This window comes from Bradyrhizobium sp. CSA207, assembly GCF_029051685.1.
Lineage (GTDB): Bacteria > Pseudomonadota > Alphaproteobacteria > Rhizobiales > Xanthobacteraceae > Bradyrhizobium.
The window spans coordinates 1-114131 of record NZ_JAACFT010000001.1; the positions used below are offsets into that span (position 1 = coordinate 1).

The window sequence follows — 114131 nt, forward strand, 5'->3', positions numbered from 1 at the left end:
CCGCTCGCACTGGATTATCCACGGTCACATAGTCATCGAGCGATGCCGGAAACAGCATGCTCTGCCCGCGATCCACCCCTTCAACAAAGCGCTTCATTGGACGTCCCCGCAAGTGCAGGGAATCCTATCGCGCGAATCACCGGAAACAGAACGTTTTCACACGGCCTGGGCCCGAAGGCGAACATTGCCACCGTGTCCGGCTCGTCGGCAGTCGAGGCTAGACCGGACATCGGGAAGACCGCGGGACAATCGGCGCGAATGACCCAAACTCGATCAGTGAACTGCTCTTAAGGGCATTTTATACGGTCTATAATGCGTTCAAGGGCACTATCGTCAGCAGAGCGAAGCTCTGCCTACGCCCCTCACTCACCGGAATTGAGCTCTCGCAGCAGGTCCCATGTCTCGCCGAGGAGCGCGCGAACTGCCCTTCGCTCGGCGACCGCATCTCTGCTGAAGCGGCCATCCTTCCGCGCATTCCGGTTTCCTCTCGGCGCGCCGCATCTCGCCGCGCCGCCATGCATCCGGCAGCGCGTCTTGCCGTGCACCGCTGGCGCGCAACACGCGCCGCCGTCACGGGTCCTCGCCCCGCAGCGCGGGCTCGCGCGCATCGCCGCGGTGTTGCGGGCGTGGCTGCTGCTCATGCGGTGGCGTCCTGTACTGAGTCGATGTGTCGGTGGTGCGCTTCGCCGGCCTTGGCTGCCTGAATCGGCCCTGCATCCATTGTTGCTTTGGCGAGGCCCGGCTCCGACACGATCACGTTTGCATGCTGCGTGACGTTGCCGACGATGGCGCTGCCGCCGTCCTGCACCGACAGGTTCTGCACCGTGATCTTGCGCTCGCCGTTGTCGCGATAGCGGCTGAGCGCCTCGATCTGGGCCGGATAAATGCGGGCCAGGCGGCCCAATGCGCGGGTGAGGCTCTCCTGCTGCGCAATGTCGTCGGTGCAGGCGAGGCGAAAGGCGGAGCGCATCGCCGCCACGTGCACGCACACCATCTGCGCGGCCAGCATGGCCTCGATGGAATCGCGCGGGCCGATGCTCTTCATCATCGAGATCATGAAGGCGAGATTGGCCTCGTCGGGCTTTTGCCCGATCACGCTGGCCTTCACCAATTGCTTGAGCAGGCCATCCAGCGCATCGCGGTCGACGGCGCCGAGTGCGTCGGCCAGCAGCCGCTCGCCGGCGCGCGGGTCGGGATGGTCGATCCTGATCCTCCGTCGGGAGAGCCTGACCCGCGGGCTCGCGGCGAGGGCGGCGTGATTGTTTGTGGCGATCGATGCCGTCGGGTTGTGGTTCGCAGATGTCGTCATGGGCTGTGTCCTTTGGTGCAGACGCGCGGACGCGATGCGTGCAGATCAAACCGCTCGCTGTGGCGCGTCGTTCGATGTTGAGATGTCGGGTGTTTCGCTGAGGTGCTGTCGAAGCGCCGGGCCGGGTGGGCAGGCGCTGACGGACTCTCGCGATGATGCCATTCTGCCGGTGTTTTGCCCGACGAGTCAAACGGCGTTGCGGCGCGCGTATCCTTCCCTGCAAATCCTTGTCCCCGTGCAAGTCCTTGTTCTGACAAGCGTCGGCTACTGTGCATGGGGTTGTTTTCGCGTCTTTTGTTTGGACGCCCGCTCTCACTTGCCGCGCGACGGAATTGGCCTGCGTGGAAACACGATTGCGGAAATCGACCAGGCCGATCATCATGATCGGCGAACACGCCGCATCAAAGCATGCACAAAAGCGGCGCCGAGGTCCGGGGAGAAACCAATGCAACATACGCTTCGCCTGCTGGCAACCGTCGCCACACTGTGCGCCTCGACGCTGGTGGCGCAGGCCGATGCAGCAAAATACCCGGTGCGCCCGGTCAAGATCATGGTCGGCTTCAGCGCGGGCGGTCCGGTCGACGTGGTCGCTCGCATCATCGGCGACCGGCTCGGCAACAAGCTCGGGCAGCCCTTCGTGGTCGAGAACCGCGCCGGCGCCAACGGCATGATCGCAGCCGAGGGCGTGGCGCGTGCGGAAGCGGACGGCTACACCATGCTGGCCTGCAACTCCTCCACGATCACGCTCAACAAGACGCTGTTCAGGGATATCCGCTACGATCCGGTCAGCGACTTCGCGCCGCTCACCACCGTGGTCTCGGCGCCGCTGGTGCTTGTGGTCAATCCGGAAAACCCCAAGACCGCTGACATCAAGACCGTGGCCGATCTCGTCGCCGCGGCGAAGGCCCGGCCGGGCGAACTCGCCTATGGTTCCGGCGGCAACGGCAACCTTGCCCATCTCGCCATGGAGCTGCTCGGCCAGAAGGCCGGCATCAAGATGATCCACGTGCCTTATCGCGGCGGCGCGGCCTCCGAGGTCGGCATCCTCGCGCAGGAGGTGTTGGCGGTGTTCGATCCGCTCTCCGCCGTGCCGCTGGTAAAGGCCGGAAAGCTGCGGGCGCTCGCGGTGTCGTCGGCCGAGCGGCTGCCGTCGCTGCCGGATGTGCCGACGGTCGCGGAAGCCGGCTATCCCGGCTTCGACCTCTCGTTCTGGGTCGGCTTCTTCATGCCGAAGGCGACGCCCAGGCCGATCCTGGAGACGCTGCACCGGGAGATCGTGGCGGCGGCGAGCGATCCGGTGGCGCAGGACCGGCTCGGCTCGCAGGGCGTGGTGAGCGTGCTCAGCCCGGCCGAGTATGCCGCGAAGATCGCGAAGGAGACGAAGGAGCTAGCCGAGGTGGTGGCGGCGGCGAACATCAAGTCCGATTGAGGCGCGACCAGGCCGCGGGCCTTTGCGGTCCTCTCTCGCTAGCGGCCGCGAACCAGCTGCGCCAGCCGGCCGAGCAGCGGACGTTGGCCTTCGTTGATCTTCTTGGCTGCCTCATCGAGGGCGAAGAATTCAGCGCGATCGACCTCGGGAAAGCTCTGTCGCTTGCCGCTGCGCGGCGGCCATTCCATCTCGAACGTGTTGCTGCGAATGCTGCGCGTATCGATGTCGAGCTCGACAGCGAAGGCGCTGACGATCTTGCCGCCGCGTTGCCTGACCTGACCCAGCCCAATCAGCGGGTCCGTCAGCTCCAGACCAAGCTCCTCGGCAAACTCACGCCGCGCAGTGGCCTCAGGGTCCTGTCCGTCGGCGTACTCGCCTTTCGGGATCGACCATGCGCCGAGATCCTTGTTGCGCCAGAACGGCCCGCCGGGATGCACGAGCAGGACCTCGATATCCGGCCGCATCCGATAGGCGAGGACTCCAGCACTCTTCGATGGCATCGCAAGCTCCCCGGCGTCCATAACGATCCGGCGCGGCTGCAGCAGCGGCTTTCCGATCTGCGCATCAACTCGAGGATCGCTCGTGCGATGCGAGGCGGATCGCGCGAGCCTTGGCGCTCTTTGCGGCCGCGCGCGCGGCCATCATATTGCGCACCTTGCCATGAGCCGAGGCATTTTTCCGGAGCAAGGATGCAAACCGCTTGCGCGCACGGTTCGCCGTCGAACGCGCCGCCAGCTCCTCGGCCTTGCGGATGATCGTGGTGACGTTAGGTGTCAGGTTGACCTGAACCCAGGCGACGTCCTTGGTCTTGGAGAGGCTGCCGACGCCTTCGCAGGGAGCTTCGCGCGGCAGGTCGATCCGGATCGCAAGCGCCTGCGAGCGCTCGATCCAGTCCTCCGCCTTGGTGCCGGTGATGATCCGGACATAGTCGCGCGTCTCGCGCGGCAGTCTGCTTTCTTTGGCAAGCCATTTCTGGATCCGGCCCGGGCCCGCGTTATAGGCGGCTGCGGCAAGGCCGAGATTGCCGAAATCATCGCGCAGCTTGCGCAAAAACTTTGCCGATGCCGGCAAGGCCTTCATCGGATCGAAGGGATCATCGAGCCCGACCTCCGCGGCCGTCCCCGGCATGAACTGCGCGACGCCCTGTGCGCCGGCGCCACTGACCTCGTTGGAGCGAAAGCGGCTCTCCTGCCATATCAGGCGGGCGAAGAACGGCACCGGAATGCCGCTGGCCTCGGCTGCCTCCTTGAGTGCGTGGCAGAACTCTTCAGTCGGTGAGGCCGGGACTGGTGCGGCGGGTTCGATCGCGCGCGGCGGCTCGGCCATCTCCTCATAGGAGGCGCGTGCGTTGGCCAGCTCGATAGCCCGCACGCTCGCGAGGAAGAGCTCGACGACCGGAACAAGTGGGGAGGCTCGATTGTTCAGAACAGGGGCGTTGTTGAAAGTTGGTGTTTGTCGCGACGCCGACGGATCGAGGTCGCACATCAGAATCAAAAACGCGGCGCAAGCCGCGACGACAAATCGCATTGCGTGGAGAACCTCGAACTGTGGGTGAACTGCCGGCGATGCGCCGACGATGACGATAAGGAGTTCTTAACCCTGCGATTGCGGCAAAGCTGCGATCTCATCGGTTCCGCCGGTGTTACTACGGTGTTCCCGAAGAGAAACTCTCCGGACGTTTGCGGATGATTTTGCGAATTGGGACGCGTGCAGATGATGCGTTGGATGTTCGCAGTGGTGGCTCTTCTGTCGCTGATCGTGCCGGCGGTCGCAGGCAATCTCGACGCGGCAGCGGTGAACGAGGCTGCGCGTCCCGCAAAGCAGCCCGCCACCGACAAGGTCAGCGCAGCGGTGGTGAAGCTTCAGATCCTGCTCGATCGCGCGCAATTCTCGCCCGGCGAGATCGACGGCAAGTTCGGCGAGAATGCACAAAAGGCGCTGAAGGCATTTGCCGGGCAGAATGGCATCGCCGCAGACAAGGAAATCGCGCCCGAGCTGTGGGACAGGCTGAATGCCGCGAGCGAAGGTCCCATCGTCGTCGACTACAAGATCACCGACGCGGACGTGAAGGGACCATTCCTGAAGGAGCTGCCGCCCAGGCTCGAGGAGATGAAATCGCTGAAGGCGCTGAGCTACACCAGCCCTCTCGAAGGGCTTGCCGAGAAATTCCACATGAGCGGAGATCTGCTCAAGGCCCTCAATCCCGGCAAAGCTTTCGACAAGGTCGGAGAGACGGTCGCCGTTGCGAATGTTCCGTCACGGCGGGAGCTGCCGCGCATTGGGCGGATCGAGATCGACAAGAGAAGCGCGACGCTGAAGGCGTTTGACGGAGCCGATCGTCTCGTCGCGTTTTATCCGGCCTCAATCGGCAGCCCCGATCGTCCCACGCCGACCGGGACGCTCCAGGTCACCTCGACCAACGACAGGCCGACCTATCACTACAATCCCGACTACAAGTTCGCGGGCGTCAAATCGAGGAAGCCGTTCGACGTCAAGCCGGGTCCGAACAATCCGGTGGGATCGTACTGGATCGGCCTGTCTGCGCAGGGCTACGGCATCCACGGGACAGCGGAGCCCGACAGGGTCAGCAAGTCGGCCTCCCACGGCTGCATCAGGCTGACGAATTGGGACGCCCGCACGTTGGGCGAAAACGTCAAGCGCGGCACGCCGGTCGTCTTCCTCGATGCGCCGACAGAATCCTCGTCGAAGCGAAAGAGCCGCCGGGTAAACACACGTTAAAGAATTGGTTCAAATCAGCCGGCAATGAAGGCGAGCAGGGTGCCGTTGGCCTTGACCGGCGGCACGCAGATCGCAGTCCCGCTACGCACGCCGGCCGGGCCGAGCGCCTTCTCGGTCGCCGCGAGATCGCCGCTGACGAGCACCAGCGCAGCGCCGCCGCGCTCGGACAGGCCTGCAAGCGGCACGCCGGGATAGCGCTTTGCGAGCTGGTCCAGCGTCAGATAGACGAAGTCGGCGCGATCGCCGCCGGAGGGCACGGTGACCGCGCCGTCGGCCTCTGCTTTGGGCTCGCGGTCGATCAGGCGTGCAAGATGCGCAGCCTCCTTCGCCGGCTCGGGCGTTGCGATCAGCGTTTGCTTGATCCGCCTGGCCGCATTGGCGTGCTTCATCAACTCGGGAATCCACACGGTGTCGCGGGTCTTGTGCTGGCAGGCAAAAATGCGCACGCCGCCCGGCGCCTCCGCGGTCGGCCACATGAAGGTGCGGAATTTTGCCGCCGACACCGTGCCGTTCGGCAGCGTGACCGGCCGTTCGAAATCGGTGGGGCCGATCGGCACCAGGCCGCGCGCGCGGATCTCCTCCGCGCCGGCGGCGGAATCGACCGCGGTGAACGCGATGCGCTCGATGCCCTCGCCGTGCTTGTCGAGGAAGGCGCGCGCGGGCGCATTGGACTCGGTCGCCGCCAGCACGCCGAGCAGCTCCATATAGTCCGGGTCGAACATGATGGTGTAGTTGCCGGTACCCATATGCGCGCTGTGGGTGCCGCGCGGCGACAGGGTGAAGCCGAGCTGCCTGTAATTCTCGGCGGCCTTGTCCAGGTCCTTCACCATGACCACGGCGTGGTCGATACCGATGACGTTCTTGAGGGCCACTGTGATTTCCCCGGCATGCTTCAAACTGAGCTGACGATCGCACCAACGACCGTAGCACGTCCTGTGTACGATGGATGGACGCTCAAGTCATTTTGAAATCGCCAGGAGAAGCGGAATTTCGTTCCGCGAAATGCGCTATCGACACGCTGCGGTCGATGGCGTCAGCGCGCCTGCTCGCCGATATAGGCGGCGAGGACGGCGCGCTCCTCGCCGGTCATCTCCGTGATATTGCCCGGCGGCATCGCATTGGACCATGCTGCCACGCGGCCGATCAGGCGGAGATTGCGGTGAATGCTCTCGGGACCGTCGAGCAGGATGCCCTTCGGCGCGGTGACGACGCCGGCCCAGACCGGCTCGGCCGCGTGGCACATGCTGCAGCGGGACGTCACGATCTCCTCGACATTGGCGAACGTGGGCTGTGCCGATAGCGCCCCCGTCTTCACATCGCGCGGACCGGCGGCGGAGAGGAAGAGGATCGCGATCGTGCCCGCCGCGGCCACGCCCCACACCCACCATGGCGACTTGCGTCCGGCATGCCGCTCGTTGAAGAAATGGCGGATCACGGGGCCGAGTGCCAGGATGATCGCGACGATGATCCAGTTGAAGCGGGTGGCGTAGAGCAGCGGATAGTGGTTGCTGATCATCAGCACGACCACCGGCAATGTCAGATAGTTGTTGTGGACCGAGCGCTCCTTGCTGGTCTTGCCGAGTTTCGGATCGGGGGCCTGTCCGGCGATCAGGGCAGCCACGATCTTCTTTTGGTTCGGGATGATCACCGCGAAGACATTGGCGACCATGATGGTGCCGATGATTGCCGCGATCTGGTTGAAGGCGCCGCGGCCGCTCAGGACGTGCGTGAAGGCGAACGTGAGTGCGACCAGGAACAGGTAGCCGCCGATGGCAAAGCCGAGTTCGCGCTGGGCCAGCCCGGTGCGGCAGGCGACCTCATAGAGCAGCCACGCCAGCGCCAGACTTGAGAAGCTGAAGAGCCCGGCCTGGGCCGGCGTCAGATCGAGAATCGACTTGTCGACCAGGAACAGGTCGGCCTCGAGATAATAGACCACCACCATCAGCGCGAAGCCGGACAGCCAGGTGGTGTAGGCCTCCCATTTGAACCAGGTCAGTTCCTCCGGCATCTGGCTTGGCGCCACCAGATATTTCATGATCCGGTAGAAGCCGCCGCCATGGACCTGCCAGGCTTCGCCCTGCACGCCATCCGGCAGGTCGGCGTTCGGCTTCAGGCTGAGATCGAGATGGATGAAGTAGAACGAACTGCCGATCCAGCCGATCGCCGCTACGACATGCAGCCAGCGCAGCAGCAGGCTGGCCCATTCCGATACGATCGATCCCCACATGATCACCCCATCAATCGCGACATCTGCCGCAGCTTTGATGACCGCAGCCGGCGGCCGTGCCCTTACAATGTGTCGCACCGATCCACGTTATTTTCCAGTACGATGCCCGCGCGCTGTTGCACATCGTGCGGGCATGAGCTGACGTGGGATTTGGCAGACAAGACCGGAAGGAAGACGCCGTGAAGATACATGTGTCGCATATGACGCTGGCTGCATGGATGCTATCGGTCTGCGCCGGCGCGCAGGCCGAGCCCGTGCTGCAGGGCAAGGATGCGTTCGGCAGTTGGCAGGCCGACAAGCCCGGTGTCGTCAGGCTGATCCGCCCGCAGGACCTGCCCAAGCCCGGCGCCTCGCCGTCGGTCGCCAATGCGACGCGCGTTGTGGCGCGCGGCAGCGCCATGCCGCAGGTGCCGCAGGGCTTCACGATCGAGCTGCTGGCTGAAGGCCTGTCCAGCCCGCGCGTGCTCCGCGTCGCGCCGAATGGCGACATTTTTGTTGCCGAGACCGGAGCAGGGCGCATTCGCGTGCTGCGGCTCGAGGAGGGCGGCGCGAAGATCGCAACCAACGAAATCTATGCCACCGGACTCAATCGTCCCTTCGGCATGGCGTTCTTTCCGAACGGCGACGCTCCGCAATGGCTTTACGTCGCCAATACCGGCAGCGTCGTCCGCTTTCCCTATCGCGTCGGCGACCTCAAGGCGTCGGTCAAGGCGGAGACGGTGGTTGCGAGCCTGCCGGCTGGATCGGGCCACTCCACCCGCGACATCGTCTTCACGCCCGACGACAAGCGCATGCTGGTGTCGGTGGGATCGGCCGGCAATGCCGGCGATGGCATGGGCAATCCGCCCGGCGGGCTCGAGGCGTGGTCGAAGGCGCAGCCACTCGGCGCATCCTGGGGCTACGAGGCCGAGCGCGCCGCCGTGCTTGCCTTCGCTCCCGACGGCAAGGACCGCAAACTCTACGCCACCGGCATCCGCAACTGTGTCGGCCTTGCGATCCAGCCGCAGACGGGGCTGCCCTGGTGCTCGACCAACGAGCGCGACGGGCTCGGCGACGATCTCGTGCCCGACTATGTGACCCGTGTGAAGGAGGGTGCGTTCTACGGCTGGCCGTGGTTCTACATCGGCGGCAACGAGGACCCGCGCCACGCCGGCGAGCGGCCGGACCTGAAGGACAAGGTGACCGTGCCGGACGTGCTGGTGCAATCGCACTCGGCTTCGCTCGGCATGGCCTTCTATCAGGGCACGCAATTTCCATCCGAGTATCGGGGCGACGCCTTCGCTGCCGAGCACGGCTCCTGGAACCGTTCGAAGCGCACCGGCTACAAGGTGATCCGCATCCGGATGAAGGATGCCAAGCCGACCGGAGAATACGAGGATTTTGTCACGGGGTTCGTCGTGAACGACAGGGAGGTGTGGGGGCGCCCGGTCGGAGTCGCTGTGGCAAAGGACGGCGCACTGCTGATCTCGGAAGACGGCAACGGCACGATCTGGCGGGTGACGCATTAGAACAAGAATCGCGCCGCGGCGAAGGTGCACCCTCGCCCCTTGTGGGAGAGGGTGGCTCGCCGCGAAGCGGCGAGACGGGTGAGGGGTCCTCTCCGCGAGTCTAACTGTCGCTTGAGTTCGCTGAAGCAACCCCTCATCCGGCGCTTCGCGCCACCTTCTCCCACAAGGGGAGAAGGGAAAAAGACTGTACTCGCCGAGCTACCCCCGTCTCACACTGGCCCCGCCATCCACCGGCAACGTCACGCCGGTGATGAAGTTCGCTTCATCCGACGCCAAGAACAGCGCGGCGTTCGCAACGTCCCAGGCGGTGCCCATCTTCTTTCGCAGCGGCACCTTGCTGTCGCGTTCGGCTTCGACCTCGGCGCGGGTCTTGTGCCATTCGCGGGCGCGGGTGTCGACAGCCATCGGCGTGTTCATCAGGCCCGGCAAGATGACGTTGGCGCGAATGCCGTATTCTGCGTTCTGATAGGCGAGCTGCTCGGTGAAGGCGATCATCGCCGATTTCGTCGCCTTGTAGGCGACGTAGGGATAGGTCGTGATCGCCGCCATCGAGGAGATGTTGATGATCGCGCCGCTGTTCTGTGCACGCATGATCGGGATCACCTCTTTCGCGGCGAAAATGCAGCTCTTCAAATTGATGGCGACGACGCGCTCGAACGCTTCCTCGGTCAGCTGAAGCAGCTCGGCGTCGCCGCCGGACAGGCTCACGCCGACATTGTTGTGCAGTACGTCGATCCGGCGCCAGCGCGCTTTCGCGTTGGCCACCATCGCCCTGATATCGGCAGAGTTGGTCACGTCGGCCTTGAAGGCTGCGGCGGTTCCTTGGCTCGCGGTGATCATCGCAACAGTTTCCTGTGCGGACTCGAGATGATGATCGACGCAAAGCACCTTGGCGCCCTCGCGCGCGAAGGTCAGCGCGGTGGCGCGGCCGTTGCCCATGCCTTCGCCGGGGCTCTGGCCGGCGCCGACCACGATGGCAATCTTGTCGGCTAGACGCATGACGTTTTCTCCCTGCTTTTTCATTACGATAGCACGCGCTAAGCGGAGCAGAAGAGCGATTGGTCGGTGAGTGGTGGCGTTCGGCGAACGCCGTCCCGCCGAACATGCATGGCTCCGTTGCCCCCGAGAAAAGCGTGTGCACACGCAAAGGCTTGCTGCTGCGCAGGAACCGTCCTCAAACGACCGCGTTTGCTGCCGGGGCATTTTTCGCGTTACGCTCTCCCCGGGGCTTCCCAATCGCCAGTGGCTTGCCGATGAATCTGCTCGATCCGCAAGGGCCTGTTGCTGCCGCCAACAGCACCATCCTGGTCGACTCCGTCTTCATCATGCTGGCGATCGTGGTGCCGACGATCATAGCGATCCTGGCGTTCGCGTTCTGGTTTCGCGCCTCCAATCCGCGCGCACGCTTTCAGCCGGATTTCGTCTATTCCGGGCGCGTGGAGATGGTGGTGTGGGCGATCCCGGCGCTCACAGTTATCCTGCTCGGCGGCGTCGCCTGGATCGGCTCGCATCAGCTCGATCCAGCAGCCCCCGTGCCGGGCACCGGCAGCCCGGTCCGCATCCAGGCCGTCTCGCTCGACTGGAAATGGCTCTTCATCTATCCGGATCAGCGTATCGCCACCGTGAATATGCTGACGGTGCCGGCCGGCGCCGAGCTGAATTTCCAGCTGACCTCGTCGAGCGTGATGAACACGTTCTTCATCCCGCAGCTCGGCAGCATGATCTACACCATGAACGGCATGGTGACGAAGCTGAACCTGCGTGCCGACAATGAGGGCAAGCTCCAGGGACTGTCGGCGCATTTCTCCGGCGACGGCTTTCCCGACATGATGTTCGACGTCAACGTGATCTCGCCGCTTGCCTTTCCGGATTGGGTGGCGACCACGGCGAAGACCGATGCCGTGCTGAACGAGGACAGCTACAAGAAGCTGATGCAACAGGGGGTCGAGAAGGGCAGGCCGACCTATCGTCTGGATGATCCCCGGCTATTCGACCTGATCGCGACCCAGCACGTTCCGCCAGGGCCGGGCCCGGAGCTGTTGTCCGAGGCCGGCCGGTCGCAGAGTGGAGGCCACGATGCTCGGTAAGCTCGATTGGTCGGCGATCCCGTTCGACCAGCCGATCCCGCTGATCGCAGGCGCCGTGGTGCTGGTCGCGATCCTCGCCGTGCTGGTCTGGGTCGTGGTGAAAGGGCATCTGCCCTATCTCTGGCACGAATGGATCACCAGCGTCGATCACAAGCGCATTGGGGTGATGTACATCCTGCTGGCCTCGGTGATGCTGCTGCGCGGCGGCAGCGACGCCATCATGATGCGGATCCAGCAGGCGATCGCCTACCAGTCGCAGGGCTATCTTCCGCCGGAGCACTACAACCAGATCTTCTCGGCCCACGGCACCATCATGATCTTCTTCGTGGCGATGCCGTTCGTGATCGGGTTGATGAACCTGATCGTGCCGCTGCAGCTCGGCGTACGCGACGTCGCTTTCCCGACGCTCAATTCGGTCGGTTTCTGGCTGACCGCGACCGGCGCGCTGCTGGTCAATCTCTCGCTGGTGATCGGCGAATTCGCACGCACAGGCTGGCTCGCCTTTCCCCCGCTGTCGGAGTTGTCCTACTCGCCAGGCGTCGGCGTCGACTATTACGCCTGGTCGCTCGAGATTTCCGGCGTCGGCACGCTGGTCGCCGGCATCAACCTCGTCACCACCGTGCTGAAGCTGCGCACCAGGGGCATGAACTATCTGCGCATGCCGATGTTCTGCTGGACCACGCTGGCCTCGAACCTGCTGATCGTCGCCGCGTTCCCGATCCTCACCGCGACGCTGGCGATGCTGCTGCTCGACCGCTACCTCGGCTTCCACTTCTTCACCAACGAAGCCGGCGGCAACGTCATGATGTTCATGAACCTGATCTGGGCCTGGGGGCACCCCGAGGTCTACATTCTGGTGCTGCCTGCCTTCGGCATCTTCTCCGAGGTGGTCTCGACGTTTTCCGGCAAGGCGCTGTTCGGCTATCGCTCGATGGTGCTCGCCACCATGGCGATCTGCGTCATCTCCTTCATGGTCTGGCTGCATCATTTTTTTACGATGGGCGCGGGTCCCGACGTCAACGCCATCTTCGGCATCGCAAGCATGATCATCGCGATACCGACCGGCGTGAAGATATACAACTGGCTGTTCACGATGTATGGCGGCCGCATCCGCTTTGAGACGCCGATGCTGTGGTCGGTCGGCTTCATGGTCACCTTCATCATCGGCGGGCTGACCGGCGTGCTGGTCGCGGTGCCGCCGGCAGACTTCATGCTCCACAACAGCATGTTCCTGGTGGCGCACTTCCACAACGTCATCATCGGCGGCGTGCTGTTCGGCGCCTTTGCCGGCTTCGAATACTGGTTTCCGAAGGCGTTCGGCTTTCGCCTCGAGGAGCGCTGGGGCAAGGCCGCGTTCTGGTTCACCTTCACAGGTTTCTACGTCACCTTCATCCCGCTCTACATCGCCGGCATGCTCGGTATGACGCGGCGCATGCAGCACTACGATGTTGCCGCGTGGCGACCCTGGATGCTGGTTGCGGCTGTTGGCATGGCGATACTGACCATCGGCGTCATCTGCCAGATCTTGCAGCTCGTCGTCAGCATCCGCAACCGCGAGGCGTTGCGCGACCGCACCGGCGATCCCTGGGATGGACGTTCGCTGGAATGGGCAACCGCGTCGCCGCCGCCAGTGTTCAATTTCGCGTTCGATCCCGATGTGCGCGGCGAGGACGCCTATTGGGATATAAAGATCCATGCCCGGCAGCAATCGCTCGAGCATGAAGAGCGCGAATATCATGACATCGAGATGCCGCGGAATTCGCCGACCGGCTTCGTCTGCGCGTTCTTCGCCAGCATCATGGGCTTTGCGCTGATCTGGCACATCTGGTGGATGGTGATCCTGGGCGGCATCGGCGCGTTCGCGACCTTTGTCGTTTTCGCCTGGCGCGACCACGATGAATACGTCATCACGGCCGCGGAGGTCGCGCGGATCGACCGCATCAATCTCGAGGAGCGGCGCAGCCTCGTCAGCATGGCGGGAGCAACCTGATGTCGATGACCGCAGCCGTCGGCTACGCCCACGCCGATCCCCATCACATCGGCCTCGTCATCGAGCATCCGGGACCTGCGCCGAAGCGGATCGTGACGGCCTACGGCTTCTGGATCTTCCTGCTCTCCGACATCGTGATGTTCTCCTGCTTCTTCGCGGCCTATGCCGTGCTGTCCGGCCAGACCGCCGGCGGCCCGAAAGGCTCGGAGATCTTCGAGCAGAGGAACGTTGCGATCGAGACGGTCTGCCTGCTGCTGTCGAGCTTCACCTGCGGCATGGCCAGCATTGCGGCCGACGTGCGCAACCGGTTCTGGTTCTATCTCGGCATGGCCGTGACATGCGTGCTGGGGCTAATATTCCTGGCGATCGAGTTCCGCGAATTCGCCGGCCTCGTCGCGCGCGGCTACGGCCCGTCGCGCAGCGCCTTCCTCACCGCGTTCTTCTCACTGGTCGGCTGCCACGGCCTGCACGTCTCCGCCGGCGTGCTGTGGCTCCTCACCATGATGGCGCAGGTGTTCGCAAAAGGCTTTCGTGCCGACATATTGCGGCGAATGGTGTGCTTTGCGCTGTTCTGGCACGCACTCGACATCATCTGGGTCGCGATCTTCTCCGTCGTCTACTTGCTTGGAGGTGGCGCATGAGCGATCAGACGTATGTGCGGACCGAACGTGACCTCGCACCGGGCGAGGAAGAGCAACACAGCGTCGGCGAACGGATCCTCGGCTACGTCGTCGGCCTCGTTTTGGCTCTGCTGCTGACGGCGACGTCGTTCTTCATCGCTGGCACCGATCTGGTCTGGCAGCCTTCCATCCCCGTGGCACTGATCGTGCTGGCGATCGCGCAGATGGGCGTGCATCTGGTGTTCTTCCTGCACATCACGACTGGACCGGATAACACCAACAACGTGCTGGCGCTGGCCTTCGGTCTCCTGATCGTGTTCCTCGTGGTTGGTGGCTCCGTCTGGATCATGTCGCACCTGAATGCGAACATGCCGCCGATGGACCAGATCATGCGAATGCAGTGAGAGAGGCCGAGGGCAGCCCGTTCCATAAAGAAGAGCCGCTTGTCGGTGACAAGCGGCCAAGTCTAGGGAGGAAACGCCCAAGCAAGGACAATCGGGCCGAAGCCGGATTGCTGCCAAGGAATCGATAGCGCATGGCGCTACCGCACCTTCCAAATGCAACCACTCCCGACAGAGTTCAATTCCGGATCAATACTGTCTCCCGATACCGCTCACGGCTGCGTGATGGATTTCCTCACGCGGAGCTCCACCCGGACGTTCACTTCGGCCGGCGGCAGTTATACGCCTTGCGGAAGCCGGCGGCCTGGGCGTCGTCCTCCGAGCAGAACCAGCGGTCCGGCTTCGTTGTTGCGGGGTAGCTCGGGCAGCCCCGCAGATGATAGATGCCGATATTGCCGGTGACCCGCGCCCGCACCGCGAGCTTGCCCTTGATGCTGCAGCTCGGCGGCATCGTCAGCTCGTCCGGAAAAAGCGCCGCGCGAATCTCCTTGTCGCGGTCGGCGCGGCAGGCGGTGCCCAGGAGAGGGCCGTCCTTCTTGCCGGTGCGGAATTCTTGCGGTGCAACAAAGCAGCCCTTCCAGATGCCGGCCGAGGCCGTCTTGGCTTCGGCAGCTGCCGACTTGACGTTGGCCTTGATCGGCTCCCGCGCAATCGCAAAGCCGAGCCGGACCAAATGCTCGTTCAGTGTGACCTTGTCGCCCTCGGCGGTGCAGATGGCGCGGTGGCGCTTGCCGAAGCTCTTCTCCGGCCCAACATCGTCGCAGCGCACCGGACGTCCGCCGATCAGCTTCGTCAGCTGGTCGCGCGCGTCGACGCCGCAGGTCCAGGCATCGGCGTGATCGTCGATGCAAACCTGGTCCAGCTCCGGCGCGTCCACCCCGTCGAGCCGGTATGTGACGTCGCCAAGCTGGATGGAATTGGCGTCCCGGACGGTCGCAGCCGCGGTCAACGCGAACCCTGGCCCTGAGCAGGCCAAAAATCCGGACAGAGCAAGAAACAAAACAAGCGCGAAAGCACGGGCGGCGGCAATGGAATTCTTCAAGGACATACGGTCTCGCTATCGATTGCTCTTTCCTCCTTTCCTAGCATCCGGATATGGCGATACCAATGGTCTGCGCCCTGCGAAGTGCGACATTCCGGGCCCGCGGCTTTACTCGCCGCTCGCTCTGATCTTATCGTCTGCGCCAGCCTGCGTGCCGTGATGGCCGAATCGCGCGGGAAGTGGCGAGGGCGGGAGGATAAGGTTGCGATGAAAGACCCCGTGGACGTCCTGATCATCGGCGCCGGCGCTTCTGGCGCCGCGGTCGCGTGGTCGCTGGCCGAGACCAAGATGCACATTCTCTGCCTGGAGCAGGGCGGCTGGATGAACCCGGCGGAATATCCCAGCACGGGGCGGGACTGGGAAGCCAAGTTCTACGGCGAGTGGTCGTCCAGCCCGAACATCCGCGGCCGGCCCGAGGACTATCCGATCAACGACGACAATTCGCCGATCAAAGTCGTCAATTACAATGCGGTCGGCGGCTCGACGGTGATGTACACCGCGCACTGGCCGCGGCTGCATCCCTCCGACTTCAAGGTCAAGACGCTCGACGGCGTCGCCGACGACTGGCCGATCGACTACGACGCGCTGACGCCGTTCTTCGAGGAGAACGACCGGATGATGGGCACGTCCGGCCTGTCGGGCGATCCGCTGTCGCCGCTGACGCATCCGCCGATGCCGCAGCAGCCGCTAGGCTTGTCCGGTGCGATCATCGGCAAGGCCATGAACAAGCTCGGCTGGCATTGGTGGCCGTCAGACACCACGGTCGCGACGATGGACTATGAGGGCCGGGCGCGCTGCATCAATCTCGGCCATTGCACGCCGGCCTGCGCGCAGGGCGCGAAATCCTCGACCGACATCACCTATTGGCCGCATGCGATCCGCGCCGGCGTCGAGCTTCGCACCCATTGCCGGGTGCGCGAGATCACGACCGACGAGAACGGTATGGCTTCGGGCGTGGTCTATTACGACAAGGATGGCGTCGAACAGTTTCAGCCGGCGCATGTCGTCATCATCGCCTGCAACGGCGTCGGAACGCCGCGGCTGCTTTTGAACTCCGCGTCCGGCCGCTTCCCGAACGGCCTTGCCAACTCGTCCGGCCTGGTCGGCAAGAACCTGATGTTCCATCCCTATGTGCAGATCTACGGTTATGTGAAGGAGCCGACCGATAGCAACCGCGCGCCGCCGACCTGCCTGTGGAGCAAGGAGTGGTACGACACGGATCTGTCGCGCGGTTTCGTGCGGGGCTATGGCGTTCAGTTCGTGCGCGGCGCCGGGCCGGTGTTCGAGGCCGTCGTCAGCGAGCAGAAGGGCATCCTGCCGTGGGGCGCCGATCATCACCGCGAGTTCCGCAAGCTCAACGGCCATCGGCTCGGATTTTCCGCGATCTGCGAGGATTTGCCGGAGGAGCACAATCGCGTCACGCTCGATCCCGTTCTCAAGGACAGCCACGGCATTCCCGCGCCGAAGATCGACTACACGATCAGCGAGAACAGCCGGAAGATGATGGAGCATGCGCTGGCCCGCGGCCGGGAGGTTCTTGAGACGGCAGGCGCCACCGACATCTGCATCAATTCGCCGATCCCGTGGGGTGGCTGGCATCTACTCGGCACGGCACGGATGGGCATCGATCCTGAAACCTCCGTGGTCAATGAATGGGGCCGCTCGCACGACGTGAAAAATCTCTTCATCGTCGACGGCAGCGTCTTCGTCACCTCGGGCGGGGTCAACCCGACCTCGACCATCCAGGCCGTCGCGCTCTACGTCGCCGACCAGATGAAGCAGCGCCTCGCCAACTTGTTCGATTGAGAATGATTATGCTCAAACCTAACCGCGCACTCGGTGCACCTCTCCCGCTTGCGGGAGATTTGGGGAGGCACCCCAACCCTCCCCCGCAAGCGCAGGGTGATCGCATATGAAAAAGAAGTCGGTGTGCGGTTTGCTTGTGGCCGATCCTTCGAGACGCCCACTTTGGCGGGCTCCTCAGGATGAGGTCTTGTTTCGCGGCGAAATCTTAGACCCTCATGGTGAGGAGCCCGCCAAAGCGGGCGTCTCGAACCATGCAGGCCGAGCACTTTCATGGCCTCCCAAGTGCCATATGCGATTGCCCTGCCGCCTGCGGGGAGAGGGAGCACACCTGCAACGCGGCACGGAGATTGGGAAGAGGACGCCATGACTGATCAGCTCACGCTCACGCCGCGGCAGCGCCAGGACCTGCGCACCATTGCCGCGATGATCGTTCCGGCGAGCGAGGAATACCGCGTGCCTGGCGCCGATGACGACATCATCCAGGCCGACATCCTCGCCACGCTCGGCCGCGACGCCAAGTTGGTGGTGGCAGCGCTGGATTATCTTGCCCGGCTCGCCGGGATACCGCTGGCGAACCTCGAGCCCGCCGCACGCGATGGCGTCGCCGAGCAGTTCCGATCAACTGGTGGGGCCGCGGCCGCAACGCTCGTCCGCGTCGTGCTGCAATGCTACTACCGCGACGACCGCGTGCTGCGCTCACTCGGGCTCGAACCGCGCGCGCCGTTCCCCAAGGGGCACGTGCTGGAAGACGGCGATTGGTCCTTGCTCGATCCGGTCAGGGCAAGGCCTGTTAGCCTGAGAAGGGCACCGTAGCAGCCCAGACTTGGCCCCAGACTCGGCAGCCCAGCTTTGCGCCCCAAGCTGGGCCACTTGCGCGAGAGCGAACAGGCCACCATCTGTGTGAGCCTCAAGGACTCTTGCCATGCTGGATTTTACCTCAGACATCGCCGACGACGGATCGTCATCGCGAACGACGGCGGCTGCCCCGGAGAATGACCGGGCGCTGCTGGATGCTTATTCCAATGCCGTGATCGACGTCACCGATCGCGTCGGCGCTGCCGTCGTGCGCGTCGAGACCGGGCCGAAGGTGCCGAACGGCCGCGAGCGCGGCGGGCTCGGCTCGGGCATCGTGATCTCGCCGGACGGCCTCGTGCTCACCAACAGCCATGTGGTCGGCGCCTCCAAGGAGATCCGGCTGCGCGATGTCGAAGGCCATGTCGGCGATGCCCGGGTGCTCGGGGTCGACCCTGATACGGACCTCGCGCTGCTGCGCGCCAACGGCGTGCGCGACTTGCCCTATGCCGCGCTCGGCAACTCCAAGAGCCTGCGGCGCGGCCAGCTCGTGATCGCGATCGGCAATCCGCTCGGTTTCGAATCGACCGTGACGGCCGGCGTGGTCTCGGCGCTCGGGCGCTCGATCCGTTCGGTGAGCGGACGCACCATCGAGGACGTGATCCAGACCGATGCCGCGCTCAATCCCGGAAATTCCGGCGGGCCGCTGGTGTCGTCGAATGCGGAGGTGGTCGGCATCAACACCGCCATCATCAGCGGCGCGCAAGGCATCTGCTTCGCGGTCGCCAGCAATACCGCGCAATTCGTGCTGTCGGAGATCATCCGCCACGGCTATGTCCGCCGCGCCTATATCGGCGTCGCCGGGCAGACCGCGCCGATCCCGCGGCGGCACGCGGTGCTGGCCGGCGTCGAGAACAAGATGGGCGCGCTGCTCGCCCAGATCGAGCCGGACGGGCCGGCCGCAAAGGCGGGGCTGCTGCCCGGCGACGTCGTGATCAGGCTCGACGGCGTCGAGATCAACGGCGTCGACGATCTGATCCGCGTGCTCGACCGCGACCGCATCGGCCGGCGGCTCGCGATGGACGTTCTGCGGCTCGGCCGCCTGCGCGCGATCGACATCGATCCGGTCGAGCGCAAGCCGGCGCGCTGAATTTTGGCCGGCTCGGTGCAAGCCAAGAACGCAGGTTCACCTCTCCCGTAGGGAGAGGTGAACGGCGGCGTGTCGGCCTCGGCCTAACCATGCTTTCCGCTGTCATGCTCCGCGAAAGCGGGGCATCCAGTATTCCAGAGGCAGCGCGATCCAGAACAGCCGCTGCGGCGTACTGGATCGCCCGGTCAAGCCGGGCGATGACAGATAAGAGCGTGGCACGCTCGTCCCGCAAACTCGTCATTGCGAGCGTAGCGAAGCAATCCAGGCCGTCTCCGCGGAGGGATTCTGGATTGCTTCGTCGCAAGGGCTCCTCGCAATGACGAGAAGAGGGCTCGCGCCCTATCCACTACTCCGCCGCGGCCGCAAAGCGGCTGTTCTCCAACTCGGCCTCAAGCCGCGCCTTCTCGGCGGCGGCCCGCTTGATGTTGGCTTCCTTGACGTGGCCGAAGCCGCGGATCGTCTCCGGTACGCGCGCAAGCCTTGTCAGCAACGGGATCTGAGCTGGCTTCAGCCCGGCGATCCGCTGATCGATCATCGCCAGATAATCCTCGACCAGCTTTCGCTCGGTCCTGCGCTCCTCGGTGCGCCCGAACGGATCGAGCGCGGTGCCGCGCAGGAACTTGAGCCTGGCGAGAACGCGGAAGGCGTGGATCATCCAGCCGCCAAATTCCTTTTTCTGGAGATGCCCGGTCGTCTTGTCACGCTGCGCAAAGATCGGCGGTGCCAAATAGAACTTCAGCGAAAAATCGCCGTCGAACTTCTCCGACACCTTCTTGGCAAAGCTGCCGTCGGTGTAGAGCCGCGCGACCTCGTACTCGTCCTTGTAGGACATCAGCTTGAAGAGGTTCTTCGCCACGGCTTCAGTCAGTTCGGTGGAGCTCGGCGAAGCGGCGCTCTCCGCCTTCCGCACACTGGCGATGGCCGCAAGGTAGCGCTCGGCGTAGGCTTTGTCCTGATAGCCTGTCAAGAACTCCGCGCGCGTGGCAATGACGTCGTCGAGCGACTTCGTGGGGGCGGAAGTCCGGCTCTTGAACTGGAGCACGCTGCGCACTCGCGACATGTCGTGGGCGGCCACGCGCCCCCAGTTGAAGGCGAGCTTGTTCATCTCGATCGCGGCGCCGTTGATCTCGATGGCGCGGAGCAGGGCCTCCAGCGACAGTGGGATCGCGCCCTTCTGGAAGGCAAAGCCGAGCATGAAGGGATTGGTCGCAATCGAGTCGCCCATCAGGGCTGCGGCAATGCCCGTGGCGTCGATGATGTCGAGGTTCTTGTCGCCGATCGCGTCGTGCAGCACGGTCTGCATCGTGCCCATCTCGAAATCGAGATCGGGGTTCTGCACGAAGCTCGCGGTCGGCTGCAGGTCGGCGTTGATGTAGGCCTTGGTCACGCCGCGCTCGGCGCGGCTGAGCGCGGAGGGACCTGCCGAGACGATCATGTCGCAGCCGAGAATCACGTCGGCGCCGCCGGTGGCGATGCGGACCGCCGAAATATCCTCCGGCCTCTGGGCGATGCGCACGTGGCTCATCACCGCACCGTTCTTCTGCGACAGGCCGGTGAAATCCAGCGCCGAGCAGCCGCGGCCGTCGACATGGGCGGCCATGCCGAGCAGCGCGCCGATGGTGATGACGCCGGTGCCGCCGATGCCGGTGACGAGGATGTTGTAGGGGGCGTCCAGCTCGCGCGCGGGCGGCAGCGGCAGGTCGGCGAACAATTGCCCGGAATCGACCGCCGACGTCTTGATCCGCTTCAGCGTGCCGCCATGCACGGTGACGAAGCTCGGGCAAAAGCCCTCGACGCAGGAAAAGTCCTTGTTGCAGTTCGACTGGTCGATCTGGCGCTTGCGGCCGAACTCGGTCTCTAGCGGCTGCACCGAGACGCAGTTGGAGGCTTGCGAGCAGTCGCCGCAGCCTTCGCAGACCAGCTCGTTGATGAAGGCGCGTTTGGCCGGATCGGGATAGAGCCCGCGCTTGCGGCGGCGCCGTTTCTCGGCCGCGCAGGTCTGGTCGTAGATGATGACCGTGAGGCCCTTGATGTCGCGCAGCTCGCGCTGCACGGCGTCGAGCTCGCGGCGGTGATGGATGGTCGCCCCTTGCGGGAAGTAATTGCCTTGCGGGTACTTGCCCGGATCGTCCGAGACGATCGCCAGCCGCTTGACGCCTTCGGCCCAGACCTGGTGCGCGATCTGCGCGACGTTGAAGCCGCCCTCGGCCGGCTGGCCGCCGGTCATTGCGACGGCATCGTTGTAGAGGATCTTGTAGGTGATGTTGATCCCGGCTGCGGACGCGGCACGAAGCGCAAGCAGTCCGGAATGGGTGTAGGTGCCGTCGCCGAGGTTCTGGAAGATGTGCTGCTCGCTGGTGAAGGGCGACTGCCCGATCCAGTTCACGCCCTCGGCGCCCATATGCGAGATCAAATCGGTGCGGCGCGTCGGCATGCTCAAGGCCATGCCGTGGCAGCCGATGCCCGCCATGGCGCGGCTACCCTCGGGTACTTTCGTCGAGCTGTTGTGCGGGCAGCCCGAGCAGAAGAACGGCGTGCGCGCCAGCTTGATCGGCGCACTGGTGGTGACGGGATGATCGAATGCCTCGAGCCGCGCCAGCCGCTGCTCCAGTACCGGACTGTGATGACCGAGCTTGCGCAAGCGCGCCACCAGCGCGGACGCAACGATGGTCGGCGTCAACTCGCCCTCGCTCGGCAGCAGCGGCGCGCCGCGCTCGTCGCGCTTGCCCGTGACGGTCGGACGCTTCGAGGCATCGATGTTGTAGAGAATGCGCATCAGCTGGTCTTCGATGAAGCCGCGCTTTTCCTCGACAACCAGCACATCCTGGAGACCTTCGGCGAAGCGCTTGGCCCCGCTCTCCTCCAGCGGCCAGGTGAGCGCGACCTTGTAGATGCGCAATCCCAGATCTTGGGCGTCCTTGTCGCTGATGCCGAGATCGGCTAGCGCCTGGCGCAGGTCGAGATAGGCCTTGCCGGTGGCGACAATGCCGAGCCGCGCGGGCTTTGAATCGAGCACGATACGGTCGAGCTGGTTGGCACGCGCAAAAGCCTGCACCGCGGCCATCTTCGGGCCGAACAGGCGCCTCTCCGCATCAAGCGGTGGATCGGGCCAGCGGATGTTGAGGCCGCCGGGCGGCATCTCGAAATCGTCGGGGAGCTTGATCTGGATGCGCTCGGGATCGCTGTAGATCGAGGCCGAACTCTCCACGGTCTCGCTGATGGCCTTGAAGCCGACCCAGCAGCCGGAGAAGCGCGACAGCGCGAAGCCGTAGAGGCCGAGGTCAAGGTAATCCTGGAGCGTGGCCGGATTGATCACGGGGATCAGCGCTGCCGCAAACACCTGCTCGCTCTGGTGCGCCAGCGTCGAGGACTGGCAGCCGTGATCGTCGCCGGCAAGCGCCAGCACGCCGCCGTTGCGCGAGGTGCCGGCGGCGTTGGCGTACTTGAGCGCATCGACCGAGCGGTCGACCCCGGGGCCCTTGCCGTACCAGATGCCGAACACGCCATCGACCTTGGCGCCGGGAAACAGGCCGACCTGCTGGCTGCCCCAGACGGCGGTCGCCGCCAAATCCTCGTTCAGGCCGGGGACGAAGGCGATGTCGTGCTGTGCGAGGTGCGACTTCGCACGCCACAGCGCGTGGTCGTACATGCCGAGTGGAGAGCCCCGATAGCCCGAGATGAAGCCGCCGGTGTTGAGCCCCTGAAGCCGATCGCGTTCGCGCTGCAACATGGGCAATCGAACCAACGCCTGCGTGCCGGACAGGAAGATCCGCTTCGATTCGAGCCGATATTTATCGTCCAGCTCGACCTGCATCAGCGTCATTGTCGAAAGTCCCTGTTTTTCTTGGGTCGGCGAGGGGGTGTGCGCTGCGGGAAGGAATTCCGGTTGCGAAGCATCTGGTCGCAGTCAAGAGCATGGGCCGGTGAAGTCAATATCACTGGCCGCATCCGTGGCGCTCCCGCTGGTCATGGCTCCTCGGGAGGAAGTCGAGCGCGAGGTGGTCGTTCACCTTGTCTCCCTTCCGAAGAGAGGAGTTCGTCATTCCGGGGCGACGCGGAGCGTCGAGACCGGAATCCATTTCACCTCACGTATTGCGGCTCGATGGATTCTCAGATGCGCAATTGCGCATCATAGCTCGAGACGTTGTCGCGCCCGGAATGACGAGGAAAGGACAAAAGCGCCGCTCATCCGCTAGGCAAATGCCCGCCGCAAAGCCGTCGCACAGGGAATAAGCAGCGATCGGTTGCAGGCGTAAGTTTCTGAGTACGCAGCAAATTTCTCCGCGCCGTGCGCCCAATTGCAATTGTACACAATGGCATGGCGCTTGCAGAACTCCCGTTAGAGAGAGTTCTCGCGGGGCCTGCGTCATGTTGAACTCAGCCAAGCCGACACTCGGCGTCATCAGCGCCGAGCCTGAGCCGATCAAGCTCGACTGGGCCAGCACCGCGCTCCTCATCATCGACATGCAGCGCGATTTCATGGAGCCGGGCGGCTTCGGCGAGACGCTCGGCAATGATGTCAGCCAGCTCGCGCGCGCGGTGAAGCCGATCGGTGCGCTGCTCGAGGCGGCGCGCGACACCGGCATGCTGGTGATCCATACCCGCGAAGGCCACTTGCCCGATCTTTCCGACGCGCCGCCGGCGAAAGTCGAGCGCGGCGCGCCGTCCTTGCGTATCGGTGATCCCGGCCCGATGGGGCGCATTCTCATTCGCGGCGAGCCTGGTCACGACATTATTCCTGAACTCTATCCGCTCGACAGCGAGGTCGTGATCGACAAGCCCGGCAAGGGCGCGTTCTACGCCACCGAGCTCACGGACGTGCTGGAGAAATACGGCATCGAGAATCTGCTGGTGTGCGGCGTCACGACGGAGGTGTGCGTCAACACCACCGTGCGCGAAGCCAATGACCGCGGCTATCGCTGCGTCGTCATCTCGGACGGCTGCGCGTCCTACTTCCCCGAATTTCACGAGATGGGCCTGAAGATGATCAAGGCCCAGGGCGGCATCTTCGGCTGGGTCACGGACTCGGCCGCAGTACTGGAGGCGTTGAAGATTTCCACACCAGCTTAGGGGCATCACCATGAGCACGTTGACGGGGACAGCCGGCAGATCTGAGATCAATAAGTTCGGGTTCAAGCCGGCATTATGGACGCCGGGCGACTGGAACGCGTTTTTCGGCTTCGGCACCAACATCCTCGTCAACATGCTCGTGCTCACGGGCCTGTTGCGCTTCGTGCTGAAGATGCCGGACAGTCTCGTGTTCGGCCGCATCCTGCCCGCGCTCGGGCTGATGATGTGCCTCTCCACCTTCTACTACGCGTACCTGGCCTATCGTCTGGCGCAGAAGACCGGACGCAACGACGTCTGCGCGCTGCCCTCGGGCATCAGCGTGCCGCACATGTTCATCGTCACCTTCGTGATCATGCTGCCGATCACGATCAAGACCGGCGATCCGCTCAAGGGCTGGTCGGCCGACCTGGTCTGGGTGTTCTTCCAGAGTTTTATTCTCATGATCGGCGGCTTCATCGCGCCGTTCATCCGAAAAATCACGCCGCGCGCGGCGCTGCTCGGCACGCTCGCCGGCGTTTCCGTCACCTTCATCTCGATGCGCCCTGCGCTCGAAATGTACATGACGCCGCAGATCGGCCTGATCTGTTTCGCCATCATCCTGGTGAGCTGGTTCGGCGGCGTGAAATACTGGCGCGGCATTCCTGCCGGCCTCGTCGCCATCGCGGTCGGCATGATCATCGCCTGGGGCTCGAACCTCTTTGGCCTCGGTCTCGGCGGGCTGAGCGTCAAGGGTGTTGGCGATGCCTTTGCCAATTTCGGTTTCTCGGTGCCGATCCCGGCCGTAGGCTACGTCTTCTCCGGCTTCGAATTCCTCGGCGTCATCCTGGTCACCGCCATTCCGTTCGGCATCTATGACCTCGTCGAGGCCATGGACAATGTCGAGAGCGCCGAAGCGGCCGGCGACGAATATCCGACCACGCGCGTGCTTACCGCTGACGGCGTCGTCAGCCTGATCGGCTGCCTCATGGGTAATCCCTTCATCAACGCCGTCTATATCGGCCATCCCGGCTGGAAGGCGATGGGCGGCCGCATCGGCTATTCGGCTGCGACCGGCATCATGGTGGTGGTGCTGGCATGGTTCGGCATCATCTCGGTGCTGCTGGCGCTGGTGCCGGTGGTCGCGATCTCGCCGATCCTGCTCTATATCGGCATGCTGATCGGCGCGCAGGCGTTCCAGACAACGCCGATCAAGCATGCGCCCGCGATCGTGCTGGCGCTGACGCCGCACCTTGCGGCCTGGGCCAAGCTTCAGATCGACACCATGCTGGGCTCGACCATGATGGCCGCGACATCAATCGGCGGGCTGGCCGCCGACAAGGCCGACGCGGTCAAGGCTGCCGCGATTGCCGCCCTGCCGCAGCAGGGCGTGTTCTATCACGGGCTCGAGGTGATGGGCGGCGGCTCCATTCTCGGCGGCCTCATCCTCGGTGCGATCGGTGTCTTCATCATCGAGCGTGACTTCGAGAAGGCATCCGCCTTCGCGCTGGTTGGTGCCGTGCTCACCTATTTCGGCTTCATGCATGGCGAGGCCGTGGGTATCGGCGGCGGCTTTGGCGTGACGCCACCTGTCGCTTTCGCCTACGCCGTGATGGCTGCCGGATTGTATGTTCTCAGCCGGCGCGCCAGCGAGCACTACATGCCGCATGCGGAGATGACGGCGGCACCGGCGGAGTAGGTTGGGCCAGCATGCATCGTGGCCGGGCGGCGTCGCGTCACCCGGCCGCATTCTTGTCCTCGTCCAACCGGCTGCCCGACTGCCATCGCTCATCAAGCAGTGGGAGGTCAAACCTCGCGTTGGGGCGAGAAGTCAGTCCGCCAACTTGTTCCTGGTCGCGCGAAGAATGTCGTCCGACAGCTTGGGATCGTTCACGGCCCGGGCCAATACGAGTGCCCCGATCAGGGAGGCGGCCATCGCCAGCGCCTTCTCTTGGCGCTGTCGTGGCTTTAGCGTCGAGGCCATTCGACCACCCAGCAGCCCAATCATGCCTCGCACTCCGGCTGTGAAACGTTCTCTCGCGCCGCCGTTTTGGCGCGGAATCTCACAACATAGGGCTGCAAAGGGGCAACCGCTTCCCGGTTTGTCGCGATGCCCCGCCGAGAGGTATTCGGAAACGTAGTCGCCGAGCGCAAGTCCGTCGGGCACTTCTCGCCCTTTGGCTGCGATGGCGTGGGCCACCGCTTCTTCGACAAGCCGTTCCTTGGAACCGAACTGACTATAGATGCTGCCATGGGTCATCCCGGCGGCGTCAGCCAGCGCGTCGACACCCATGCCAGAGATGCCGCGCTCTCGCATGAGGAGGGAGGCGGCCTCGAGAATACGCTCGCGATTTTTGGCCGCTTGTTCCTTTGAAACGCGCATCTCGCAAATCCTGGTCCCGGATCTTGACAATTATAATGACGATCATCATCTATATCAATGATTACGATCGTGATCAAAACAATTCGGGGCACCGTCAAAAGGAAAAGCTCGTGAATACGACCAACACACGAATTGCGCTCGTTACCGGCGCCTCGTCAGGCATCGGCGAAGCCACGGCGGAGCGGCTCGCGAAAGCCGGCTACAAGGTCTACGGCACCAGCAGACGAGGCGCGCAGGCCGGCAGGCGGCCGTTCGAGATGCTTGCCCTTGATGTGACCAGCGATGAATCCGTTGAAGCCGCCGTCAGCGAAGTGATGCGACACGACGGCCGCATCGATCTGCTCGTGAACAACGCCGGCTTCGGTGTTGCCCCTGCGGGAGCGGAAGAGAGCTCGATGGATCAGGCCCGATCGATTTTCGAGACGAACTTTTTCGGACTGATCCGGATGACGCGCGCCGTCGTCCCTCACATGCGACGCCAAGGGAATGGTCGTATCATCAACATCGGCTCCGTACTTGGCTTTCTGCCGATGCCTTATGGCGCACTCTATGCCGCAACCAAGCACGCAGTGGGAGGCTATTCGGAATCGCTCGACCATGAACTACGCACGAGGGGCATCCGAGTCTCGGTCATCGAGCCTGCGTACACCAAGACGCCATTCGACGCGAACTTCATGGAGCCGGATGCCAAGCTCGATGAATATCGCGAGGCTCGCGCGGGCGTCACCAAGCGGGTGAACGAGGTGATGACTACGGCCGAGTCCCCCGGCGTCGTGGCCGAGACCGTTCTGAAAGCGGCGAGCGCAGCGCACCCGAAGGCCCGCTATGCGGCCGGCAAGCTCGCGAACCGCCTGCGGTTGCTTCGCAGGTTCGCGCCTGCTGGTCTGGTGGACGCCGGGATCCGCAAGGACCTGCGGCTCGATGCGGTAGCCGCATCGCAGCCTCCCCGCACCGCCCGAGCCTTTTGACGGCATGCGGGCGGGCTAGCGCCGCCTGCTTACACCGAAGGCCCGAAAAACCGGTCATTGGCAAACATGTGAGCACTCGTTTTCGAGCGTTACGGCCGCAGCGCCATCTCGCAGGAAGAGCAGCGATCACCCGCCCTTGACGGCCCCAGCGGTGAGCCCGGCGACGATCTGTCGCTGGGCAAACACCGTCAGCAGCAGTACCGGGAACGTGACGATCAGCGCGGCGGCCGCCAGCGGCCCCCAGCTCAACTGATCGAACGAGATCATGTTGTACACGGCGACGGGAAGGGTGCGCGTCTCCCGTCCCGCCAGCACGATGCCGAAGACGAAATTGTTCCAGGAGAAGATCACCGCCAAGATGAAGGCGACCGCAATTCCCGGCCGGGCGATTGGCAGCGCAACGTGCCGGAAGACCTGCCAGCGCGTGGCGCCGTCGATCAGCGCCGCTTCTTCCAGTTCTATTGGCGTCGTCTCGAAATAGCCGATCATGATCCAGATCACGATCGGCACCGTCACCACCAGATGGATGATGATTTGCGGCACCAGCGTGCCGAGCAGCCCGAGCCACTGGAACATGAGAAACAGCGGGATCAGATACGACAATCCCGGCGTGATGCGGGCGATCAGGATCACGATCGCGGATTTGTGCGCGGCCATGCGTGCGATGCCGTAGCCGGCGGGAACGCCGACGACGAGCGCGAGCAAGGTCGCACTGCCGGTCACGACCAGGCTGTTGACGAAATAGGTCAGGAAGCGGTTGGAGGCGAGCACGTCGGCGTAGTTCTTCCAGGCGAAACGCTCCGGGATGAACACCGGCGGGTAGGCGGCATTGTCGACCTCGAATTTGAGCGACAGCGACGCCATCCACAGGAAGAACAGGATTGCCGGCGACACGATGACGAACACCGCGAGCCACAGGCCGATTCTGCCGATGATCTGACGCAGGTTGATTTGACCTTTGTTCATGCGCCGCTCGCGATTTCGGTCCACAGCATGCGCTGGCGCATGTAAAGCATCACGGCCGCGAGCGCGACGATAAGGAGGAAGAACACCACCGCGATCGCCGAGCCGTAGCCGAGGTCGTAATAGGTGAAGGCGACGCTATAGAGATAGATATTGATCGTTTCCGACGCCGAGCCTGGTCCGCCTTGCGTGATCGCGAAGATGATGTCGAAGCTTTTCACCGCGTCGATCATGCGGATCATACCGGCGATGAACAGGAACGGCATGATCAGCGGCAGCGTGATGAAGCGAAACACCTGCCAGAAACTGGCGCCGTCGATCTGGGCGCTCTCATACGGCTCGGCCGGGATCGCGGCGAGGCCGCCGAGCACGATCAGCATGACCAGCGGCGTCCACTGCCAGGTCTCGACCAGCACCAGCGACGGGATCACCGTTGCGGGATGAAACACCCAGAGCTGCGGAGGTATCCCGACAAGCGACAGCAGATAGTTCAGTACGCCGAGCTGCGGGTGGAACATCATGGTCCAGACCAGCGCGATCGCGACGGGCGTCGCCATCATCGGCATGATGAAGAGGGCGCGCAGGAAGCCGCGGCCGGCGAATTTCTGGTGAAAAACCACTGCTGCCAGCGTGCCCAGCACCAGCGGCAGCAGCACCGACAGCACGGTATAGACCATGGTGTGGCCCACCGCTTCGAGAAAGCGGGGATCGCTCGTCAGCCGCAAATAGTTGGACAGCCCGACGAAGGTGGTCGGCGAACCGACCTTCCACTCGTTCAGGCTCATCCAGATCGTGAATACCCACGGGAAGATGATGATGGCGATGACGACGATGAGCGCCGGCACCACGAACGGCCAGTAGGACGGCGGCCGCAGCTCCTTCTCCGGCGCGGCATCTGACGGTGCCGCGGCCCGATTAGCCCGTATGATTGCACTCACGCCTTTTCGCTGCGCTCCAGGATCGGCCGGTACTGCTCGTGGGCCTTCTTCAACTCGGTCGCGGGATCGGCGCCGGCAAGGGTTGCGGTGATCGCCGCGCCAACGAGATCGCGGAACTCCGCGACCGGGATCACCACGGGAAGGCCCAGCTTGCTGATCTTGGCGGAATCGATCACCGATTGCAGCCATTCCGCGGGCATCTTCACGCCCTTCTGGACCTCGGGGTCGTTCAGGATCGAGTTGCGGAACGGCACGCCGCCGCCGGCCTGCAACAGCCGGGCGCCCTGCTGCTTCGAGACCACCCATTGGCAGAGCAGATAGGCGGCTTCCTTGTTCTTGCTGGCGGCGGCAATCCCGATGCCGTCGCCATAGGTGGCCGAATATTGCCCCTTCGGTCCGGCAGGCACGACGGTGTAGCCGACCTTGCCGACAACGCGCGAGGCGGCCGGATCTTCCAGCGGCGGCGCCCAGCCGACGCCGTCGATCCACATCGCCGATCTGCCCTGCGTGAACGAGGCCATCGATTCCATCCAGTTGAAGCCGGCGACGCCGGGCGGCGCGACCTTCGTCAACAGCGTCTGGTAGAGCTTTGTCGCAGCAATGGCTTCCGGACCGTCGGTCAGGATGTTGCCCTTGGCGTCGAGGAATTCGCCGCCATAATCGAGGAAGAAGTTGGTCCACAACGTCATGTTGGCGTTGCGCAGGCCGCGCCCGACAAAGCCGTAGGTCCCTTCCTTGGGATCGGTGAGCTTCTCGGCAGCCGCGGCCATCTCGTCGAGGGTCTTCGGGACGGCGACGCCCTTCTTCTGGAACAGCTCCTTGTTGTAATAGAGGATGAAATAGTCGACGGACCACGGCAGGGACAGCATCTGGCCTTTGTCGTTCTTGCAGTATTGCAGGCCCGCGGCCGAGAAATCGCTCTCCACCAGATCCGGCGCGGTCAACGTCGGATCCTTCATGAAGGGCGTCATGTCGGCGAGCCAGCCGCCTTTCTCGAATTGCCGTTTCTGCACGTGATAACTGAGGTGCACAACGTCGAAGCTCGGCCGGCCCGAGGTGAGCTCGATCACGACCTTCTGGCGCTGCTGCTGCTCGGGGATCTGCTCGGACTCCACCTGAATGCCGGTGAGGTCGGTGAACTCCTTGATGTATTTCTGCAGGTTGTCGCCGCGCGGACCCTTGGCGAGGATCACCTCCAGCTTGGTCCCGGCGTATTTCTTCCAGTTGACTTCGGCGCGGGCGGGAAATCCGGTGAGGCTGAGCGCGCCAGCAGCAGCGGTGCCCGTCAAAAGTGTACGGCGCGAGATTCCATAGTCGACCACGTCAGTCCCTCCCTGTGACTCATTATGTTTGGGGGGATACTAGCGACCGTGTCACGCCTGCCTAGCCCTAATCTATCATCAAGGCCGCACCGCCGGCGTCTCAATCGGCAGGCCCCGCGCCCGCGACATCAGATATAGTTCGAGCGCGACCAGCTCGGGCGCGCCGTAGTCATAAGCCTGGGCGCGGACACCGGTCATGCAACTGCGCAGCCGCCGCTCCAGCGATCCCAGCGTCTGCCATTCCAGGCGATAGAGCGGGTAGCCGGTCGGCTGTCCCTGCGTGACCGGCGCGCCGGCGAGGCGCCTGTCAAAGTTGTCGTCGTGGCAATTGGTGCATGCAAGGTTGAGCTGACCTTCGCGCTGGTTGAAGAGGTCCCGGCCCAGCTCGACGAACGGCCTGAGCTGTGGATCGTCTCCCGCCGCGATCGGAACGCCGCGCGACTGGTGGGCGACGAAGGCGGACAGCGCCAAGAGGTCGCGGCTCTCGTAAGCCAGCGGCTTCGCCTGCTGGTGATCGGCGCGGCAGAGGTTGATGCGCTGGTCGAGCGTAACGGGGCGCCCCTGCGTCTTGTCGAAAGCGGGATAGCGCACGGCGACGCCCTTCATGCTACTGCGCGCGTCGCCATGGCAATCCACGCAGGCCTTATCGGCGCTGCCAGACTTCTTCGTCCACAACGCCTGACCGTCGAGCACGAACAGCATGCCCGGATTAGACGCGTCGTCGTCCTGCATGGCACGCGTCTCGGGTCCCATGAAGGAATAGCCGGAGCGGCGCATTTCCGGCGGGATCTCGCCGGCGAGCACGACGGGGGCCGCTGCGATCAGCGCCGCCACCGCTATGGCGCGCCAAAACTTCATTCGACCGTGATCGATGCCGATGCGGTGGACGCATACCCGTTGTCGCCGATCCATTCGAACTCGAACTTGCCACTCTCCTTCGCCACAGTGAAGAAGGACAGGTAAGGATTAGCCGCGATCGCCGGAAACAGGTCGGCACGGAAGACCTCGCTGCCGTTGTAGCGGCAAGTAAAACTCGTGATGATGTCGCGCGGCACGAGGTCGCCGGCGGCGGCGTGGCGAAAGCCGGTTTCCATAATGTGCGAAGTCAGCGTGCGGATCTCGATGATTTCGCCGCGTTTGGCCTTGGTGGGAACGTTGATCAGCGCGGCCATCAGTTGACCTCCTCGGTGCAGGCGGCCAGCGTCACGACGATTTCGGCGGCGATCTGCCAGAACGTGTCGTCGGAGAGGCGCGCGATCGCGACCACCTTCTGGCTATCGGCGAGCCGGATCCGGGTCGAGATTTGGGCGCGGCCGGAGGAGGGGCCGAGATAGAAGTTGCCGATATTCGGCTGCGGGTTCTTCTCGTTGAGGACGTGGATGCTCCTGACGTAATCGTCCGCCGTCATGGGGCTCGCGACGCTGACCGTCATCGGCACCGTGTTGCCGTTCTCGACCAGCGGCGGGATGTCGAGCTTGATCTTGCCCGTCCGTATCGGAGCCTCGCCGACGACGTTGCGGATCGCTGCGTTGAGCATCGTGGGCGTCGCGTTAAGCGGCCGCAGCATGACGATCGGAATCGTCCCGGCGGCCGTGACGCCGCCGGCAAGGCTCAAGAATCGTCGTCGCGTGGTTGGCATAAACAGTCCTAGTCCCGAAGCGTTGCAAGAAAGGCCACGATGTCCTCGATCTCGGCGGCCGCCAAGATCGGCTTGCCGGCAAAATTGCGCCCAACGCGCACGAGGCCGTCATGGCGATAGTAAGACGGCATGATGGTCTGCGGGTTGAAGCGCGAGGCATCCACCAGACGAAGTCGCAACTGACTCACCGACCAGCGGTTCCCGGCACCCCCGAGGCCAGGCGCAAGATCGCCCTGGAATCGCGTTTCCGGAAAGGGACCGGAATGGCAAAGGACGCAAGTCGTGCTGCGCGCCAGCACGAGCGCGCGTCCGCGCGCGGCATCGCCCGGCGAGCCGGTGAGCGACTCCGGAATGCCGTCTTCGACGATCTTGTAGGGGACGAGTTCCTGCGCCGGAGCAGTAGTGGCAGACGCGAAGCTCGCCGCGATCAATGCCGCAACCAAGCGCTTTCGATGTGATGACTGAGGTCGCCGCGGGCTCCTCTTACCTCTCCCGCTTGCGGGAGAGGTCGGCGCGTAGCGCCGGGTGAGGGCTCTTTCCTCTTGGGGGTTCTCGATTGTGGAGGCACCCTCTCCCCAGCCCTCCCCCGCAGGCGGGGGAGGGAGCGCACCGTGTTCGTGGCGACGGCTTGGTCTCATCATGCCCTAGCCAAAGGTATCCGCCGTGATGGTCCGAAACCACGTCTCTGCCTCGGCGGCTTCGCGGGCGCGCAGCTCGCGCGGCGCATCGACTGGGCTGGTCGCGCCGCCCTCGACCTCGACAAAGATGTCTCCCTTCGGCTGGTAGTTGCCGGCGAGCGAAAAGCCGTAAGCAGGCGCAACGGTGTTGTAGCAGACGCCCGTCAGCCGCGGGGTTTCCGTCGGACGGCCCGCGAGCAGGTTGACGATGGCGGCGGCGCAGGCCTTGCCCTGCGTGCTCGCGGCAGACGCCGATTTGGGAATGCCGCCGCCGAGGCAGGCATCGCCGATGACGTGGATGTTTGGGACCAGCTTCGACTCAAAGGTCACGGGATCGATCGGACACCAACCCGTCGCATTCGCCGCGCCCGCGATCTCGGCAATGCGCCCTGCACGTTGCGGTGGAATGACGTTTGCGACATCAGGGGTGTAATTGCCGAATTCAGTGATGATGGTGTTTGTGGATGGATCGACGGAGGTAACGCGGCCACCTTGCGACAGCGCCACGCGCTCGATCATACCGCCGTAAAGCTCCTTCCATGCCTTCTCAAACAGCCGCTGCTGGGGAAAACCGTCCTTGGCATCGAGCACCAGGACTTTCGAGCGGGGTTTCTTTGTCTTCAGGTAGTGCGCGATCAGGCTGGCGCGCTCGTAAGGCGCCGGCGGACAGCGCGTGGGATTGGCCGGGATTGCGATCGCGACGAGGCCGCCATCCGCCATCGCCTCGAGCTGCTTGCGCAGCAGAAGGGTCTGCGCGCCCGCCTTCCAGGCGTGCGGCATCTTTTCCGATGCGGCATCGTCGTAGCCGGGCAGGGCATCGAAATGGAAGTCGATGCCGGGTGAGAGGACGAGCCGGTCGTAGGCGAGCGAGGGGCCGTCGGATGTCGTAACGCGTCGCTGCTGCGGGTCGATCCTGGTCGCAGCCTGATCGATGATTGTGATGCCATCGGCGGCGAGCTTGTCATAACCGAATTGCTGCGCCTCAATGCCGCGCAGGCCGGCGATCACTTCGTTGCTGAACGGGCAGGCGATGAACACCTTGTTCGGCTCGACCAGGGTGATCTGAAGGGCAGCGTTGGCCCGCTTCAACGCGCGGGCGCAGGCCGTGCCGCCAAAGCCCCCGCCGATCACGACGATCCGGCCAGCGGATTGCGCGCGCGACATCGACGGCCGCACCAACGTTGCGGCCGCCGCGGTAATGCCGAACATGGTATTCCGCCGTGTCACCGGGCGCGTCGTCATCAGGATCATCCGACCAAAGGCTGCGGCGGCTCTCTTCGGCCGCCGCAGCCGTCTTTTCAGGCGAAGGTGATGTTCTGGTCGCGCAGCGGCACCGAGCGGATGCGCTTGCCCGTCGCCGCGAAATAGGCGTTGAGCACCGCGGGTGCTGCGATGCCGATGGTCGGCTCGCCAACGCCGCCCCAGAAGCCGCCGCTCGGCACCATCACCGATTCCACTTTCGGCATCTCGTTGATACGCATCGAGTTGTAGGTGTCGAAGTTGGTTTGCTCGATGCGGCCGTCCTTGACGGTGCAGCCGCCGTAGAACAGCGCGGAGAGGCCATAGACAAAGGAGCCGGCGATCTGCCGCTCCACCTGCGCCGGGTTGACGATGTAGCCGGGATCGGTGGAGGCGACGATGCGATGCACCTTGATCTTGCTGGCGTCGGTCACCGAGATTTCGGCGGCACCGGCGACATAGCTGCCATAGCCCATGACCTGCGCGATGCCGCGATGGATCCCCTGTGGCGCCGGTTTGTCCCAGCCGATCTTCTCGGCCACGGCATTGAGCACGGCCAGATGCTTGGGGTGATTGCCCATCAGCTTGCGGCGGAATTCGAGCGGGTCCTGGCCTGCGGCATGGGCTAGCTCGTCCATGAAGCATTCCATGTAGATCGCGTTGTGATTGACGTTGACGCCGCGCCAGAAGCCGGGCGGAACGTGCGGGTTGCGCATCGCATGCTCGACCAAAAGGTTCGGCACCGAATAGCCGAACGCGGCCTCGCCGGTTTGGGCGACGCCCTGGAATGCGGCCGGATCCATGCCGTTCTGCAGCGCTTCGGGGCGGAGCGAGAACAGGATCGACTGCCCGGACAGGCGGTAGTGCAGGGCGATCAGATTGTTGTTGGCATCGAACGCGCCGGTCATCTTGCACTGGGTGATCGGGTGATACCTGCCGTGCGCCATGTCCTCTTCGCGCGACCACAACAGCTTGATCGGCGTACCCGGCATTTGCTTGGCGATCGCGACCGCCTGGCGGACATAGTCGGTTTGACCGCGCCGGCCGAAGCCGCCGCCGGGCATCACCTTGTGCACGTCGCATTTCTCCGCCGGCAGGCCGGAGGCCTCCAGCACCGCCGCGAAGGCCGCCTCGCCATTCTGCGTACCGCACCAGACCTCGCATTTGTCCGCTGTGCAGAGCGCGGTGGCGTTCATCGGCTCCATCGTGGCATGGTTCTGGTAGGGATAGTTGTAGACGGCCTCGATCTTCTTTGCCGCGCCGGCAATTGCCGCCTTCACGTCGCCGTTTCGGTTGCCGACATAGGCCGGTTGCTCGTTGTCGAGGCCATCGGCCAGCCACTTTGCAATCGACTCGCTTGAGACCTTGGCGTTGTCGCCCTCGTCCCAGACGATCGGCAGCGCGTCCAGCGCGGTCTTGGCGTGCCACCAGGTATCGGCAACGACCGCGACCGCGGTATCGCCGACTTTGACGACCTTCTGCACACCTTTCATGCCGGCAATCTTGGCTTCGTCAAAGCTCTTCACCTTGCCGCCGAAGACCGGGCAGTCCTTGATCGCGGCGTTGAGCATGCCGGGCAGCTTGACGTCGATGCCGTACACGGTAGTGCCGGTGACCTTGTCCGGCGTGTCCAGCCGCTTCACGCCCTTGCCGACCAGCCTCCAGTCCTTCGGGTCCTTCAGCTTGACGTCGGCCGGTGGCGTCAGCTTTGCCGCGGCTTCGGCGACCTTGCCGTAGGTCGTGCTCTTCCCCGACGGGGAATGGGTGATGACGCTGTTGGCGGCGGTGCATTCGGATGCCGGCACTTTCCATTCATTGGCGGCGGCCTGAATCAGCATCATGCGCGCGGTGGCGCCGCCTTTGCGGACATAATCCTGCGAAGAGCGGATGCCGCGGCTGCCACCGGTCGAGAAGTCGCCCCAGACGCGCTTGCGGGCGACGCTCTGCCCGGGCGTCGGGTATTCGGTCGTGACCTTGGTCCAGTCGCATTCGAGTTCCTCGGCGACGAGTTGGGCGAGGCCGGTGAGCGAGCCCTGGCCCATCTCGGAGCGGGCGACGCGGATCACGACGGTGTCATCGGGCCTGACCACGACCCAGGCGCCGATCTCGGGCGAGCCGTCGGCCGCGCGCACCACGGCGGGGCCGCCGAAGGGGACATCGAGGCCGACTGCAAGGCCGGTGCCAAGTGCGGCGCTGCCGATGACGAAGGCGCGGCGGTTCATCTTAGGCGAAACGTGCTTGTTCATGTGACGGCTCCTTACGCGCTTGCGATCGTGTGGATCGCTTCGCGCACCTGCTGGAAGGTGCCGCAGCGGCAGATATTGGTGATGGCCTCGTCGATATCGGCGTCGGTCGGCTTCGGCTTCTCGTTCAGGAGCGCCGCCACCGCCATGATCATGCCGCTCTGGCAATAGCCGCATTGCGGGACGTCCTGGGCGATCCAGGCTTCCTGCACCCTGTGCAGCGAGTTGCCGGACGCCAGCCCCTCTATCGTGGTGACCTTCTTGCCCTCGGCCTCGCTGACCGACACACCGCAGGAGCGTATCGCCACGCCATCGAGGTGAACGGTGCAGGCGCCGCATTGTGCGATGCCGCAGCCATATTTGGTGCCGGTCAGGCCGGCGTTCTCGCGGATCGCCCAGAGCAGCGGGGTATCCGGCTCGACATCGAGCGTCACGGCTTTTCCGTTGATTGTTAGATTTGCCATCGCAAGTCCCCTGATTGGCCCAATCCACCGATTGGACTCAGGGGCGCAATGTGTCCGGCAAACTGGAGCTGTTCAAATCAACAGTCCGCGGGGTGACGGCCGAAGATTCCCCTCCCTGGGCGCCCGCGGCACGGCTTGGGGCGACGTTTCCCGGCTTCCGCGCGCAAACATTCCGGGAACAGTGAGCGACAGTTTGTCCCTTTTGCCGGGATGCAAGACGGAAACGCTCTGCTACACTGGGGCGAGTCAAAAAGGGGTTCCATGACCGTACCGCAGCCTTGCAACGTCCTGATGCTTTATCCGCTGTTCTCTGCGGAGTCCTTCTGGAGTTTTGGCGAATCCTGCAAACTGATGGGTGTAAAGCGCCCCGCCGCTCCCCTTGGCCTGATCACGGTTGCCGCGATGCTGCCCGAGAGCTGGACGGTGCGCCTGATCGACTGCAATACGGGCCCCCTCGGGGACGAGGATCTTGCCTGGGCCGACGTGGTCTTCACCGGCGGAATGATGCCGCAGCAGGCCGACACGCTGCGCCTGATCGAGCTGTGCCGCGCGGCGGGCAAGCCGGTGGTGGTTGGCGGTCCGGATGCCACGTCCAGCCCGCACATCTACGAACGGGCCGACTTCCGGGTACTCGGCGAGGCCGAAAGCGTCATCGCCGAATTCATCGCGGCCTGGGAGGGCGGTGCACGCTCCGGCGTCTTCACCGCGCCGAAATTCCAGGCCGACGTGACCAGCACGCCGGTGCCGCGTTTCGATCTGCTCAAATTCGAGGACTATCTCTATCTCGGTGTGCAATATTCGCGCGGCTGCCCGTTCACCTGCGAGTTCTGCGACATCATCGAGCTCTACGGGCGCGTCCCGCGAACCAAGACCAACGCGCAGATGCTGGTCGAGCTCGATCGGCTCTACGCGATGGGCTACCGCGGCCATCTCGACTTCGTCGACGACAATTTCATCGGCAACAAGAAGTCGCTCAGGCTGTTTCTGCCCCAGCTTGCCGAATGGCAGCGTGCCCACGGCTATCCCTTCGAATTGTCGACCGAAGCCTCGGTCAATCTGGCGGACGATCCCGAGCTATTGGACCTGATGGGAGCGGCCAATTTCTTCGCCGTCTTCGTCGGCATCGAAAGTCCGGATCCGGCGACGCTGGTCGCGATGCGGAAGAAGCAGAACACGCGGCGCAACATTGCCGAGAGCATCCATAAGATCTACGCCGCCGGCATGCTCGTCACCGCCGGCTTCATCGTCGGTTTCGATAACGAGAAGGCTTCGATGGCTGAGGCCATGATCGAATTCATCGAGGAAGCCGCGATTCCCGTGAGCATGGTCGGCCTGCTCTATGCCTTGCCGAACACGCAGCTCACGCGGCGCCTCGAGCGTGAAGGCCGGCTGCATGCGGGGCACGATCTCGCCCCGACCCTCGGCGCCGACCAGTGCACGAGCGGCATCAACTTCGATCCGATCCGCCCATTGCGCGACATCCTGATGGATTACAAGCAGGTGCTGGAGCACATCTATAGCCCGGCCGCCTATGCGAGTCGCGTCGACCGCCTGATGACGCTGCTCGACCGCTCGAGGCAACGCCACGAACTGGCCGAAGGCGACATCCGCGCCAAGGTCGGGGCCATGGAGACGGTGCATCGCGTCGTCACCGCCCTTCCCGAGGCGCGCGGCCCGCTCTGGCAGACTTTCATGAATTGCGCCAAGCGCGACACGACATCGGCGCGGATCGCCGTGCAGATGATCGCGGGCTATGCGCATCTCGGACCGTTCTCGCGCAAGGTCATCGATGCGATCGACGGGCGTCTGGCCGAGCTGGACGATCAGACGGTGGTTCCGGCGGCGGCTGCTGCCGCGGCACCGGCGCGCAACCTGGCTTGAGCTGAGGTCTTACTTCACCGCCAGCCGCAGGAAGCTCATCACGCTACCGAGCGCGGCAAAGCCCGCGCCGAGCGCCAGCGCCACCGTCGCACCGCTGTGGCCCGCAAGAGCAAAGCAGGCCGCGGCGAGGGCTGCGCCGGTGGTCTGTCCCGTCAGGCGTGCGGTCGCGACGATGCCCGAGGCGCTGCCGCTGCGATGCGGCGGCGCGCTTGACATCACCGCGTTCATGTTGGGCGCCTGGAAGAAGCCAAAACCCATGCCGCAGATCGCCATCCGCCAGATGATGTCGGCAATGGCGGGATTGGCCGGCAGCATCGCGAGCAACGCCATTCCGAGGCCGAGCAGCACGAGCCCGATGCCGCCCAAAAGCCCGACGGCGTAACGGTCGGACAGGCGGCCTGCGATCGGCGCCATGAAGCCGACCACCAGCGGCCACGGCGTCATGAAGAAGCCGGTCTCGACCTGCGAGCGCCCGAGCACGTCCTCGAAATAGAACGGCAGCGACACGAAGGCGAGGCCCTGCACGGCGAAGGAGCACACGGCCGTTGCTGCCGACAGCGCGAACATCGGCCGGCTGAACAGGTCGATCGGCAGCATCGGCGCGGGATGGTCAGCGTGGCGGCGCATCAGGGCGAAGCCGAGCACGAGCGCGGTGACCAGCTCGACGGCAACGACAGCCGGCGACAGATTATGCGCCGCACTGCCGATGCCCGTGATGAACAGGCCGAGACAGGCGGCGGCGAGGAGCGCGCCGAGAAAGTCAAAATCGTGATCCGCCCGCGGCGTCTTCGGCAGCATGACAAATCCGATGCCGATTGCGATGAGGCCGAACGGGATGTTGACCGCGAACAGCCACGGCCACGGTCCGAACGCGAGGATGGCCGACGCAATCGACGGCCCGAAGGTGAAGGCGGTCGCGACCACGAGCGCGTTGTGGCCGAAGCCGCGCCCTTGCATTCGGCCGGGATAGACGAAGCGCACCAGCGCGGTGTTGACGCTCATGATGCCGCTCGCGCCGAGGCCCTGCAGCGTGCGCGCGACCAGCAGGCTCTCCAGCGACCACGCCACCGCGCAGAGCAGCGAGGCGATCGTGAACAGGATCAGCCCGCCGAGATAAATGCGCTGGTGGCCGACGATCTCGCCGAGCGCGCCAAGCGGCAGCAGCGTCGCGACCAATGCGATCTGATAGACATTGACCACCCAGACCGACTGCTCCGGGCTGACATTCAGGTCGGCCGCGATGGCGGGCAGGGCGATATTGGCGATCGCGGTGTCGAGCGAGGCCATCGCCAGCGCGGTGAAGATCGCCGCGATCGCCCAGCGGCGGCGCATCGCGGGTAGGCCGTCGGCGACGGGATAATCGGGCTGGCGCGCAGCGGCAGGTAACGTGATTGTCATTGCCTGCGCTTTTGCTCCGGCGGCGTGTGTACAGCGACTTGCGGCATGTACTACGGCCGCGCGGCTTGCCACAGGCGCAAGCTTGCATGCTGTGTATGCGCGAGGGTCGGGTGGGAGCGGGAGGCGCGCCGCTTCGCAAACTTTTCGCCTCCGGTCAGGACGACCAAAACAAAAAAGTCGCAAAACAACCCCATGCACAGTAGAGCGCCCGTTGATCGATAAGGTGTTTTCGATCTGCGCCGCGACGTCATTCGCTGTCCGCGATCACGTTGACGCGTCGGGCAAAACACCGGCATGATGCTATCGTGGCACAGGTCGGGATTAAGCCAGGGAGCGTGCACCTCACGAATGCGCGATGTTCGCTGCTAGAGGTGAGGCAGACTTGCGCAGACAACAGCGGTATTCGCCATTTGGTCCATTGCAGACCTCGGCCACTCCGCTGAAGATATTGGTGGCCCGCACCCTCCGGCTCGTTCAGAAAATGGCAATAGCGATCAACATTCGAGCCGACGATTCCTCCGCGAGAGAAATCGAACGATTGTGGGACCAGGTTGCCGAATTCGAGGATGAGCCTTCGATGCGCTCCCTCGGCTATCGACCGCATCTTACGTTCGCGATCTATGATTCACCTGAGATTGATGAAACGACCGCGTGGGACGCAATGCGCCGCGCAGCGAACGACGAAGCGCGATTGCACATCGAGTTTAGGCGTATTCGCTGGTTCGCGGGTCCGCCGCTTGTCTTATGGGCGGAACCCACGACCGATCAGGCGCTCGCGAGGTTGCACGCTTCGATCAACGCCATCATCGACCCCGCTCATTGTCGGCCCCATTATCGGCCCGGCGCTTGGACGCCTCATTGCACGCTAGGCACGCGCATTGCTGATGCAAACAGCGATGCCGCCATGGCTTTTGCGCGTTCTTTCGACCAAAATATCACAGTGCTGTTCGACGTGGTGGATTGCGTGGTTTTCCCGCCCGTACGGGTCATTGCCGAGCGGAGATTGCCGCCCGTTTCGTAATTGATTGAGCCGCTTCTCTTCTGGTCCATAGGGACCTGCCAAGCTCTTTTTGGCGAAGACTGCTTCTGGACCCGAAACGGACATACAGCGTCTACTTCATGCTCGAGCGCAATGGTGAGGTCAAATCAAGAAACTGGTCCCGCTGGCGATACGAAATGTATCCCACGCGCCCTGCGGACGTGCGAATTTTGTAGAATTTCGCAAGATAGATGCCATCAGTTCTGTTGCCGAGAACGAATCCCGTGACTTTGAACGAGGTGAGCGGAACGGACAAACGATCTGTCCGTTACCTTAGGGGCGGCGTATCCGGGAAGGATATCGAGCTATGAGAGCTCCCAGTGTAGCACATTCGCAAGGCCGTGCTGACCGAGCACAACGAGGTCCAATTCCGGCTGGCGGCCACCAAGTCCGCTAAGGACTTCACCCCAGCTGTCGGCGCGACACTACCAAAAGGCGTTAAGGCGCAATCGCTGCCGACACCGGTCCTTTCACAAATGCCCCGAATCGCGGGACTACATGTACGTGAGAATGAAAGACCCGGTGCTGATCGTGAATGGCATGACCAACAAGATTGTCGACATGTTCTCCGAGACGCAGCCGCCCTCCTAGCCCCGTTGGACAGTGCCTCGGGAGGCGATCGTCAACATCTGTTTGGGGCACAAGGAGGTGCGATATGGCGACAACAGCTACCGAAGTCGCGCTTGATACGCCGGCGGCGGAGTTCCGGCTACCGGCTACAGACGGCAGGACTTATGCATTGGACGACGTTGCTGGCGAAAAAGGCACGGTCGTCGCCTTCATCTGTAACCATTGTCCCTATGTCAAAGCGGTGATCGACCGCCTGGTTTCGGACGCTCGCGTGCTGATGTCGGAGGGCGTCGGCTTTGCAGCGATTTGCTCGAACGATGCGGCGAGCTATCCCGAAGACTCATTTGAGAACATGAAACGTTTCGCGAAAGCTCATGATCTTCCATTTCCATATCTCCACGACGAGACCCAGGCAGTCGCTCGAGCGTATGGTGCGGTCTGTACGCCGGACTTCTTCGGTTACAATGCCGACCGCAAGCTCAAGTATCGCGGCCGCCTCGACGAAGGCCGCACAACTCCGCCTCGCGCGGGAGCGCCCCGAGAGCTTGTCGAGGCCATGCGGGCGATTGCGACCACCGGTGTGGCGCCAGCTGACCAAAAGGCGTCTATTGGCTGCTCGATCAAATGGAAGGACAAATAAAGCCGCGCCCCTGTGCTGAGCGCATCACCGATAGAAACGACATTCTTTGCGCCTCGGAGGCCCACCTCTGGCCGCACTAGTCAGCTTCTGGCCCGTTTGACACATACCGACAATCGCTGAGAGTGTCTGGACCAGAAGTGGCCGGCGTGTGGCCAACAAATCGCGATTGACCCGCTGCAGACAGCTTGTTGGGACGCTGGACGACACACGTCCGCAGACGTTTCTAATCGAGAACGACGATACAACTGGCTAGCCGAGAACGAGAATACGACCGCGCTGTCTTCTGCCAGTATCGCGACATCATCTAGCGCGCCGAGGAGTCCACCTTGGTCAGATTCGCGGCTGCGGCCTGCTCAGTCATCCCGGGGCGGAGCATCAATACGGCCACTTGGTGGGGAGAGGCCGGCATGCCGCCGAGCGTAAGCGCTGCAATCGGGGATTGCTCTTGAACATTGGCTGCTCCGATGACCGCAACCTGGTGCGGCGCAATTGGAAAACCCATCAGTTCAAAAGTTGGAAGTTCCGCAGCCGGCGCACCGGCTCCGCTCAGCATGACGGCTGAGATGGTGGTGATCGAGAATAAGTTCTTCATGATCATTCTCCTTTGGTCAAATCCAGCCCCAACAGGCTTGAGCGTTTCGCTCGACCTCCTCGACAGTGGACATCGACAGCCAGCTTGTGGCGTCCTCGTGTCGCCGAAGGTCGAGCAAGGTGGCTATTGGTGGAGATTGAAAATATGCACTTTGGTGAGCCAGGCGCCGTCGGGCTGGTGCTCGAAGATGCGAACGGTGTTACCCGACACTTTCGTCGGCTCGCCGGTCTTGTTGATGACATTGAGCGTCCAGCGGGCGACCTGATAGGCATATTGGCCATCCTGCTGAAGGCTGACGATCTCGAACGTGTGATCCTTCCTGTTGTCCGGCTTGAGTCGGTCTTCCCAGAACTGCCCGATCGCTTGTCTTCCCTTAACGGGCTGCGATCCTGGCGGCAGCACGACCGCATCCTCCGTATACAAGGCCGGAAAAGCTGTAGGTGTGTTAGTGTTGTAGGCGGTGAGCCAGCGGGCGTTGTCCGCCTCCATTGCGGCGCGCAAATCCTCCGATCTCGCGCTTCCGACCAAGGTGAGCATAACAATCACAACTGCGGGGAGTGCAAAATTCGCTTTCATGGCCGCACCTCATGAGTCTGTTGGACCTCTCGATAGATCCAACGTAACGGCGCTATGGATACAGCGGAATCACGTAAATGCGGAAACCCATCCCGCGAACAGGGGATGCGCTTTCCGCTCGCGCCGTTGCTCTGCCTCGAATCGAGGCGGGCCCGTGTTGCGGCTATTCAGGAAACTGGCAGTAGCAGATTGAGGGTCGTGCCCGCGGCGGATGGCTGGATGTCGAGGTGGCCGCCGATGAGTTTCGCGCGATGCCTCATGCTGGCGAGACCACGACCTGTGCGTTCGCTGGAGAAGCCCGTGCCATTGTCACGCACCTGGATGTAGACGTGTTCGCCTGCTGCATCCAATCCGGTCTCTACGTGTATGTTGGTTGCGTGCGCATGCTTCACGATATTGGTGAAAGCCTCCTGCAGAATGCGCAGAATGTGTAAGACATTCTGCGGCGTCAGGCAGGAGAGACCCGGCACCTCACTTACTCGCCAGTCGAGATCAATGCCTTGTTTGCTCAGACGTTCATCGAGCCGGTAGCGCAGGTTTCCCATCACCGGCAGAAGATCGTTTTCGGTCGGCTCCAGTGAATCGATCGTGAGGCGGAGATCGTCCAGGCATTCGCGCAAGGCGGCGGCGACTTCCGTTGCCGCGCACTCGCCGTGCTCGACCAAGCTCAAGGTCGAGATCAGCTGCGCGCCGATACCGTCGTGCATGTCACTCATGATGCGGCGGCGTTCTTCGACAATGGCTTGCTGCCGTTCCATCTGCTGCATGCGCTGGTAGCTCTGCTCCAACTCGGCATGCTTCTGCGCCACACGTTGTTCCAGTTCAGCATTGAGCTTTTCCGATTCGTTGAGCGCTTTCACGAAGCGATCAATCAGGATCCAACCGATCACGATGAACATCGGCAGGTAGGCAAACGGCTGATACCGTGGCAGGTCTATCGGATGGGGCAGCAGGCGCTCGTTGGCAGAGATGATCAGCTTGACCGATCCGGCGATCGCCAGGCCCAACGTCTCCAGTGTTCTCCGCTGCCCGGCGATCGTCCAAAAGAACCCGACATAGACCAGGGTCAGCACGAAAGTCATAAGCCACCAGTGCTCGGGTATCCAACCTCCGATCCCGACGAAGGACGCGTAATCGATGAACGGTGAAACAGCCAAATAGGCCCAGAGCCAGCGTTCCAAACGCGGCCAGTGCCAACCTGCGTAGCGCAGAGCAAATAGGCACATGAACACGATGTAGCCTTCCAATCCCACCCACACTAGTACGCCCCAGTAGGGGAACGGAATGGGCGGCTCGGTGATAACAAATCTGCCGGCGACGAAGAGGGCGAACGCGAGCGCGGTCAACGCGAAATAGCCGTACATCGACTCATGACGTCGACGCAGCCACAAGAGCAGGATGAAAAGACCGAAGCCAACCGAAAAGATTGAGATCATTCGTGGGCCGGTGACTGACACGAAGACACGTCGCTCGTACTCCGAGCGAACCACAGGCTCCGGTCCTACCGTGATGCGGGACAAGACTCCGGACGCGCCGGGTGTAACCTGTAGACGCAGGTGGACCGTATTCGCACCCGCATGCAGCAGTTCGGGCCGAATGGAGAAAAAACGTGGAACATTGGCAAAAAGGCCGCGCGCAGGCACAAGCAATGGAGCGTCGTGCACCAGCCGCTCCGCACTTGCAGTTCGTTCAAAGATCCCAGTCTGCCCCACGTTTATGCCGTTCACGTACACAGCCCCTACGCTCTTCAGCAGGGGCACGTGAAGAGCGTACAGTTCGTCAGGTTTGCCTGGCAGAGCAAAGCGCAGGCGATACCAGCCATAACCCGAGACACCCGGGCGCGAGGCTAACCAGTCATCAGGTAAGATCTGCGCCCGCCAAGCCGCCGAATCCGGTGGCGGCTCGGGGCGATCACTCAAGATGAAATCGGCCTGGTCGAGGCGCAGTGGGGGCGCGTCGGTTGCAGCGATCGACGGAAGCGGCATGACCACCATCGCTATAGCGACCCCGAGTATGCCCAAACGCACCAGGGTGAGCGGACGCACTGGCGCCCGCAGGTTCATTGCGCCGACAGACCTAAATGAGTCCCATCTTACCGGCCTCATAGACCGCCTCCCCGCGGGAATGCACCGCGAGCTTCTGATAAATCTTCTTTACATGAGAAATAACGGTGTGTTGCGAGACACCGAGCAATCGCGCGATCTCGCCGAAGCTAAAGCCCTTGGCAATAAGACCGAGAACCTCCGCCTCGCGTGCCGAGAGCGGGGTTTCCTCGGTCGGGCAGATTGCTGGCGCAATGCCGCGAGGCTTGAGCCGCTTGAGCAACTGCCGGGCTATCACCGGACTGATCGGAGACCCGCCGGTGCGCAGTTGTTTGATTAGATCGACAAACTCGTGAGGCAAGCTGTCTTTGAGAATGTAGCCTGTCGCTCCGGCTTCGATGCTGGCGAGCACATGGTCTTCATCGCCGAATACGGTGATGACCATGATGTCCGTGTTCGGGTGGCGACGCGCTGTCTCGCGGATCAGGTCGATGCCGCTACCATCGGGAAGCCCGAGGTCAGTCAGCAATACGTCTGGTGTTGCCTTGCTTATAGCCTGCCGCGCGGAAGCGAGGTCGCCTACTGCGGCGAACAGTTCGAGCTCGGGGTCGGAGGCCACAATCCTGCAAAAACGCGTGAGAAACGCGGGGTCGTCCTCAACCACCATCACTGTCGTCATGAGGCCCTCCCCGGGAACACTTGGAAATTCAGGGATCGACACGTGCTAGGGCCTCCTGCTCCTCGGCAGGAGCGGCTTCAATGGTCCGCACAAATACAAAACGGGATGCCACAGAGATCTGTGCGTCGGCACTGCCATCTTGGCCGATGAGAATTAGGCCCGCTCCGCCGTTGGCGACATTCAAGATGACAGGCGCATCCTTCCACGTCTTGATTGGCTCCATTCCGATGATAAGAAATTCACCGATCGGCTGATCAAAATATTGAAGCCTCAGCTGTGGCCCGACTTCTGCCGCCGCAAGGCCGAAACCCAATTGTTTGGCGCGCGCATAAATGTCCGCCAGCGCCGCAGTATCAGTCTGAAAGCCAAGTTCGGATGCCGACACCGCAAAAAGCGCTACGTTCGCTTTCGTGGCGCTAAGGGTAAAGGTCGGTCGCGCGAGAATTTCGCCAGCCGAGTTTCCGATGCCGCAACCTACCCTATCCATTGCGTTACTCAGGGCAAAGAAATTTGCAAACGTCCCGATTTTAATCGTCTTCCACACGGGGACATCGGCGGCGGATTTGATTAGGAGTTGCGGCCGATCAGCTGAGAGAGCTTTCTTGAGCCTCAGATGGTTCTGCAGAACATCTCGCACCGTGCATTGAGCTGTAGCTTCGCTCGCGAATAGGAGAGTGCACGCGGTACAGAGCGTCGCCACAATGAGAGCGCCAGCTTGGCGCCATCCTGCCGAATGACGCTGTATGGCATGGCAACTGACTTCCTCGCCAGCCGTTCGGTCCATAAAGGACCTCTCTTGCGCAAATGCAGCGCGCTAAACACAATTCAGAACTATCACTTCACTATGGTCGGCTCGGTTCACAGCGGAAGAGCCTTCGTTCTTGTGGCTATAGAAGTTGGTCCGGAAAATCCCACAAAGGTTCAGCGACGATGACGCCGGAAATATAGGTCAGCGTGGGTGCACCTCTGGCGCAAAGCTGCGGGCCGCACTTGGCCCCTGAGCCGAACCGCCAAGGCTAGCTCACACTGTCCGCTCCCGAAAGCAGAGCGGACACGGCCTGCTTTCGCGGGCTGACCGGTTGAGCAGAGCGCGCCCTAAAACTGATACCGTCTCAATCCCCCATCCACCGGTATCACCGTGCCTGTGATGTACCGCGCCACCGGTGAGGCCAGAAATACCGCGAGCGCGGCGAGGTCCTCCGGCTCGCCCCAATAGCCCACCGGAATCTCTTCCTCCGCAAACCGCTCGCGATAGTCCGGCGGGTAGTTGCGGCGGATCTGTTCGCTCATGATGCGGCCGGGCGGGATGCAGTTGATGGTGATGCCGTGCTCGCCGATCTCGCGCGACAGGCCCTTGGCCCAGGCGTGCACGGCGGCCTTGGCGGCGAACGCGGCGTTGAGGCCTTCCGGCTCGGACTTGCCGGTGATGTTGATGATGCGGCCCCATTTGCGCTCCACCATCTGCGGCAGCAGCGCATGCGCGATGCGGCGGTAGCTGGTGAAGTTCAGCGCGATCGCCTCGTCCCATTTGCTGTCGGGCGCATCGACCGGCAACGGGCGGCTGCCGCCGGCATTGTTGACGAGGATGTCGGCATGGTCGAACTCCTTCAAGGCAAAGGCTGCGATGTTCTCGGCCGCGTCCTTTGCCATCACATCCTGCTCGAACGGAATGATCGCGCCGCCGCCGACCTCCTGCACCAGCTGGGCGAGCAGGTCGCCCCGCCGTGCCACCGCCACGATGCGCACGCCTTCGGCCGCCAGGCCCTTCGTGATGGCGCGGCCGATGCCGATGCTCGCTCCGGTGACGACAGCGGTTTTCGATTTGAGCCCGAGGTCCATGGTCAACGCTCTCTTGGTTGCTTCTTGCTATTCGTTTCCTGCCCATCCCTGCCGGCAGCGAATTGCCTGAGCAGGACGAGCAGTGGTAACCAAGAGCCACGGTGAAGGAAACACGAAAAAGAAAAGGCCTCGGCGATGGTCTGGGATCCGCAGCAATATCTGAAATTTTCCGGCCACCGGCTCCGGCCCGCGGTCGATCTGTTGATGCGGATTCCGGATTTTGCGCCGCGCGAGATTGCCGATCTCGGCGCCGGCGCCGGCAACGTCACCAAGCTCATCAAGGAGCGTTGGCCGGGCGCGACCGTGACCGGCGTCGAGGGCTCGGCCGAGATGGTCGCCGCGGGCCGGAAGGCCGCGCCGGACGTGGAGTGGTCACATCAGGATCTCGGACACTGGCGCCCGGCGAAGCAATATGACGTGGTCTATTCCAATGCCGCACTGCACTGGCTGCCCAATCATGCGGCACTCTTCCCCTCGGTGATGGAGAAGGTGACGCCGGGCGGCATGCTTGCGGTGCAGATGCCGCGCAACTTCCTCGCGCCTTCGCATGTGCTGATCGGCGAGACCGCCCTCAACGGACCCTGGCGGTCCAAGGTCGAGCATCTCGTCACGCCGCCGCCGGTCGAAGGGCCGGCGTTCTATCACGATGTTCTTTTGCCCCTGTCCCAAAACATCGACATCTGGGAGACTGAATACCTCCAGGTGCTGGAAGGCGAGAACCCCGTGAAGGAGTGGACCAAGGGCACCTGGTTGACACGTTATCTCGACGTGTTGCAGGGCGAAGAGAAAGCGGCGTTTGAGGCCGCCTATGGCGAGCGGGTGGCGAAAGCCTATCCGAAGAATTCGATGGGGCAGACGCTGTTCCCGTTCCGGCGCCTCTTCATGGTTGCCCAGCGCAAGGGCTGATCGCGTTGCCGCGATGCGACATAAGCGCTCGCCAGCGCAGGCTGGAGCGGGTGCTGAGTTGCGTAGACACCGGCGGTCAAGCTAGCTTGGCTGCGGCAAATTGGGCTTAGGTCTAGTTGTTCGGGTGGTGGATTGCTGCCACTACTGAAACCGGAAAACAAAAAAGAACCCGGTTCTAGAGGTTGTTGGGAGGTTACTTCATGCGCAAGCTGCTTCTTGCTGTCGCCGCCGCGGCTATTCTTGTGGTCCCTGCCTTGTCTCCTGTCTCGGCCCAGGCCCAAAGCCCGATCGTCATCAAGTTCAGTCACGTCGTCGCCAACGATACCCCGAAGGGCAAGGGCGCGCTGAAGTTCAAGGAGCTCGCCGAGAAGTACACCGACGGCAAGGTCAAGATCGAAGTCTATCCGAACTCCACGCTCTACAAGGACAAGGAGGAGATCGAGGCGTTGCAGCTCGGCTCCGTGCACATGCTCGCGCCCTCGACCGCGAAATTCGCGCCGCTCGGCATCAAGGAATTCGAGGCGCTCGACTTGCCCTGGCTGTTCAAGGACGGCGAGACCTACGCCAATGCGATGAAGGGTACAGTCGGCAAGTGGCTGTTCCAGAAGCTCGAGGCCAAGGGCATCACGGGGCTTGGCTATTGGGACAACGGCTTCCACATGGTCTCGGCCAACCGTCCGTTGGTGAAGCCGACTGATTTCCAGGGACTGAAATTCCGCATCTCCGGATCGAAGGTCGCCGACCAGTATTTCCGCCTGGTCGGCACGATCCCGCAGATCATGGCATTCTCGGAAGTCTACCAGGCGCTCCAGACCGGCGTGGTCGACGGCTGCGAGAACACCGCGTCGAATTACTGGACGCAGAAATTCTACGAGGTGCAGAAGGACATCACCGTGTCCTATCACGCGCATCTGCAATACGCCGTCATCGTCAATTCGAAATTCTGGTCCGGCCTGGCGCCCGATATCCGCACCCAGCTCGAAAAAGCCATGAACGAGGCGACCGACTACACCAACTCGATCGCGCGCCAGGAGAATGAGGACGCGCTCGCCGAGATCAAGAAGGCGGGCAAGACCACGCTGCATTATCTCACCGACGCCGATCGCAAGGCGTGGCAAGAGGCGATGCAGCCGACGTACAAATGGGCAAAGGGCCGGGTCGGGCAGGAGGTGCTCGATCTCCTCGCCAAGGAACTCGACGTCAAGATGAACTGACGGCCCGCGCCTTATAACAACAATAACACGAACGGTCGGGGGTCACGCGCTCCCGGCCGTTTCGCTCTTGAATGACGAGCCGATGCTGGGGGGACCAAGTTGCTGCGTGTTCTGAATCGTGTGCTCAATCATCTCGAGGAATGGCTGATCGCGACGCTCATTGCGGCCGCGACATCGCTGATCTTCGTCGCCGTGCTGCATCGCTACGGGGCAGGGCTGTCGATCGATCTCGCCAAATGGGCGGAAGCCCGCAACTTGAGCTTCCTTGCCGTGCCCGCGCGCGCGGTGTTCGTCTGGCTTGCCGACCTCGACCTGTCCTGGGCGCAAGAGCTCTGCATCTACATGTTCATCTGGATGGCCAAGTTCGGCGCGGCCTATGGCGTTCGCACCGGTATCCACGTCGGCGTCGACGTGCTCGTCAACATCCTGCCCGGCGGATCGCGCCGCCGCGTCATCACTTTCGGTCTTTTGTGCGGGGCGCTTTTCACTGCCATCGTCGCTTATTTCGGTGCCGCGTTCGTCGGCCAGATGTGGCAGACCGGCCAGCAGTCGAACGATCTCGAAGCGCCGATGTGGCTGGTGTATCTCACCATCCCGCTCGGCTCCGGCTTGATGTGCTTCCGCTTCCTGCAGGTCGCCTGGTCGTTCTATCACACCGGCGAGCTGCCGCATCACGACATGGCCGGCGTCGAAGGCGTCGAGATAGACCCGGTTCATCCGGCACCGGTCACGCGCAGCCAGGTTGTCCGCGACGAGCGCAGTCCGCTCGGCTGGGTCCTGATGTTGCTGCCGATCCTGATCGTGGCCTTGTGCTTCGCCCATTCGGCGCACGTCATCACGTTGCCGCAGGGACTGCGGGTCGCCGTGGTTTTCGCGCTTCTGCTATCGCTGATGCTCACGGGCATGCCGATCTCGATCGCGCTCGGTCTGACCGTGCTCAGCTTCATGTTCACGCTGACCGACGTGCGGACCGAATCGGTGGCGCTGAAGCTGTTCACGGGCATCGAGAGCTTCGAGATCATGGCGATCCCGTTCTTCATCCTCGCCGGCAATTTCCTGACCCATGGCGGCGTGGCGCGCCGGATGATCGCCTTTGCAACCGCGTTGGTCGGCCATTGGTACGGCGGGCTCGCGCTGTCAGCCGTCGTCGCTTGCGCGCTGTTTGCCGCGATTTCCGGCTCGTCTCCGGCGACCGTGGTGGCGATTGGCTCGGTGCTCCTGCCCGCCATGGTCGCGCAGGGATTTCCAAAGCGGTTCGGCGCGGGCGTGATCACGACCTCCGGCTCGCTTGGCATTCTCATTCCACCCTCGATTCCGATGGTGCTTTTTGCCGTCTCCACCAACAGCTCCGTCGGCAAGCTGTTCATCGCCGGCATCGTGCCGGGGTTCGTGCTGGCCACTCTCCTCGGTGCGACGACGTTCTATCGCGCCTGGCGCAACGATTATCCGCGGATGCCGAAGGCGACCTTCATGGAGCGCCTCGACGCGTTCCGCAAGTCGATGTGGGGCATCCTGCTGATCGTGATCGTGATCGGCGGCATCTACAGCGGCCTGTTCACGCCGACCGAAGCCGCCGCCGTCAGCGCGGTCTATGCCTTCGTCGTTGCGGTGTTCATCTACAAGGACCTCAAGCTGCGGGACGTGCCGCGGGTGCTGCTGTCATCGGCGAATCTTTCGGCGATGCTGCTCTACATCATCACGAACGCCGTGCTGTTCTCGTTCCTGATGACCTACGAGAATGTACCGCAGGCACTGGCGCAGTGGATGATCGACCAGGGCCTCGGCTGGATCGGCTTCCTGCTCGTCGTCAACCTTCTGCTGCTGCTGGCGGGCAATGTGATGGAGCCGTCCTCGATCATCCTGATCATGGCGCCGATCCTGTTTCCGGTCGCGATCAAGCTCGGCATCGATCCGATCCATTTCGGCATCTTGATGACGGTCAACATGGAGGTCGGGCTGTGCCATCCGCCTGTCGGGCTCAACCTCTATGTCGCCTCCGGTATCGCCAAGATGGGCATCACCGAGCTCACGGTCGCGGTGTGGCCATGGCTCCTGACGATGCTGGCGTTCCTCGTGCTCGTGACCTACTGGCCGGGTCTTTCACTGTGGCTGCCCAACCTGCTGGGAATGTAGCTACATATGCAGTGCACCCTCGCCCCTTGTGGGAGAGGGTGGCTTCGCGATAGCGAAGCCGGGTGAGGGGTTCTCTCCGCGGAAAACTCTTTTAGTTGGAGTTCGCGGATATAGACCCCTCATCCGGCGCTTCGCGCCACCTTCTCCCACAAGGGGAGAAGGGAAGAAGAGGCCTCCTGCTTCCTTGCCGTCATTGTTGGCAATCACCTGCGAGATGCGGTTAGATGCCTCCTACAGGCCGGGAGGAAACGAAGATGACCGAAGCCAGCAGCGAGCCCAGGGACGCGTCGCCGTCCGTCATCGCACAGCAGGACGCCATGCTGAACGCGCTGCCGTTTTCCGACACGCGGGATTTCGACGATGCCGCGCGCGGCTTCCTCGGCACGATCGAGAACGCGCAGGTCACCAATCCGCAGGGACGGGCGGTCTGGAGCCTCGAGCCCTATGGCTTCCTGTCCACCGAAGAGGCGCCGCCCACGGTCAATCCGAGCCTGTGGCGCCAGTCGCGCCTCAACATGCATCACGGCCTGTTCGAGGTCGTTCCCGGCGTCTACCAGGTGCGCGGGCTCGACATCGCCAACATGACGCTGATCGAGGGCGAGCGCGGCGTCATCGTCGTCGACACACTGACATCGATCGAAGGCGCCCGTGCGGCGCTCGATCTCTATTACAAGCACCGTGGCATGCGGCCGGTCGCGGCCGTGATCTTCACCCACACCCATACCGATCACTGGGGCGGTGCGCGCGGGGTGCTGGAGGAGGATGCGCTCGCCACCGGCCGGGTGCCGCTCATCGCGCCGAATCTGTTCATGGAGCACGCCGTCTCGGAGAACATCATCGCCGGGCCGGCGATGTTGCGCCGGGCGCAGTACCAGTTCGGCCCGTTCCTCGCCAAGGGCGTGCGCGGGCAGGTCGATTGCGGCCTCGGCAAGTCGATGGCGGCAGGCTCGGTCGCGCTGCTGCGCCCGACCGACCTGATCATGGCGACCGGCGACACGCGCGTGATCGACGGCGTCGAATTCGAATTCCAGATGGCGCCGAACAGCGAAGCGCCGGCGGAGATGCATTTCTTCATTCCGCGCTACAAGCTGCTGAACCTCGCCGAGAACTGCACGCACAATTTCCACAATCTGCTGCCGTTCCGCGGCGCCGATGTGCGCGACGCACTGGCCTGGTCGAAATATCTCGGCGAGGCGCTGCAGCTATGGGACGGCAAGGCGGAGGCGATGTGCGGCCAGCATCACTGGCCGGTGTGGGGGCGCGAGCGCATCGGCACGATGATCCGCCAGCAGCGCGATCTCTACAAGTTCACGCATGACCAGACCATCCGCCTGATGAACCACGGTCTCAACGCTGCCGAGATCGCCGAGACCATTCAATTGCCGAAGAGCCTCGAAGGCGCCTGGCACGGCCGCGGCTATTACGGCCACATCCGCCACAATGTGAAGGCGATCTACCAGAAATATCTCGGCTGGTACGACGCCAATCCGGTCAATCTCGATCCGCTGCCGCCGGTCGAATCCGGCAAGAAGTACGTCGAGTATATGGGCGGCGCTGATGCGATCCTCGCTCGCGCGCGCAAGGACTATGACAAGGGCGAATTCCGCTTCGTGGCGCAGGCGCTCGGCCATCTCGTGTTCGCCGAGCCGGACAATGCGGCGGCGCGTGCGCTGCTGGCGGACACGCTGGAGCAGCTCGGTTATGCGGCCGAAAGCGCCACCTGGCGCAACGCCTATCTGTTCGGCGCCCAGGAATTGCGCCAGGGCATGCCGAAGACGCCGCCGCGTCCGCCGATTCCGCGCGAGACGCTCGCGGCGCTGCGCACCTCGCAGCTCTGGGACATGCTCGGCGTCCGCCTCAACGGCCCCAAGGCCGAGGGCAAGCACATCGTGCTGAACTGGAGCTTTTCCGACACCGGCGAGACTTTTGTGCTCAACCTGGAGAACTGCGCGCTCACCTATATCGCAGGCATGCAAGCGGAAGGCGCTGACGCCAGCTTCACATTGGCGCGCGCGACGCTCGATGAAGTGATCGCGAAGCTGACGAGCTTTCCGGAGGCGGTTGCCGCCGGCAAGGTCAAGCTCGCCGGCAACCCGATGCGGCTCGCGGAGCTGATGGGCCTGATGGACGAATTCCCGCGCATGTTCGAGATCGTCGAGCCGAAGCGGGCGGCGGTGGTGTAGGGGCTCCGCTCGCTACGTTCTCGCTGTCATCGCCCGGCTTGACCGGGCGATCCAGTACGCCACGGCGACTGTGGTTTACCGAGAAGCCGCGGAATACTGGATGCCCCGCTTTCGCGGAGCATGACAGCGATGTGTGCGGATGCGACGTTGCCTACTCAGCGCTGCTCACCAGCTTGATCCGCGGCGCCTGCTCCTCGGTCAGGTTGCGATATGCGGCGAGATAGTCCAGCGCCATGCGCCGGGCCGTGAACCGCGTTTCGAACTGCTTGCGGATTGCGGCGCGGCTCAACTCCGGAAGCCGTTTGACGACGCCGGCCGCGCTGAGGACGTCCTCGACCACGAAGCCGGTCAGCCCCTCATCGACGATCTCAGGCACCGAGCCGCGATTGAAGGCGACCACCGGCGTTCCGCAGGCCATGGCCTCGATCATCACGAGGCCAAACGGCTCCGGCCAGTCGATCGGGAGCAGCAGCCCGAGCGCACCGCTCAAAAAGTCCGACTTCTCGTGATCGCTGATTTCGCCGATATATTCGACCAGCGGATTGTTCTCGATCATGGGCCGGATCAGCTCGTCATAATAATCCTGATCGGCGCGATCGACCTTGGCTGCGATTTTCAGCGGGATGCCGCAATGGGTGGCGATCTTGATGGCGCGGTCGACGCCCTTTTCCGGCGCGATGCGGCCGAGCACGGCGAGATATTCCTGGCGAGCCGGCTTCGGCGTCAGCAGGTTCTCCGGCAGGCCATGGTGAATGGTCCTCACCCAGTTGGCCTGCGGCACCGGACGCCGCTGCGCGTTCGAGATCGAGATCACAGGAACCTTGGGAAACGTGTTGAATACCGGCTGGTGCTCGGGGAGATCGAGCCGGCCATGCAGCGTGGTCACGAACGGCGTCGGCTGGCGGTAGAACAGCGACCACGGATAGTAATCGAGATGGAAGTGGAGGAAGTCGAACTCCTCGTCGTCACATTTTTGCCGCACCCGTTCCAGCATCACCATGTGCAGCGCGTTGGGATCGCGCACGGAACCGTCGAGCCGGAGTGCCCGCGGCCACAGAGCATCCAGCTTCGCCGATGTCTGCGAATCGCCGCTCGCGAACAGCGTTACATCGTGTCCCAAGGCAACCAGCTCTTCCGTCAACCAATGCACCACCCGCTCGGTGCCGCCATAAAGCTTGGGTGGAACAGCCTCCGTCAACGGAGCTACCTGCGCGATGCGCATCTCACCATCTCCTCTGTGCGATCATGATTGTTAGAAAACCCCCGCCTCTTCGGCACCGGCATGCGCCCAGTCAAGGGAACGTTCCCGCACTTGCGAAGTTCCTCTCAACGAATGTTACTTATTCGACACGTGGCGCGCGATCTTGGTCCTGCCATCAGCTGATCTCAGATCGTCCGCATCCCCATGTCGTGATGGTCTGCCCGGGAACCGAGGCGAAGCGGTCGATGTTCAGTCGATCAGTAACAAAATTGGAATCATCACCACGGGGTCGCAGCTAAATGGATCATCTTTCTGGATACGCGCGCAGGCCATTTGCCTTTGTTCTGCGCTATCTACGGCGTCGTATGGCGTCACATCTGGTGATCCTGACTGCCGTGGTGGCGGCGGTTGCCTGCTCCGTGGGCACGCAGTACGGCGTCAAGTCCCTGGTCGATAGCCTGTCGGCCGGGCCTTCGCATGGCGGCAGCGTATGGCTGGCATTCGTTTTCCTCATGTCGCTGATCACCGCCGACAATTTCCTGTGGCGGATCGCGAGCTGGACCGCGAGCTTCACGTTCGTCCGCGTCACCGGCGATTTGCGCCGTGACATTTTCCGCCATCTGACCGGACACGCACCGAGCTATTTTTCGGACCGGATGCCGGGCATGCTCACCAGCCGCATCACCGCCACGTCGAATGCAGTGTTTACGGTCGAGAACATGTTCGTCTGGAATGTGCTCCCGCCTTGCATTGCCACAGTTGCGGCAATCGCGCTGATTGGAACCGTCAGCCCATATATGGCGCTCGGCCTGATCGTGATCGCCGGCGGCATGGTGCTGGCGATGTTCCACCTCGCCGCCGCCGGCAAGCCGCTGCATGACGATTTCGCCGACAAGGCCGCCGTGGTCGACGGCGAGATGATCGACGTCATCAGCAATATGCCGCTGGTCCGGGCCTTCTGCGGCATAACCCACGAGCACGAACGTTTCGACGCCACCGTCAACCGGGAACTCACCGCGCGCGGCCGCAGCCTGCGCTACCTGGAAAAGCTCCGGCTCACTCACGCCGGCGTGACCGTCGTGCTCACCGTTGCGCTGATGGCCTGGGCGATCACGCTCTGGCAGCGGGGCGAGGCGACCACGGGCGACGTGGTGCTGGTCTGCACCCTCGGCCTCTCCATTCTCAATGCCACGCGCGATCTCGCGGTGGCCCTGGTCGACGTCACCCAGCACGTCGCGCGGCTGACCGAGGCCATCGCGACGCTGTTGGTGCCGCATGAATTGCGCGATCACCCCGATGCCGAACCCCTCGTCAAGAGCGGCGCCGCGATTGCGTTCAACAACGTCACCTTCGGCTATCCCGGCGGCGCGAAGATCTTCGAGCGGTTCAGCCTGCGGCTCCAGCCCGGCCAGCGTGTCGGCCTGGTCGGCCAGTCCGGCGGCGGCAAGTCGACGCTGTTCACGCTGCTTCAGCGCTTCTACGACGTCGACGAGGGCAGCGTGACCGTCGACGGGCAGGATATCTCCAAGGTAACCCAGCTCAGCCTGCGCGAGGCAATCTCGGTCGTGCCGCAGGATATCTCTCTGTTCCATCGCTCGATCCGCGAGAACATCCGTTACGGCCGCCCCAATGCGACCGACGACGAGGTGCTGCGGGCGGCGATCGCGGCGCGCTGCGATTTCGTCGAGAGCCTGCCGGAAGGTCTCGACACCATGGTCGGCGACCGCGGCGTCAAAATGTCCGGCGGCCAGCGCCAGCGCATCGCGATAGCGCGGGCGTTCCTCAAGGACGCGCCGATCCTGCTGCTGGACGAGGCGACCGCGGCGCTCGACAGCGAATCCGAGGAGGCGATCCGCGAAGCGCTCTCGCGCTTGATGCGTGGCCGCACCGTGATTGCGATTGCGCATCGGCTCGCGACGCTGCGCAATTTCGACCGTGTGGTCGTGTTGAAGAATGGTAAGATCATCGAGGACGGCTCGCCCGAGCGTCTGATGCAGGGACACGGGCCTTATCGTGAGCTGGTTACGCAGGAAATGAGCCGGCTCTCGCAAGCCGCCGCGTAAATCAAGAGTCGCGTTCTCGTCGGTTGCGTTTCGAAACAAGCGCAGGGGAAGAGCTCATGTCGGCCGAAGCCGTAACCCAATTCGTCTCTGTGACGCGGACCGTGGAGCAGGTCGCCGAGCAGCCTTTCTACATTCCGATGACCGGGCCATCGGCCCGGCCGCGGCGTTCGCTCAAGCACGACGACACCTTCATCGTGCTCGACAGCCATGGCGACATCGGCGCCTCGGCCGGCGGGCCGGACGGCCTGTTCCATCACGACACGCGCTATCTTGCCCGGCTCGAGCTCGTGCTCGACGATCTCCAGCCGCTGCTGCTCGGCTCGAACCTGCGTGACGACAATTCGGCGCTGACCGTCGACCTCACCAACCCGGACATCTACCGGGAGGGCAGCCTCGTTCTGCAAAAAGACCTGCTGCACATCGTGCGCACGATCTTCCTGTGGCGCGGTACCGCCTATCAGCGCATCGGCGTGCAGAACCATGGCGACCGGCGCACCAGCATCCCGCTGACGCTGCTGTTCGGCAACGACTTCGCCGATTTGTTCGAGGTCCGCGGCGAGCGGCGGCCGCGCCGCGGCATCGGAACGAGCCGACTGTTCGGACCGACCGACGTGTTGTTCGAATATCGCGGCCTCGATGACGCCGAGCGCAGCACCGGCCTGCATTTCGACCCGCGTCCGACCCGGCTCTCGGTCAATGCCGCGACCTGGGAGCTCGACCTGGAGCCGCACCAGGCCAAATCGCTGTTCGTGGCCGTCTCCTGCAACCGGCCGCCGGCAGAGAAGCCTGCGCGCTTCTTCCGGGGCCTGCTCGCCCATCGGCGCGAAATGCGCCACTCGACCATGGGCGCTGCCAGCATCGAGACCTCCAATAACATTTTCAACGAAGTCCTGTGCCAGGCGATGGCCGATCTGAACATGTTGATGACCGAGACGCCGCAGGGACGTTATCCCTACGCCGGCATTCCCTGGTACTCGACGACGTTCGGCCGCGACGGGCTGATCACCGCGCTGCAGATGCTGTGGGTCGATCCGCGGATCGCCAAGGGCGTGTTGCGGCGGCTCGCGCATTTCCAGGCGAAAGCGGTCGATCCGCTGGCGGACGCCGCGCCGGGCAAGATTCTGCACGAGATGCGTGGCGGCGAGATGGCTGCGCTGGGCGAGGTGCCGTTCTCGCAATATTACGGCAGCGTGGATTCGACCGCGTTGTTCGTGCTGCTGGCCGGGCGGTATTTCGAGCGCACGGGCGACGAGAAGACGTTGATCGAGCTGTGGCCGGCGATCGAGGCGGGGCTCGCCTGGATCGACGGGCCCGGCGATCCCGATCAGGATGGCTTTGTCGAATATCAGCGGGCCACCGAAAAGGGCCTCGCCAACCAGGGCTGGAAGGACTCGTTCGACGCGATCTTCCACGCCGACGGCCAGCTTGCGGAAGGCAATATCGCGCTCGCCGAAGTCCAGGGCTACGTTTACGCGGCAAAGCAGCTCGCCGCGCGCTGCGCCCTGCGGCTCGGCAAGCCGGATCGCGTGAGGAAGCTCGAGGCGGAAGCCAAGGCGCTGGCCGAGCGCTTCGAGAAGGCGTTCTGGTGCGAGGAGCTTGGCACCTACGCGCTCGCGCTCGATGGCAGCAAGCGGCCCTGCAGGGTGCGGACTTCGAATGCGGGACAGGTCCTGTTCAGCGGCATGATCCGCGAGGACCGCGCGCGGCTGGTCGCTGCCGACCTGATGCGGCCGCACTTCTTCTCGGGCTGGGGCATCCGCACCGTGGCGCAAGGCGAGGTGCGCTACAACCCGATGTCCTATCATGACGGCTCGATCTGGCCGCACGACAATGCATTGATTGCGCTCGGGCTCGCGCGCTATGGGCTCAAGCATTCGGTCGCGCACGTCTTCAAGGGCCTGTTCGACGCTGCGACCTATATGGACCTGCGGCGGCTGCCCGAACTGTTCTGTGGGTTCCGACGCGAAAAGCGGCGCGGTCCGACGCTCTATCCGGTCGCGTGCGCGCCGCAGGCCTGGGCCAGCGCGACGCCATTCACGCTGCTGGAGGCGGCGCTGGGCATCGAATTCGATGTGGCGCGCGGCGAAATCCGGCTGCGCAATCCGCATCTGCCGTCGTTCTTGAACGAGGTGATCCTGCGCGATCTGCGACTGGGCGATTCCAGCGTCGATCTGCGTGTCAGCCGCCACGGCGACGATGTGGCGCTGGAAGTGCTGCGCACGCGCGGCCAGATCCAGGTGTCGATCGTGCTGGCACGCTAGCAAGGCGGGCCGCGAGGAGGGTATATGCGTGCCGCTGGATGGTTGGTTCTGAGCGTTGCGATCGCCGCGGGCTTGACCGCCCCGGTGTCGCGCGCCGCGGAGGAGCAGCCCGTGCCCCCAAGTGAGGCAAATGCGCCGCCGACGGCACAGCCGCCGGCGTCAACGGTGCCGGTCACGCCAAAGGATGCCGCGCCGCCGCCGTCGGTGACGATCATCGGCGCGAGCGATGCCCATGGCGTCCTCGGCCGCGACGTGCGGAGCGCCGCGGACGAGGGCATGGGGCGCATCGTCGACATCATTGTCGATCGCACCGGTCATGTGCGCGCCGCCGTGATCGATTTCGGCGGCTTTCTCGGCGTCGGCAGCCGCAGGATCGTGGTGGACTGGAACGCGATGCGATTCGGCAAGATCGCCAACAAGAAGGACAGCATCACGCTGGAACTGACCAAGGCGCAGGTCGCGGCCGCGCCGGAATACAAGGAAGATGCGCCGATCGTCGTGCTCGGCGCATCCGGCAGCCTGCAGCCGCTGCAAGCGATTCAGTGAGGCGCGGGGAGGGATGGCCGCCTGTGTTGTCGAGAAAGCCGAATCATGCCGCCCGGAATCGCGGTCGCCACGTTGAGCAGGACAACGTCGCCGCGCCGCCGCCGGCCGGTCTTCCGGCTCCCTCGCGCCAGAGCCTGCGCGGCCTCGACTGGTTCATCTTCTTTCTTGCCGACGTCCAGACAGGATTTGGCCCCTTCATCGCGGTCTATCTGACGACGCAGAAATGGACCCAGGTCGAGATCGGCCTCGTGCTGTCGATCGGCGGCATCGTCGCCCTGATCGGGCAGATGCCGGGCGGCGCGATCATCGACGCCGCGAAATCCGAGCGGCTGGTCGCAGCGCTCGCGATCGCGACGATCGGCGGCTGCGCGCTGGCCTATGCGGCCATGCCGATCCTTCCCGTGGTGGTGGCTGCGGCCACGTTGCACGCGGCCGCGAGCTGCGTGCTGGGACCGGCGATCGCGGCGATCAGCCTCGGGCTGGTCGGCCCGCTCGCGATCGGCGAGCGGCTCGGCCGCAACGCGCGCTTCGCCTCGCTCGGCAACGGCGTCGCCGCCGCGGTGATGGGCACCGCCGGCTACCTTCTGTCGAGCCGCTCGGTGTTCGTCGTCACCTTCCTGCTCGCGATCCCCACCCTGATCGCGCTCTCGCGCATCCGCGAACATGAGATCGACATTGCGCGCTGCCACGGCGAGATGCCGCGTGAAGCGGCGGACCGTGGTGACACCAATCTTTGGCATTTGATCCGGCAGCGTCCGCTCATTGTCTTCGCGCTCAGCGTATTGCTGTTGCAGCTCGCGAACGGCGCAATGATGCCGCTGATGGCGAGTGCGGTAACGGCGCGGTCGAGCCAGTGGGCGACGGTCCTCGTCGCCGGCTGCATCATCGTCCCGCAGGCGATCGTGGCACTGCTCTCGCCCTCGGTCGGCCGCAAGGCGCAGCTCTGGGGCCGACGGCCGCTGCTGTTGATCGGCTTTGGTGCGCTGACGATCCGTGGTCTGTTGTTCGCAACCGTGCGCGATCCCTATCTGCTGGTGCTGGTGCAGGTGTTCGACGGCTTCACCGCGGCGGTGTTCGCGGTGATGATTCCGCTGATCGTGGCGGACGTCGCCTTCGGCAGCGGCCATTTCAATCTCGCCCAAGGCATCGTCGGCACCGCCACCGGCATCGGCGCGTCGCTGAGCACGGTGCTCGGCGGCTATGTCAGTGACAAGTTCGGCAATGCCGCCGCCTTCATCGGGCTCTCCGGCGTCGCCGCGACCGGCTTTTTGCTGATCCTCCTGGTGATGCCGGAAACCCGCCGCCTCGCGGCCCGATGACGGGGCAAGAAAATGGCCGGCCGAAACGAGTTCGGCCGGCCAAATCGATCGTCGGCGGGGAGGAAGAGATCAGGCGTCGAGACTGTGCAGGCGCTGGCGGTTGCGCAGCACGATCTGGCGGGCGCCGGAGAAGCCTAAGATGCCCTGCGCGTGAAGCTGCGACAGCGCGCGCGACACGGTCTCCAGCGTGAGGCCCAGATAGTCGCCGATGTCGCGCCGGCACATCGGCAGCGCCATCATGCTGGCGACGGCCAAGCGGCGGTCCATTTCGAGCAGGAAGGTTGCAACGCGCTCCATTGCGGTCTTGCGTCCGAGCAGAAGCATGTGATCCTCGGCATGGCGCAGCTCACCGGCCGTCATGGTCCACAGCTTGCGGGCGACCAGGACGTCGGTGCCTGCTGCCTTCTCGAGGCTCGAACGCTTTACCAGCCGTACGGTGGTGTCGATGATGGCTTCGGCTGCAAGGCGGTGAGCAGGGCCGGATTCGAGGCCGAACACGTCGCCGGGAAGATGGAAGGAGCCGATCTGGCGGCGGCCGTCGGAGAGGAGCTTGTAGCTGCGCACGGCGCCGGAGACCACCTGGTAGACATACTCTGCCGGCTCGTCCTCGCCGTAAATCTCCTCGTCCTTGCGATAGGAGAATTCGGTGGCGATGAGACCGACATGGCCGGCGATCTCGCCGAACTGGTCGGAGACGGGATGGACCGGGGCGATCTTGCTGCCGTTGATCTGGGTCTTGATCGCCCGGGTGTTGAACGTCTGGGTCAGCATCTGCGCCATCTCCGTTGTGATGGCGCATTGCTACGCGGGATTGTGGGAACTGAAAATTTCGAGCGATATCTTAGGGAGGTCTACCTACGTAGAATCCCGTAGCTCAGTTTTCGTGCCGGTCCTGGATGGCGCGGCGGATGCGCTTGATCAGGTTTTCATCGAGAAGCGGCTTCAAAATCACGTCTTTCACGCCTGCCGCCGCTGCCCGGGCGGAGATATTCCCGTCGGGATAACCGGTGATCAGGATCACGGGCGTATTGCCGTCGGATTGGCGCAGGCGGGAGGCCAGCTCGATGCCGTTGATGTCGGGCATCTTGTAGTCGATCACGTAACAGTCGGCGCGGGATGGGCCCGCCGCATTGAGCAGCGCCGTGGCATTCCTGAAGGTCCGCACGGCAAAACCGTCGGTTTCCAACAGGAAGCGCAAGGAGCCCAGCACGGCGGCATCGTCATCGACCACGTAGACGGTGGGCTTTGCCGATGACGCCGTTGGGAGCTGCTGATGCTGCGAGCCGATCTCGATCATGCTGACTGGCTAGCACAGGCCGGCGCAAGGGCCTTGACCTGTCTCAATCCTTGATCAGGCCGGCGCGCATGGCCAGCCGCACCAGCTCCGAGAGGCTGTTGGCCTGCATCTTGGTCATCACATTGGCCCGGTACACCTCGATGGTGCGCGGGCTGATGTCGTATTCGCGGGCGATCAGCTTGTTGGAGAGGCCTGCGATCAGTCCCTCCATGACCTGCCGTTCGCGTGGGCTCAAGGAGGCGACGCGGGCGGCAATATCTTGGGAGACGGCCTCGCTCCTGGCGGCCGGCTCGGCTTGGCGGATCGCCGATTCGATCATGGTGATGAGGCGGTCGTCCTCGAACGGTTTCTCGAGAAAGTCGATCGCGCCGAGCTTCATCGCCTCGACCGCGAGCGGTACGTCGCCGTGACCGGTCATGATCACGATTGGAAACGGGCAGTTCTGCGTCTTCATCCGCTTCAGCAACTCGATCCCGTCGAGGCCGGGCATGCGCACGTCGGAGACCACACAGCCGAAGGCGAGGCCGGGCAGGGCGTCGAGGAAGGCTTGCGCGTCGTCGAACAGCGTGACGCCAAAGCCGGAAGAATCCAGCAGGAAGTTCAGCGAATCCCGCATCGCCTCGTCGTCGTCGATGACGTAGATCATTCCCTTGGTCGTCATGGATCAGTTCTCGTCGGCTGCCGGCAGGGTGAAGCGGAATGTCGCGCCGCCTGATGCGTTGCTCTCGGCCCACATGCGGCCGCCATGAGCCTCGATGATCGAGCGGCTGATCGACAGTCCCACACCCATGCCGGTGTCCTTGGTGGTGAAGAAGGTTTGAAACAGGTTTGGAATCACGTCGTCCTGGAAGCCGGACCCGGTGTCTGACACCTCGACCTCGATCATGTCGTCGGCGACGGGCGTGTTGATGAGGATCAGTTCGCGTCGCGGCGATTGCGCCATCGCTTCCAGCGCATTGCGGAACAGATTGACCAGCACCTGCTGGATCTGCACCCGGTCGGCGAGCACGAGGTCGGCGTCCGGATTGAGGCTGAAGCGAAGCTGCACGTTCTGCTCGCGCGCGCCGGCAAGCCCGAGCGCGCCGGCCTCCTCGATCAGCTTGGAAAGGCTCTCGACCCGCTTCTCCGATTCGCCGCGGGAGACGAAGTCGCGCAGGCGTCGGATGATCTGGCCGGCGCGCAACGCCTGCTCGGCGGCGCGGTCCAGTGCGCTCTCGATCTTCGCCGTGTTCGGGTCGCTGCTGCCCGCGAGCAACCGCCGCGAGCCCATCATGTAGTTGCTGATCGCTGCCAGCGGCTGGTTGAGCTCGTGGGCGAGCGCGGACGCCATTTCGCCCATCGCGCTCAAGCGCGAGACGTGGACGAGCTCGGACTGCAATTCCTGGAGCTGCGCCTGGGTTTGCTGATGCTCGGTAAGGTCGCGAACGAACCCGGTGAAATAGGGCTCGCCGCCCGTCTGCATCTCGCCGATCGACAGGTGCATTGGAAAGGTCGTTCCGTCGCGGCGTTTGCCAGTCACGATCCGGCCGATGCCGATGATGTGCGGATCGCCGGTTGTACGGTATCGGGCGATGTAGCTGTCATGACGGGTGCGGTCCGGCTCCGGCATCAGGATGCTGACGTTCTGGCCGATCGCCTCGTGCTCCGACCAGCCGAACAGACGCTCGGCGGCCGTGCTGAATAGCTGGATGATGCCATGGCCGTCGATGACGATCATTGCATCGGGAACGGTGTGGAGGATCGAGCGGAGGTGAGTCTCGCGGGTGCGCAGCGCTTCCTCGACCTGCTTCTCCTCGTCGATGTCGAGAAATATGCCGCTGAGATGCCGGGCCGCTCCGGCCTCGTCCCGGATGAGTCCCGCGCGGGCGCGAATCCACTGTCCTGTGCCGGAGGTGCCCCCGACTCTAAAAGACACGTCGAAGCCGCCGCCCCACTCGGAGACGCGCTTGATTGCGCTCTCGACCCGCTCGCGGTCCTTGTGCTCGAGACGTGAGAGGAAGAGGTCGTAGCTCGCCGGCTGGTCCCGTTCGACGCCGAGCAAAATTCCGGCGGTCTCGGACCAGTCCAGCTCCCGCGTTTTGAGGTCGAAATCCCAAGTGCCGACGCCGAATCCCTCGATCCGGACCCGAAAATGCTCGCCGCGAGCGTCCTCGGGCGGATGCGTTACGCGCGTCGGCGGCAAATGATTGCTCCCATCGTCATGCGGTAGCCGGATGCAGTTCTGTTGCGGCAATGTCGCCCAAGGCCGGGCAAGAGGCAAGTTCGGATGTCTGATTCGGCTGGCGGATTTCCCGTGCCATGGAGCGGCGGGCGGTTTGATCTATCTCATCCTCCCGAACCGCGGCGGGCCTATCATTTCGCGAAAGCTCACCGCAGCGGAGACTCCCGATGACATACGCGACCGTGATGGTCAGCCTGGCGCTCGATCAGTCCAACGAGGCGCGTCTTCAGGTCGCGGGCGAGCTCGCCGAACGATTCGAGGCGGCCATCGTCGGAGTTGCCGCAGGGCAGTTCGCCCCGCCGCTCTATTTCACCGACGGCGCCGAGGCCCAGAGCCTGATCGACCAGGGTGAGGCCTCCGTCAAGAGGCGCCTTGCGGGTCTGGAGGCGCAATTCCGCGCTGCGACGAGGAATCGCGATGGACAAGCGCAGTGGCGCAGCGCGATGGATTTTCCGGCTCGATTCGTTCTGGCGCAGGCGCGCTGTGCCGACGTCGTGGTCACCGGCGGTCGCAGCCCGGCGTTCTCCGATGCCTTCGCACTCGCCAGCCCCAAGGATCTGGTGATGCAGGCCGGCCGCCCACTCCTGATCGTGCCCGACGGGGTCACCTGGCTCGATCTGCGCAGCGTGCTCGTGGCGTGGAAGGATACACCGGAGGCGCGGCGGGCGGTGGTCGACGCGCTGCCGATGCTGCGCAAGGCAGGGGAGGTCACCGTTGTCGAGATTCCCGAGGGCGACGAGACCCGCGCGGCCATGATGGCGCGTGTCACCGATGTTGCCGCATGGCTCGCCCGACACGGCATCACTGCGACCGCACGCGTCCCGGACGTCGGGCGGAACCAAGCCGCTGCCGAACAACTGGAGAAGCTCGCCGGCGACGTCGGAGCCGGCCTGATCGTCGCCGGTGCTTACGGTCATTCGCGCTTCCGCGAGCTGATCCTCGGGGGCGTCACCCAATATCTGGTCACGCAAACCGCCCGCTGCGTGCTGCTGTCGCATTGACGGCCGGGCCGCCATAGAACGAGTCGATGAGGATGCACCGTGTACAAATTCCTTGAGCAGACCGTCGATGGCTACATGACGCGCAACGTCCGGACGGTGAAGCGCGATCTCGACATGCTCGAACTCAGCGAGATGTTCGAGCAGGACGATTTCAACAGCTATCCAGTCGAGGACGACGAGCAAGTCGTCGGCATCGTCACCAAATTCGACATCCTGAAGTGCTTCGCCTTCACGCCGAACCAGATGCTGCCGCGCTATCACGAGCTGATGAGCCGCAAAGTCGGCGACGTCATGACGCCCGAGTTCATCTATGTCAATCCCGACACGAGGTTGACGCGCGTGCTCCAGATCATGGTCGAGCATCGCATCAGGAGCATCATCGTGCTCGACGGTGCACAGAAGCTGGTCGGCATCATCGCCCGCGAAGACGTCATCGCGGCACTCAAGGCCACCGCGCGCGATTGATCGGGCGTCCTCGAATCCCGCGATTCAGGCTCCGTGATTTCACGGGTGTTGCTCACTGACTTCTTCCCTACTCCCCTTGTGGGCAGGGCAATCGCATATGGCACTTGGGAGTCCATGAAAGTGCTCGGCCTGCATGGTTCGAGACGCCCGCCAAAGCGGGCGTCTCGAAGGATGGGCCACAACGAAAGCGCACACCGACTTCTTTTTCAAATGCGATTGCCCTGCCTGGAGGGGGAGAGGGAACTTCAACTGGCGCTGCGGCTGCTGCACATTAACAGAAATCCACATGGCTTGATTTCAATCAATTCCCCGCAAGTGTGAATGTGGTTTCTGGCGCTGTGTTCTTTCAGAGAGAATCCGCATGAGCCAGCCCTCAATCTCGAAATCCATGACCATCGGTGAAAGCGGCTTGGCGGCGTTGTTCGCGGTCACCGCTTTCCTCTGCGTGATTGCCGCGGCCAAGGCGCTCGATGCGCCGTTCGCCTTCCACGCTGCGCTCAGTGCGGCGGCGAGCCTGGCTGCGGTGTTCTGCATCGTCAACCGTTACTACGACCGCCCGGCGGCGCTGCCACCGGCCGAGATCAACGGCCGCCCCAACTACAACATGGGGCCGATCAAGTTCTCCTCCTTCATGGCGATGTTCTGGGGCATCGCCGGCTTCCTCGTCGGCCTCATCATCGCCTCGCAGCTGGCGTGGCCCGCACTGAATTTCGATCTGCCCTGGACCACCTTCGGCCGTCTGCGTCCGCTGCACACTTCCGCGGTGATCTTCGCCTTCGGCGGCAACGTCCTGCTCGCGACCTCCTTCTACGTCGTACAGAAGAGCTGCCGCGTGCGCCTCGCCGGCGATCTCGCGCCCTGGTTCGTCGTGGTCGGCTACAACTTCTTCATTTTGGTCGCCGGCACCGGTTATCTGCTCGGCGTCACCCAGTCGAAGGAATATGCCGAGCCGGAATGGTACGCCGATCTCTGGCTGACCATCGTCTGGGTCACCTATCTGCTCGTCTTCCTCACCACCATCATCAAGCGCAAGGAACCGCACATCTTCGTCGCGAACTGGTTCTATCTTGCCTTCATCGTGACGATTGCCGTCCTGCATCTCGGCAACAATCCGGCGCTTCCCGTCTCGGTGTTCGGCTCGAAGTCCTACATCGCGTGGGGCGGCATCCAGGATGCGATGTTCCAGTGGTGGTACGGCCATAACGCGGTCGGCTTCTTCCTGACCGCCGGTTTCCTCGCCATCATGTACTACTTCATCCCCAAGCGCGCCGAGCGGCCGATCTATTCCTACCGGCTGTCGATCATCCACTTCTGGGCGCTGATCTTCCTCTACATCTGGGCCGGTCCGCATCACCTGCACTACACGGCGCTGCCGGACTGGACGCAGACGCTCGGCATGACCTTCTCGATCATGCTGTGGATGCCCTCCTGGGGCGGCATGATCAACGGCCTGATGACGCTGTCGGGCGCCTGGGACAAGCTGCGCACCGATCCCGTGCTGCGTATGCTCGTGGTCTCCGTCGCCTTCTACGGCATGTCGACCTTCGAAGGCCCGATGATGTCGATCAAGGTGGTCAACTCGCTCAGCCACTACACCGACTGGACCATCGGCCACGTGCACTCCGGCGCGCTCGGCTGGGTCGGCTTCGTCTCCTTCGGCGCGCTCTACTGCCTGGTGCCGTGGGCCTGGAATCGCAAGCAGCTGTACAGCCTGAAGCTCGTCAACTGGCACTTCTGGATCGCCACTCTCGGCATCGTCCTCTACATCTCGGCGATGTGGGTGTCCGGCATCCTCCAGGGCCTGATGTGGCGCGCCTACACCTCGCTCGGCTTCCTCGAATATTCCTTCATCGAAACCGTCGAGGCGATGCACCCCTTCTACGTCATCCGTGCGGCCGGCGGGGCGTTGTTCCTGATCGGCGCGCTGATCATGGCCTACAATCTCTGGATGACCGTTCGCGTTGGCGAGGCGGAAGAAGTTCAGATGCCCGTCGCTCTTCAGCCGGCGGAATGAGGAGCTCCACAATGTCGTTCTGGACACGCCACCAAGTCTTCGAAAAGAACTCGATCATCCTGGTCGTCGGCATCCTCCTGGTGATTGCCATCGGCGGTCTCGTCGAGATCACGCCGCTGTTCTACCTCAAGAGCACGATCGAGGCGGTCGACGGCGTCAGGCCCTACACGCCGCTGGAGCTCGCCGGGCGCAACGTCTACGTCCGCGAGGGCTGCTATCTCTGTCATTCGCAGATGATCCGTCCGTTGCGCGACGAGGTCGAGCGCTACGGGCACTTCTCGCTCGCCGCCGAGAGCATGTTCGACCACCCGTTCCAGTGGGGTTCGAAGCGCACCGGTCCGGACCTTGCCCGCGTCGGCGCCAAATATTCCGACGACTGGCACGTGACCCATCTGACCAACCCGCGCGCGATCGTGCCGCAGTCGGTGATGCCGGGCTATCCGTTCCTCAGCAAGAACGAGGTCGATCCGGAGACGATCGCCGATCACATGCGCACGCTGAGAACCGTCGGCGTGCCCTACACCGACGACCAGATCGCCAATGCAGGCGCTGACATGAAGGCCCAGGCCGATCCGGACAACGCCGGCAGCGATGCCTTCGGCAAGCGCTACGCCAAGGCGGTGGTGCGCAATTTCGACGGCAAGAGCGGAACGCCGACCGAGATGGACGCGCTGATCGCCTACTTGCAGATGCTCGGCACGCTGGTCGACTTCAAGCTCTACAACGAGAAAGCCAATCTTCGCTGAGAAGGCATGAACGATGAAAGCCATCCTGACACTCGACAATCTTGCGTCCGGTCTCGTGACCACGATCTGGACGCCGGTCTTCGTCGCGATCTTTCTCGCGATCATCGCCTACGCATTCTGGCCCCGTAACAAGGCTGCTTTCGACGAAGCGGCACACCTGCCGTTGCGGGAGGAGTAAGAGATCATGACCGATCATCACAACGACATCGATTCCGTTTCCGGCAGGTCCACGACCGGACACGAGTGGGACGGCATCAAGGAGCTCAACACGCCGCTGCCGCGCTGGTGGGTGATCACCTTCTACCTCACCATCGTCTGGGCGATTGGCTACTGGATCGTCTATCCGGCCTGGCCGCTGATCTCCAGCAATACCACGGGGCTGTTCGGCTACTCGACACGCGCCGACGTCGCGGTCGAGCTCGCCAACCTCGAGAAAATCCGTGGAGCCAAGATGGTGGCGCTGGGTGCGGCCTCGCTGGCCGAGATCGAGAAGGACCCGGCGCTGCTGGCGCTGGCCCGCGCCAAGGGCAAGACCGTGTTCGGCGACAATTGCGCGCCGTGTCATGGCAGCGGCGGCGCCGGCGCCAAGGGCTATCCGAACCTCAACGACGACGACTGGCTGTGGGGCGGCACGCTCGACCAGATCATGCAGACCATCCAGTTCGGCGCGCGCTCCGGCCATGCCAAGACGCATGAGGGCCAGATGCTCGCCTTCGGCAAGGACGGCGTGTTGAAGACGGACGAGATCGTCACGGTTGCCAACTATGTCCGCTCGTTGTCGGGACTCCCGACGCGGAAGGACTTTGATGCCGCCAAGGGCGAAAAGATCTTCGCCGAGAATTGCGTCGCCTGCCACGGCGACGGCGGCAAGGGCAACCAGGAGCTCGGTGCGCCCAACTTGACTGACAAGATCTGGCTCTACGGCTCGGACGAGGCAATCCTGATCGAGACCATCGGCCAGGGCCGCGCCGGCGTCATGCCGGCCTGGGAAGGGCGACTCGATCCCGCCACCATCAAGGCGATGGCCGTGTATGTCCACTCGCTGGGCGGCGGAAAATAGCGGTTCGGCGAAAAGCGGGGGCGAACAAAATTGCCCCCGCTTGCGCTGGATCAACTGACGTTCCGGCGCCGGGTCTAGGTTTAATCGCACCTCTCGAAAAGCTCCAGGCGATGAACAAGACTGTGAACCCGAACGAACTCACATCGGACGACAATTGCGCGCCGCTCTACGCCGCCCGCAAGAAAATCTATCCGCAGAGCGTCTCGGGCACCTTCCGCCGGATCAAATGGGGCCTGATGGCGTTCTGCCTCGGCATCTATTACCTCCTGCCCTTCGTGCGCTGGAACCGCGGCATCGGCGCCCCCAGCCAGGCCGTGCTGATCGACCTGCCCAACAGCCGTTTCTATTTCTTCTTCATCGAGCTGTGGCCGCAGGAGGTCTATTACTTCACCGGCCTTTTGATCGTGGCGGCGGTGGCGCTGTTCCTGATGAACTCCGTCGGCGGCCGCATTTGGTGCGGCTATCTTTGCCCGCAGACGGTGTGGACCGACTTGTTCTACGCCGTCGAGCGCCTGATCGAAGGCGATCGGCGCGAGCGGATGAAGAAGGACGCCTCGTCCGATCCGATGAAGCTCGAGCGCATCTCCGAGATCGTGCTCAAGCATTCGATCTGGCTCCTGATCGCCTGGTGGACCGGCGGCGCCTGGGTGCTCTATTTCAACGACGCGCCGACGCTGGTGAAGGAGCTCGTCACCTTCCAGGGGCCGATGATCGCCTATATCTGGATCGGCATTCTCACCGCGACGACCTATGTGCTCGCCGGCTACATGCGCGAGCAGGTCTGCGTCTATATGTGCCCCTGGCCGCGGATCCAGGCCGCGCTCACCGACGAATGGGCGCTCAACGTCACCTATCGCTATGACCGCGGCGAGAAGCGCACCTCGGTCAAGAAGGCCGCCGAGCTGCGCGCGCTCGGTGAGCACGCCGGCGACTGCGTCGACTGCTATCAATGCGTCGCGGTCTGTCCGACCGGCATCGACATCCGCAACGGGCCGCAGCTCGAATGCATCCAGTGCGGGCTTTGCATCGACGCCTGCGACAACGTGATGACCAAGATCGGCCGGCCGACCCGCCTGATCGGCTACGACAACGACATCAACATCCACCGCCGCCAGGAAGGCAAGGCGCCGGTCTATCGCGTCGTCCGGGCTCGCACCGTCGTCTACAGCGCCATCATCGCAGCCGTCGGCGGCATCATGCTCTACACGCTGGCGACGCGCAGCCTGCTCGACGTCAACGTGCTGCACGACCGCAACCCGGTCGCGGTCAGGCTCAGCGACGGCTCGATCCGCAACGCCTACACCGTGCGATTGCTCAACAAGAGCGGCTACGACCGCGTCATCGCGATCGATGTCAACGGTCCGGTCAACGCCACGGTTCACGTCGTCGGCGTGGATTCGGTGACGCCGGACCGGCCGATGATCGTCATCCCGCGCGATACCACCAGCGAGCTTCGGCTGCTCGTCACCGCGCCGGCGGACGGCAATCCGGAGAAGTCGATCCCCGTCCGCTTCCACGTCACCGATATCGGCCTCGGCGAGGCCGCATCCGCCACTGACAATTTCGTCTCTCCTTGAGAAAGTCCCGGAGTTCACCATGGCATCCGCACCGAAGCCGCTGACCGGAACAAAGGTCTTCGTGATGCTGGTCGCCTTCTTCGGCGTCGTGATCGGCGTCAACGCAACTATGGCCAAGCTGGCGATCGCGACGCTGCCCGGCACGGATGTCGACAGTCCGTATGCTGCGGGTCTCACCTACGACCGGGAGATCTCGGCGGCGCAGGATCAGAGCGCGCGCAATTGGCAGGTCAACGCCCATATCGAGCGCCGCAGCGATGGCGGCGCCACGCTCCAGGTCGAGGCGCGCGATGCCGGCGGCCTTCCCATGAGCGGCCTGAAGTTCGGCGGCCGCCTGGAGCGGCCGACCGACAAGCGGGCCGATCTTTCGGTCGAACTCACTGAAGCCGGCATCGGCATCTATCGCGGCAATGCCGCTTCCATCGCGCCGGGCCAGTGGGACCTGGTGATCGAGGGTGAGGCCCGGGGCCAGCGCGTGTTCCTGTCGCGCAACCGCGTGATCCTGAACTGAAGGAATTCGTCATGTACGTCACGCGGGACTTTTCGCACTACGTCCGGACCGCGGGCGACGGCGTCCAGCACATCGATCTTGCGGTCGAAGGCGTTCACTGCGCCGGCTGCATGGCCAAGATCGAGCGCGGACTATCCGCCATTCCCGACGTCACGCTGGCGCGTGTGAATCTCACCGACCGGCGCCTCGCGCTGGAATGGAAGCAGGGCACGCTCGACCCGTCTCGTTTCATCGATCGGCTCGAGGAGCTCGGCTACAAGGCCTATCCCTACGAGACGGAGAGCGCGGAGGCGACCGAAGTCGCCGAATCGCGCTTCCTGCTGCGCTGCCTCGGCGTTGCCGCGTTCGCCACCATGAACGTGATGATGCTGTCGATCCCGGTCTGGTCAGGCAACGTCTCGGACATGCTGCCCGAGCAGCGCGACTTCTTCCACTGGCTCTCGGCGCTGATCGCGCTTCCCGCGGCGGCCTATGCCGGGCAGCCGTTCTTCCGATCCGCCTGGCGTGCGCTATCGGCGAAGACCACCAACATGGACGTCCCGATCTCGATCGGCGTGATCTTGGCGCTCGGCATGTCCGTGGTCGAGACCTTCCATCACGCCGAGCACGCCTATTTCGACGCGGCGATCATGCTGCTGACGTTCCTGCTGGTCGGCCGCTTCCTCGACCAGAACATGCGGCGGCGGACCCGCGCAGTCGCCGGCAATCTCGCCGCGCTGAAGGCGGAGACCGCGGCGAAATTCGTCGGAGCCGATGAGATTTCACAGGTACCGGTGGCGGCGATCCATCCCGGCGACATCGTGCTGCTGCGGCCGGGCGAGCGCTGCGCGGTCGACGGCACCGTGATCGAGGGGCGCTCCGAGATCGACCAGAGCCTGATCACCGGCGAGACGCTCTATGTCGTGGCCGAGCATGGCACGCCGGTCTACGCGGGGTCGATGAACATTTCGGGCACGCTGCGGGTGCGGGTCTCCGCGGCCTCCGAGGCGACGCTGCTGGCGGAAATCACGCGACTGCTCGACAACGCGCTCCAGGCGCGCTCGCGCTACATGCGGCTGGCCGACCGCGCCTCGCGGCTCTATGCGCCGGTGGTGCATGCCACCGCGCTCCTCACCATCCTCGGCTGGGTCATCGCCGGCGCAAGCTGGCATGATGCGATCGTGACAGGCGTTGCCGTTTTGATCATCACCTGTCCCTGCGCGCTCGGGCTCGCAATCCCGACGGTGCAGACCGTGACCTCGGGCGCGATGTTCAAATCGGGCGTCCTGCTCAATTCGGGCGACGCCATCGAGCGGCTCGCCGAAGCCGATCATGTCATCTTCGACAAGACCGGCACGCTGACGCTGCCGGAGCTCGAAGTCACGAACGCGGCTGATATACCCGCCGACCTGTTCGAGCTCGCCGGCCGACTTGCGCTGTCGAGCCATCATCCGGTGGCTGCCGCGGTCGCGCAGGCCGCGGGCGCCCGATCGCCGATCGTAGGTGCGATCGAGGAGGCCGGGCAGGGCGTGTGGGCAACGATCGACGGCCTTGAGATTCGCCTTGGCCGTCCGTCCTTCTGCGGCGCCGAGGCGTTGATCGGCGCCGATCTTGATCCCGAAGCCTCCATCGTGGGCTTCAGCAAGGGAAACGAGAAAGTCATCCTCTCGGTGCGTCAGGGTCTGCGCCCGGATGCCCAGGCCGTGATCGCGGCACTGAAGACACGCAACATCGGCATCGAGATTCTCTCCGGCGACCGCGACCCGGCAGTGAGGGCTGCGGCCCATGCTCTCGGCATTCCCGAGTGGCGCGCCGGCGTCACGCCTGCCGACAAGATCGCGCGGATCGAGGAGTTGAAGCAGCGCGGCGCAAAAGTGCTGATGGTCGGCGACGGCATGAACGATGCGCCCTCGCTTGCGGCAGCTCACGTCTCAATGTCGCCGATCTCGGCCGCGCATCTCAGCCAGGCGACTGCCGATCTCGTCTTCCTCGGCCGGCCGCTGGCTCCGGTCGTTGCCGCGATCGACTCCTCGCGTCAGGCAATGCGCCTGATGCGGCAAAACCTCTGGCTTGCGATCGGCTATAATGTCCTGGCCGTGCCGGTCGCGATCAGCGGCGTCGTGACACCCCTGATCGCTGCGGCAGCCATGAGCGGCTCGTCGATCATGGTCATGCTGAATTCGCTGCGGGCACGCAGTTCTTCGCGGGAGACCCTGTGATGGAAATCCTGGTCATCCTGGTGCCGCTGGCGCTGATGCTCGGAGGTGCGGGCCTGGTCGCCTTCCTCTGGTCGCTCCGAAGCGGCCAGTATGACGATCTCGACGGCGCGGCGTGGCGCGCAATCGCCGACGAGGAGCCGCCGACGGAGGCGCCGATCAAGCGCTAGCGCTTCAAGTCGAGCGTGAGCAGGGCTGCGGCCGCGAGGGCGAGACCTACTCCGGCGATGCAGGCATGCCAGCCGAAGGCGTCGAACAGCCGCCCGAGCACGGCGGTGCCGACCAGCCCCCCGCAGAAATAGCAGGCCAGATAGGTGCCGCTGGCAACGCCGCGATTCTCGCTCGCCACCTGTCCGACGAACCCGGTAGCAGCGGCCTGCGCGAAAAAGGTTCCGACACCAACGAGGACCATGCCGGTGAGCACCTCGCTCAGATGAGGCGCCAGCATCAGCGGCAAGCCGATCGCCGCCACGGCGATGCCGCCCCAGATCGCCGGCCGCGTTCCAAGGCGCGATGCGATCCGGCCGGCCAGCAACGTCGTGACCACCGACGGCAGGAAGACGAAGTAGACCAATCCGATATCCATCATGCCGAGTGACAGCGGCGGCCGAACCAGAACGAAGTTGACGAAAGTGAAGGTGCCGATGAAGGCGAACAGAATGCAGAAGCCGATACCGTAGGCCGCCCGCAACCGCGGATTGCGCCAATGCGCGATCATGGCGTCAAGCGGCGACCCAGTCGGCATCATCGTGTGCATGGGTTGCGCGCGCTTGATCGTGAAATAGACCAGCACCGCGCCCGCCAGATTGAGGGCCGCGAAGAAATAGAAATTCCACGCCAATCCAAGGCCATCGGCAACCGCGGCCGAGATCAGCCGGCCGATAAGATTGCTGGCGACGTTGCCGGTGATGTAGGCGGCAAACGCGCCGCCCGCGTCCATTGCGCTGCATTGCTCGCCGAGATAAGCGAGCGTCAAGGCAAAGGCGGAAGCCATGCAGAGGCCCTGTGCGACGCGCAAGGCGGTAAAGACCGCAAGATTGGGCGCGGCCGCAAGCAGGGACGTGGGGATCGCGAGAAGCGCCAGGCTGAGCAGGATGCCGGTCCGGCGGTTGATCTGCGGACTGAGGAAGCCAATGACGAGGCTGGCGATCGCCATGCCAATGGTACTGGCATTGACGGCGAAGCTCATCGCCGCCGGCGTGACGCCATAATGCCGCGTCAGCGACGGCAGGATGGCCTGGGTCGCGAACAGGTCGACCACGGTCAGGAATGCGGTCAATCCGATCACGAGGGAGCGAAAACCCACGCCCGGCGAATGCTCACCCATCTGCGTGGCTGTCGGTTTCATCTGCGCGGACAGATCGGTCATGGCACGATTCCTGTGCAGCCGTGGTTGTCATTCCGGGTTCGCTGCGCGCCCCGGAATGACGGGAATGCGATGCACTACATGCGCACGTCACATATTGTGGTCGTGGGGATCCTTGCGAACATCGCCGACATAGAGGATCACAGTCTCCGTGCCGAGGTTCTTCCACCAGTGCGAGGTGCCGAACACTTCGGGGCGAAGATCGCCGGCCTTGTGCACGATCGGATCGACGCAGTTGGAGGCGTATTCGACGATCTCTCCCTGCTGCACGAAGATCAGGGCGGGGCGGTCGTCGTGGCTGTGCCAGGGCACGATGCCGCCGGGCGCAATGGTCAGCTTGCGGAAGCGCAGCTCGCGGCCGTCGATATGCGCCGGCTGCTTGCCGAGGTCGATCATGCCCAGCGTGACGTCGGTAACGCCGACCGGCTTGTAGTCGACCATCTGCCGCGCGTTCGGCTTGATCTTGTCGGCCGGGCATTCGCCGGCGAACACAGGTTGCGTAGTGAGCATCAGCGCGCCGACGAGCGCAAAACCCGGCAAGATCGCCCGGGAAAGTCCGATGTTGTTGAACATAGGGAAGTCTCCTCTGTTGGCCGCGACCTCGAATGCGGCGGCTGCGATATCAGCTTGGTCGAGATCGCGTCTTGGTTTAAATGCCGTGTATCTCTCGAAACCATAGCGAGCCGCTATGCGTGCCCGAGCATGTGCTTGATGTCGGCGGAGAAGGTCGGATGGGCATAGACGTTGTCGCGGATCTGGCTGGCCGTGATGCCAAATTTGATCGCAAGCCCGAAGATGTTGATGAGCTCCTGGCCCGCATGGCCGAAAAAGTGCGCGCCGAGAACGCGGTCGGTGGTGCGATCGACGATCACTTTGGACCATGCGACGGTCTCGGCATAGGAGCGGGCGGAAAACCAGTCGCGCATGTCGTTGACGTGAACGTCGATGGCGGATCCGTTGTGCCGTGCCGTCGCTTCGGTCAGACCGACGGCAGCAAGCGCCGGCACGGTGTAGACCGCCGTAGCCATGCCGGCGTAGTCGGGCGCATGTCGTGGTCCGTCGACGATGTTGCGGCCGACGATGTCGCCTTCATAGCTTGCAACCGGGGAAAGCTGTGGCGAGATCGGCACGGCATCGCCGCAGACATGAACCCGCGGATTTGAGGTCGAACGCAAGTGGCAGTCGAGCGAGATTCGTCCGTTCGTATGTTCGACCTGGCCGGCCGTAAGGTCCAGCGAGCCGGTATTGGCCACCCTGCCGGAACCGTTGACGACACGATCGGCCTCGGCCGCGTGCTCGACCCCATCTCGGGTAAAGACCACCCTGAACCGGCTGCCGGTCCGTTCGATTCTCCGCACGCCCACGCCGGCCTCGACTTTGATGCCGATGCGCTCGCTCTCCGCCTGCAACTGGGCGACGGCATCGGCGTCCATTGCCGGCAGGAGTTGTGGCAGCGCCTCGAGAACCGTCACTCCGGCGCCGGCGCGCGCGTAGATGTGCGCGAATTCCAGCGAGATTACGCCGCCGCCGATAAAGATAACCGAAGCCGGCAAGTCGCGATCGCTCAACATCGTGTCCGACGTGATCATGTGCTCGGCGCCGGCGATCGGTAGCGGCCGCGGCTTCGAACCGGTCGCGATAACGACGTGGTTGGCCTCGAGCACGCGATCGCCGATGCGAATGGTGCTGGGCGCAACGAAGGTGCCATACCCCTTGATCACTTCGACCTCGCGACGCGCCATCGCGCGGGCGAGGTTGGCGGGGATATCCCTGATCATGTTCTTCTCGCGGTCGATCAGCGCCGCCCAGTCGAGCCGCGGCTTGTCGATCGCGATATGATGAACGGCAGCAAGCTCGATGTCGTGCAGCACCTGGCCGGCGGCGACCAGAACCTTCTTGGGCGTACAGCCGCGATTCGGACAGGTGCCACCGAGATCGAGCGGCTCGATCATCGCGACCGAGAGCCCGGCCCGCCGGACGGGGCCGGTCACGCCGATCCCGGCATTGCCGCCGCCGAGGATGACGACGTCGAATGTTTGGCGCACCATCGGACCCTCGCTATTTGGCGGTGATGGTGGCCGTGATGGACTTGACGACCATGGTCGCCATCTTGAACTGCGCCTCGCGATTCCGGATGTTGTGGCGCCTTGCGATCCAGTCGAAATCCGTCCAGACGGCCCAGACGTCGCCATTATCATCCTGGGTCAACAACAGGCGGACCGGCCAGTCGAGCCCGGCGTTGGGGTTGGAGGTGATGAACTGCGTGCCGAGCGGCGGATTGCCGAAGACCAGCAGGGTGGAGGGGCGAAGCTTGATTCCGGCGTCGGCGGCAAGCTTGGACTGATCGACTTCGAGGAAGAATTTGATGCCCTTTGCGGCGATGTCCGCCTTGATGCGGCTGATCGCCTCCGACAAGGGGATCGCGCTTTTGACGCGGACGATGCCGTCATCGCTGTCGGCTCGTGCAACCGATGTTGCAGCCGACAACAGCAGGAACAGCAGCAGAAGCGACGTGGCGAGGTTGGCAAGGCGCGATGCGATTTGACGGCTCATGGCGGTCCTCCTGTGAGTGGCAGCTTGGATCGCGGCTAGGATGGAGGCGGCGCTCTGCAGAGTGAAATGCGAAACGACTCTGAACGCGATAGCCCCGCGCTATCGTGGCGCGATACGCCGCGGCTATCGAACCGATTGTGGATCGGCATTTCCGCCGGGGCGGCTTCCACTGTTTGATGGCAGGGCGGGCGGACCCGTCTATCCGGAGGAGCGTCTCGTGAAACTGTTCCAAGCCTCTCATGCCAGCGCCGCATTCGCGGTTGCCGCCACATCGGCCTTCTCCTAACGGCTTCCCTTGCGGGCGGCCGGACCACGCGAGTAGTATTTGAACTGAAAGCGGGAGCGCAAAATGACATCCCTTTCGCCGGCCGATTCCGAACGGCTCAAGCTTGCCTTCCAGCGCTGCAGGGACATGGAGGGCACGCTGAACGAGCAGCTCCGAGCCTATGCCGATGCCGGGCGCGAGATCTTTCCTGCCTATGGCGAGGCGGTCGACCATCTGGTGACCAGATTGAACGGGAACGGCGGCGGCGAGAGCGCGCCGCGTCCGGGCGATGCGATGCCGCCGTTCATGCTGCCTGACGAGAGCGGACGTCTTGTCACGTTGTCGTCGCTGCTGGAGAGCGGCCCGGTCGCGGTGATGTTCTTCCGCGGCCATTGGTGCCCCTACTGCCGGCTCAATGTCCGCGCGGTGATCCAGGCGCAGGATCGTATCGATGCGATGGGCGCGCGGGTGGTCGCCATCATGCCGGAGACGCAGGAATATACCGGGACGTTCAGGCTCGACGCCGGCGCGCCATTCCCGATCCTGACCGATCTCGATAACGGCTATGCGTTGTCGCTCAACCTGGCGATCTGGCTTGGCGCCGAGATTCAGCAGCTGTTGTCCTACCAGGACATGGCGAAGTTTCAAGGCAATGATGGCTGGATGCTGCCGATTCCGGCCGTGTTCGTCGTCGGCCGCGACGGGATCGTGAAGGCCCGCTTCGTCGATCCGGATTTTCGTAAGCGCATGGAGATCGACGATTTGCTCGCAGCGCTCGAAATGGCTAGCGGCGAGCGCTAGCTCCAGTATCCCGACGCGCCGCAAGCCCTTCCTTCTCCCCCTGTGGGAGAAGGTGGCGCGAAGCGCCGGATGAGGGGTTGTATCCGCGAGCTCAGCAGCAGTTGTATTCGCGGAGACAACCCCTCACCCGTCTCGCCGCTACTGCGGCGAGCCACCCTCTCCCACAAGGGGAGAGGGTAAGAATGCGCAGGCTCTACCCCGCAATAGCCCGCCAGTCCGCGCCGCGCAGCATGCGCATGATGGCGCTGGCGACCGCCGTGCGCTGCCGGCCGGCGACGCCGTAGAGGTTGACAGTGCGGCGGGCGTCCAGCCCTGTGACCGCGGCGCGCTTCAGGCCCTCCGGAACGGGCGAGGTGCGCGGCACCATGGCAACCCCGATATCGGCCTCCACCAGCTCGATGAGGTCGCGCTCGCTCGAAATCTCGTGGCCATGATCGACGTTGATGCCGTGCTCGCGCAGGCTCGCGGAGATGCGCCCGAAATGCTCGCAGAAGGTTCGGCTGAGCAACTGCTCCGGGCGCAAATCGTCCAACTCGATCGTGTCGCGACCGGCCAGTCGATGCTCTCTGCTGACGACGAGCTCGAAGCCCTCGGTGAAGAGCGGCCAGACGTCGAGCCGATCCCAGGCCTCGTCGATCTCGGCGGCGATGCCGAGCTCGGCATCGCCTTTTCTCAGGTAGTCGCCGACCTCGCGGCTAGAGCCGCGCAGGAAGCGGAATTCGAGCCGGTTGAACTGCCGCCTGATCTGGTTGAGATGGGGAATGAGCAGTGTCAGATCGATCGAATGCGTCAGTGCGATGCGCAGCGCGCCGATCTCGCCGCTCCTAAACGAGGAGGCGAGCGAGCGCGCGCCGGAGGCGGCGTCGTAGCACTGCTTCAGGAGCGGGTGCATGCGCTGGCCGAGCTCGGTCAGCTGCGCCGCCGGCCGCTCGCGACGGAACAGGTCGCCGCCAAGCTCGGCCTCGAGCTGCTTGATTGCCCGCGTCAGCGAGGGCTGTGTCACGTTGCATTGCTCGGCCGCGCGCGTGAAGTTCAATAGCTGCGCCACGGCGAGAAAGTAGCGGACCTGGTGCATCTCCATGGATCGGCTCTCCGGCAGGATCGGCCGGAAATCTAGCCCAACTGGGTGACGAATGACATCCCGGCGGCGATAGCGCGCGCGTATGGTTTCGGAAGCCAGGCGGCATTTCCGTTCGCTCCGGCGATCGTTCAAGGTCTTGCGGAAGCGCGGGCTCGGCCATGCGCCAGCCATCGGAGGACTTGTCATGAACATCCCGGTAAAGCCGCAGACGTCCCAGACTGCTCACTCGCTGGCCGGAAAGGTGGCGCTGGTCACCGGTTCGACCAGTGGAATCGGCCTCGGCATCGCGCGGGCGCTGGCCGCTGCCGGTGCGGACATCGTGCTCAACGGTCTCGGCGCTGCAGCCGAGATCGGGCGCACACGCGAACAGATCGCCGCCGAGTTCGGCGTCAAAGCGAGCTTTTCCCCGGCGGACATGACGCGGCCGAAATCCATCGCCGAGATGATCGCAGCCACCATTGCTCAGACCGGCCGGCTCGATATCCTGGTCAACAATGCTGGCGTCCAGCATGTCGCGCCGCTCGACCGGTTTCCAGTCGAGAAATGGGACCAGATCCTGGCGATCAACCTGACTTCGGCCTTCCACACCACGCGGCTTGCACTGCCCGCGATGCGCCAGAACGGCTTTGGCCGGATCATCAACGTCGCCTCGGCCCATGGCCTCGTCGGATCACCCTTCAAGGCCGCCTATGTCGCCGCCAAGCACGGCATCATCGGCCTTACCAAGGTGACGGCGCTGGAGACCGCCGAAGAGGGCATCACCTGCAACGCGATCTGCCCGGGTTATGTATACACGCCGCTTGTGGAGGCGCAGATTGACGGGCAGGCCAAGGCGCACGGCATTTCGCGCGACCAGGTGATCCGTGACGTTCTGCTGGCGCAACAGCCGAACAAGCGCTTCGCCACGGTTGAAGAGCTTGGCGCCCTCACGGTGTTCCTGTCGACCGCCGCGGCCGCTTCGATCACCGGGATTGCGCTTCCGGTCGACGGCGGCTGGACCGCGCATTGACATGAGCCGGCGTAACAAGCCGCAAGCGGCTGCGAATATTCGGGCGGTGCAGATGCACCAGGAGCGTGACATGAACAGCATGCAGGGCAAGACGCAGACTATTCGGAAGGACCTGCCGGGCCAGATTGTACTGGTGCTCCAGGGCGGCGGCGCGCTCGGATCCTACCAGGCCGGCGTCTACCAGGCGCTGCACGAGGCCGGCATCGAACCGGACTGGATCATCGGCACGTCGATCGGCGCCATCAATGCAAGCCTGATCGCGGGCAACGAGCCGAAACACCGGCTCGCTCGCCTGAAGGAATTCTGGAAGAGAATGGAACAGCATCCGGTCTGGAATCTGCGGACCGCATTTCCCGGCTTCAACGACAAGCTGGCCTATTGGTCGACCGTCACACATGGCATTCCCGGCTTCTTCCGGCCCAATCCGCTGGCGCATGCCGGCGACTCCTATCCGCTGGGAGCCGATCACGCCGGCTTCTATTCGACCGCGCCGCTGGAAAACACGCTTCTCGACCTCGTCGATTTCAGCCTGGTAAATCGCTGCGCGCCACGGCTCACGGTCGGCGCGGCTCATGTCCGCAGCAGCCAGATGCGCTATTTTGACAGCCGCGACGGCGAGCTGACGGTAAAGCACATCATGGCCTCAGGTGCGCTGCCGCCGGCCTTCCCCGCGGTGCGCATCGACGGCGAGCTCTATTGGGATGGCGGCATTCTGTCGAACACGCCGACTGAGGCGGTCTTCGACGACAATCCGCGCAAGGACTCGCTGATCTTCGCCGTCCACCTTTGGAATCCCGTCGGCGCCGAGCCGACGACCATGGCGGAGGTGCTGAACCGGCACAAGGATGTGCAATATTCCAGCCGCATCGCGAGCCAGATCGTCCGTCAGCAACAGGCTCATCGTCTGCGCCATGTCATCAACCAGCTCGCCGCGCGACTGCCCGAGAGCGACCGCAGCGATCCGGCCGTGCGTGAACTGGCGGGCTATGGTTGTCCGACGCGCATGCACGTCGTCCGGCTGCTGGCGCCGCAGCTCGATCACGAGACCCACACCAAGGATATCGACTTCAGCCCGTCCGGCATCATGCGGCGCTGGGATGCGGGCTACGCCCACACAAGGTCCGTGCTCGAACGAAAGCCGTGGGTCGGCGAATTTGATCCACTGTCAGGCGTGGTGCTTCACGAACATATGGAGGACATGCCGATGGCGGCGGAGTGAGCGCCGGACCACGTGTCGCTTCACGCAATGACGATTTGGCCAGGCCGCAGGTCCGGGCTATTGTCGCAGGGTCTGCGTCGAAGGGCTTGCAATTGGTCACTGACAAAGATCTGGAGGCTGCGCTCACTCTCGTCCGGGCTGAAGCCGCAGGACCAGTTGCGGGAGTGTTCGGTCCGGCGTCGTTGACCTGGCGGATCGACAGGGAGGCAGTGATCTTTCTCGGCGCCGGCCGCGCGCTGCTGCTTCAACTGGCGCATCCCTGGGTCGCTGCCGCTATCGCTGAGCATTCGCGGACGCTTGCCGACCCGATCGGTCGCTTCCATCGCACCTTCGGCATCGTCTTTGCCATGGTGTTCGGGCCGCTGGATCGCGCGCTGCTGTCGGCCAGGCAACTGCATGGGCGCCACACCATGATCGTTGGAGAGATGCCCGAGGCCGTCGGCCCCTTCGCGGCGGGCTCGCGCTACTGTGCCAATGAGGTCGCGGCGCTGCGCTGGGTTCACGCGACGCTGGTCGAGACCGCCCTCATGGCGCATGACCTGGTTCTGCCGCCGCTCTCGGTCGAGGAGCGTGAGCGCTACTGGACCGAGAGCCGGCTGTTCGGCGCCTTGTTCGGGTTGACGCCGGATGACCTGCCGGAAAACTGGTCCGCCTTTGCAGCTTATACCGAAGAGATGGCGCAGTCGGAGACATTGACCGTCGGCGCGGCGGCACGCGAGGTCGCCGCACAGATATTCAGTGGCGCGCGTCCGTGGTTGCGGCCACCCCGATGGTACCGCGCCCTCACCGCGAGCATGCTGCCGGAGCGATTGCGGACAGGCTTCGGATTTGAACTCGACGAACGCGACACCAGGGTCGCCGATCGTGCGGTGATATGGATCAAGCGGGTCTATCCGAGACTGCCCGACCGGCTGCGCTATGTCGGTCCCTATCAGGAAGCGCAGGCGCGGCTGAATGGCAGCACCGGGCCCGACTGGATGACTCGCTGTCTCAACAGAGCGTGGATCGGACGGCCGCAGATGGACGATCGTCGTGGCAGGGGGTGAGGTCCTCCGACGCTGACACAACCACCGTCATTGCGAGCGCAGCGAAGCAATCCAGACTGTCTCTGCGGAAAGATCCTGGATTGCTTCGCTCCGCTCGCAATGACGGAGTATGCGGAGGCGCCGTCGCGTCCTCACACCGGCGCCAGCTTCCGGTACAGCGCGCTGTAGGTGCCGGCCGAGATGCTCCACGAGAACGACCGCCCCATGGCGCTGCGGCGCATGGAGTCGAGCTGGTCCTGGGCCATGAAGGTCGAGAACGCCCGGCGGACCCCGCCGAGAAGGGATTCGTGCGAGGGTCTTGAGAACAGGAAGCCGGTCTCGCCGTCGGTGATGGTCTCGGCGAGCCCGCCGGTCTGGTGTCCGATCGGCAACGAGCCGAAGCGCTGGGCGTACATCTGGCTGAGCCCGCACGGCTCGAAGCGCGACGGCATCAGGGTGAAATCGCTGCCGGCAAAGATCCGCCGTGCCCGGGCGTCGTTGAAGCCGATCGCGACCCCGATGGCGTCGGGTCGGCGGCGATGGGCGTCGATCAGCGCCTGCTCGAGCGCCGGCTCGCCCGAGCCGGTGACCACGATCTGCCCGCCGGCATCGACGATCTCGTCGGCCGCCGACAACACCAGGTCGATGCCCTTCTGGTGCACGAGACGCGCGACGATGCCGAACATCGGGCCGCGCGACACCGCGAGCCCGAACTGCTTGCGCACATAATCCGCATTGGCCCTCTTGCCGACCCAGTCGCCGGCGCCGAATTGCTGGGCGAGCTGGGCGCAGGAGCGCGGGTCCCAACTCTCGTCGATGCCGTTGAGGATGCCGGTGAGCTCGGCCGCGTCGGAGCGCAGCCGCAACAGGCCTTCCAGGCCGCAGCCGAACTCGGGCGTGGTGATCTCGTGCGCATAGGTGCCGCTGACGGTCGTCAGGTGGGACGCATAGACCAATCCCGCCTTCAGGAATGACACCTTGTCGTAGAACTCGACGCCGTCGATGTGGAAGGAGCTTTCCGGTGCGCCGATCCGCCGCAGCGAGTCCTTCGGGAAGAGGCCCTGATAGGCGAGATTATGGATGGTCAGGATCGACGGGACCTTGCTGCCGCGCCAGGCGAGGTAAGCCGGCACGAGCGAGGCCTGCCAGTCATTGGCATGGATCAGGTCTGCTGCCCAATTCTTGTCCAGATTGCCCGCGGCCAGCTCAGCGGCTGCCGAGGCAAAGCGGGCGAAGCGGATGTCGTTGTCCGGCCAGTCGCGCCCGGACTCGTCGCCATAGGGGTTGCCGGGACGGTCGTAGAGCTGCGAGCACAACAGCACATAGACCGGCAAGCCGTCCTTGGTTGCGGCGCGGCCGAGCGAGCAGGCCGGCATCTCCGCGAAGGCGGGGCAGCGGCCGACGACCTGAATATGCGTGAGTTGCTCGATGATGTCGCGATAGCCGGGGAGCATGATCCGGATATCGGCGAAAGGGCGAAGGGCTCGGGGGAGGGCGGCGGAAACGGCACCAAGTCCGCCGACGCGGACGAAGTCGTCCATCTCTGTCGTGACGAACAAGACCCTCAAGGATGATCGCCCTCTGCCGGAGCCCGACTGCTGTTATGCAAGAACGGGTCCAGTTGCCCTGAAATTTCCAAGCCCGCCTACACGGCGCGTCCGTTCGGTAAAGACTTTCCTACTCAGCCGCCGCCCTCTAGGGTCGGCGCACCAACAAGAGAGAACATCGATTGTTCCTAAGCGGCCCAAGGACGTAAGCAAGTATGCAGCTAGCAGATAAGCATGAGGGGACGACGACAAAGGCCTTCGCCGGCCTGCGGGTCCTGGATTTTTCGACCACCATCGCCGGTCCCCACTGCGCGCGGATGCTCGCTGACATGGGTGCCGAGGTGATCAAGATCGAGACCGAGGGCGGCGAGACGATGCGGACCCGGCCGCCGCTGCGCAAGGGGTGCAGCACCGTGTTCGGCCAGCTCAATGCCGGCAAGAAGAGCGTCGTGCTCGACCTGAAATCCGAGGACGGCAAGGAGGCGGTTCGCCGGCTGGTCGCGACCGCCGACATCCTGGTCGAGAATTTCCGTCCCGGCGTGATGCGCCGCCTGCGGCTCGACTACGATGCCTTGCGTCCGCTCAATCCGAAGCTGATCTACTGCTCGATCTCGGGCTACGGCCAGACCGGACCGTCGGCCGAACTGCCGGCCTATGCGCCGGTGATCCATGCCGCCTCCGGCTACGACATGGCGCATCTTGCCTACCAGCCCGGACGCAACCGTCCGGATTATTGCGGCATCTACCATGCCGACGTCGTCACCGGCACCTACGGCTTTGGCGCGATTGCATCCGCGCTCTATCAGCGCACCGTCACCGGCCGCGGCCAGCATGTCGACGTCTCCATGCTGGAGTCCATGCTGACGTTGACCGTGATCGAGTTGCAGAGCTCGCAGTTCGCGGTGAAGCCGCCGCCGCGTCCGATGTTCGGCCCGACCGAGACGGCGAACGGCTACGTCATGATCACGGTTGCGAGCGAGAAGACGTTCCAGGGATTGATGGGCGTGATCGGCCGGCCCGACTGGATTTCCGATGCGCGCTTCTCCACCTATGCGGCGCGCCGCGAGAACTGGGCGGACTTGATGGACGGTGTCGAGGCATGGTCGCGGCAGCTTTCGACAGATGAATGTCTCGTTGCATTGGGCGTCGCCGGCGTGCCGGCTTCGGCCTACCGCACCGTATCTGAAGCGCTACGGGATCCTCAGCTCGCGCACCGGCAGGCGCTCTCTGCTGTCGAGGACGAGGGCGGCTCCTTTCAGATCCTCAACTTGCCATTCCGGATGTCCGATGCCGACACGACGCCCGGCAAAACGATGGCCGTGCTCGGCGAGCACACGCGCGAATTGCGCGAGGAGATCGGCCTCGCGGGTGGCGCGTCAATTCCGTCCGGCAAAGCCGCCGCGCAAGGCTGACGGACGGCTTCGTACGGCAAGCAATGCGGCCTTGCGCGCGGCCGGCTTGCCAGCATCCGCCAGCGTAAACTAGACAGGTCCGGGTTTGTCTGGCTCCGCCACTCATGGCATGGTGGCGGCGATAATAACAAGCATGCGGGAGGACGCTGATGAAGAGTTTCAAGGTCGCCGATTTCAAGGCGCCGCTGCAGGAGTTCGACGAGGCCACGCCGCAGCCGTCCGGCACGCAGGTACTAATCAAGGTGAAGGCGGCGGGCGTCTGCCACAGCGACCTCCATATCTGGGAAGGCGGCTACGATCTCGGCCACGGCCGCAAGCCGCTGTCGCTGAAGGATCGCGGCATCAATCTGCCGCTGACCATGGGCCACGAGACCGTCGGCGAAGTTTTGGCCTTCGGGCCGGACGTCAAGCCGGCCGATCAGGGCGACCTGAAGCTCGGCGATGTCGGCCTGGTCTATCCCTGGATCGGCTGCGGCAAATGCGCGACCTGCCTTGCCGGCGATGAGAACATGTGCCTGACACCGCGCTCGCTCGGGGTCTATTGCGACGGCGGCTATGCCGATCACATGCTGGTGCCGCATCCGCGCTATCTGCTCAACCTCAGGGGGCTAGATCCGGCGACCACCGCGCCCTATGCCTGCTCGGGCGTCACCACCTACAGCGCGCTGAAGAAGGTCGAGCAGCATTTCGACACCCCGATCGTGATGTTCGGCGCCGGCGGTCTTGGCCTGATGGCGCTGTCGCTGCTCAAGGCGATGGGCGGCAAGGGCGCGATCATGGTCGACATCGACGCCAGGAAGCGCGAGGCGGCGGAGAAGGCCGGCGCGCTGGCGACCGTCGATCCCAAGGCGCCGGATGCGCTTGAGCAGCTCGCGAAGAAAGCCGGCGGGCCGATCTGCGCGGTGATCGACCTCGTCGGCAACGCCGCCACCACGCAGCTCGGTTTCGACTGCCTGACCAAGGGTGGCAAGCTCGTCCTCGTCGGCCTGTTCGGCGGCGGCGCGACTTGGGCGCTGCCGCTGATTCCGATCAAGGCGGTGACGATCCAGGGCAGCTATGTCGGCAATCTGCGCGAGACGCAGGAGCTGCTCGAGCTTGTCCGCAGCAAGAAAGTGCCGCCGATCCCGGTGACGCCTGTGCCGCTCAACAAGGCCAACGACGCGCTGCTGCAATTGCAGCAGGGCGCCGTGGTCGGGCGCACGGTGCTGACGCCGTAATACCGCTCTCACTCCTCGTCATTGCGAGCGAAGCGAAGCAATCCAGAGTCTTTCCGCAGTCACAGTCTGGATTGCTTCGCTTCGCTCGCAATGACGGCGTCTCTCCTTTCTTCGCGCAGGAACCCCATGTCCGCAAACAACGCCTTCCATATTGCCGTGCTCGCCGGTGACGGCATCGGTCCCGAGGTCATGGCGCCGGCGATCGAGGTGCTGCGCAAGATCGAGGCGAAGTCGGGCTTGAGCTTTCGTTTCACCGAGGCGCCCGCTGGCGCCAACAACTATCTCGCGACCGGCAAGTCGATGCCGGATTCGACGATCAAGCTGTGCGAGGAGGCGGACGCGATCCTGCTCGGGGCCTGCGGGCTGCCGTCGGTGCGCTACCCCGACAATACCGAGATCGCGCCGCAGATCGAGCTACGCTTCATCTTCGATCTCTATGCCGGCGTACGCCCGGCGCGGCTGATTCCGGGCGTGCCGAGTCCCATCGTCGGTGCCGACAAGCGCGGCATCGATCTCGTCGTGATCAGAGAGTCGACCGAAGGCCTGTTCGCCTCGATGGGCAAGGGCGTCGTCACGCACGAGGATGCGCGCGAGACGCTGGTGATCACGCGCAAGACTTCCGAGCGCTTGTTCGAGTTTTCGTTTCGGCTGGCCGAGCGGCGCAAGGCGCGCGGCAAGCCGGGCGTTCTGACCTGCGTCGACAAGGCGAACGTGTTCAAGGCCTTTGCCTTCTTTCGCGGTATCTTCGACGAGATCGAGAAGCGTCACCCCGGGGTGAAGACCGACCGGCTCTATGTCGATGCCTGTTCGGCGATGCTGGTGAAGCGTCCCTGGGATTTCGACGTGATGGTGATGGAGAACATGTTCGGCGACATCGTCTCCGACATCGCCGCGAGCCTGATCGGCGGCCTCGGCATGGCGCCGTCGGCCGACATTGGCGACAAGTACGCCGTGTTCCAGCCGTGCCACGGCACCGCGCCCGACATCATGGGGCAGGGCAAGGCCAATCCCACCGGCATGATTCTGTCGGCCGCAATGATGCTGGACTGGCTCGGCGACAAGCACGGTGTCGAGGGCGCCGCCGAGGCCGGCGAGAGTATCGAGCGTGCGGTGGACCGGATTTATGCCGGCGGCATCAAGCCGATGGAGTTCGGCGGCAGCAACGGCACCGCCGACATCACGAAAGCAGTGCTTGCCGCGCTCTAGCGGTCAGGCACAGGGAAAGGGGACCTCGTGCCCTCCTTCGTAGATCACCAGCGACGCCAGTGATGGTGGTGACCCCAGCCCCACGGACGCGGACCGTAGAAGCGTCGCGGACCGCCGTAATAACCGTAGGCGCCGTAATAGTTGGGACGCCAGAAGCAGCGGCCCCAGGGATTGCAGACCCAGCGTACCTGCTCGATGTCGGCGGCCGGACCGCTTGCAATTCGATCCGCCTGCGGGATGCCGTTCGGCATCGCCGCGAGCGCCGGTCCCGAAGCGAGCGCCACCCCGCTCATGGCAGCCAGGGCAAAAGCAGCAAACTTGAGTTTCATCGCAATCTCCTCGCAATCTCCCTCTTGGTGGCGGAAGAACACTCGGAAGATCAATTGGTTGCTATCGCGTCGCAGGCGCGCGAGGAATTTAATCTTCCTGAACGCCGGTTCAGCTTCAGCGCCCCTGGAACTGCGGCTTGCGCTTCTCCATGAAGGCCTGCCGGCCCTCGCGGAAATCCGCACTGTCCATGCAGGCGTTGCCGATCGCCTTGATCGCGTCCATGTCGCGCTGGCTTTCGTCCTTCAGCACTTGCGCTATGGTGATCTTGGCGGCCTTGATCGCCAGTGGCGCGTTCTCCGAAATGCCCTGGGCGATCGCCATGGTCTCGCCCCAGAGATGATCGTCCGGAACTACGCGCTCGACGAGGCCAATGCGCAGCGCCTCGGCGGAGTCGATGCGCATGCCCGTGTACATCAGCAGCCGCGCCCAGGACGGGCCGACCAGCGACACCAGGTGCCGCAATCCGTCATAACCATAGGCGATGCCGAGCTTTGCGGCGGGAATGCCGAACTGGCTGGCATGCGCAGCGATGCGGATGTCGGCGAGCATTGCGACCTGCATGCCGCCGCCGAGGCAAAAGCCCTGGATGCAGGCAATGGTCGGCTTGGGATAGTCGGCGAGCAGTGCGCGCTGGGCGGCGCTGCGCTTGGCGTATTGTTCGGAAGCAGCGGCGTTGTGGCGGGTCTTCTCGAACTGGCTGATGTCGGCGCCCGACACGAACGCCTTGCCGCCGGCGCCGCGCAGGATCACGACGCGGACCGCCGCGTCGTCGCGCAGGCTGGTCAGCGCCTCGCCGAACCCCTCCCACATCTCCAGCGACATCGCGTTGCGCTTGTCGGGATTGTTGAAGGTGATCACGCCGACGCCGCCCGTGGCGTGCTTGAGGATCTTGCCGTCGGCGTATAAGCTTTCGGTTGTGTTGGATATCTCAGGCATTGCGCACCCGCTCGTCGTTGGCGGGGCGCAATGTGCGACCGCGGCGAGGCCGGGGTCAACCGCGGCAGGGCGAGGGGCTTTGCATCCGCCTGTGCCGCAATTGCATGGCGCGGTCGCGCTTACTGCACCATGTGCGCAGTGAGCGGGTGATGGGCGGCATTGCTGAAGAACGCTGCCTCTTCGGCCGTGGCCTCCAGCAACTGCTCGTCCTGATTATAGACGTCATTGCGGAATTGCACGGTCTGGTCTTTGCTCATCCACGCTGTGAGATAGATCCAGGCCACCGGCACCTTCTTCACCATCGCGACCTCGAGATGCCGTCCGCTGGCGATTTCGGCGTCGATCGCAGCACGGCTCCATTTCGGCTGGTCCCTCAGCAGCCAGGCGGCGAGATCGCGTACGTTGTCGACGCGCGAACAGCCGTGGGAATCGAAGCGATAGTCGTCGCTGAACAGATTGCGCTGGTTGGTATCGTGCATGTAGACCGAATAGGGGTTCGGCATGTCGATCTTGACCGCGCCAAGCGCGTTGAAGGTGCCGTTCTGCTGGCGCACGGTGAAATTCGGGGTGTGCGTGCCCGACCAGTCGACCGAATGCGGATCGATCGGATTGTCGTGGCCGTCGAGCACCTCCATGTGCATGCGCGACAGGTAGCCGGGGTCCTTGCGCATATGGGCGGAAATCTCGGTCTTGGCGATCGAGGACGGCACCGTCCAGGTCGGGTTGAGGACGACGCTGGTGATCGACGCGGTCAGCGTCGGTGAAGGCTTTTCGGTCTTGCCGACGATCACGCGATAGCGCCGCACCACGACGTCGTTCTCGATCGCCTCGGCAAAGGCGGCGGGGATGTTGACCACGACATAGCGCTGGCCGAAGCCGAAATTCATGTTCTCGAGCCGCTCCAGCGAAGCCTCCAGCTGGCGGATGCGTTTCTGCACCGACACGTTCATCGCGGTGATCGTGCGCGGGCTCATCAATCCCGTTGGCGCCAGTCCATGGCGGGCCTGGAAGCGTTTCACAGCGTCCGCCACATCCTGATCGAAGGCGCCGCTCGTCTTGTCCGCCACAAGATCGCCGGAGACGATCAGCCGCTTGCGCAGCAACTCGTCGTTCGCACCTTGGACGTCGAGCGCGAACTTGGCGTCGGCCGGGATCATCGGCCAGCCGCCGCGCACCGCGATATCGGAATAGCTGAAGGCCGCGTCCTTGATCCGCTGTGCGGAGCCCTCGTCATAGGTCGGCTCATGCGTCAGCGCGAGCGCCGCGGCCGAGCGGCTCTCCGGGGTCTTAGCGGGCGAAGAGGTCGTAGCTTTCGGCGCGGCTGCATGGGCCGGATTGGCGGCAGCCGGCACGGTGCCGGCCGCCGTCGCCGGCTTGGGGCCGGCCTGTCCCGTGGTCTCGGTCTGCGCAGGCGCGGAGGCGCTGGCGAACAGGCCCATGAACCAGCCCGTGGCAATGATCACGGCATAGCGCTTCGACATGTGTCTTATCTTTCCCCATGAGCACGAGGCCCGGGCGGGCGCTCGCATTGGCAATTCCCGGCCACCGGTGCCGATTCGCGAAAATCGGCGGGAGGCTAGCGCCTCGGGATTGTGGTCCCCTTAACCGTGGCGCATCGCGAGCCCCGCGCGTTTCGATGCGGGTCTCTCGATTGGGTCGCAACAGGAGCGGGATGGGTTCGCGAAAACGCGACGCATGGCGGGCATGAGTGCCAAGAAAAAGGAGCGGTCAGGCCGCCCCGAGAACCAACGGCCACGCGCGCTGCGCGCGGGCCCGGATCTGATCCGGTACGTCCGATCCAGTACGTTCGATCCAGTCGGTCTCGTTCAATCCGGCCGCGCCCCGTGACGCGGCGGATTGAACATCGGCCATAAAGGCCAGGCCGTCGATCGATCCTTAGGCTTCGTTCGCCGCGATCGATTCCATCAGCGAGACCAGCTGACGCTGTACCGTCTGGTCCTTGATCTTGCTGTAGGCGCGCAACAGGCGGAGGCTGAAAGCGCTGTCGAGGAAGAGCAGGCTCTCGACTTCGCGCGCCTTGTTGTCGCCGTCATAGAAGAAGGTGACGGGCACATCGAGGGCGGTGGCGATCTGCTGAAGCCGAGCCGCGCCGACGCGATTGACGCCCTTCTCGTATTTCTGGACCTGCTGGAAGCTGACGCCGAGCTTGTCGCCCAGCTCCGCCTGCGAGATCTTCATCTCGACACGACGCAGACGGATGCGTTTGCCCAGCTCAATGTCGGGCTTGCCGGCACTGCGCTGCTTCATTCTTTTCGCCGCTGTTTTCATACTTTTTCTCATCGTTCTTCGGTTGGAAATCCCCCGAAGAGGTGGGTCAGGGGTTCGCCCATATACTCGTCCTTGAATTCATGCGGATGCACGAACTCTTCCTTAAACCACGGGAATCGCGCCGGATTGAAAGCTTCGATCAGCCAGTCAATCATGTGCCGCACTCTCGGTATCCGGCCGCTACCGGGGTGGTAGGACAGCCAGATATCCAGCGGTCTGTTCAGCTCGACCTCCAGTGGAATCAACTTCCCGCCAAGCGCAATGGCGTAGCTCGGGAATACGCCGATGCCGGCACCGTTCGCGACAGCCCAGTAGTTGGCGCTTGAGACGTTGGTCTTCATGACCAGAAGGTCACGTTCCGAAACGCCCGGGAAGAAGCTTTCGAACGATTCCTTGGCGGCGAGCTGGTCCGCGAATTGCAGCACCAGGCGGTGCTTGATCAATTCCGCCGCGGTCCGCGGCGCGCCATGCTTTGCGATGTATTTCTCGGCGGCCCAGAACATCAGATGCATGCGGCCGAGCCGCACCAGCTTGATGTCGAGCGCTGAAGGCCGCGACAGGTGGATGGCGACATCAGCCTCATGGCGGGAGACGTCGGCCGAGCGCATCGCGCAATGCAGATCGACCAGGATCTTCGGATAGGCCTGCTGGAATTCGACCAGCCGCGGAGCGAGCCAGAACGTCCCGAGCCCCTCGGTGACGGCGACGCGGACTTCGCCGGACAGCGCGTTGGCCATCGAATCGCTGGCGCGCAGGACGTCGAAGGTGGCCGCTTCCATCCGCTCGACGGCGGAGACCACCAGCGCGCCGTCGTCGGTCAAATGGGTGCCGTGGACGTCGCGGGTGAACAGGGTGGTGCCGGTCTGGCGCTCGAAATCATCAATCCGCCGGCGGACGGCGTTGATCGACAGCGACAGGCGTTCGGCCGCCGAGCGGAAACTGCCGCATCGGACGACTTCCAGGAATATCCGCGCGGCATCCCAATCCGAGAGGCCGCTGAGATTTGTCTTTGAGCGTTCTTCCAGTGGAACGCCCCTTTCCGCCACGGAGTGCATACAAGTCCCTTCCGAGCGCTAAACTGGCAGAATCTAGCGCGAACCACAACCACGGCGGGTTGGGGATCGGCGAGTTTTGAACGCCATCCTTACCGTGCTAAAGGTGGTATTGGAGTGTGCCGGGGCTGGGGAATCGGGCAATTAATCGCCCGGAAGAGGGGTGTGCGTGCGTTCCGTTGCGAGCCTTGAAATGGCTGCGGGATTGCAGGGTTCGTCTGAACCCAAAGGTGGCGTGCGAGTGTTTGCGCGGCCTTGCGAGCAACCTTGCGAAGTGGATCATTTTCAACGCGCCAGGCGTTTCATCCGTGAGTGCTTCGAGCCTTGCGCGCGCAGCGCCGCGACAGCCAATGGAACTGCGGTTTCGAAGCAGAAACATACTGAAATCGTATTCGAAGGCGCGGACTCGCCATGCTATCTTGCATTTGGCATGGGGGCCGAGGGGATGGTCACAAATACTTCTCGCAGGCCGAATTAACGGAAAGAACGCCGGTGTCGCATTCAGTCGAACAATTGCAGTCGGTGCTGGAGACGCTTGAGGAGTGCCGCAAGGTTCTCAACGAGAGCAACAGCCGTGAGTCGGCCGAGCTGCTGTCCATCGTCATCCTCGATGTGCGGATGCGACTCAAAGGAATTGACGATGCCGATCTCAAGGCATTGTGCGACGAAATGCTGCGGGGCGCTGCCAGCGAACCGCCGCCGCCTTCCAAGCAGACGCAGGACCAGCCCCGGCGTCCGCTGCTCCGCGTGGTGAAGTAGCCGCGCCGCCGAATTTCGCTTTTTCGCGAGATTTGTGCGCGTCCCGATGCCGCATCTGTGATTGCAGACGGCATCGGGAGGAGCCCTGGTTTGATAGCGCCTCAGTTGCGCATTCTCCGGCATCGGTTACACCAGAGCCGGTTCGGCTCCGATCCCTCGTGCATTTTCGCACGCGGCTTGGAGCATGAGATGGCTCCGACTTCATCATGCAAAATGTTTCGATCCCGGCGGCGCTGATTGCTGGCCTCGTCAGCTTCCTTTCTCCCTGCGTCCTGCCTCTGGTCCCGCCCTATCTGATCTATCTGACGGGCGCCACGATCGAGCATGTCGAGAGCAACGAGCCGGTTGCGGCCTCGAAGCGCGCGATCATGATGTCGGCGCTGCTGTTCGTGCTCGGTTTCTCCACAGTCTTCGTGGCGCTCGGTGCCAGCGCCTCGCTGATCGGTGGGCTGATCCGCGCCTGGTCGGCCGAGCTGTCGATTCTCGCCGGAATCGTCATCATCGTGATGGGTCTGCACTTCCTGGGACTGACGCGGATCGGCCTGTTGATGCGCGAGGGCCGGTTGCCGATCCCGAGGCCGGTCGGCCTCTGGGGCGCCTACATCATGGGGCTCGCTTTCGCCTTCGGCTGGACTCCCTGTATCGGCCCGATCCTGGCCGCGATCCTCTCGATCGCGGCAGCCGAAGCGACGGTGACCAAGGGCGCCGGCCTGCTCGCGGTCTATTCCGCCGGCCTCGGCATTCCCTTCCTGATCGCCGCCCTGATGATCGAACAGTTTTCTACACTGTTCGCACGCATGAAGGGCCAGCTCGTCAATGTCGAGCGCGCCATGGGCGTGTTGATGGTGATCACCGGCATCGGATTTCTCACCGGCGCGGTTTCGAACGTGAGCATCTGGCTGCTCGAGACGTTCCCGGCGTTGCAGACGATCGGGTAGAGCCTCAGCCGGGTGCGACGCTCACCTCTCGATGCGATTCCATGTGGTCGCTCCGGGATAGTGGCCGCCTGCAAGGCGGCCACTATCCTTCGTCACGTCTCTGATCAATCGATTTCCTGAACGACCGTTCGGGAGCCCGGATCCACGAGCATCACGCGGTCGCCGGAATAGACGTAGCGATACTTGGTGAGCGAGGGGCCCCAGTCTGGCGGAACGGCCTCGAGCTCGACGTCGCTTGGCACCGTCGCGCCGATGATGATCTTTTCCTTCGTCGTCACCGGATGGACGCGATGCTCCGTGATGTAGGACTTGATCCTGGTTCGGTACTCCGGCTCGATCTGAACCGTCGCGTGACCGGTTCCAGTCGTCGTCACCACGGTCGACTGCGCGAAAGCGCCGGTCGAAATCAGGACCACCGCGGCGGAAAGCAGCAACAGCTTCTTCATCTTGTGCTCCTCGTTGGAATATGCGCCGCGACAACCTCTCATCGCAGGCGACGTTCCCTCGGGAGTAGGAACAAATTGCCGGTTTTTCCCGTTCGTAAATGGGCCGATGTCCGGTGAACTGGAGGGGGAATGAAGCTGAAGATAGCGACTGCAGCGCTGATGGTTGCTGTAATGTCCCTGCCGGTGTTCGCGGCCGACTAAGGCCGCCCATACAGCCTGCCGCGCACCAATAGAGACGCCAGTTGCAGTGCAACAGGTCGTGTAGGAATAGCCCTGCGACGAAGAATACCTCCAGCGCACGCGAAATGACTTCCGTCCCGCCGAGGTTTTACATACGCTTCCCTTTCGCAAGCCGCATACCGGCTGCGCTCACGGCCAGGCTACAGGGCTGGAGCATCAAAGGGAGGGGAGACGATGAAGCGAAGGTCATTTCTCGCTGGTATCGGCGCGACCACTGCGGCGGCTACGATGGGCATGCCGTCGATCCTCAGGGCGCAAGCGCCGATCACGCTGAACGGCGCGGTCCAGTTCAACGACGACCATGCCTTCAACCGGGCGCTGATCCGGTTCGAAGAGCTGGTCAAGAAGTACTACGGCAAGCCTGTCAACTTCACACTGCACAAGAACTCCTCGCTCGGCCTTGAGAAGCAGTATTTCGAGTACATGTCGCAGGGCAAGGCGGTCGATTACGGCATCGTCTCGCCGGCTCACATGTCGACCTTCGCCAAGGCGGCCCCGTTTATCGATGCGCCCTTCGTGTTCAAGGGCATCGAGCACATGAACAAGGTCGTCGAGGCCAATATCCTGGCGCCGATCGCCGACGAAGTCGCTGCGAAAGCCGAGGTCGTTCTGATCGGTTATTCCGGCGGCGGCATCCGCAACATCTTCGCCAACAAGCCGCTTAGGAATCTCGCCGATCTCAGAGGGCTCAAGGTTCGCGTGCAGGGCGCGCCGATCTGGTCGAAGACCTTTGCAGCTGTCGGCATGAGCCCGACCGTGATCGCCTATAATGAGGTCTACAACGCCATTCAGAACGGCGTGATCTCGGCCGGCGAAAACGAGGCGGCCGGTGTCGAGGCGATGAAGTTCTACGAAGTCGCACCCCACCTCAGCCTGACACAGCACGCGGTATCGATCCGGCCGATTTGCTTCTCGGTGAAAACGCTGAAGACCTTGCCGAAGGATCTGCAGGACGCGATCATGAAGGCCGGCAAGGAGGCCGGCGATTATGGCCGCCAACTGGAGTCAAGCGAGGAAGTCGTCAAGCTCGACGCGCTGGAGAAGGCCGGCAAGCTCAAGCGCGTTCCGTTCGAGGAGCGCGACGCCATGAAGAAGCTCGCCGATCCCGTGATGGCCACCTATGCCAAGGAAATCGGCGCCGAGGGCATCTTCGAAAAGATCAACGTCGCCTGAGAAACGTCGCTGCCCACGCGACAGGAAGTCGGGGCAAGCCAGACGGCTTGCCCCGTTCCGTGATTGTGATCCCCCGGAGCCATGATGACTGAAATATCGATGCCGCCGAACCCGTCGCCATGGCGCCGAGCAACGGCGGCCTATGCAAAACTGCTGGAAATCCTGCTCGCCGCCTGTGTCGGCATTCTGGTCGTTCCGGTCACGCTGCAGATCATCTCGCGCTACACGCCGTTCATTCCGTCCTACATCTGGACCGAGGAGATGGCGCGCTTCCTGTTCGTCTGGACGATCATGATCGGCGCCATGGTCGGCATAAGGGAGTCGCAGCATTTCGAAGTCGACGTCTGGCCCGATTTGTCACGCCGAAGCGAGGCCGCGGTGCGGATTCTCGCGCGGCTCGGCGTCCTGGCGATGGCCGTGGTGTTCGTGTGGGCAGGGCTCGAATTCACGCGGTTCGCCTGGAACCGAACGTCGGAACTGGCGGATCTGCCGCTCTGGATGATCCATGTCGCCTGGCCAGTGGCCGGCGTGACGTGGATCGTGTTTGCCGGTGAACAGATCGTCGACGAGATGCGGATCCTGGCTGGGGCAAATCGATGAGCGGCAATATTCTTTCCGCCGGACAGGCCGCCATGGTCCTGTTCGGGACTTTCGTTGGCCTGCTCATCATTCGCGTGCCGGTCGCCTTCGCGCTCGGGCTTGCCTGTGTGCCGATCCTTTTGATCGAGCCGCGCCTGTCGATCATGACGCTCGCACAGGAAACCTTCAACGCCTACAATTCGTTCATCCTGCTGGCGGTGCCGTTCTTTCTGCTGACCGCCAATTTGATGAGCATCGGCGGCATCACCGACCGCCTGGTCGCGTTGTCGCGCTCGATGGTCGGGCACTGGCCGGGATCGCTGGCGCAGATCAATGTCGTGCTGTCGGTGTTTTTTGCCGGCATCTCCGGCTCCTCCACCGCGGATGCGGCGAGCCAGTCCAAGATATTCATCGACGCCCAGACCAAGGAAGGCTACGACCTCTCGTTCTCCATCGCCATCACCGCGGTCTCCGCGGTGCTCGCGGTCATCATCCCACCCTCGATCCTGATGATCGTATGGGGCGGACTGATCTCGACTTCGATCGCCGCGATGTACCTCGCCGGCATCGTGCCGGGCCTGTTGATCGCCGGCGCGCAGATGGCCACCGTGCACGTCTATGCCGTGCGCCGCGGCTATCCGACCTATCCGAAGGACAGCTGGCGGGACATGTGGTGGGCGATCTTGCGGTCGATACCGGCGCTGACGACGCCGTTCATCATCGTCGGCGGCATCTTGCTGGGATGGTTTACCGCGACCGAATCCGCATGCGTCGCGGTGCTCTATTCCATTGCGCTATCGACGTTCTTCTACCGTGAAACCGGCGCGAAAGAACTCTACAAGGCGCTGCTCGATACCGGGCGTCTGGCCGGTGTCGCGCTGTTCTGCGTCGGCACCGCGAGCGCGTTCGGCTGGCTCTTGGCCTATTACCGGATCCCGCAGGAACTGCTGGCCAACGTCTCGACCTGGGGCATGGGCGCGATCGGGGCCGGCTTCTTTATTTCGTTCTGCTTCCTGGTGGTGGGCTGTTTCCTCGACGCCATTCCGGCGATCATCATTGTCGGCACGGTGCTGGAGCCGTTGGCGAAATCGGTCGACCTGCATCCGGTGCAGTTTGCGATCATCTCGATCGTCTCGCTGGCCTTCGGGCTGGTGACGCCGCCCTATGGCCTGTGCCTGATGATTGCCTGCTCGATTGCAGGGGTGCGGCTGCGCTATGCGCTGAAGGACACGGTGATCATGCTGGTGCCGATGCTGCTGGTGCTGGCCGCGCTGATCATCTGGCCGAGTGTATCGCTGTTCCTGCCGCGCCTGCTCGTGCCGGAGATGTTGAAATGAGCGGGGCGCGATCCCGCGGCCCTGATGCCGCGGGATCGGTCCATTTTGCCTACAGATTGCTTTCGGTGATCGCGGCGTAGACCATGCTGCGCAGCTCGCGCCGGATCGGGTAGGCGCTGGACGGCAGCACCTGCGTCATGAAGACCGTAATCAGCTCCTCGGCCGGGTCGATCCAGAACGAGGTGGTGGCCGCGCCGCCCCAATTGTATTCGCCGGGGCTGCCGGCGATCAGCGTCTCGGACGGACGCATGGTCACGGCAAAGCCGAGGCCGAAGCCGATTCCGTTGTAGGTAGCTTCCGAGAACAGCGAGCGCGATACCTCGGGCAGGAAGCGGCCGCCCGGAATGTGATTGGCCGTCATCAGTGCCAGCGTCTTCGGCCCGATCAGCCTGACGCCGCCGAGCTCGCCGCCATTGAGCAGTGCGCGGCAGAAGGTGAGATAGTCGGCAACGGTCGAGCACAGCCCGCCGCCGCCGGAGATGAAGGACGGCGGGGTGAGGAACGAGCTCGTCGCCGGATCGTCCTGCAGCGTCAGGCCCTCCCTGCGCTGACCGGCATGGAAGGTCATGCCGCCACCCGGGTCGGCGGAATAGCAGGCCGCGAAGCGATGCGCCTTGGACGCAGGGACGTGGAAGTCGGTGTCGGTCATGCCGAGCGGATCGAGGATCCGTGTTTTGAGGAACGTCTCGAACGGCATGCCTGAGATCTTGCCGATGAGATAGCCGAGCACGTCGGTTGCGACCGAGTAGTTCCAGGCCTCGCCCGGCGAGAACTCCAGCGGAATCTTTGCGAGGCTCTCGATCATGGTCTGGAGCGTGCCGGATTTCTCGACCTCGCCGATTTTCTCGGCGCGATAGGCGGCATCGACGTTGGAGCGTTGCTGGAAGCCGTAGGTGAGGCCGGCCGTATGACGCAGCAGGTCGACGATCAACATCGGCCGGGACGGCGGCCGGGTCAGGAAGGCGGGCGAGGTGCCGGCGACAAAAACGCCGAGATCCTTCCATTCCGGAATGTATTTGGCGACAGGCTCGTCGATCGCAACGAGGCCTTCCTCGACCAGCATCATGAAGGCGACGCTGGTGAGCGGCTTGGTCATGGAATAGATGCGGTAGATGGTGTCGTCCTTGACCGGCGCCTTGCGCTCGACGTCGGCAAGGCCCTGGACCGAGCTGTGCGCGACCTTGCCACGGCGATAGACTAGCAGATGGCTGCCCGGGAAGCGACCGGCATCGATGTACCGGTTCTTCAGATGCGCATCGATCCGATCGAGCGCGGCCTTGGACATGCCGACGGATTCAGGCGAGGCGGGGGTCGGGGCGAGCATCAGTTCCTCCGGGCGGTTTTTCTCAGGAGGTTGATAGCCGAAATGGCAGCCCCATTCCAAGCGCATCGCGCTTAACGCGGCCCCCCCCGATTGGTATAGTCTCCACCTTGGAACGCCTCCAAGGAGCCCCTAAGGGGCCAACGAGAAAATCGCAGGCAAACGCACCATGACCCAGTTCAACGAGACCGAGCTCACCCAAGCCGTCGTCCAGAGCTTCGACAACACGCCGAATCCCCGCGCGAAATTCCTGCTCCAGGAATTGGTGAAGTCGCTGCACGATTACGTGAGCAGGACGGGTCTCACTTTTGAGGAGTGGAACTACGCCATCGATTTCCTGACCCGCACCGGCCAGAAATGCACCGACACTCGTCAGGAGTTCATCCTGCTGTCCGACGTGCTCGGCGTCTCCATGCTCGTCGATGCCGTCAACCACCGCGACCGCGAGGGCGCGACCCAGACCACGGTGCTCGGCCCGTTCTATGTCGGCGAGCACAAGGTGACCGCACACGGCACCGATATCTCCCCGAACAATCTGACTGGCGAGCGGATGTTCGTGCAGAGCCGCGTCACCGATCTCAAGGGCAAGCCGCTTGCGGGCGTGCCGGTCGACGTCTGGCACGCCGACGATGACGGCTTCTACGATTCACAGAAGCCGAACTACGACGAAGTCGGCGCCTCGGCGCGGGCGCGCTTCATCACCGATGACGACGGCCGCTTCTTCTTCCGGACCATTTTGCCGTGCAGCTACCCGATCCCGACCGACGGTCCCGTGGGCGAGATGATCATGCAGACCAAGCGGCATCCGATGCGCCCGGCGCATGTCCATTTCCTGGTGAATGCGAAGGGCTTTGAGCCGCTGATCACCCACGTCTTCATGGGCGGCGATAAATATCTGGATTCCGACGTGGTGTTCGGGGTCAAGGACGACCTCATCGCCAGGATCGAGCCGCGCAACGATCCCACAATGCCCGACGGCTCCAAGGCAAACGGGCAGTGGCATTTGATGAGCTACGAATTCCACCTCAAGCCCGGGGGAGGCATGGCGCCGAAACCGCTCGGGGTGAAGGCCGGGGAGCCGGCCTGACGGCTCGCCGGCGGGGTGTACGTCAGCGTCCGATAAAGGCTGCCAGCTCGTCAGGCGTCCCCATGGGAAAGGCTTCCTTCATAAACTCGAGGAAGGCGGATACGCGTGCGCTCAAGAGTCGGCGCGATGGATAGAGCGTCCACAGCGCGATCTCTGGTCCATCGATGTCGCCCCAATGCACCAGCGTGCCGGCAGCCAGGTCGTGACTGACCAGTGACACCGGGAGCCGTCCGGCGCCGACGCCCGCCCGGACCGCATCGCGGACCATGACGAGCGATGACAGGCGAAGGACCGGATCAACCGCGATACGCGATCTTCCTTTTGGCAGCGTCACGTCCCAGGTTGTTTTCCGGTCGCCCGCTCCGCGCATGACAGCCGGCACAGCGAGATTGTCCCTTGGTCGTTTCAGGTCCGGGCTCGCCACGACCACCAGCCGATCGCGCAGAAAGATTCGTCCGACAAGGTTTTCATCCGGATCGGGATTCACCCGGATGACCAGGTCGTATCCTTCCTCCACCATGTCGACGGAGCGATCTTCCGTCGTGACGTCAAGACGGACCTCCGGATATCTGAGCGCGAATGCGGCCGCGAGCTTGCCCATTGCGGTCTGCGAGAACAGCAAAGGCGCGCTGATCCGCAAGCTGCCGCGCGGACTGTCCCCGCCCGACGCGATCGCCGCCGCCGTCTCGTCGAGCTCGGTCAGCAATGCGCCCGTCCGTTCATAAAGCGCCCGTCCTTCCTCGGTGAGCTTCAATGCGCGCGCTCCGCGCTCGAACAAACGCAAGTCGAGGCTGCTCTCGAGTTCTGCCACCCGGCGGGACAGGGTCGCTTTCGGGCGTCCAGTGGCGCGCGCGGCCCGCCCGAAACCGCCATACCGGGCGACGAGATTGAAGTCAGCAAGGGCAAGGAGGTCCATACGTTCCACCTATGAGACGGTATGTCCAGATATACCGTCTATCGGTCCGGATGTGGATCACCAATTTCGGGGTGTCTTTTTGACCCAAACCGGAGTGATCCCCATGACCATCCTCGTTACCGGAGCGACTGGCACAGTCGGCCGCCAAGTTATCGAACAACTCGTCAGGCGCGGCGCCGATGTGCGCGCGCTCGTCCGCGATCCCGCCAAGGCCAAGTTTCCGGCAGGCGTCAATGTCGTGCAGGGCGATCTGCTCGACGTCGACTCGCTGCGCGGCGCGTTCTCAGATGTCTCAACCCTGTTCCTGCTCAACGCAGTGGTATCCGATGAATTCACGCAGGCGCTGATTGCGCTCAACCTGGCCCGCGAGGCGGGCGTTGAGGGGATCGTCTACCTCTCGGTGATCCACAGCGATCTCTACGTGAACGTGCCGCACTTCGCGGGCAAGTTCGGCGTCGAGCGGATGATCGAGCGGATGGGCTTCAACGCCACCATCCTGCGCCCCGCCTATTTCATGAACAACGATCTCACGATCAAGGATGTCGTGTTCGGACACGGTGTCTATCCGATGCCGATCGGCAGCAAGGGTCTCGCCATGATCGACGCACGCGACATCGGCGAGATCGCGGCCATCGAGCTCATCCGGCGCGAGCAGGCCACGGGGGCGCTCCCGCTCGAGCGGATCAATCTCGTCGGCCCGGCTACGCTGACGGGTTCGGACGTCGCCGCGATCTGGACGGCGGTGCTGGGGCGCACGATCGCCTATGGCGGCGACGACACCGGCAGGTTCGAGCAGAACCTCAGGCAGTTCATGCCGCCCTGGATGGCCTACGACATGCGCCTGATGAGCGAGCGCTTTCTCACCGAGGGCATGATCCCCGAGGCTGGCGACGTTGCGCGCCTGACCGCGCTGCTCGGCCGGCCCTTGCGCTCCTATCGCGACTTCGCCGCCGAGATCGCCGCCTCGGCCTGACGGCACGGGAGGAGCAGGGCCGAACAGGGATGAACGGCGACCACCATACCGTTGCTCATGATGCGTCTGCCTTGTTGTTATTTTGCTCCGTCATTCCGGGGCGCGACAACGTCGCGAGCCCGGAATCCATGTCTCAACAGTCACTGCGGCCCAATGGATCGCCCAATGCGCAATTGCGCATTGGGGTTCGCTTCGCGCCCCGGGATGACCTGATACGTCCTACCGCGCGTGCAACAGTGCGAGCAGGACGACGACTGCGCAGGCGAGCGCCGCCGAGGTCAGCTTCCAGAACATCAGCGGGCTGCGCTCCAAAAGCGGCGTGATCCGCGTGTCGAGATAGGCCGGATTGGGCGAGCGCAGCTCGAAGACGAATTCGGATAGGTCCTCGTGCCGCTTGTAGGGATCCGGATGCAGCGCGCGCCTGAGTGCACCATCAACCCACGCCGGCACGTTGCGATCGTCGCCGGCTGGGCGATACTGGAGTCTCCGCACGTCCGCCTTGCGCCGGATCCTGGCGATTTGGCTGCCGTAGGGAAGCTTTCCCGTGAGCATCTGGTAGCAGATCACGGCCAGCGAAAACATGTCGGAGCGCGGCGAGCCGCCTTCGCCGAGAAAATATTCCGGCGCCGTGTACTGGATCGCGCCCAGAATTTCGTCGGCCTCACCTAGCGGCGCGGCCTCGGTGACGCCTGCGACCCTGACCGATCCGAAGTCGATGATCTTCGCGGTGCCCGTCTTGTCGATCAGGATGTTGTCGGGCCTGAGATCCTGGTGCAGCATCTCCATGCGGTGGAAGGCGCGCAAGCCCGCGGCAATCTGCTCGATCAGGCCACGGACGGTTTCGAGATCCGGGCGCGGATTATCAGTCATCCACTGCTTCAGGGTTTGGCCTTCGATGAATTCGGTCGCGACGTAGAGGTAGCTGCGCCGTCTCGACTGTGACAGCGGCTTCAGCACGTGCGGGCTGTCGATTCGGCGCGCAATCCATTCCTCCATCAGGAAGCGCTTGCGATAGGCGGCATTGTCGCGCAGGTCGATCGACGGCAGCTTGAGCGCAACCGGCGCGTCGGTCTCCGCATCGACGGCAAGGTAGATATGACTGCGGCTGCTGCCGTGGATCTCCCGGACGATCCGGTAGCCGTCGAACATCGCCCGCGGCTCGGGCAGCGGAGGAAGCGGCAGTTCGGAGGTCTGATTGAAGATGCCGGCCGGATCGCGCTGCGGCACCGCATCGATGCGGAGGATCTGGACGGTGATGTTGTCGTCGCTGCCGCGCAGAAATGCTTCGTCGACGATCGCCTTCGCCGCCCCGTCGAGCTCGGCTGCATGTTCGCTGAGCGCGCTCGTGATGAAACGATGATCGACGAATTCGTAGGCGCCGTCGGTTGCTAGGATAAAGGTGTCCCCGGCCTCGATCTCGAACGCCTGGTAGTCGATCTCGAGCTGCGGGTTGATGCCGAGCGCACGGCCGAGATAGGTCTGCTCCGACGATACGATGATGCGGTGGTCGTCGGTCAACTGCTCGAGCGCCTTGCCGGCCACGCGGTAGATGCGACAGTCGCCGACATGGAAGATGTGCGCGGTGGTCGCCTTGATGACCATGGCGCTGAGGGTGCAGACGTAGCCCTTGTCGCGGTCATAGGCATATTGGCTCTTGCGCGTCTGCGCGTGGAGCCAGGAATTGGTTGCATCCAGCACGCGGCGGGCGGACGTCTTCACCGTCCAGGTTTCCGACGTGCAGTAATAATCCATCAGGAAGCTCTTGACCGCCGACTCGCTGGCGATCTGGCTCACCGTGCTGCTCGAGATGCCGTCGGCCAGAACGGCCGCAATGCCCTTCAGGCTGAGCTGCGGCTCTTCCGGAATCACGACGCCGTGAAAATCCTGGTTGATGGGCTTGCGACCCCTATCGGAGTGCTGGCCGACCGAAATCAGGAGTCCGCGAGTCATCGTCATCACCGGGAGAGGCAGGGCTGTGGCATATGGCACTTGGGAGCCCATGAAAGTGCTCGGCCTGCATGGTTCGAGACGCCCGCTTTGGCGGGCTCCTCACCATGAGGGTCTAAGATTTCGCCGCGAAACAAGACCTCATCCTGAGGAGCCCGCCAAAGCGGGCGTCTCGAAGGATCGGCCACAAGCAAACCGCACACCGACTTCTTTTTCAGATGCGATCGCCCTGCCAGGAGAGGGGAGCCTCACCCTGGCCGGGCGAGGCTCCCCTGTCGAGACAGGTTCGATCAGGCCGCAACGCGGGGCGGCGTAGCCTTGCCGGCCTGGCGCTTCGGCAGGGTCATGACGTGCGTGGCGTAGAGGGTCATGCCGGTGAAGGCGAGACCGCCCACGAGGTTGCCGAGCACGGTCGGGATCTCGTTCCAGATCAGATAATCCATGATCGAGAATTTTGCGTGCAGCATCAGGCCTGACGGGAACAGGAACATGTTCACGACGGAATGCTCGAACACCATGTAGAAGAACACCAGGATCGGCATCCACATCGCGATGACCTTGCCGGAGACCGAGGTCGAGATCATGGCGCCGACGACGCCGGTCGAGACCATCCAGTTGCAGAGCATTCCGCGCATGAACAGGGTCGCCATGCCGGCGGCGCCATGCGCGGCATAGCCGAGCGTTCGGCCTTCGCCGATGTTTCCGATGGCCGTGCCGACCTTGTCGGGGTCTTGCGTGAAGCCGAACGTGGTGACGAAGGCCATCATGAAGGCCACGGTGAAGGCGCCGGCGAAGTTGCCGACGAAGACGAGGCCCCAGTTTCGCAGCAGACCGCCAAACGTGACGCCCGGGCGCTTGTCGATCAGCGCCAGCGGGGAGAGAACGAACACGCCCGTCAGGAGGTCGAAGCCGAGCAGGTACAGCATGGCGAATCCGACCGGAAACAGCAGCGCCCCGATCAGCGGCTGGCCCGTGTTCACGTTGATGGTGACGGCGAACCACGCCGCCAGCGCGAGGATGGCGCCGGCCATGTAGGCCCGGATGATGGTGTCCCGGGTGGACATGAAGATCTTGGATTCGCCAGCATCCACCATCTTGGTGACGAATTCCGAGGGCGCGAGATACGACATCAATGGTTCCTTTTGCTTCGTAAGTGGGATCGCCACACCCGAAAGCGCGGCTGAACATGATTGGCCGTGCGGACAGCTTTGCCGCGCACGAGGTCTGGAGAGGTTTGGAAGCCTTGGGAAACGCGTCACGACGACCGAGCCGGGGAGGCCGTAAAGCTGGTGAGCTTCCGGGCTGCAGCCGCCAGCGGCTGCAACAATGCGGCAAAGCCGCAGTCTTCGTTGACGTCCATGCAGATGCAAGTTGCGTGCCGGGTGAGCTTGTTATGAAAACATAGTAATATCAAATAGATGTAGCGCTCGCTGATCCGGCTCTCACGTGCGCTGCGGCCTTTGCTTAAGCGATTGCATAAGATTTGTGCGCTGCACACGGAGTGGGCAGATCGCAAGTTTCCCGTGCGGAACGCGTCATGCGACAGTCTGGCGCAGCCTTCGTAACCCACTCATTATCCGGGATTTTTCGCCCCGGCACGCTTGGCATGAAGCTTGAATGGTTCCAGTCCGACGCCATTGAAGCCGTCCCGCGAGACTTCTCATCCGAATTGCCGACGCCACCGGACGGGGGTCTCCCCCGTCGCGCGTTCGCATGCGCTGCTTCAGGCGTTGCCGGACGGACGGGCTGCTCGTGTGCACTGACGCAAATCATTCGCAACGACGCAAAGGACGACACCAGCTATGACCAAGCGCATTCGCCGGCCCTCGGATAGTGGCCTCAGCCGCCGTCAATTGTTGAAGGCGGCCGGCAGCACCGCCGCACTTCTCGCCGCCGCCAAGCTGAATTTCCCTGCCGGCGCGTTCGCGCAGGACGCGGGCCCCGAGGTCAAGGGCACCAAGCTCGGCTTCATCGCGCTGAGCGACGCCGGCCCGCTGTTCGTCGCCAAGGACAAGGGCCTGTTCGCCAAATACGGCATGCCCGACGTCGACGTGCAGAAGCAAGCGTCCTGGGGCACCACGCGCGACAATCTCGTGCTGGGCTCCGAAGGCAACGGCATCGACGGCGCGCATATTCTCACCCCGATGCCTTACCTGATCTCAGCCGGCAAGGTGACGCAGAACAACCAGCCGACGCCGATGTACATCCTGGCGCGGCTCAATCTCGACAGCCAGTGCATCTCCGTTGCCAACGAATATGCCGATCTCAAGCTCGGCGTCGATGCGTCTGCCTTCAAGGCTGCCTTGGAGAAGAAGAAGGCCTCCGGCAAGTCCGTGAAGGCCGCGATGACTTTCCCCGGCGGTACGCATGACCTCTGGATCCGCTACTGGCTCGCGGCCGGCGGCATCGATCCCGACAAGGACATCGAGACCATCGTGGTGCCGCCGGCGCAAATGGTGGCCAACATGAAGGTCGGCACCATGGACTGCTTCTGCGTCGGCGAGCCCTGGAACCTGCAACTGATCCACCAGAACATCGGCTATACGGCAGTCACGACCGGCGAACTCTGGAACAAGCATCCGGAAAAATCCTTCGGCATGCGCGCGGCCTTTGTCGACAAATATCCGAAGGCCGCGAAAGCTCTTCTGATGGCGGTGATGGAAGCCCAGCAATGGTCCGACAAGGCCGAGAACAAGCCCGAGCTCGCCGCCATCATGGGCAAGCGGCAATGGATGAACTGCCCCGTCGAAGACGTGCTCGACCGTACCGCCGGCAAGTTCGACTACGGCCTTCCCGGCAAGGTCGTCGAGAACTCGCCGCACATCATGAAGTATTGGCGCGACTTCGCCTCCTATCCGTTTAGGAGCCACGACCTCTGGTTCCTCACCGAGGACATTCGCTGGGGCAAGTACGCGGCGAATTTCGACACCAAGGCGCTGATCGCCAAGGTCAACCGCGAGGACATGTGGCGCGATGCGGCCAAGACGCTCGGTGTCGCAGCCTCCGAGATCCCGACCTCGACCTCGCGCGGCAAGGAGACCTTCTTCGACGGCAAGGTGTTCGATCCCGAAAATCCGGCCGCCTATCTGAAGTCGCTCGCAATCAAGCGCGTCGAAGTCTGATGGGAGCCAGCGGCCGCCTCAGGGCGGCCGCATCGTCTTGGGAAGCCGGAGAGATTTTGCGATGAACATGCCTGCCACGAAGATGGACATTGAGACCGCCATGCCTGCGGGCACCGCCGCGCCGGTCGTCGCGATGACGCCGAGGCGGCCGCCGCGGAGCGAGACGTACGCGCGGATGGCGAGGGAGACCGCGGTTCGCGTGATCCCGCCGGTGGTCGTGATCGCGCTCTTGCTTCTGGTGTGGGAGCTCATCTGCCGCCGCGCCGGCTCGGCGCTGCCGCCGCCATCAAAGGTGTTCAAGGACACCAAGGAGCTCATCCTCGATCCGTTCTTCGACCATGGCGGCATCGACAAGGGTCTGTTCTGGCATCTCTCCGCCAGTCTCCAGCGCGTCGCGCTTGGCTACTCGCTCTCCGCGGTCGCCGGCATCGCGCTCGGCGTGCTGGTCGGGCAATCGATCTGGGCGATGCGCGGGCTCGATCCGCTGTTCCAGGTGCTGCGCACCATCCCGCCGCTGGCCTGGCTGCCGCTCTCGCTCGCCGCCTTCCGCGACGGCCAGCCCTCGGCGATCTTCGTCATCTTCATCACTTCGATCTGGCCGATCATCATCAACACCGCGGTCGGAATCCGCAACATCCCGCAGGACTATCGCAATGTCGCGGCGGTGGTGCAGCTCAATCCGCTCGAGTTCTTCGCCAAGATCATGATCCCGGCCGCGGCGCCCTACATCTTCACGGGGCTTCGCATCGGCATCGGCCTGTCGTGGCTTGCGATCGTCGCGGCGGAGATGCTGATCGGCGGCGTCGGCATCGGCTTCTTCATCTGGGACGCCTGGAATTCCTCGCATATCAGCGAGATCATTTTGGCGCTGTTCTATGTCGGCATCATCGGCTTCGTGCTCGACCGCCTGATCGCAGGCCTCGGCAAGATCGTCACCCGCGGCACCGCGCAGAACTGAGGGGAGAGGCACATGACCGCCTATCTGAAGCTCGACCATATCGACAAGATTTTTACCCGCGGCGCCGCCTCAACGGAGGTGCTGAAGGACATCAGCCTGACCATCGAGAAGGGCGAATACGTCTCGATCATCGGCCATTCCGGCTGCGGCAAGTCGACCCTGCTCAACATCATCGCAGGCCTGACTGGCGCCACCACCGGCGGCGTGCTGCTGGAGAACCGTGAGGTCAACTCGCCCGGCCCCGACCGCGCCGTGGTATTTCAGAACCACAGCCTGCTGCCCTGGCTCACTGTCTACGAGAACGTCAGGCTTGGCGTCGACAAGGTCTTCGCCAGGACGAAGTCCCGCGCCGAACGCGACGCCTGGGTCATGCACAATCTCAACCTCGTGCAGATGGCGCATGCCAAGGACAAGCGCCCCTCGGAAGTGTCCGGCGGCATGAAGCAGCGCGTCGGCATTGCCCGTGCGCTGGCGATGGAGCCGAAGGTGCTGCTGCTCGACGAGCCCTTCGGCGCGCTCGACGCGCTGACCCGCGCGCATCTCCAGGATTCGGTGATGGCGCTGCACCAGAAGCTCGGCAACACCATTTTGATGATCACCCACGACGTCGACGAGGCCGTGCTGCTGTCCGACCGCATCGTGATGATGACAAACGGTCCCTCCGCGCGCATTGGCGAGGTGCTGGAGGTGCCGCTGGCGCGCCCGCGCAAGCGGCTCGAGCTCGCCACCAACACCACCTATCTGAAGTGCCGGCAGCGCGTGCTCGAATTCCTCTATGAGCGTCACCGCTTCGTCGAAGCCGCGTAAACGCGTCGTAAATGCGTGACGTGCGCGCACAAATAACAGACATCTCGCTCAATCCTTGTGCGCCGCACAAGGATTGAGCGGATCGCAAAATTTGCATGCGAAATCGGCCTGCAAAAACTTCGGGCGATGCGAATAAGCACCTGAATTCCCTGCATTTCCTGATTGCGTGCAATTGGCACGGAAATTGAAATACCTTGTCCGACGCCAACGACGACGTCCCTCAACATCATCAATCAGCATCGTGAACTCGCCACCGGGGCTTGGCCTCGGCGCGCGCCTCCGTGGCCGGAGGCTGAGCCTGCAACGGCGCAGCGGTGAGCTTAGAAGGGATACTCAATGACGAAAAATCCAACTTGGATTTCAGACTGGCGCCCCGAAAACGAGGCGTTCTGGAATGCGACTGGCAAGACCGTCGCGCGGCGCAACCTGATCTGGTCGATCGTGGCCGAACATATCGGCTTCTCGGTGTGGCTGATCTGGAGCATCGTCACCACCAAGCTGCCGCAGGCGGGCTTCCATTACACCACCGACCAGCTGTTCCAGCTCGTCGCGGTGCCGGGACTTATCGGCGCCTTGATGCGCTTTCCCTATACGTTCGCAGTCACGACCTTCGGCGGCCGCAACTGGACCATTTTCAGCGCGGCGATCCTGTTCATCCCGACGCTGTCGCTCGCTTATTTCGTCAGCCAGCCCGACACGCCGTTCTGGCTGATGCTGCTGATTGCCTCCACTGCGGGCCTCGGCGGCGGCAACTTCGCCTCCAGCATGACCAACATTTCGTTCTTCTTCCCCGACCGGATGAAGGGGTGGGCGCTCGGCTTGAACGCGGCCGGCGGCAATATCGGCGTCTCCAGCGTGCAGCTGCTGACCCCGATCCTGATGACGCTCGCCGTCATCAACCTGTTCCAGGCAAGCCCCGTCGACGGCGTCTTCCTTCAGAATGCCGGTCTGATGTGGGTGCTGCCGATCGCGATCGCGGTGTTCGGTGCGGTGTTCTTCATGAACAACCTCACCACCGCCAAGTCGTCGATCAAGAACCAGCTCGCGGTGGTCAAGCGCAAGCACACCTGGATCATGGCGTACCTTTATATCGGCACGTTCGGATCCTTCATCGGCTATTCCGCGGCATTTCCGCTGCTGATCAAGACGCAATTCCCCACGGTGACGATCGCGATCGCATTCCTCGGGCCTCTCGTCGGATCGCTGTCGCGTCCGTTGGGCGGCTGGCTCGCCGACAAGATCGGTGGCTCCATCATCACGTTCTGGAACTTCATTGCGATGGCGGCGGCGACGGTCGGCGTGGTCTATTTCGTCGGGCAAAAGGATTTTATCGGCTTCCTGTCGATGTTCCTGATCCTGTTCGTTACCACGGGTATCGGCAACGGCTCGACCTACCGCATGATCCCCTCGATCTTCCGCGAGCAGAACCTGTTCAAGGTGCGCGGCAAGGGCGATGCGGCGCGCGCGCTTGCTATGAAGACAGCGAGCATCGAGAGCGGTGCGGCGGTCGGCTTCATCGGCGCGGTCGGTGCCGTCGGCGGCTATCTGATCCCGAGCGGTTTTGGCAAGTCCATCGCCCTCACCGGCGGACCGCAGCTCGCGCTCGCGATCTATCTCGCCTTCTACGCCTCCTGCCTCGCCCTGACCTGGTGGTTTTATCTACGTCGCAGCCCGCAGGGTGAAGGCGCGCCAAGCCTTGCCGAAGCACGTGTGTGACACTTGGTACGAATCTCGCTTCTCCCCGTACGCGGGGAGAAGCATTGGCCGGAACGTTTGACCCATGAACTTTTTCCGCAATGGCGCGGACAAAGGCGGACCTAACAGCCAGGAGAACATCATGACGCCCGAACAGATCACCCTCGTCCAGCAGAGCTTTTCCAAGGTCGAGCCGATTTCAGAAACGGCCGCGGTGCTGTTCTACGATCGTCTGTTCGAGGTGGCGCCGTCCGTGCGCGCGATGTTTCCCGAGGACATGACCGAGCAGCGCAAGAAGCTGATGGGCATGCTGGCCGCCGTCGTCGGTGGCCTGTCGAATCTGGAATCGATTCTTCCCGCGGCCTCGGCGCTGGCCCAGCGTCACGTCGCTTATGGCGCCAAGGCCGAGCACTACCCGGTGGTCGGCGCGACCTTGCTGTGGACCCTGGAAAAGGGGCTCGGCGAAGCCTGGACGCCCGAACTGGCAAAAGCCTGGACAGACGCCTACGCAGTGCTGTCCGGTTTCATGATTTCCGAGGCCTACGGCGCGCAGTCGCAGGCCGCTGAATAGGAAATGCCCTGTGAGTGAACCGCTCGTCATCGTCGGTAACGGTATGGCGGCCACGCGTCTGGTCGACGAACTCGCCAAGACCTCGCTCGGCCGCTACGCGGTCGCGGTGATCGGCGAAGAGCCGCGGCTCGCTTACAATCGCGTGCTGCTCTCCTCCGTGCTTGCGGGGGAGACTGGCTCGCACGAGATCGAGCTCAGGCCCGCCGACTGGTGGCGCCATCGCGGCGTCACGGTGCGCTGTGGCTATCGCGTCACCGAGATCGACCCCGGTCGCCGCGAGCTCAAGATCGAAGGCGAGGAGAGCATGGAATATTCCAAGCTCGTGCTCGCCACCGGCTCGACGCCGCTGCGGCTCAACGTGCCCGGCGCCGATCTTGCCGGCGTGCACACCTTCCGCGACACCCGCGACGTCGATCTGCTGCTGACGCTCGCGGCGGCTAAGAAGCGCGTCGTCGTGGTCGGCGGCGGTCTGCTCGGGCTTGAAGCGGCCTATGGGCTGGCCAAGGCCGGTGCGCCGGTGACGCTATTGCATCTGATGGACCGGCTGATGGAACGCCAGCTCGATCTGCCGGCCGCCGACCTGCTGAAGACGCTGGTCGAGCGCAAGGGCATCCGCATCCTGCTCAACGCCTCGACCGTCCGCATCCATGGTGAGGGGCACGTTGAAGCCGTCGAGCTTGCCGACGGCAGCCGCATCGAGGCCGACGCCGTGATCTTCGCCGCCGGCATCAGGCCCAACGTCGCGCTGGCCAAGGACGCCGGCATCGCGGTCAACCGCGGCATCGTCGTCAACGACGAGATGC

The 114131-nt window shown here is 63.6% G+C and carries 103 protein-coding genes and 1 pseudogene (1 of these 104 running past the window's edge); 55 read left to right on the plus strand and 49 right to left on the minus strand.

Going from position 1 to position 114131, the window contains the following annotated elements; all coding sequences use genetic code 11:
* Positions 1-362: 362 nt before the first annotated feature.
* Both GWG65_RS00005 and GWG65_RS00010 read right to left on the minus strand, forming a co-directional pair.
* Entirely contained in the window at positions 363-641 is a 279-nt protein-coding gene (locus GWG65_RS00005) for an HGGxSTG domain-containing protein (RefSeq protein WP_342760622.1), read from the minus strand.
* Positions 638-1309: a hypothetical protein gene (locus GWG65_RS00010; protein WP_275193237.1), complete on the minus strand. Its 672-nt coding sequence runs from the start codon at positions 1307-1309 to the stop codon at positions 638-640. Before GWG65_RS00010 ends, GWG65_RS00005 begins: the two co-directional genes overlap by 4 nt.
* Before the next feature lie 445 nt (positions 1310-1754).
* On the opposite strand from GWG65_RS00010, the gene GWG65_RS00015 reads away from it, so the two are divergent.
* Positions 1755-2738 (plus strand): tripartite tricarboxylate transporter substrate binding protein, encoded by a 984-nt coding sequence (locus GWG65_RS00015; protein ID WP_275193238.1) that lies wholly within the window; start codon positions 1755-1757, stop codon positions 2736-2738.
* 38 nt (positions 2739-2776) lie between these two features.
* Here the strand turns inward: GWG65_RS00015 and GWG65_RS00020 are convergent, their stop codons facing one another.
* Together GWG65_RS00020 and GWG65_RS00025 are read right to left on the minus strand one after the other, a co-directional pair.
* Complete coding sequence (locus GWG65_RS00020) at positions 2777-3238, minus strand: NUDIX domain-containing protein (RefSeq protein ID WP_275193239.1); 462 nt, start codon at positions 3236-3238, stop codon at positions 2777-2779.
* A 64-nt stretch (positions 3239-3302) separates the two neighbouring features.
* On the minus strand, positions 3303-4265 hold the full coding sequence (locus tag GWG65_RS00025) for a lytic transglycosylase domain-containing protein (protein WP_275193240.1): 963 nt from the start codon (positions 4263-4265) through the stop codon (positions 3303-3305).
* 186 nt (positions 4266-4451) lie between these two features.
* Between GWG65_RS00025 and GWG65_RS00030 the strand changes: the two genes are divergently transcribed.
* On the plus strand, positions 4452-5477 hold the full coding sequence (locus GWG65_RS00030) for a L,D-transpeptidase family protein (RefSeq protein ID WP_275193241.1): 1026 nt from the start codon (positions 4452-4454) through the stop codon (positions 5475-5477).
* 14 nt (positions 5478-5491) lie between these two features.
* On the opposite strand, the gene GWG65_RS00035 is transcribed toward GWG65_RS00030, so the two are convergent.
* Together GWG65_RS00035 and GWG65_RS00040 are read right to left on the minus strand one after the other, a co-directional pair.
* Positions 5492-6349 (minus strand): VOC family protein, encoded by an 858-nt coding sequence (locus GWG65_RS00035; RefSeq protein WP_275193242.1) that lies wholly within the window; start codon positions 6347-6349, stop codon positions 5492-5494.
* A gap of 161 nt (positions 6350-6510) precedes the next feature.
* Complete coding sequence (locus tag GWG65_RS00040; protein ID WP_275193243.1) at positions 6511-7704, minus strand: urate hydroxylase PuuD; 1194 nt, start codon at positions 7702-7704, stop codon at positions 6511-6513.
* 200 nt (positions 7705-7904) lie between these two features.
* Between GWG65_RS00040 and GWG65_RS00045 the strand changes: the two genes are divergently transcribed.
* A complete protein-coding gene (locus GWG65_RS00045) occupies positions 7905-9212 on the plus strand; it encodes a sorbosone dehydrogenase family protein (RefSeq protein WP_275193554.1) in 1308 nt (435 codons plus the stop codon).
* Between the two features lie 198 nt (positions 9213-9410).
* Here the strand turns inward: GWG65_RS00045 and GWG65_RS00050 are convergent, their stop codons facing one another.
* Positions 9411-10211, minus strand: a complete 801-nt coding sequence (locus GWG65_RS00050) for an SDR family NAD(P)-dependent oxidoreductase (protein WP_275193244.1) — start codon at positions 10209-10211, stop codon at positions 9411-9413.
* 254 nt (positions 10212-10465) lie between these two features.
* On the opposite strand from GWG65_RS00050, the gene GWG65_RS00055 reads away from it, so the two are divergent.
* From GWG65_RS00055 to cyoD, 4 genes are read left to right on the plus strand one after another with little or no spacing between them, the layout of a single operon-like run.
* Positions 10466-11299 carry a cytochrome ubiquinol oxidase subunit II gene (locus GWG65_RS00055; protein ID WP_275193245.1) on the plus strand — a complete coding sequence of 278 codons (834 nt, stop codon included), beginning with the start codon at positions 10466-10468 and terminating at the stop codon, positions 11297-11299.
* Positions 11289-13289 (plus strand): cytochrome o ubiquinol oxidase subunit I, encoded by a 2001-nt coding sequence (cyoB, locus tag GWG65_RS00060; protein ID WP_275193246.1) that lies wholly within the window; start codon positions 11289-11291, stop codon positions 13287-13289. Before GWG65_RS00055 ends, cyoB begins: the two co-directional genes overlap by 11 nt.
* Positions 13289-13930 carry a cytochrome (ubi)quinol oxidase subunit III gene (locus GWG65_RS00065; RefSeq protein WP_275193247.1) on the plus strand — a complete coding sequence of 214 codons (642 nt, stop codon included), beginning with the start codon at positions 13289-13291 and terminating at the stop codon, positions 13928-13930. The genes cyoB and GWG65_RS00065 overlap by 1 nt, the downstream gene beginning before the upstream one ends.
* Positions 13927-14313, plus strand: coding sequence for a cytochrome o ubiquinol oxidase subunit IV (gene cyoD, locus GWG65_RS00070; protein ID WP_275193248.1), 387 nt, complete (start codon positions 13927-13929; stop codon positions 14311-14313). The genes GWG65_RS00065 and cyoD overlap by 4 nt, the downstream gene beginning before the upstream one ends.
* Positions 14314-14569: 256 nt before the next feature.
* On the opposite strand, the gene GWG65_RS00075 is transcribed toward cyoD, so the two are convergent.
* On the minus strand, positions 14570-15358 hold the full coding sequence (locus tag GWG65_RS00075) for a thermonuclease family protein (RefSeq protein ID WP_275193249.1): 789 nt from the start codon (positions 15356-15358) through the stop codon (positions 14570-14572).
* Between the two features lie 201 nt (positions 15359-15559).
* Between GWG65_RS00075 and GWG65_RS00080 the strand changes: the two genes are divergently transcribed.
* The 3 genes from GWG65_RS00080 to GWG65_RS00090 all read left to right on the plus strand — a co-directional run bounded on the left by GWG65_RS00080 (position 15560) and on the right by GWG65_RS00090 (position 19100).
* Entirely contained in the window at positions 15560-17158 is a 1599-nt protein-coding gene (locus GWG65_RS00080; protein WP_275193250.1) for a GMC family oxidoreductase, read from the plus strand.
* A 363-nt stretch (positions 17159-17521) separates the two neighbouring features.
* Positions 17522-17971: a hypothetical protein gene (locus GWG65_RS00085; RefSeq protein WP_275193251.1), complete on the plus strand. Its 450-nt coding sequence runs from the start codon at positions 17522-17524 to the stop codon at positions 17969-17971.
* 109 nt (positions 17972-18080) lie between these two features.
* Complete coding sequence (locus GWG65_RS00090) at positions 18081-19100, plus strand: trypsin-like peptidase domain-containing protein (protein WP_275193252.1); 1020 nt, start codon at positions 18081-18083, stop codon at positions 19098-19100.
* A gap of 346 nt (positions 19101-19446) precedes the next feature.
* Here the strand turns inward: GWG65_RS00090 and GWG65_RS00095 are convergent, their stop codons facing one another.
* Complete coding sequence (locus GWG65_RS00095; RefSeq protein WP_275193253.1) at positions 19447-22923, minus strand: indolepyruvate ferredoxin oxidoreductase family protein; 3477 nt, start codon at positions 22921-22923, stop codon at positions 19447-19449.
* 545 nt (positions 22924-23468) lie between these two features.
* On the opposite strand from GWG65_RS00095, the gene GWG65_RS00100 reads away from it, so the two are divergent.
* On the plus strand, positions 23469-24170 hold the full coding sequence (locus tag GWG65_RS00100) for an isochorismatase family cysteine hydrolase (protein ID WP_275193254.1): 702 nt from the start codon (positions 23469-23471) through the stop codon (positions 24168-24170).
* 10 nt (positions 24171-24180) lie between these two features.
* The gene (locus GWG65_RS00105; protein ID WP_275193255.1) at positions 24181-25845 is read left to right on the plus strand and encodes a regulator; all 1665 of its coding nucleotides are present in this window, start codon (positions 24181-24183) and stop codon (positions 25843-25845) included.
* Positions 25846-25977: 132 nt separating this feature from the next.
* Here the strand turns inward: GWG65_RS00105 and GWG65_RS00110 are convergent, their stop codons facing one another.
* The gene (locus GWG65_RS00110) at positions 25978-26529 is read right to left on the minus strand and encodes a TetR/AcrR family transcriptional regulator (protein WP_275193256.1); all 552 of its coding nucleotides are present in this window, start codon (positions 26527-26529) and stop codon (positions 25978-25980) included.
* 110 nt (positions 26530-26639) lie between these two features.
* On the opposite strand from GWG65_RS00110, the gene GWG65_RS00115 reads away from it, so the two are divergent.
* Entirely contained in the window at positions 26640-27497 is an 858-nt protein-coding gene (locus GWG65_RS00115; RefSeq protein WP_275193555.1) for an oxidoreductase, read from the plus strand.
* 126 nt (positions 27498-27623) lie between these two features.
* Here the strand turns inward: GWG65_RS00115 and GWG65_RS00120 are convergent, their stop codons facing one another.
* The 10 genes from GWG65_RS00120 to GWG65_RS00165 form a co-directional block, all read right to left on the minus strand.
* Positions 27624-28448 (minus strand): carbohydrate ABC transporter permease, encoded by an 825-nt coding sequence (locus tag GWG65_RS00120; protein ID WP_275193556.1) that lies wholly within the window; start codon positions 28446-28448, stop codon positions 27624-27626.
* A gap of 11 nt (positions 28449-28459) precedes the next feature.
* Positions 28460-29398: a sugar ABC transporter permease gene (locus GWG65_RS00125; protein WP_275193257.1), complete on the minus strand. Its 939-nt coding sequence runs from the start codon at positions 29396-29398 to the stop codon at positions 28460-28462.
* Positions 29395-30720, minus strand: a complete 1326-nt coding sequence (locus GWG65_RS00130; RefSeq protein WP_275193258.1) for a sugar ABC transporter substrate-binding protein — start codon at positions 30718-30720, stop codon at positions 29395-29397. The genes GWG65_RS00125 and GWG65_RS00130 overlap by 4 nt, the downstream gene beginning before the upstream one ends.
* A gap of 78 nt (positions 30721-30798) precedes the next feature.
* Positions 30799-31578 (minus strand): sulfur oxidation c-type cytochrome SoxA, encoded by a 780-nt coding sequence (gene soxA, locus GWG65_RS00135; protein WP_275193259.1) that lies wholly within the window; start codon positions 31576-31578, stop codon positions 30799-30801.
* On the minus strand, positions 31575-31892 hold the full coding sequence (gene soxZ / locus GWG65_RS00140) for a thiosulfate oxidation carrier complex protein SoxZ (protein ID WP_275193260.1): 318 nt from the start codon (positions 31890-31892) through the stop codon (positions 31575-31577). The genes soxA and soxZ overlap by 4 nt, the downstream gene beginning before the upstream one ends.
* Positions 31892-32359 carry a SoxY-related AACIE arm protein gene (locus tag GWG65_RS00145; protein ID WP_275193261.1) on the minus strand — a complete coding sequence of 156 codons (468 nt, stop codon included), beginning with the start codon at positions 32357-32359 and terminating at the stop codon, positions 31892-31894. The genes soxZ and GWG65_RS00145 overlap by 1 nt, the downstream gene beginning before the upstream one ends.
* Positions 32360-32367: 8 nt before the next feature.
* On the minus strand, positions 32368-32802 hold the full coding sequence (gene soxX, locus GWG65_RS00150; RefSeq protein ID WP_275193262.1) for a sulfur oxidation c-type cytochrome SoxX: 435 nt from the start codon (positions 32800-32802) through the stop codon (positions 32368-32370).
* A gap of 201 nt (positions 32803-33003) precedes the next feature.
* On the minus strand, positions 33004-34287 hold the full coding sequence (locus GWG65_RS00155; RefSeq protein ID WP_275193263.1) for an NAD(P)/FAD-dependent oxidoreductase: 1284 nt from the start codon (positions 34285-34287) through the stop codon (positions 33004-33006).
* Positions 34288-34334: 47 nt separating this feature from the next.
* Positions 34335-36521 carry a molybdopterin cofactor-binding domain-containing protein gene (locus GWG65_RS00160; protein WP_275193264.1) on the minus strand — a complete coding sequence of 729 codons (2187 nt, stop codon included), beginning with the start codon at positions 36519-36521 and terminating at the stop codon, positions 34335-34337.
* 11 nt (positions 36522-36532) lie between these two features.
* Positions 36533-36982 (minus strand): (2Fe-2S)-binding protein, encoded by a 450-nt coding sequence (locus GWG65_RS00165; RefSeq protein WP_275193265.1) that lies wholly within the window; start codon positions 36980-36982, stop codon positions 36533-36535.
* 261 nt (positions 36983-37243) lie between these two features.
* On the opposite strand from GWG65_RS00165, the gene GWG65_RS00170 reads away from it, so the two are divergent.
* Positions 37244-38863, plus strand: coding sequence for a B12-binding domain-containing radical SAM protein (locus GWG65_RS00170; protein WP_275193266.1), 1620 nt, complete (start codon positions 37244-37246; stop codon positions 38861-38863).
* A gap of 9 nt (positions 38864-38872) precedes the next feature.
* On the opposite strand, the gene GWG65_RS00175 is transcribed toward GWG65_RS00170, so the two are convergent.
* The gene (locus GWG65_RS00175) at positions 38873-40261 is read right to left on the minus strand and encodes an MFS transporter (protein WP_275193267.1); all 1389 of its coding nucleotides are present in this window, start codon (positions 40259-40261) and stop codon (positions 38873-38875) included.
* 382 nt (positions 40262-40643) lie between these two features.
* On the opposite strand from GWG65_RS00175, the gene GWG65_RS00180 reads away from it, so the two are divergent.
* Positions 40644-41282 carry a 2'-5' RNA ligase family protein gene (locus tag GWG65_RS00180; RefSeq protein ID WP_342760623.1) on the plus strand — a complete coding sequence of 213 codons (639 nt, stop codon included), beginning with the start codon at positions 40644-40646 and terminating at the stop codon, positions 41280-41282.
* Between the two features lie 673 nt (positions 41283-41955).
* The gene (locus GWG65_RS00185; RefSeq protein WP_275193268.1) at positions 41956-42510 is read left to right on the plus strand and encodes a thioredoxin family protein; all 555 of its coding nucleotides are present in this window, start codon (positions 41956-41958) and stop codon (positions 42508-42510) included.
* Positions 42511-42814: 304 nt separating this feature from the next.
* On the opposite strand, the gene GWG65_RS00190 is transcribed toward GWG65_RS00185, so the two are convergent.
* The 6 genes from GWG65_RS00190 to GWG65_RS00215 form a co-directional block, all read right to left on the minus strand.
* Positions 42815-43102: a hypothetical protein gene (locus GWG65_RS00190; RefSeq protein WP_275193269.1), complete on the minus strand. Its 288-nt coding sequence runs from the start codon at positions 43100-43102 to the stop codon at positions 42815-42817.
* Positions 43103-43225: 123 nt separating this feature from the next.
* Positions 43226-43678 carry an SgcJ/EcaC family oxidoreductase gene (locus tag GWG65_RS00195; protein ID WP_275193270.1) on the minus strand — a complete coding sequence of 151 codons (453 nt, stop codon included), beginning with the start codon at positions 43676-43678 and terminating at the stop codon, positions 43226-43228.
* 167 nt (positions 43679-43845) lie between these two features.
* Positions 43846-45663 carry an ATP-binding protein gene (locus tag GWG65_RS00200; protein ID WP_275193271.1) on the minus strand — a complete coding sequence of 606 codons (1818 nt, stop codon included), beginning with the start codon at positions 45661-45663 and terminating at the stop codon, positions 43846-43848.
* A gap of 91 nt (positions 45664-45754) precedes the next feature.
* The gene (locus tag GWG65_RS00205) at positions 45755-46399 is read right to left on the minus strand and encodes a response regulator transcription factor (protein ID WP_275193272.1); all 645 of its coding nucleotides are present in this window, start codon (positions 46397-46399) and stop codon (positions 45755-45757) included.
* A 28-nt stretch (positions 46400-46427) separates the two neighbouring features.
* Positions 46428-47183 carry a hypothetical protein gene (locus tag GWG65_RS00210; protein ID WP_275193273.1) on the minus strand — a complete coding sequence of 252 codons (756 nt, stop codon included), beginning with the start codon at positions 47181-47183 and terminating at the stop codon, positions 46428-46430.
* A 311-nt stretch (positions 47184-47494) separates the two neighbouring features.
* A complete protein-coding gene (locus GWG65_RS00215; protein ID WP_275193274.1) occupies positions 47495-48238 on the minus strand; it encodes an SDR family oxidoreductase in 744 nt (247 codons plus the stop codon).
* A 135-nt stretch (positions 48239-48373) separates the two neighbouring features.
* Between GWG65_RS00215 and GWG65_RS00220 the strand changes: the two genes are divergently transcribed.
* From GWG65_RS00220 to GWG65_RS00235, 5 genes and pseudogenes are all read left to right on the plus strand, one after another.
* Positions 48374-49144 carry a methyltransferase domain-containing protein gene (locus GWG65_RS00220; RefSeq protein ID WP_275193275.1) on the plus strand — a complete coding sequence of 257 codons (771 nt, stop codon included), beginning with the start codon at positions 48374-48376 and terminating at the stop codon, positions 49142-49144.
* Between the two features lie 200 nt (positions 49145-49344).
* Positions 49345-50358, plus strand: a complete 1014-nt coding sequence (locus tag GWG65_RS00225; protein ID WP_275193276.1) for a DctP family TRAP transporter solute-binding subunit — start codon at positions 49345-49347, stop codon at positions 50356-50358.
* Between the two features lie 270 nt (positions 50359-50628).
* A pseudogene (locus GWG65_RS40405) lies at positions 50629-50988 on the plus strand (TRAP transporter small permease subunit); the annotation flags it as partial.
* A 222-nt stretch (positions 50989-51210) separates the two neighbouring features.
* On the plus strand, positions 51211-52491 hold the full coding sequence (locus GWG65_RS40410; protein WP_342760624.1) for a TRAP transporter large permease subunit: 1281 nt from the start codon (positions 51211-51213) through the stop codon (positions 52489-52491).
* Positions 52492-52745: 254 nt separating this feature from the next.
* Positions 52746-54674 carry an alkyl sulfatase dimerization domain-containing protein gene (locus GWG65_RS00235; protein ID WP_275193278.1) on the plus strand — a complete coding sequence of 643 codons (1929 nt, stop codon included), beginning with the start codon at positions 52746-52748 and terminating at the stop codon, positions 54672-54674.
* 151 nt (positions 54675-54825) lie between these two features.
* On the opposite strand, the gene GWG65_RS00240 is transcribed toward GWG65_RS00235, so the two are convergent.
* The gene (locus GWG65_RS00240) at positions 54826-55896 is read right to left on the minus strand and encodes a glycosyltransferase family 4 protein (protein ID WP_275193279.1); all 1071 of its coding nucleotides are present in this window, start codon (positions 55894-55896) and stop codon (positions 54826-54828) included.
* A gap of 278 nt (positions 55897-56174) precedes the next feature.
* Here GWG65_RS00240 and GWG65_RS00245 point away from each other — a divergent pair, with 278 nt between their 5' ends.
* From GWG65_RS00245 to GWG65_RS00260, 4 genes are read left to right on the plus strand one after another with little or no spacing between them, the layout of a single operon-like run.
* Positions 56175-57938, plus strand: coding sequence for an ABC transporter ATP-binding protein (locus tag GWG65_RS00245; RefSeq protein WP_275193280.1), 1764 nt, complete (start codon positions 56175-56177; stop codon positions 57936-57938).
* Positions 57939-57994: 56 nt separating this feature from the next.
* Entirely contained in the window at positions 57995-60199 is a 2205-nt protein-coding gene (locus GWG65_RS00250) for an amylo-alpha-1,6-glucosidase (RefSeq protein WP_275193281.1), read from the plus strand.
* A 24-nt stretch (positions 60200-60223) separates the two neighbouring features.
* A complete protein-coding gene (locus GWG65_RS00255; protein ID WP_275193282.1) occupies positions 60224-60745 on the plus strand; it encodes a PRC-barrel domain-containing protein in 522 nt (173 codons plus the stop codon).
* The gene (locus GWG65_RS00260; RefSeq protein ID WP_275193283.1) at positions 60742-62064 is read left to right on the plus strand and encodes an MFS transporter; all 1323 of its coding nucleotides are present in this window, start codon (positions 60742-60744) and stop codon (positions 62062-62064) included. Before GWG65_RS00255 ends, GWG65_RS00260 begins: the two co-directional genes overlap by 4 nt.
* A gap of 69 nt (positions 62065-62133) precedes the next feature.
* Here GWG65_RS00260 and GWG65_RS00265 read toward each other — a convergent pair whose 3' ends face one another.
* From GWG65_RS00265 to fixL, 4 genes are all read right to left on the minus strand, one after another.
* Positions 62134-62835, minus strand: coding sequence for a helix-turn-helix domain-containing protein (locus tag GWG65_RS00265; protein WP_275193284.1), 702 nt, complete (start codon positions 62833-62835; stop codon positions 62134-62136).
* Positions 62836-62938: 103 nt separating this feature from the next.
* Positions 62939-63361, minus strand: a complete 423-nt coding sequence (locus GWG65_RS00270; RefSeq protein WP_275193285.1) for a response regulator — start codon at positions 63359-63361, stop codon at positions 62939-62941.
* A gap of 43 nt (positions 63362-63404) precedes the next feature.
* Positions 63405-64022, minus strand: coding sequence for a response regulator FixJ (gene fixJ, locus GWG65_RS00275; RefSeq protein ID WP_275193286.1), 618 nt, complete (start codon positions 64020-64022; stop codon positions 63405-63407).
* A gap of 3 nt (positions 64023-64025) precedes the next feature.
* Complete coding sequence (gene fixL / locus GWG65_RS00280) at positions 64026-65543, minus strand: sensor protein FixL (protein ID WP_275193287.1); 1518 nt, start codon at positions 65541-65543, stop codon at positions 64026-64028.
* Between the two features lie 206 nt (positions 65544-65749).
* On the opposite strand from fixL, the gene GWG65_RS00285 reads away from it, so the two are divergent.
* The 10 genes from GWG65_RS00285 to ccoS all read left to right on the plus strand — a co-directional run bounded on the left by GWG65_RS00285 (position 65750) and on the right by ccoS (position 75321).
* Complete coding sequence (locus GWG65_RS00285) at positions 65750-66583, plus strand: universal stress protein (protein ID WP_275193288.1); 834 nt, start codon at positions 65750-65752, stop codon at positions 66581-66583.
* Positions 66584-66622: 39 nt separating this feature from the next.
* On the plus strand, positions 66623-67048 hold the full coding sequence (locus GWG65_RS00290; RefSeq protein ID WP_275193289.1) for a CBS domain-containing protein: 426 nt from the start codon (positions 66623-66625) through the stop codon (positions 67046-67048).
* A gap of 361 nt (positions 67049-67409) precedes the next feature.
* A complete protein-coding gene (gene ccoN, locus GWG65_RS00295; RefSeq protein WP_275193290.1) occupies positions 67410-69062 on the plus strand; it encodes a cytochrome-c oxidase, cbb3-type subunit I in 1653 nt (550 codons plus the stop codon).
* 11 nt (positions 69063-69073) lie between these two features.
* The gene (ccoO, locus tag GWG65_RS00300; RefSeq protein WP_275193291.1) at positions 69074-69808 is read left to right on the plus strand and encodes a cytochrome-c oxidase, cbb3-type subunit II; all 735 of its coding nucleotides are present in this window, start codon (positions 69074-69076) and stop codon (positions 69806-69808) included.
* Between the two features lie 13 nt (positions 69809-69821).
* On the plus strand, positions 69822-69986 hold the full coding sequence (locus tag GWG65_RS00305) for a CcoQ/FixQ family Cbb3-type cytochrome c oxidase assembly chaperone (RefSeq protein WP_015687703.1): 165 nt from the start codon (positions 69822-69824) through the stop codon (positions 69984-69986).
* Between the two features lie 6 nt (positions 69987-69992).
* Positions 69993-70868 (plus strand): cytochrome-c oxidase, cbb3-type subunit III, encoded by an 876-nt coding sequence (gene ccoP / locus GWG65_RS00310; protein ID WP_275193292.1) that lies wholly within the window; start codon positions 69993-69995, stop codon positions 70866-70868.
* Between the two features lie 110 nt (positions 70869-70978).
* Positions 70979-72445, plus strand: coding sequence for a cytochrome c oxidase accessory protein CcoG (gene ccoG, locus GWG65_RS00315; protein ID WP_275193293.1), 1467 nt, complete (start codon positions 70979-70981; stop codon positions 72443-72445).
* Positions 72446-72464: 19 nt separating this feature from the next.
* Entirely contained in the window at positions 72465-72956 is a 492-nt protein-coding gene (locus GWG65_RS00320) for a FixH family protein (protein WP_275193294.1), read from the plus strand.
* An 11-nt stretch (positions 72957-72967) separates the two neighbouring features.
* The gene (locus tag GWG65_RS00325; protein ID WP_275193295.1) at positions 72968-75154 is read left to right on the plus strand and encodes a cation-translocating P-type ATPase; all 2187 of its coding nucleotides are present in this window, start codon (positions 72968-72970) and stop codon (positions 75152-75154) included.
* Positions 75154-75321 (plus strand): cbb3-type cytochrome oxidase assembly protein CcoS, encoded by a 168-nt coding sequence (gene ccoS, locus GWG65_RS00330; protein WP_275193296.1) that lies wholly within the window; start codon positions 75154-75156, stop codon positions 75319-75321. Before GWG65_RS00325 ends, ccoS begins: the two co-directional genes overlap by 1 nt.
* On the opposite strand, the gene GWG65_RS00335 is transcribed toward ccoS, so the two are convergent.
* The 4 genes from GWG65_RS00335 to GWG65_RS00350 all read right to left on the minus strand — a co-directional run bounded on the left by GWG65_RS00335 (position 75318) and on the right by GWG65_RS00350 (position 79070).
* Positions 75318-76520 (minus strand): MFS transporter, encoded by a 1203-nt coding sequence (locus tag GWG65_RS00335; protein ID WP_275193297.1) that lies wholly within the window; start codon positions 76518-76520, stop codon positions 75318-75320. The genes ccoS and GWG65_RS00335 overlap by 4 nt on opposite strands.
* An 87-nt stretch (positions 76521-76607) precedes the next feature.
* On the minus strand, positions 76608-77090 hold the full coding sequence (locus GWG65_RS00340) for a cupin domain-containing protein (protein WP_275193298.1): 483 nt from the start codon (positions 77088-77090) through the stop codon (positions 76608-76610).
* Positions 77091-77203: 113 nt separating this feature from the next.
* The gene (locus GWG65_RS00345; RefSeq protein ID WP_275193299.1) at positions 77204-78565 is read right to left on the minus strand and encodes an NAD(P)/FAD-dependent oxidoreductase; all 1362 of its coding nucleotides are present in this window, start codon (positions 78563-78565) and stop codon (positions 77204-77206) included.
* Positions 78566-78575: 10 nt separating this feature from the next.
* On the minus strand, positions 78576-79070 hold the full coding sequence (locus GWG65_RS00350; RefSeq protein WP_275193300.1) for a DUF302 domain-containing protein: 495 nt from the start codon (positions 79068-79070) through the stop codon (positions 78576-78578).
* A gap of 349 nt (positions 79071-79419) precedes the next feature.
* Between GWG65_RS00350 and GWG65_RS00355 the strand changes: the two genes are divergently transcribed.
* Complete coding sequence (locus tag GWG65_RS00355) at positions 79420-80136, plus strand: peroxiredoxin-like family protein (protein WP_275193301.1); 717 nt, start codon at positions 79420-79422, stop codon at positions 80134-80136.
* A 193-nt stretch (positions 80137-80329) separates the two neighbouring features.
* Here GWG65_RS00355 and GWG65_RS00360 read toward each other — a convergent pair whose 3' ends face one another.
* Entirely contained in the window at positions 80330-81217 is an 888-nt protein-coding gene (locus GWG65_RS00360) for a LysR family transcriptional regulator (protein ID WP_275193302.1), read from the minus strand.
* Positions 81218-81401: 184 nt separating this feature from the next.
* Here GWG65_RS00360 and GWG65_RS00365 point away from each other — a divergent pair, with 184 nt between their 5' ends.
* From GWG65_RS00365 to GWG65_RS00375, 3 genes are all read left to right on the plus strand, one after another.
* Complete coding sequence (locus tag GWG65_RS00365; RefSeq protein ID WP_275193303.1) at positions 81402-82226, plus strand: 3-hydroxybutyrate dehydrogenase; 825 nt, start codon at positions 81402-81404, stop codon at positions 82224-82226.
* A gap of 70 nt (positions 82227-82296) precedes the next feature.
* The gene (locus GWG65_RS00370) at positions 82297-83445 is read left to right on the plus strand and encodes a patatin-like phospholipase family protein (protein ID WP_275193304.1); all 1149 of its coding nucleotides are present in this window, start codon (positions 82297-82299) and stop codon (positions 83443-83445) included.
* A gap of 92 nt (positions 83446-83537) precedes the next feature.
* Positions 83538-84491 carry an oxygenase MpaB family protein gene (locus GWG65_RS00375; protein WP_275193305.1) on the plus strand — a complete coding sequence of 318 codons (954 nt, stop codon included), beginning with the start codon at positions 83538-83540 and terminating at the stop codon, positions 84489-84491.
* 131 nt (positions 84492-84622) lie between these two features.
* Here GWG65_RS00375 and glgA read toward each other — a convergent pair whose 3' ends face one another.
* The gene (glgA, locus tag GWG65_RS00380) at positions 84623-86038 is read right to left on the minus strand and encodes a glycogen synthase GlgA (protein WP_275193306.1); all 1416 of its coding nucleotides are present in this window, start codon (positions 86036-86038) and stop codon (positions 84623-84625) included.
* Between the two features lie 194 nt (positions 86039-86232).
* Between glgA and GWG65_RS00385 the strand changes: the two genes are divergently transcribed.
* The 3 genes from GWG65_RS00385 (at position 86233) to GWG65_RS00395 (ending at position 89852) form a co-directional block, all read left to right on the plus strand.
* The gene (locus tag GWG65_RS00385; protein ID WP_275193307.1) at positions 86233-87429 is read left to right on the plus strand and encodes a CoA transferase; all 1197 of its coding nucleotides are present in this window, start codon (positions 86233-86235) and stop codon (positions 87427-87429) included.
* Between the two features lie 149 nt (positions 87430-87578).
* On the plus strand, positions 87579-88646 hold the full coding sequence (locus tag GWG65_RS00390; RefSeq protein ID WP_275193308.1) for an alcohol dehydrogenase: 1068 nt from the start codon (positions 87579-87581) through the stop codon (positions 88644-88646).
* Between the two features lie 126 nt (positions 88647-88772).
* The gene (locus tag GWG65_RS00395; protein ID WP_275193309.1) at positions 88773-89852 is read left to right on the plus strand and encodes an isocitrate/isopropylmalate dehydrogenase family protein; all 1080 of its coding nucleotides are present in this window, start codon (positions 88773-88775) and stop codon (positions 89850-89852) included.
* 44 nt (positions 89853-89896) lie between these two features.
* Here the strand turns inward: GWG65_RS00395 and GWG65_RS00400 are convergent, their stop codons facing one another.
* The 5 genes from GWG65_RS00400 to GWG65_RS00420 all read right to left on the minus strand — a co-directional run bounded on the left by GWG65_RS00400 (position 89897) and on the right by GWG65_RS00420 (position 94462).
* Complete coding sequence (locus GWG65_RS00400; protein ID WP_275193310.1) at positions 89897-90181, minus strand: hypothetical protein; 285 nt, start codon at positions 90179-90181, stop codon at positions 89897-89899.
* A gap of 115 nt (positions 90182-90296) precedes the next feature.
* Positions 90297-91118: an enoyl-CoA hydratase gene (locus GWG65_RS00405; RefSeq protein WP_275193311.1), complete on the minus strand. Its 822-nt coding sequence runs from the start codon at positions 91116-91118 to the stop codon at positions 90297-90299.
* Between the two features lie 119 nt (positions 91119-91237).
* Positions 91238-92599, minus strand: a complete 1362-nt coding sequence (locus GWG65_RS00410; protein ID WP_275193312.1) for a L,D-transpeptidase family protein — start codon at positions 92597-92599, stop codon at positions 91238-91240.
* Positions 92600-93014: 415 nt separating this feature from the next.
* Positions 93015-93386, minus strand: coding sequence for a helix-turn-helix transcriptional regulator (locus GWG65_RS00415; RefSeq protein ID WP_045008888.1), 372 nt, complete (start codon positions 93384-93386; stop codon positions 93015-93017).
* Between the two features lie 29 nt (positions 93387-93415).
* Positions 93416-94462: a LysR family transcriptional regulator gene (locus GWG65_RS00420; protein WP_247383518.1), complete on the minus strand. Its 1047-nt coding sequence runs from the start codon at positions 94460-94462 to the stop codon at positions 93416-93418.
* A 519-nt stretch (positions 94463-94981) separates the two neighbouring features.
* Between GWG65_RS00420 and GWG65_RS00425 the strand changes: the two genes are divergently transcribed.
* A complete protein-coding gene (locus tag GWG65_RS00425; protein ID WP_275193558.1) occupies positions 94982-95218 on the plus strand; it encodes a hypothetical protein in 237 nt (78 codons plus the stop codon).
* Positions 95219-95424: 206 nt separating this feature from the next.
* The gene (locus tag GWG65_RS00430; RefSeq protein ID WP_275193313.1) at positions 95425-96156 is read left to right on the plus strand and encodes a cytochrome c biogenesis protein CcdA; all 732 of its coding nucleotides are present in this window, start codon (positions 95425-95427) and stop codon (positions 96154-96156) included.
* A 104-nt stretch (positions 96157-96260) separates the two neighbouring features.
* Here GWG65_RS00430 and GWG65_RS00435 read toward each other — a convergent pair whose 3' ends face one another.
* A complete protein-coding gene (locus GWG65_RS00435; protein ID WP_275193314.1) occupies positions 96261-96602 on the minus strand; it encodes a DUF1236 domain-containing protein in 342 nt (113 codons plus the stop codon).
* A 414-nt stretch (positions 96603-97016) separates the two neighbouring features.
* Between GWG65_RS00435 and GWG65_RS00440 the strand changes: the two genes are divergently transcribed.
* The 3 genes from GWG65_RS00440 (at position 97017) to GWG65_RS00450 (ending at position 99931) form a co-directional block, all read left to right on the plus strand.
* A complete protein-coding gene (locus GWG65_RS00440; protein WP_275193315.1) occupies positions 97017-98015 on the plus strand; it encodes a TRAP transporter substrate-binding protein in 999 nt (332 codons plus the stop codon).
* A gap of 84 nt (positions 98016-98099) precedes the next feature.
* On the plus strand, positions 98100-98615 hold the full coding sequence (locus GWG65_RS00445; RefSeq protein ID WP_275193316.1) for a TRAP transporter small permease: 516 nt from the start codon (positions 98100-98102) through the stop codon (positions 98613-98615).
* The gene (locus GWG65_RS00450) at positions 98612-99931 is read left to right on the plus strand and encodes a TRAP transporter large permease (RefSeq protein ID WP_275193317.1); all 1320 of its coding nucleotides are present in this window, start codon (positions 98612-98614) and stop codon (positions 99929-99931) included. Before GWG65_RS00445 ends, GWG65_RS00450 begins: the two co-directional genes overlap by 4 nt.
* Positions 99932-99980: 49 nt before the next feature.
* On the opposite strand, the gene GWG65_RS00455 is transcribed toward GWG65_RS00450, so the two are convergent.
* On the minus strand, positions 99981-101255 hold the full coding sequence (locus GWG65_RS00455; RefSeq protein WP_275193318.1) for a serine hydrolase domain-containing protein: 1275 nt from the start codon (positions 101253-101255) through the stop codon (positions 99981-99983).
* A 166-nt stretch (positions 101256-101421) separates the two neighbouring features.
* Between GWG65_RS00455 and GWG65_RS00460 the strand changes: the two genes are divergently transcribed.
* Positions 101422-102339 carry an intradiol ring-cleavage dioxygenase gene (locus GWG65_RS00460; RefSeq protein WP_275193319.1) on the plus strand — a complete coding sequence of 306 codons (918 nt, stop codon included), beginning with the start codon at positions 101422-101424 and terminating at the stop codon, positions 102337-102339.
* Positions 102340-102361: 22 nt separating this feature from the next.
* Here the strand turns inward: GWG65_RS00460 and GWG65_RS00465 are convergent, their stop codons facing one another.
* Positions 102362-103255: a LysR substrate-binding domain-containing protein gene (locus tag GWG65_RS00465; RefSeq protein ID WP_275193320.1), complete on the minus strand. Its 894-nt coding sequence runs from the start codon at positions 103253-103255 to the stop codon at positions 102362-102364.
* Between the two features lie 103 nt (positions 103256-103358).
* Between GWG65_RS00465 and GWG65_RS00470 the strand changes: the two genes are divergently transcribed.
* On the plus strand, positions 103359-104228 hold the full coding sequence (locus tag GWG65_RS00470) for an NmrA/HSCARG family protein (RefSeq protein ID WP_275193321.1): 870 nt from the start codon (positions 103359-103361) through the stop codon (positions 104226-104228).
* A gap of 219 nt (positions 104229-104447) precedes the next feature.
* Here the strand turns inward: GWG65_RS00470 and GWG65_RS00475 are convergent, their stop codons facing one another.
* Together GWG65_RS00475 and GWG65_RS00480 are read right to left on the minus strand one after the other, a co-directional pair.
* Complete coding sequence (locus tag GWG65_RS00475) at positions 104448-106184, minus strand: bifunctional protein-serine/threonine kinase/phosphatase (protein ID WP_275193322.1); 1737 nt, start codon at positions 106182-106184, stop codon at positions 104448-104450.
* Between the two features lie 281 nt (positions 106185-106465).
* On the minus strand, positions 106466-107305 hold the full coding sequence (locus GWG65_RS00480; protein WP_275193323.1) for a formate/nitrite transporter family protein: 840 nt from the start codon (positions 107303-107305) through the stop codon (positions 106466-106468).
* Between the two features lie 672 nt (positions 107306-107977).
* Between GWG65_RS00480 and GWG65_RS00485 the strand changes: the two genes are divergently transcribed.
* The 3 genes from GWG65_RS00485 to GWG65_RS00495 all read left to right on the plus strand — a co-directional run bounded on the left by GWG65_RS00485 (position 107978) and on the right by GWG65_RS00495 (position 111062).
* The gene (locus GWG65_RS00485; RefSeq protein ID WP_275193324.1) at positions 107978-109297 is read left to right on the plus strand and encodes a CmpA/NrtA family ABC transporter substrate-binding protein; all 1320 of its coding nucleotides are present in this window, start codon (positions 107978-107980) and stop codon (positions 109295-109297) included.
* 61 nt (positions 109298-109358) lie between these two features.
* Positions 109359-110255 (plus strand): nitrate ABC transporter permease, encoded by an 897-nt coding sequence (gene ntrB / locus GWG65_RS00490; RefSeq protein WP_275193325.1) that lies wholly within the window; start codon positions 109359-109361, stop codon positions 110253-110255.
* A 12-nt stretch (positions 110256-110267) separates the two neighbouring features.
* Complete coding sequence (locus tag GWG65_RS00495) at positions 110268-111062, plus strand: ABC transporter ATP-binding protein (protein WP_148737459.1); 795 nt, start codon at positions 110268-110270, stop codon at positions 111060-111062.
* A 48-nt stretch (positions 111063-111110) separates the two neighbouring features.
* On the opposite strand, the gene GWG65_RS00500 is transcribed toward GWG65_RS00495, so the two are convergent.
* A complete protein-coding gene (locus GWG65_RS00500) occupies positions 111111-111302 on the minus strand; it encodes a hypothetical protein (protein WP_275193326.1) in 192 nt (63 codons plus the stop codon).
* Positions 111303-111398: 96 nt separating this feature from the next.
* Between GWG65_RS00500 and GWG65_RS00505 the strand changes: the two genes are divergently transcribed.
* From GWG65_RS00505 to GWG65_RS00515, 3 genes are all read left to right on the plus strand, one after another.
* Entirely contained in the window at positions 111399-112778 is a 1380-nt protein-coding gene (locus tag GWG65_RS00505; protein WP_275193327.1) for an MFS transporter, read from the plus strand.
* Positions 112779-112899: 121 nt separating this feature from the next.
* Positions 112900-113328 (plus strand): globin family protein, encoded by a 429-nt coding sequence (locus tag GWG65_RS00510; protein WP_275193328.1) that lies wholly within the window; start codon positions 112900-112902, stop codon positions 113326-113328.
* Between the two features lie 10 nt (positions 113329-113338).
* A protein-coding gene (locus tag GWG65_RS00515) for an FAD-dependent oxidoreductase (RefSeq protein ID WP_275193329.1) crosses the window boundary here: on the plus strand, positions 113339-114131 show its 5' portion. 425 nt of this gene lie beyond the right edge of the window; only the first 793 of its 1218 coding nucleotides appear in the window; the start codon lies at positions 113339-113341; the stop codon falls past the right edge of the window.

Coding starts and splice junctions, on each gene's coding strand:
- GWG65_RS00320 (WP_275193294.1), top strand. CDS start 72,465: ATGGCATCCGCACCGAAGCCGCTGACCGGAACAAAGGTCTTCGTGATG.
- GWG65_RS00080 (WP_275193250.1), top strand. CDS start 15,560: ATGAAAGACCCCGTGGACGTCCTGATCATCGGCGCCGGCGCTTCTGGC.
- GWG65_RS00390 (WP_275193308.1), top strand. CDS start 87,579: ATGAAGAGTTTCAAGGTCGCCGATTTCAAGGCGCCGCTGCAGGAGTTC.
- GWG65_RS00235 (WP_275193278.1), top strand. CDS start 52,746: ATGACCGAAGCCAGCAGCGAGCCCAGGGACGCGTCGCCGTCCGTCATC.
- GWG65_RS00165 (WP_275193265.1), bottom strand. CDS start 36,982: ATGGCAAATCTAACAATCAACGGAAAAGCCGTGACGCTCGATGTCGAG.
- GWG65_RS00505 (WP_275193327.1), top strand. CDS start 111,399: ATGACGAAAAATCCAACTTGGATTTCAGACTGGCGCCCCGAAAACGAG.
- GWG65_RS00095 (WP_275193253.1), bottom strand. CDS start 22,923: ATGACGCTGATGCAGGTCGAGCTGGACGATAAATATCGGCTCGAATCG.
- GWG65_RS00510 (WP_275193328.1), top strand. CDS start 112,900: ATGACGCCCGAACAGATCACCCTCGTCCAGCAGAGCTTTTCCAAGGTC.
- cyoD (WP_275193248.1), top strand. CDS start 13,927: ATGAGCGATCAGACGTATGTGCGGACCGAACGTGACCTCGCACCGGGC.
- GWG65_RS00335 (WP_275193297.1), bottom strand. CDS start 76,520: ATGACCGATCTGTCCGCGCAGATGAAACCGACAGCCACGCAGATGGGT.
- GWG65_RS00365 (WP_275193303.1), top strand. CDS start 81,402: ATGAACATCCCGGTAAAGCCGCAGACGTCCCAGACTGCTCACTCGCTG.
- GWG65_RS00250 (WP_275193281.1), top strand. CDS start 57,995: ATGTCGGCCGAAGCCGTAACCCAATTCGTCTCTGTGACGCGGACCGTG.
- GWG65_RS00495 (WP_148737459.1), top strand. CDS start 110,268: ATGACCGCCTATCTGAAGCTCGACCATATCGACAAGATTTTTACCCGC.
- GWG65_RS00170 (WP_275193266.1), top strand. CDS start 37,244: ATGACCGTACCGCAGCCTTGCAACGTCCTGATGCTTTATCCGCTGTTC.
- GWG65_RS00460 (WP_275193319.1), top strand. CDS start 101,422: ATGACCCAGTTCAACGAGACCGAGCTCACCCAAGCCGTCGTCCAGAGC.
- GWG65_RS00185 (WP_275193268.1), top strand. CDS start 41,956: ATGGCGACAACAGCTACCGAAGTCGCGCTTGATACGCCGGCGGCGGAG.
- GWG65_RS00110 (WP_275193256.1), bottom strand. CDS start 26,529: ATGCGCGTTTCAAAGGAACAAGCGGCCAAAAATCGCGAGCGTATTCTC.
- GWG65_RS00325 (WP_275193295.1), top strand. CDS start 72,968: ATGTACGTCACGCGGGACTTTTCGCACTACGTCCGGACCGCGGGCGAC.
- GWG65_RS00155 (WP_275193263.1), bottom strand. CDS start 34,287: ATGATCCTGATGACGACGCGCCCGGTGACACGGCGGAATACCATGTTC.
- GWG65_RS00415 (WP_045008888.1), bottom strand. CDS start 93,386: ATGAAGCAGCGCAGTGCCGGCAAGCCCGACATTGAGCTGGGCAAACGC.
- ccoP (WP_275193292.1), top strand. CDS start 69,993: ATGACCGATCATCACAACGACATCGATTCCGTTTCCGGCAGGTCCACG.
- GWG65_RS00015 (WP_275193238.1), top strand. CDS start 1,755: ATGCAACATACGCTTCGCCTGCTGGCAACCGTCGCCACACTGTGCGCC.
- GWG65_RS00025 (WP_275193240.1), bottom strand. CDS start 4,265: ATGCGATTTGTCGTCGCGGCTTGCGCCGCGTTTTTGATTCTGATGTGC.
- soxA (WP_275193259.1), bottom strand. CDS start 31,578: ATGAAGTTTTGGCGCGCCATAGCGGTGGCGGCGCTGATCGCAGCGGCC.
- GWG65_RS00055 (WP_275193245.1), top strand. CDS start 10,466: ATGAATCTGCTCGATCCGCAAGGGCCTGTTGCTGCCGCCAACAGCACC.
- GWG65_RS00455 (WP_275193318.1), bottom strand. CDS start 101,255: ATGCTCGCCCCGACCCCCGCCTCGCCTGAATCCGTCGGCATGTCCAAG.
- GWG65_RS00450 (WP_275193317.1), top strand. CDS start 98,612: ATGAGCGGCAATATTCTTTCCGCCGGACAGGCCGCCATGGTCCTGTTC.
- GWG65_RS00205 (WP_275193272.1), bottom strand. CDS start 46,399: ATGACGACAGTGATGGTGGTTGAGGACGACCCCGCGTTTCTCACGCGT.
- GWG65_RS00480 (WP_275193323.1), bottom strand. CDS start 107,305: ATGTCGTATCTCGCGCCCTCGGAATTCGTCACCAAGATGGTGGATGCT.
- soxZ (WP_275193260.1), bottom strand. CDS start 31,892: ATGGCCGCGCTGATCAACGTTCCCACCAAGGCCAAACGCGGCGAAATC.
- GWG65_RS00265 (WP_275193284.1), bottom strand. CDS start 62,835: ATGCTGACCCAGACGTTCAACACCCGGGCGATCAAGACCCAGATCAAC.
- GWG65_RS00385 (WP_275193307.1), top strand. CDS start 86,233: ATGCAGCTAGCAGATAAGCATGAGGGGACGACGACAAAGGCCTTCGCC.
- GWG65_RS00245 (WP_275193280.1), top strand. CDS start 56,175: ATGGATCATCTTTCTGGATACGCGCGCAGGCCATTTGCCTTTGTTCTG.
- GWG65_RS00045 (WP_275193554.1), top strand. CDS start 7,905: ATGACGCTGGCTGCATGGATGCTATCGGTCTGCGCCGGCGCGCAGGCC.
- GWG65_RS00285 (WP_275193288.1), top strand. CDS start 65,750: ATGACATACGCGACCGTGATGGTCAGCCTGGCGCTCGATCAGTCCAAC.
- GWG65_RS00350 (WP_275193300.1), bottom strand. CDS start 79,070: ATGAGCCGTCAAATCGCATCGCGCCTTGCCAACCTCGCCACGTCGCTT.
- GWG65_RS00435 (WP_275193314.1), bottom strand. CDS start 96,602: ATGAAGAAGCTGTTGCTGCTTTCCGCCGCGGTGGTCCTGATTTCGACC.
- GWG65_RS00215 (WP_275193274.1), bottom strand. CDS start 48,238: ATGGACCTCGGGCTCAAATCGAAAACCGCTGTCGTCACCGGAGCGAGC.
- GWG65_RS00240 (WP_275193279.1), bottom strand. CDS start 55,896: ATGCGCATCGCGCAGGTAGCTCCGTTGACGGAGGCTGTTCCACCCAAG.
- GWG65_RS00270 (WP_275193285.1), bottom strand. CDS start 63,361: ATGATCGAGATCGGCTCGCAGCATCAGCAGCTCCCAACGGCGTCATCG.
- GWG65_RS00190 (WP_275193269.1), bottom strand. CDS start 43,102: ATGAAGAACTTATTCTCGATCACCACCATCTCAGCCGTCATGCTGAGC.
- GWG65_RS00470 (WP_275193321.1), top strand. CDS start 103,359: ATGACCATCCTCGTTACCGGAGCGACTGGCACAGTCGGCCGCCAAGTT.
- fixJ (WP_275193286.1), bottom strand. CDS start 64,022: ATGACGACCAAGGGAATGATCTACGTCATCGACGACGACGAGGCGATG.
- GWG65_RS00340 (WP_275193298.1), bottom strand. CDS start 77,090: ATGTTCAACAACATCGGACTTTCCCGGGCGATCTTGCCGGGTTTTGCG.
- GWG65_RS00160 (WP_275193264.1), bottom strand. CDS start 36,521: ATGAACAAGCACGTTTCGCCTAAGATGAACCGCCGCGCCTTCGTCATC.
- ccoN (WP_275193290.1), top strand. CDS start 67,410: ATGAGCCAGCCCTCAATCTCGAAATCCATGACCATCGGTGAAAGCGGC.
- GWG65_RS00050 (WP_275193244.1), bottom strand. CDS start 10,211: ATGCGTCTAGCCGACAAGATTGCCATCGTGGTCGGCGCCGGCCAGAGC.
- GWG65_RS00355 (WP_275193301.1), top strand. CDS start 79,420: ATGACATCCCTTTCGCCGGCCGATTCCGAACGGCTCAAGCTTGCCTTC.
- GWG65_RS00020 (WP_275193239.1), bottom strand. CDS start 3,238: ATGCCATCGAAGAGTGCTGGAGTCCTCGCCTATCGGATGCGGCCGGAT.
- GWG65_RS00175 (WP_275193267.1), bottom strand. CDS start 40,261: ATGACAATCACGTTACCTGCCGCTGCGCGCCAGCCCGATTATCCCGTC.
- ccoO (WP_275193291.1), top strand. CDS start 69,074: ATGTCGTTCTGGACACGCCACCAAGTCTTCGAAAAGAACTCGATCATC.
- GWG65_RS00395 (WP_275193309.1), top strand. CDS start 88,773: ATGTCCGCAAACAACGCCTTCCATATTGCCGTGCTCGCCGGTGACGGC.
- GWG65_RS00200 (WP_275193271.1), bottom strand. CDS start 45,663: ATGCCGCTTCCGTCGATCGCTGCAACCGACGCGCCCCCACTGCGCCTC.
- cyoB (WP_275193246.1), top strand. CDS start 11,289: ATGCTCGGTAAGCTCGATTGGTCGGCGATCCCGTTCGACCAGCCGATC.
- GWG65_RS00100 (WP_275193254.1), top strand. CDS start 23,469: ATGTTGAACTCAGCCAAGCCGACACTCGGCGTCATCAGCGCCGAGCCT.
- GWG65_RS00370 (WP_275193304.1), top strand. CDS start 82,297: ATGAACAGCATGCAGGGCAAGACGCAGACTATTCGGAAGGACCTGCCG.
- ntrB (WP_275193325.1), top strand. CDS start 109,359: ATGAACATGCCTGCCACGAAGATGGACATTGAGACCGCCATGCCTGCG.
- GWG65_RS00145 (WP_275193261.1), bottom strand. CDS start 32,359: ATGCCAACCACGCGACGACGATTCTTGAGCCTTGCCGGCGGCGTCACG.
- GWG65_RS00255 (WP_275193282.1), top strand. CDS start 60,224: ATGCGTGCCGCTGGATGGTTGGTTCTGAGCGTTGCGATCGCCGCGGGC.
- GWG65_RS00500 (WP_275193326.1), bottom strand. CDS start 111,302: ATGCTGATTGATGATGTTGAGGGACGTCGTCGTTGGCGTCGGACAAGG.
- GWG65_RS00430 (WP_275193313.1), top strand. CDS start 95,425: ATGCAAAATGTTTCGATCCCGGCGGCGCTGATTGCTGGCCTCGTCAGC.
- GWG65_RS00085 (WP_275193251.1), top strand. CDS start 17,522: ATGACTGATCAGCTCACGCTCACGCCGCGGCAGCGCCAGGACCTGCGC.
- GWG65_RS00360 (WP_275193302.1), bottom strand. CDS start 81,217: ATGGAGATGCACCAGGTCCGCTACTTTCTCGCCGTGGCGCAGCTATTG.
- GWG65_RS00090 (WP_275193252.1), top strand. CDS start 18,081: ATGCTGGATTTTACCTCAGACATCGCCGACGACGGATCGTCATCGCGA.
- GWG65_RS00445 (WP_275193316.1), top strand. CDS start 98,100: ATGACTGAAATATCGATGCCGCCGAACCCGTCGCCATGGCGCCGAGCA.
- GWG65_RS00405 (WP_275193311.1), bottom strand. CDS start 91,118: ATGCCTGAGATATCCAACACAACCGAAAGCTTATACGCCGACGGCAAG.
- GWG65_RS00065 (WP_275193247.1), top strand. CDS start 13,289: ATGTCGATGACCGCAGCCGTCGGCTACGCCCACGCCGATCCCCATCAC.
- GWG65_RS00105 (WP_275193255.1), top strand. CDS start 24,181: ATGAGCACGTTGACGGGGACAGCCGGCAGATCTGAGATCAATAAGTTC.
- GWG65_RS00005 (WP_342760622.1), bottom strand. CDS start 641: ATGAGCAGCAGCCACGCCCGCAACACCGCGGCGATGCGCGCGAGCCCG.
- ccoS (WP_275193296.1), top strand. CDS start 75,154: ATGGAAATCCTGGTCATCCTGGTGCCGCTGGCGCTGATGCTCGGAGGT.
- GWG65_RS00075 (WP_275193249.1), bottom strand. CDS start 15,358: ATGTCCTTGAAGAATTCCATTGCCGCCGCCCGTGCTTTCGCGCTTGTT.
- GWG65_RS00440 (WP_275193315.1), top strand. CDS start 97,017: ATGAAGCGAAGGTCATTTCTCGCTGGTATCGGCGCGACCACTGCGGCG.
- GWG65_RS00040 (WP_275193243.1), bottom strand. CDS start 7,704: ATGTGGGGATCGATCGTATCGGAATGGGCCAGCCTGCTGCTGCGCTGG.
- GWG65_RS00345 (WP_275193299.1), bottom strand. CDS start 78,565: ATGGTGCGCCAAACATTCGACGTCGTCATCCTCGGCGGCGGCAATGCC.
- GWG65_RS00410 (WP_275193312.1), bottom strand. CDS start 92,599: ATGTCGAAGCGCTATGCCGTGATCATTGCCACGGGCTGGTTCATGGGC.
- GWG65_RS00195 (WP_275193270.1), bottom strand. CDS start 43,678: ATGAAAGCGAATTTTGCACTCCCCGCAGTTGTGATTGTTATGCTCACC.
- GWG65_RS00030 (WP_275193241.1), top strand. CDS start 4,452: ATGATGCGTTGGATGTTCGCAGTGGTGGCTCTTCTGTCGCTGATCGTG.
- GWG65_RS00210 (WP_275193273.1), bottom strand. CDS start 47,183: ATGGACCGAACGGCTGGCGAGGAAGTCAGTTGCCATGCCATACAGCGT.
- GWG65_RS00305 (WP_015687703.1), top strand. CDS start 69,822: ATGAAAGCCATCCTGACACTCGACAATCTTGCGTCCGGTCTCGTGACC.
- GWG65_RS00475 (WP_275193322.1), bottom strand. CDS start 106,184: ATGACGATGACTCGCGGACTCCTGATTTCGGTCGGCCAGCACTCCGAT.
- ccoG (WP_275193293.1), top strand. CDS start 70,979: ATGAACAAGACTGTGAACCCGAACGAACTCACATCGGACGACAATTGC.
- GWG65_RS00420 (WP_247383518.1), bottom strand. CDS start 94,462: ATGCACTCCGTGGCGGAAAGGGGCGTTCCACTGGAAGAACGCTCAAAG.
- GWG65_RS00220 (WP_275193275.1), top strand. CDS start 48,374: ATGGTCTGGGATCCGCAGCAATATCTGAAATTTTCCGGCCACCGGCTC.
- GWG65_RS00485 (WP_275193324.1), top strand. CDS start 107,978: ATGACCAAGCGCATTCGCCGGCCCTCGGATAGTGGCCTCAGCCGCCGT.
- GWG65_RS00465 (WP_275193320.1), bottom strand. CDS start 103,255: ATGGACCTCCTTGCCCTTGCTGACTTCAATCTCGTCGCCCGGTATGGC.
- GWG65_RS00010 (WP_275193237.1), bottom strand. CDS start 1,309: ATGACGACATCTGCGAACCACAACCCGACGGCATCGATCGCCACAAAC.
- GWG65_RS00225 (WP_275193276.1), top strand. CDS start 49,345: ATGCGCAAGCTGCTTCTTGCTGTCGCCGCCGCGGCTATTCTTGTGGTC.
- GWG65_RS00400 (WP_275193310.1), bottom strand. CDS start 90,181: ATGAAACTCAAGTTTGCTGCTTTTGCCCTGGCTGCCATGAGCGGGGTG.